General features: G+C 42.0%; 80 protein-coding genes, 2 tRNA genes and 4 pseudogenes (1 of these 86 running past the window's edge). 39 read left to right on the top strand and 47 right to left on the bottom strand.

Features of this window, described 5'->3' with window-relative positions; genetic code table 11:
• Positions 1 to 370: 370 nt before the first annotated feature.
• From J5A56_RS04240 to ileS, 7 genes are all read right to left on the bottom strand, one after another.
• Entirely contained in the window at positions 371 to 2,008 is a 1,638-nt protein-coding gene (locus J5A56_RS04240) for a dipeptidase (RefSeq protein ID WP_021671665.1), read from the bottom strand.
• 17 nt (positions 2,009 to 2,025) lie between these two features.
• Entirely contained in the window at positions 2,026 to 3,663 is a 1,638-nt protein-coding gene (locus J5A56_RS04235) for a M23 family metallopeptidase (protein WP_021671666.1), read from the bottom strand.
• A 63-nt stretch (positions 3,664 to 3,726) separates the two neighbouring features.
• Positions 3,727 to 3,954: a hypothetical protein gene (locus J5A56_RS04230; RefSeq protein WP_021671667.1), complete on the bottom strand. Its 228-nt coding sequence runs from the start codon at positions 3,952 to 3,954 to the stop codon at positions 3,727 to 3,729.
• Positions 3,951 to 4,904: a DUF4296 domain-containing protein gene (locus tag J5A56_RS04225; protein ID WP_036919607.1), complete on the bottom strand. Its 954-nt coding sequence runs from the start codon at positions 4,902 to 4,904 to the stop codon at positions 3,951 to 3,953. The genes J5A56_RS04230 and J5A56_RS04225 overlap by 4 nt, the downstream gene beginning before the upstream one ends.
• Before the next feature lie 7 nt (positions 4,905 to 4,911).
• Positions 4,912 to 5,589 carry a lipoprotein signal peptidase gene (locus J5A56_RS04220; protein ID WP_021671669.1) on the bottom strand — a complete coding sequence of 226 codons (678 nt, stop codon included), beginning with the start codon at positions 5,587 to 5,589 and terminating at the stop codon, positions 4,912 to 4,914.
• Positions 5,589 to 5,972 (bottom strand): TraR/DksA family transcriptional regulator, encoded by a 384-nt coding sequence (locus J5A56_RS04215; RefSeq protein WP_021671670.1) that lies wholly within the window; start codon positions 5,970 to 5,972, stop codon positions 5,589 to 5,591. The genes J5A56_RS04220 and J5A56_RS04215 overlap by 1 nt, the downstream gene beginning before the upstream one ends.
• A gap of 144 nt (positions 5,973 to 6,116) precedes the next feature.
• Positions 6,117 to 9,782 (bottom strand): isoleucine--tRNA ligase, encoded by a 3,666-nt coding sequence (gene ileS / locus J5A56_RS04210; protein ID WP_021671671.1) that lies wholly within the window; start codon positions 9,780 to 9,782, stop codon positions 6,117 to 6,119.
• Positions 9,783 to 10,545: 763 nt separating this feature from the next.
• Here ileS and infC point away from each other — a divergent pair.
• From infC to rplT, 3 genes are all read left to right on the top strand, one after another.
• Positions 10,546 to 11,214, top strand: coding sequence for a translation initiation factor IF-3 (gene infC, locus J5A56_RS04205; protein WP_021671672.1), 669 nt, complete (start codon positions 10,546 to 10,548; stop codon positions 11,212 to 11,214).
• Positions 11,215 to 11,328: 114 nt separating this feature from the next.
• Positions 11,329 to 11,526, top strand: a complete 198-nt coding sequence (rpmI, locus tag J5A56_RS04200; protein ID WP_004360280.1) for a 50S ribosomal protein L35 — start codon at positions 11,329 to 11,331, stop codon at positions 11,524 to 11,526.
• A gap of 36 nt (positions 11,527 to 11,562) precedes the next feature.
• Positions 11,563 to 11,907 carry a 50S ribosomal protein L20 gene (gene rplT, locus J5A56_RS04195; RefSeq protein ID WP_004383393.1) on the top strand — a complete coding sequence of 115 codons (345 nt, stop codon included), beginning with the start codon at positions 11,563 to 11,565 and terminating at the stop codon, positions 11,905 to 11,907.
• A 326-nt stretch (positions 11,908 to 12,233) separates the two neighbouring features.
• Here rplT and J5A56_RS04190 read toward each other — a convergent pair whose 3' ends face one another.
• From J5A56_RS04190 to J5A56_RS04160, 7 genes are all read right to left on the bottom strand, one after another.
• Complete coding sequence (locus J5A56_RS04190; RefSeq protein WP_231370805.1) at positions 12,234 to 12,731, bottom strand: hypothetical protein; 498 nt, start codon at positions 12,729 to 12,731, stop codon at positions 12,234 to 12,236.
• A gap of 138 nt (positions 12,732 to 12,869) precedes the next feature.
• Positions 12,870 to 13,148, bottom strand: coding sequence for a hypothetical protein (locus tag J5A56_RS04185; protein WP_021671674.1), 279 nt, complete (start codon positions 13,146 to 13,148; stop codon positions 12,870 to 12,872).
• A gap of 40 nt (positions 13,149 to 13,188) precedes the next feature.
• Complete coding sequence (locus J5A56_RS04180) at positions 13,189 to 13,692, bottom strand: STM3941 family protein (RefSeq protein ID WP_021671675.1); 504 nt, start codon at positions 13,690 to 13,692, stop codon at positions 13,189 to 13,191.
• A gap of 5 nt (positions 13,693 to 13,697) precedes the next feature.
• Positions 13,698 to 16,340, bottom strand: coding sequence for a Tex family protein (locus J5A56_RS04175; RefSeq protein ID WP_021671676.1), 2,643 nt, complete (start codon positions 16,338 to 16,340; stop codon positions 13,698 to 13,700).
• Between the two features lie 43 nt (positions 16,341 to 16,383).
• On the bottom strand, positions 16,384 to 16,911 hold the full coding sequence (locus tag J5A56_RS04170) for a hypothetical protein (protein WP_021671677.1): 528 nt from the start codon (positions 16,909 to 16,911) through the stop codon (positions 16,384 to 16,386).
• A 19-nt stretch (positions 16,912 to 16,930) separates the two neighbouring features.
• Positions 16,931 to 17,452, bottom strand: a complete 522-nt coding sequence (locus J5A56_RS04165; RefSeq protein WP_231370806.1) for a murein L,D-transpeptidase catalytic domain-containing protein — start codon at positions 17,450 to 17,452, stop codon at positions 16,931 to 16,933.
• 281 nt (positions 17,453 to 17,733) lie between these two features.
• Positions 17,734 to 19,956, bottom strand: a complete 2,223-nt coding sequence (locus J5A56_RS04160) for a M3 family metallopeptidase (RefSeq protein ID WP_021671679.1) — start codon at positions 19,954 to 19,956, stop codon at positions 17,734 to 17,736.
• Positions 19,957 to 20,902: 946 nt separating this feature from the next.
• Here J5A56_RS04160 and J5A56_RS04155 point away from each other — a divergent pair.
• The 6 genes and pseudogenes from J5A56_RS04155 to J5A56_RS04125 all read left to right on the top strand — a co-directional run bounded on the left by J5A56_RS04155 (position 20,903) and on the right by J5A56_RS04125 (position 32,766).
• Positions 20,903 to 22,933, top strand: a complete 2,031-nt coding sequence (locus J5A56_RS04155; protein WP_021671681.1) for an ABC-F family ATP-binding cassette domain-containing protein — start codon at positions 20,903 to 20,905, stop codon at positions 22,931 to 22,933.
• A 362-nt stretch (positions 22,934 to 23,295) separates the two neighbouring features.
• Positions 23,296 to 25,329: a M13 family metallopeptidase gene (locus J5A56_RS04150; protein ID WP_021671683.1), complete on the top strand. Its 2,034-nt coding sequence runs from the start codon at positions 23,296 to 23,298 to the stop codon at positions 25,327 to 25,329.
• 332 nt (positions 25,330 to 25,661) lie between these two features.
• Positions 25,662 to 26,540 carry a homoserine O-succinyltransferase gene (locus J5A56_RS04145; RefSeq protein ID WP_021671685.1) on the top strand — a complete coding sequence of 293 codons (879 nt, stop codon included), beginning with the start codon at positions 25,662 to 25,664 and terminating at the stop codon, positions 26,538 to 26,540.
• Positions 26,541 to 26,639: 99 nt separating this feature from the next.
• Positions 26,640 to 29,084, top strand: a complete 2,445-nt coding sequence (locus J5A56_RS13435) for a peptidase U32 family protein (protein ID WP_249112022.1) — start codon at positions 26,640 to 26,642, stop codon at positions 29,082 to 29,084.
• 107 nt (positions 29,085 to 29,191) lie between these two features.
• Positions 29,192 to 30,280, top strand: a complete 1,089-nt coding sequence (locus tag J5A56_RS04130; protein ID WP_036919634.1) for a zinc ribbon domain-containing protein — start codon at positions 29,192 to 29,194, stop codon at positions 30,278 to 30,280.
• Positions 30,281 to 30,884: 604 nt separating this feature from the next.
• A pseudogene (locus J5A56_RS04125) lies at positions 30,885 to 32,766 on the top strand (IS1634 family transposase).
• 1,184 nt (positions 32,767 to 33,950) lie between these two features.
• On the opposite strand, the gene J5A56_RS04120 reads toward J5A56_RS04125, so the two are convergent.
• Positions 33,951 to 34,025 (bottom strand) — tRNA-Pro (locus J5A56_RS04120).
• 124 nt (positions 34,026 to 34,149) lie between these two features.
• Between J5A56_RS04120 and J5A56_RS04115 the strand changes: the two are divergent.
• The 11 genes and pseudogenes from J5A56_RS04115 to J5A56_RS04065 all read left to right on the top strand — a co-directional run bounded on the left by J5A56_RS04115 (position 34,150) and on the right by J5A56_RS04065 (position 54,780).
• Positions 34,150 to 35,402, top strand: a pseudogene (locus J5A56_RS04115) (3-phosphoshikimate 1-carboxyvinyltransferase).
• 42 nt (positions 35,403 to 35,444) lie between these two features.
• Positions 35,445 to 35,843 carry a hypothetical protein gene (locus tag J5A56_RS04110; RefSeq protein WP_021672282.1) on the top strand — a complete coding sequence of 133 codons (399 nt, stop codon included), beginning with the start codon at positions 35,445 to 35,447 and terminating at the stop codon, positions 35,841 to 35,843.
• 52 nt (positions 35,844 to 35,895) lie between these two features.
• Positions 35,896 to 39,366, top strand: coding sequence for a tetratricopeptide repeat protein (locus tag J5A56_RS04105; RefSeq protein ID WP_021672283.1), 3,471 nt, complete (start codon positions 35,896 to 35,898; stop codon positions 39,364 to 39,366).
• Between the two features lie 18 nt (positions 39,367 to 39,384).
• Positions 39,385 to 41,004 carry a bifunctional response regulator/alkaline phosphatase family protein gene (locus tag J5A56_RS04100; RefSeq protein ID WP_021672284.1) on the top strand — a complete coding sequence of 540 codons (1,620 nt, stop codon included), beginning with the start codon at positions 39,385 to 39,387 and terminating at the stop codon, positions 41,002 to 41,004.
• 231 nt (positions 41,005 to 41,235) lie between these two features.
• The gene (tsaE, locus tag J5A56_RS04095; RefSeq protein ID WP_021672285.1) at positions 41,236 to 41,646 is read left to right on the top strand and encodes a tRNA (adenosine(37)-N6)-threonylcarbamoyltransferase complex ATPase subunit type 1 TsaE; all 411 of its coding nucleotides are present in this window, start codon (positions 41,236 to 41,238) and stop codon (positions 41,644 to 41,646) included.
• Between the two features lie 811 nt (positions 41,647 to 42,457).
• Positions 42,458 to 45,709: a SusC/RagA family TonB-linked outer membrane protein gene (locus J5A56_RS04090; protein WP_021672287.1), complete on the top strand. Its 3,252-nt coding sequence runs from the start codon at positions 42,458 to 42,460 to the stop codon at positions 45,707 to 45,709.
• Positions 45,710 to 45,726: 17 nt separating this feature from the next.
• Positions 45,727 to 47,181 carry a RagB/SusD family nutrient uptake outer membrane protein gene (locus J5A56_RS04085; protein ID WP_021672288.1) on the top strand — a complete coding sequence of 485 codons (1,455 nt, stop codon included), beginning with the start codon at positions 45,727 to 45,729 and terminating at the stop codon, positions 47,179 to 47,181.
• A 325-nt stretch (positions 47,182 to 47,506) separates the two neighbouring features.
• Positions 47,507 to 48,214, top strand: coding sequence for a DUF4843 domain-containing protein (locus tag J5A56_RS04080; RefSeq protein ID WP_036920068.1), 708 nt, complete (start codon positions 47,507 to 47,509; stop codon positions 48,212 to 48,214).
• 41 nt (positions 48,215 to 48,255) lie between these two features.
• Positions 48,256 to 49,683 carry a PKD-like domain-containing protein gene (locus tag J5A56_RS04075; protein ID WP_021672290.1) on the top strand — a complete coding sequence of 476 codons (1,428 nt, stop codon included), beginning with the start codon at positions 48,256 to 48,258 and terminating at the stop codon, positions 49,681 to 49,683.
• A gap of 7 nt (positions 49,684 to 49,690) precedes the next feature.
• Entirely contained in the window at positions 49,691 to 52,240 is a 2,550-nt protein-coding gene (locus J5A56_RS04070; RefSeq protein WP_051305145.1) for a zinc-dependent metalloprotease, read from the top strand.
• A 20-nt stretch (positions 52,241 to 52,260) separates the two neighbouring features.
• Positions 52,261 to 54,780: a zinc-dependent metalloprotease gene (locus J5A56_RS04065; RefSeq protein WP_155945353.1), complete on the top strand. Its 2,520-nt coding sequence runs from the start codon at positions 52,261 to 52,263 to the stop codon at positions 54,778 to 54,780.
• 360 nt (positions 54,781 to 55,140) lie between these two features.
• Here the strand turns inward: J5A56_RS04065 and J5A56_RS04060 are convergent, their stop codons facing one another.
• From J5A56_RS04060 to dnaE, 3 genes are all read right to left on the bottom strand, one after another.
• Positions 55,141 to 57,450: an outer membrane beta-barrel protein gene (locus J5A56_RS04060; RefSeq protein WP_021672293.1), complete on the bottom strand. Its 2,310-nt coding sequence runs from the start codon at positions 57,448 to 57,450 to the stop codon at positions 55,141 to 55,143.
• 310 nt (positions 57,451 to 57,760) lie between these two features.
• Complete coding sequence (gene trxA / locus J5A56_RS04055) at positions 57,761 to 58,075, bottom strand: thioredoxin (protein ID WP_021672294.1); 315 nt, start codon at positions 58,073 to 58,075, stop codon at positions 57,761 to 57,763.
• A 79-nt stretch (positions 58,076 to 58,154) separates the two neighbouring features.
• Positions 58,155 to 61,874 carry a DNA polymerase III subunit alpha gene (gene dnaE / locus J5A56_RS04050; protein WP_036920070.1) on the bottom strand — a complete coding sequence of 1,240 codons (3,720 nt, stop codon included), beginning with the start codon at positions 61,872 to 61,874 and terminating at the stop codon, positions 58,155 to 58,157.
• Between the two features lie 131 nt (positions 61,875 to 62,005).
• On the opposite strand from dnaE, the pseudogene J5A56_RS04045 reads away from it, so the two are divergent.
• The 3 genes and pseudogenes from J5A56_RS04045 to J5A56_RS04035 all read left to right on the top strand — a co-directional run bounded on the left by J5A56_RS04045 (position 62,006) and on the right by J5A56_RS04035 (position 63,705).
• Positions 62,006 to 62,709 (top strand): annotated as a pseudogene (locus J5A56_RS04045) (phosphatidylserine decarboxylase family protein).
• A gap of 2 nt (positions 62,710 to 62,711) precedes the next feature.
• Positions 62,712 to 63,416, top strand: coding sequence for a CDP-diacylglycerol--serine O-phosphatidyltransferase (pssA, locus tag J5A56_RS04040; protein ID WP_021672297.1), 705 nt, complete (start codon positions 62,712 to 62,714; stop codon positions 63,414 to 63,416).
• Between the two features lie 19 nt (positions 63,417 to 63,435).
• On the top strand, positions 63,436 to 63,705 hold the full coding sequence (locus J5A56_RS04035; RefSeq protein ID WP_021672298.1) for a hypothetical protein: 270 nt from the start codon (positions 63,436 to 63,438) through the stop codon (positions 63,703 to 63,705).
• 537 nt (positions 63,706 to 64,242) lie between these two features.
• Here the strand turns inward: J5A56_RS04035 and J5A56_RS04030 are convergent.
• From J5A56_RS04030 to J5A56_RS04015, 4 genes are all read right to left on the bottom strand, one after another.
• Complete coding sequence (locus J5A56_RS04030; protein ID WP_021672299.1) at positions 64,243 to 66,342, bottom strand: protein-disulfide reductase DsbD family protein; 2,100 nt, start codon at positions 66,340 to 66,342, stop codon at positions 64,243 to 64,245.
• A 227-nt stretch (positions 66,343 to 66,569) separates the two neighbouring features.
• A complete protein-coding gene (gene pyrH / locus J5A56_RS04025; RefSeq protein WP_021672300.1) occupies positions 66,570 to 67,280 on the bottom strand; it encodes a UMP kinase in 711 nt (236 codons plus the stop codon).
• Between the two features lie 53 nt (positions 67,281 to 67,333).
• On the bottom strand, positions 67,334 to 68,125 hold the full coding sequence (locus J5A56_RS04020) for a biotin--[acetyl-CoA-carboxylase] ligase (RefSeq protein WP_021672301.1): 792 nt from the start codon (positions 68,123 to 68,125) through the stop codon (positions 67,334 to 67,336).
• A 14-nt stretch (positions 68,126 to 68,139) separates the two neighbouring features.
• Positions 68,140 to 68,505 (bottom strand): YraN family protein, encoded by a 366-nt coding sequence (locus tag J5A56_RS04015; protein ID WP_021672302.1) that lies wholly within the window; start codon positions 68,503 to 68,505, stop codon positions 68,140 to 68,142.
• A 232-nt stretch (positions 68,506 to 68,737) separates the two neighbouring features.
• Between J5A56_RS04015 and J5A56_RS04010 the strand changes: the two genes are divergently transcribed.
• The 4 genes from J5A56_RS04010 (at position 68,738) to J5A56_RS03995 (ending at position 70,957) form a co-directional block, all read left to right on the top strand.
• Entirely contained in the window at positions 68,738 to 69,190 is a 453-nt protein-coding gene (locus tag J5A56_RS04010; RefSeq protein ID WP_021672303.1) for a nucleoside deaminase, read from the top strand.
• Between the two features lie 436 nt (positions 69,191 to 69,626).
• Positions 69,627 to 70,082, top strand: coding sequence for a hypothetical protein (locus J5A56_RS04005; protein WP_021672304.1), 456 nt, complete (start codon positions 69,627 to 69,629; stop codon positions 70,080 to 70,082).
• 6 nt (positions 70,083 to 70,088) lie between these two features.
• The gene (locus J5A56_RS04000) at positions 70,089 to 70,571 is read left to right on the top strand and encodes an RNA polymerase sigma factor (protein WP_021672305.1); all 483 of its coding nucleotides are present in this window, start codon (positions 70,089 to 70,091) and stop codon (positions 70,569 to 70,571) included.
• Positions 70,568 to 70,957: a hypothetical protein gene (locus tag J5A56_RS03995; RefSeq protein WP_021672306.1), complete on the top strand. Its 390-nt coding sequence runs from the start codon at positions 70,568 to 70,570 to the stop codon at positions 70,955 to 70,957. The genes J5A56_RS04000 and J5A56_RS03995 overlap by 4 nt, the downstream gene beginning before the upstream one ends.
• A 144-nt stretch (positions 70,958 to 71,101) precedes the next feature.
• Here the strand turns inward: J5A56_RS03995 and J5A56_RS03990 are convergent, their stop codons facing one another.
• A complete protein-coding gene (locus J5A56_RS03990; RefSeq protein WP_021672307.1) occupies positions 71,102 to 72,016 on the bottom strand; it encodes a hypothetical protein in 915 nt (304 codons plus the stop codon).
• A 3-nt stretch (positions 72,017 to 72,019) separates the two neighbouring features.
• On the bottom strand, positions 72,020 to 72,736 hold the full coding sequence (gene rsmI / locus J5A56_RS03985; RefSeq protein ID WP_021672308.1) for a 16S rRNA (cytidine(1402)-2'-O)-methyltransferase: 717 nt from the start codon (positions 72,734 to 72,736) through the stop codon (positions 72,020 to 72,022).
• Between the two features lie 280 nt (positions 72,737 to 73,016).
• Here rsmI and J5A56_RS03980 point away from each other — a divergent pair, with 280 nt between their 5' ends.
• Both J5A56_RS03980 and J5A56_RS03975 read left to right on the top strand, forming a co-directional pair.
• On the top strand, positions 73,017 to 73,616 hold the full coding sequence (locus J5A56_RS03980; RefSeq protein WP_036920072.1) for a thymidine kinase: 600 nt from the start codon (positions 73,017 to 73,019) through the stop codon (positions 73,614 to 73,616).
• Between the two features lie 7 nt (positions 73,617 to 73,623).
• The gene (locus J5A56_RS03975) at positions 73,624 to 74,748 is read left to right on the top strand and encodes an AI-2E family transporter (RefSeq protein WP_036920096.1); all 1,125 of its coding nucleotides are present in this window, start codon (positions 73,624 to 73,626) and stop codon (positions 74,746 to 74,748) included.
• 358 nt (positions 74,749 to 75,106) lie between these two features.
• Here J5A56_RS03975 and J5A56_RS03970 read toward each other — a convergent pair whose 3' ends face one another.
• Positions 75,107 to 76,069, bottom strand: coding sequence for a type I phosphomannose isomerase catalytic subunit (locus J5A56_RS03970; RefSeq protein ID WP_021672311.1), 963 nt, complete (start codon positions 76,067 to 76,069; stop codon positions 75,107 to 75,109).
• Between the two features lie 357 nt (positions 76,070 to 76,426).
• Complete coding sequence (locus J5A56_RS03965) at positions 76,427 to 77,704, bottom strand: glycoside hydrolase 5 family protein (RefSeq protein WP_036920074.1); 1,278 nt, start codon at positions 77,702 to 77,704, stop codon at positions 76,427 to 76,429.
• 215 nt (positions 77,705 to 77,919) lie between these two features.
• Between J5A56_RS03965 and J5A56_RS03960 the strand changes: the two genes are divergently transcribed.
• The 4 genes from J5A56_RS03960 to J5A56_RS03945 all read left to right on the top strand — a co-directional run bounded on the left by J5A56_RS03960 (position 77,920) and on the right by J5A56_RS03945 (position 82,152).
• On the top strand, positions 77,920 to 78,921 hold the full coding sequence (locus J5A56_RS03960; RefSeq protein WP_021672313.1) for a methylenetetrahydrofolate reductase: 1,002 nt from the start codon (positions 77,920 to 77,922) through the stop codon (positions 78,919 to 78,921).
• Between the two features lie 18 nt (positions 78,922 to 78,939).
• Complete coding sequence (locus tag J5A56_RS03955) at positions 78,940 to 80,079, top strand: ATP-binding protein (protein ID WP_021672314.1); 1,140 nt, start codon at positions 78,940 to 78,942, stop codon at positions 80,077 to 80,079.
• Between the two features lie 229 nt (positions 80,080 to 80,308).
• Positions 80,309 to 81,640 (top strand): regulatory iron-sulfur-containing complex subunit RicT, encoded by a 1,332-nt coding sequence (gene ricT, locus J5A56_RS03950; RefSeq protein ID WP_021672315.1) that lies wholly within the window; start codon positions 80,309 to 80,311, stop codon positions 81,638 to 81,640.
• 17 nt (positions 81,641 to 81,657) lie between these two features.
• Complete coding sequence (locus tag J5A56_RS03945; RefSeq protein ID WP_021672316.1) at positions 81,658 to 82,152, top strand: gliding motility lipoprotein GldH; 495 nt, start codon at positions 81,658 to 81,660, stop codon at positions 82,150 to 82,152.
• A 539-nt stretch (positions 82,153 to 82,691) separates the two neighbouring features.
• Here J5A56_RS03945 and rodA read toward each other — a convergent pair.
• The 7 genes from rodA to J5A56_RS03910 all read right to left on the bottom strand — a co-directional run bounded on the left by rodA (position 82,692) and on the right by J5A56_RS03910 (position 90,280).
• Complete coding sequence (rodA, locus tag J5A56_RS03940; RefSeq protein ID WP_021672317.1) at positions 82,692 to 84,167, bottom strand: rod shape-determining protein RodA; 1,476 nt, start codon at positions 84,165 to 84,167, stop codon at positions 82,692 to 82,694.
• Positions 84,157 to 86,523, bottom strand: coding sequence for a penicillin-binding transpeptidase domain-containing protein (locus J5A56_RS03935; RefSeq protein WP_021672318.1), 2,367 nt, complete (start codon positions 86,521 to 86,523; stop codon positions 84,157 to 84,159). Before J5A56_RS03935 ends, rodA begins: the two co-directional genes overlap by 11 nt.
• Before the next feature lie 3 nt (positions 86,524 to 86,526).
• A complete protein-coding gene (gene mreD / locus J5A56_RS03930) occupies positions 86,527 to 87,027 on the bottom strand; it encodes a rod shape-determining protein MreD (protein WP_021672319.1) in 501 nt (166 codons plus the stop codon).
• Between the two features lie 112 nt (positions 87,028 to 87,139).
• Positions 87,140 to 88,024: a rod shape-determining protein MreC gene (mreC, locus tag J5A56_RS03925; RefSeq protein WP_021672320.1), complete on the bottom strand. Its 885-nt coding sequence runs from the start codon at positions 88,022 to 88,024 to the stop codon at positions 87,140 to 87,142.
• A 12-nt stretch (positions 88,025 to 88,036) separates the two neighbouring features.
• A complete protein-coding gene (locus tag J5A56_RS03920; protein WP_021672321.1) occupies positions 88,037 to 89,059 on the bottom strand; it encodes a rod shape-determining protein in 1,023 nt (340 codons plus the stop codon).
• 46 nt (positions 89,060 to 89,105) lie between these two features.
• On the bottom strand, positions 89,106 to 89,702 hold the full coding sequence (locus J5A56_RS03915) for an MGS-like domain protein (RefSeq protein ID WP_021672322.1): 597 nt from the start codon (positions 89,700 to 89,702) through the stop codon (positions 89,106 to 89,108).
• 206 nt (positions 89,703 to 89,908) lie between these two features.
• A complete protein-coding gene (locus J5A56_RS03910) occupies positions 89,909 to 90,280 on the bottom strand; it encodes a hypothetical protein (RefSeq protein ID WP_021672323.1) in 372 nt (123 codons plus the stop codon).
• Positions 90,281 to 90,478: 198 nt separating this feature from the next.
• On the opposite strand from J5A56_RS03910, the gene mutY reads away from it, so the two are divergent.
• Positions 90,479 to 91,483, top strand: coding sequence for an A/G-specific adenine glycosylase (gene mutY, locus J5A56_RS03905; RefSeq protein WP_021672324.1), 1,005 nt, complete (start codon positions 90,479 to 90,481; stop codon positions 91,481 to 91,483).
• A gap of 87 nt (positions 91,484 to 91,570) precedes the next feature.
• Here mutY and J5A56_RS03900 read toward each other — a convergent pair.
• The 11 genes and pseudogenes from J5A56_RS03900 to J5A56_RS03850 form a co-directional block, all read right to left on the bottom strand.
• A pseudogene (locus tag J5A56_RS03900) lies at positions 91,571 to 92,838 on the bottom strand (MFS transporter).
• 1,210 nt (positions 92,839 to 94,048) lie between these two features.
• Positions 94,049 to 95,464, bottom strand: a complete 1,416-nt coding sequence (locus tag J5A56_RS03895) for a tetratricopeptide repeat protein (protein ID WP_021672326.1) — start codon at positions 95,462 to 95,464, stop codon at positions 94,049 to 94,051.
• A 188-nt stretch (positions 95,465 to 95,652) separates the two neighbouring features.
• Positions 95,653 to 96,618: a PstS family phosphate ABC transporter substrate-binding protein gene (locus J5A56_RS03890; protein WP_036920080.1), complete on the bottom strand. Its 966-nt coding sequence runs from the start codon at positions 96,616 to 96,618 to the stop codon at positions 95,653 to 95,655.
• 13 nt (positions 96,619 to 96,631) lie between these two features.
• Positions 96,632 to 97,513 carry an energy transducer TonB gene (locus J5A56_RS03885; RefSeq protein ID WP_021672328.1) on the bottom strand — a complete coding sequence of 294 codons (882 nt, stop codon included), beginning with the start codon at positions 97,511 to 97,513 and terminating at the stop codon, positions 96,632 to 96,634.
• 34 nt (positions 97,514 to 97,547) lie between these two features.
• Positions 97,548 to 98,234 carry an ExbD/TolR family protein gene (locus J5A56_RS03880; protein ID WP_021672329.1) on the bottom strand — a complete coding sequence of 229 codons (687 nt, stop codon included), beginning with the start codon at positions 98,232 to 98,234 and terminating at the stop codon, positions 97,548 to 97,550.
• Between the two features lie 12 nt (positions 98,235 to 98,246).
• Positions 98,247 to 98,897 carry an ExbD/TolR family protein gene (locus J5A56_RS03875; RefSeq protein ID WP_021672330.1) on the bottom strand — a complete coding sequence of 217 codons (651 nt, stop codon included), beginning with the start codon at positions 98,895 to 98,897 and terminating at the stop codon, positions 98,247 to 98,249.
• A 30-nt stretch (positions 98,898 to 98,927) separates the two neighbouring features.
• Positions 98,928 to 99,767: a MotA/TolQ/ExbB proton channel family protein gene (locus tag J5A56_RS03870; protein WP_021672331.1), complete on the bottom strand. Its 840-nt coding sequence runs from the start codon at positions 99,765 to 99,767 to the stop codon at positions 98,928 to 98,930.
• Between the two features lie 228 nt (positions 99,768 to 99,995).
• Entirely contained in the window at positions 99,996 to 101,189 is a 1,194-nt protein-coding gene (locus tag J5A56_RS03865) for a pyridoxal phosphate-dependent aminotransferase (RefSeq protein ID WP_021672332.1), read from the bottom strand.
• Between the two features lie 833 nt (positions 101,190 to 102,022).
• A complete protein-coding gene (locus J5A56_RS03860) occupies positions 102,023 to 103,228 on the bottom strand; it encodes a bifunctional 3,4-dihydroxy-2-butanone-4-phosphate synthase/GTP cyclohydrolase II (protein ID WP_036920082.1) in 1,206 nt (401 codons plus the stop codon).
• Positions 103,229 to 103,250: 22 nt separating this feature from the next.
• Positions 103,251 to 105,179, bottom strand: coding sequence for an LptF/LptG family permease (locus tag J5A56_RS03855; RefSeq protein ID WP_021672334.1), 1,929 nt, complete (start codon positions 105,177 to 105,179; stop codon positions 103,251 to 103,253).
• Between the two features lie 401 nt (positions 105,180 to 105,580).
• Positions 105,581 to 105,973 carry an START-like domain-containing protein gene (locus J5A56_RS03850; RefSeq protein ID WP_021672335.1) on the bottom strand — a complete coding sequence of 131 codons (393 nt, stop codon included), beginning with the start codon at positions 105,971 to 105,973 and terminating at the stop codon, positions 105,581 to 105,583.
• A gap of 449 nt (positions 105,974 to 106,422) precedes the next feature.
• On the opposite strand from J5A56_RS03850, the gene J5A56_RS03845 reads away from it, so the two are divergent.
• Positions 106,423 to 106,496: transfer RNA gene (locus J5A56_RS03845), tRNA-Met, on the top strand.
• A 717-nt stretch (positions 106,497 to 107,213) separates the two neighbouring features.
• On the opposite strand, the gene J5A56_RS03840 is transcribed toward J5A56_RS03845, so the two are convergent.
• Entirely contained in the window at positions 107,214 to 107,381 is a 168-nt protein-coding gene (locus J5A56_RS03840; RefSeq protein WP_021672336.1) for a 4Fe-4S binding protein, read from the bottom strand.
• A 355-nt stretch (positions 107,382 to 107,736) separates the two neighbouring features.
• Between J5A56_RS03840 and J5A56_RS03835 the strand changes: the two genes are divergently transcribed.
• Complete coding sequence (locus J5A56_RS03835; protein ID WP_021672337.1) at positions 107,737 to 108,483, top strand: porin family protein; 747 nt, start codon at positions 107,737 to 107,739, stop codon at positions 108,481 to 108,483.
• A gap of 200 nt (positions 108,484 to 108,683) precedes the next feature.
• The gene (locus J5A56_RS03830; protein WP_021672338.1) at positions 108,684 to 109,847 is read left to right on the top strand and encodes an ATP-binding protein; all 1,164 of its coding nucleotides are present in this window, start codon (positions 108,684 to 108,686) and stop codon (positions 109,845 to 109,847) included.
• Between the two features lie 465 nt (positions 109,848 to 110,312).
• Here the strand turns inward: J5A56_RS03830 and J5A56_RS03825 are convergent, their stop codons facing one another.
• Together J5A56_RS03825 and J5A56_RS03820 are read right to left on the bottom strand one after the other, a co-directional pair.
• On the bottom strand, positions 110,313 to 111,152 hold the full coding sequence (locus tag J5A56_RS03825; protein ID WP_021672339.1) for a bifunctional metallophosphatase/5'-nucleotidase: 840 nt from the start codon (positions 111,150 to 111,152) through the stop codon (positions 110,313 to 110,315).
• A 19-nt stretch (positions 111,153 to 111,171) separates the two neighbouring features.
• Positions 111,172 to 111,936 carry a 5'-nucleotidase C-terminal domain-containing protein gene (locus J5A56_RS03820; protein ID WP_021672340.1) on the bottom strand — a complete coding sequence of 255 codons (765 nt, stop codon included), beginning with the start codon at positions 111,934 to 111,936 and terminating at the stop codon, positions 111,172 to 111,174.
• 317 nt (positions 111,937 to 112,253) lie between these two features.
• Here J5A56_RS03820 and J5A56_RS03815 point away from each other — a divergent pair, with 317 nt between their 5' ends.
• Together J5A56_RS03815 and J5A56_RS03810 are read left to right on the top strand one after the other, a co-directional pair.
• Positions 112,254 to 114,389, top strand: coding sequence for a TonB-dependent receptor (locus tag J5A56_RS03815; protein ID WP_021672341.1), 2,136 nt, complete (start codon positions 112,254 to 112,256; stop codon positions 114,387 to 114,389).
• A gap of 440 nt (positions 114,390 to 114,829) precedes the next feature.
• Positions 114,830 to 115,343 carry the 5' portion of an acid phosphatase gene (locus tag J5A56_RS03810; protein ID WP_021672342.1) on the top strand. Its footprint extends 221 nt past the window's final position, so the window shows 514 of its 735 coding nt (coding positions 1–514); it begins with the start codon at positions 114,830 to 114,832; the stop codon falls past the right edge of the window.

Below are 115,343 nucleotides of genomic sequence, written 5' to 3'. Positions count from 1 at the left end.
AACAGGTAGATAAAAAGAAAGGGCTACCCTCTAATGAGTTATGATGTACCAATAGACTGGATATCCAAATATGGGGGTCAGTAAGGTCATGCAGACGATGTAGATTAGTTTAACAGGAAAAGCTTCTCCTCTACATAAAAACGGCATGAGGATGAGGGCTATTATAAAAGATATGGTTTGTATTAATTCCATTAAGCTAATGTTTATTTTATTGCGAATATATATGGCAGGAATAATACAAGTTGCTCTTGAAATTTTGCTCTGTTGGCAAACAAAAGAGGCTGTATCCTAACGAATATAGCCTCTTTATTAATATACGAAGTTTAGAGGATTAACGGATTTAACGTCTAAACTTGCTTCTTTAAGTAGTTTACTGCTCTGGCATAAGAAGTTTGTCGCCTGTCTGCTTCACTAACTCACGCTTAAAATAGTCGCTGTAGCCAGGACGCTGCACATGTTCACCAAGCCCTGTTGGTGTACGAAGGAACTTACCATCCTTCTCAGGCTTTACAGCCATATCATTAAACTTCACGATAAGATAGGTTGCCAACTGACGCCAGCGTGCAATCATCTGATTGCTCTTCTCAATAGAATAGTCGTTCAGATACTTCACGGCAGCAGCCTTGTCCGTGGCATAGAGTGCCTGGGCTTTAGCCTCAACTTCTTTCTGTGCAGAAAAATAAGAGTTGTCGAGTGAGTCGCGCACCTCTTTCAAAGCTGGGAAGAGCTGAGAATAACGTGGGTAAACCATATTGCTAACCCAGTTGCATACCCAGTAAGCGTTTTTATCAGAGAAAGTTACAGCATCAGCACCTGGAGTGTTGAAACACTCAGCACGCTTGGTATTACTGCAATAGATTGGCACGTAGGCTACCATATTACCATCATCATTACCGAACCAGAGGATACCACCAATCTCACGTGGCAACCACGAACGAAGCTGTGCGATGTAAGAGAAGCCTGTTTGCTGTGTTGAGATAGGACGCTCATTGAAATACTTCTTACCATCTACTTCAAACTTCAGCGGAGTAGGACGGTAAGGTGAATTCCAAATACCCTGCGCAATATCCTGGTCGAGTGACAATGGAGTTCCCTCATAGTGATCGCGCATACACACTTCCATCTTAGCCAAGTCGACCTTTGTGTCTGGTGCAATCCAAAGTGGCATGTCCTCGGCGTTAGGGTCTTTGCCCAATGCCCATGGCAACCAGCGTGACATATCTTTAAAGTGGTTGAAGTAGCTCCATACACGAGCCTCGCACCAACGGCGACCACCAAAGTCAGGTGCTGCGTAGGTCATCTTCCAGTTGAAGTCCTTGTCCTTACCATTGAACCAACCCTTTGAACGTGCAAAGCTGATGCAGTTCTTAGAAGTGATAACCTCTGTGTTATATGTTGAGAACTGACCGATACGGCTTTGATTGGCGTGAGCAGAAATCATGCCGTCAGGAATGCGAACTGCGACCCAAACAACTTTCTGTTTCTTGTCACCTCCACAGCCTTGCATCTCAAGCAGCCATACCTCATTAGGGTCGGCGATAGTGAAGGTCTCGCCACCAGAGTTATAACCGTATGTCTCAACAAGAGAAGTCATTACCTTGATAGCCTCGCGAGCAGTCTTGCTACGTTGCAAGCCAAGGTACATCAATGAGCCATAGTCGATGATGCCAGACTTATCAACCATTTCTTCACGACCTCCGTAGGTGGTTTCTCCAATACTTACCTGATATTCATTGATGTTTCCAATGACATTGTATGTTACAGGTGCTTCTGGAATAAAGCCGTGACTCTCGCGTGTGTCATAGTCAATAATCTCGCGGCGGTCACCTTTCACATGAGTGCCTGCTGGGTAATGACATAGGTTAGTAAACATGCCGTAATCATCAGCGGTGTAAGTAACAAAGACTGAACCGTCTGTTGTTGCTCCCTTTGTAGCAATGAGGTTTGTACACGCATTAGCATACGTAATCATTGTAAGGAAGAATAGTGTTGCAAATGATTTCTTCATACTCTACAATTTAATTGTTAATACTTTATTTTAGTCAGATATTCTTTCTTATTAAATCGGTTGTCTGTTGCGATAATCCTCAATGTCCGTTCTTTTCCGGTAGGATGTACAGGTGTTTCTGCAAGGTCACAGAAGAATATTTCTTTGTTCTTGCCGAACTGCAGCAGAATAAACTGCCCATCGAGGTAAGCCTTGTAACCTTGTAAGCCGCTACCTGTGTCAGTTATCTTAAAGGAGAGGTTGCGTGGGTTGAGATTCTGCTGTGTAATCGTTGGTGGGGTCTCATCGTAAACAAGGAAGTAAGCATTTGCCAACTCGCGCATTCGTCCTGTAACCCAACCATTCGCATATGTTCCACCGCAATAGGATGCTGGGGCGTCAGCGTTCAAGCTGTTACGCATCGCAACATATAACTTCTTTGGATTATGTATCATGCCAGTTGGCTTAATACTTATCTGTGCATAGTTGAAGAGTGGGTATGCTGCTTTAGAGAAGCTATAAGCCATAGATAGCGCACTGCTTGTATTGCCATGCCGTAATTGTAGCCAACCGTTCTTTGCAAGTAAACCCTTCTGGATGTTCAGTCGTACTCCCTCAGCCTTAAAGTTATTGTCTTTGGCATAATAGAGTGGACTTATGCCGTCTGGAAGATGAATAATTGGTATAGCTTCTGGCTCACCCCTCACTGTGAACTCCTTTATTGTTTGATTGCCAAAGACATCTTTTATGACGTAGCGGAAGTGATAGTCTCGTTGCTGGTTGAAGTTAACGATACCCCTGTTCTGTCCTGCTCGTAAGATAGGGAGTGTGTTGCCAGGTTCGATATAAGACTTCATAAACCATATTTTCGTTGAAAGGAAGTGGTCGTAATCCCCCCACGAATTAACCATCCTATGACAACTTGTTGGGATATTGTTGACATCTGAGGAGAATATAAGCTTGCCATCGCAATACAACTGTGTGTATCTTACACCAAAGTTGTTATACACGGAGTCCATGTGATCACTGGCCCTCACACCAAAGCCCACCTTGCCCCATGCTTGGAAATGCCCCTTGTCAAATGTAAAAATACGAGAGTCAGGGGAATGTTGGAACACGCCTTCTCCAGGTTGGGGATAGGATTTAAAGGAATAAACAGCAGGAGCTGTCTTATCTTTGACAATTCCCTTGAGGAAATTAAGTGGGTCATAAAGGTTACCATTCTTGGTCCCATGCATCTCTAAATGGATGTGTGGACCTTGTGACGAACCAGTGTTACCACTCAAGGCAACGAATTGTCCCTTCTTCACAGGAAACTCTCCGGGTCGGAACTTGATGTCACAAGCAAACTGTTGGTGTTGATATTGCCATTTACGTACAGCAGCTTCAATCTGTGGGGCAAAGCGGTTGAGGTGGACATAACAACTGGTATATCCATTGGGATGCGTTACCAAGATAGCACGTCCGTAGCCATATTTCTCAACAATAGCACTTGAGATATAGCCATCGGCAATGGAATAGACTCCAAGATTTACTTCACGTTCGGTTTTGATGTCGATACCTCCGTGGAAGTGGTTGGGTCTGGGTTCACCAAAGTTGCCCGCCAATTGCACGGGAACGTGGACTGGCGAACCAAAAGGTAATATGGATAATAAAAGATTCAATAACAAATTCATAGGCTATCAGATCCTTTCTTTTATAGGTGTGTCCGTTGTCTGTCTTATAGAAGGACAACAGAATCATGTCAGTAATTGATTGCCTTTGTAGGCTCTGGGGTTCCCATCATTGTCTGGGCGTATAGTGATAGTTCCTATAGTCCATTCCGTCATAGGCTCTTCTTCCGTAAAAGGATAGACTTTGAGGACAATTCCATCCTCAATAATCACTATCCCTTGTTCTATTGTTCCTCCAGAAGTTTCAATGATATTGGCTCCGATTCGTCTTATCGACTTCTTTTTGTCGCTCATAACTTATCAGACCTGTTGGGTATGCCTCGCTCTTTCATTGCGTCTGCTGGCGTTCTTGTTGGCAGTGAGGCTGGTTGATTAGATTCATTTTGAGGATTGACAGGTTCACCACCAATCGTTCTAATCGGGTCAGATTCTTGCAGAGAATCAGCTGGTTGTGTTGTTTCTTGCTTTCGTACATGCATACGAACAAGATGGATATCACTGAGGATAAGTAACTTGAAAGTAGTTGTAGGCTGTTGCCCCTTCAGCATCAGGAAGTAACCTCGGATGTTCTTGATACGCAATGAGTCCCCAGCATCAATCGTCATGGTGTTGCGGGAATCAGACGTGATATGCTGGAATTGTGTTACAATACTGTCATTTGAATAGGTAACAGCCATCATAATAATTGCATCTCGCATACCATCTTGTATGATAAATTGTGAGTTGAAACTCAAAAGGAGTCGATCACCTTTATGGAATGCTGTATCCGCCTTGATTTCAAAGATCTCACGGTCTACTGGAGCGTATGGAGAAAGTATTAATGTACGGTTGCCTCGCCAAATGTCAGTGGTATCTCCCTTTGAAGTGATGTTACCATACTGTGCCAATTCACTTTCTGAAGCACCTTGTGTTCGCGCTTCACTTTCCAATCGTTTGGAAACTTCAACATAGATATCATGTAGCTTCTCTGTATGTCGCATATAGTACTGAAGAGAGTTATCGAACTTCTCTTCTGACACGTCATACTTTCTCATAACAGCCAACTTAAAAGCTTTCTGCCTGACATCTGTATAGCCCTCACGACTTGCCATTGCCATGGAAAGGTGATAATCATAGAGCATATCTTCCATCTCAGAAGGTTGGATATATTCAGAAGGGATAGAAGGTTTACAGCTTACAACAAAGATTGCAAGTAGTAACCCACAAAGCGTGGCAAAGGAACGAACCAAATACTTACTTCTCATTGTCTATCTACTGATTATCAGCAATGCATTTTTTATCAGCGACCTTCTTGCCCATAGTTGGCACCCAACCATTGAAGTCCTTACGGAAGGCAAGGATAATTGTAATGACACCTACGGAGATGCAAGAGTCTGCAAAGTTGAATATTGGTGAGAAGAAGACAAATGACTCACCACCCCAGAATGGGAACCAGTCGGGGAATGTGCCGTGGAAGAGTGGGAAATAGAACATATCTACCACTTTCCCCATCAGTACAGGCGCATAGCCTTCGCCCCATGACACGAGGGTTGCTGGCGTGGCACCTTCTATATAATATGGTGTAGAAGCTGTAAAGATCTGACCATAAAGGAGGGAGTCGAAGATATTACCTGCTGCACCCGCTGTAATCATTGACAATACAATGATATAACCCATCCTTGCTCCCTTTTTAATACGATTAGAAATATACCAAATAAGGAAGCCTATTGCAACGATACGGAATATGCTAAGGAAGAGTTTGCTTCCTAATTCCATACCCCATGCCATACCATTGTTCTCGATGAATTGTATCTGAAACCAATCGAAGATATGGATTGATTCACCTAAATTCATGTTAAGTTTGACAACAACCTTGATAATCTGGTCTATCACAATCAATAGAATAATTAGCAAGGCTGCTATCAAACTTTGTTTTTTCTGTTTACTCATTAGTGATTTTTATTTGCCATCTTGGACGCCACGCTCAGTGTTGCATGTGGTACAATACGTAGACGCTCCTTAGGGATAAGCTCTCCTGTGATACGGTCAATGCCGTATGTCTTATTGTTAATTCTGACAAGTGCCGCCTGAAGAGATTGGATAAACTTCTGCTGACGTTGTGCCATCTGTACGAGTTCTTCCTTAGTCTGATTAGAACTGCCTTCTTCCAACGCCTTGTAAGTTGGTGATGTGTCATTAACGTCATTTGTATTCTTATTCATCAGAATTTTCATCGTTTCATCGTAGTCAGACTTGGCAATAGCCAACTTTTCATTTACTATCGAGCGGAACTCCTCGAGCTCCTCATCGGTATAACGCTTTTTAGTTTCCATAAAGTAAAAATTGAATTAGGTTATGAAAGTAATCTATACTGTTTTGAGGTTGTTGAAAGCCTGAGAATAGGGACGTGTACTTGACACGTCCACTATTGTTCTTAGCTTATAGATGCACGACTCGTACACCCCCAACTATTTCATTTAGTTCTTTTTGATTTCTATATGGAGGTGGAATTCGTCAAACTCAACGTTAGTTCCATTGTTTTCAGCAAGTGTAATATCATTAGCAAGGACCTGTGTTTTAATCAAGTCGCCAAATGATTCAACTGCTGCTACTGCCTCTGCTTGTGGCTCAATAACGACAGAGATACGGTCGGTAATCTCAAGACCAGTCTCCTTACGGAGGTTCTGAATACGATTGATCAACTCACGTGCCATACCCTCACGACGGAGGTCTTCTGTCAGTTCAACCTCAAGAGCAACTGTCAGGTTACCCTCGTTGCTTACCAACCAGCCTGGGATATCTTCTGAGATAATTTCAACATCTGCAGCCTCTATCTTGATTGGCTGACCTTCTAAGTCGAAGTTGAATTCGCCTGCAGCTTCTAAAGCAGCAATCTCTTCCTGTGAGAGGGCATCCATACGAGCTGCCACCTGCTTCATCAGCTTACCGAACTTCTTACCCATAACACGGAAGTTACACTTCACCTTCTTTACAAGGATACCCTGTCCCTCAACGAAAGTAAGCTCCTTAACGTTCACCTCATGTTTGATAAGGTCGGCTACTGCTTCGATATGTTTCTTCTGTGTTGCATCAATAGCAGGAATCATAATCTGTGCTAATGGTTGGCGTACCTTAATATTCACCTTACGACGCAGGGCGAGAACCATAGATGTAATACGTTGTGCCATATCCATACGTGCTTCAAGGTCAGTATCAATAACTGCCTCGTTAGCAACTGGCCAACGGTCCAAGTGGATGCTTTCTAATTCGCCACCTAAGTCTGTATAGAGCTGGTCAGCATAGAACGGAGCAAATGGAGCCAACAGACGTGCAACGGTCATTAAACAGGTGTATAATGTGTCGTATGCACTCTTCTTGTCAGCACTCATCTCCTTACCCCAGAAACGTTTACGATTCAGACGAACGTACCAGTTACTAAGGTCGTTATTCACAAATGCGTCAATAAGTCGACCAGCGCGTGTTGGGTCGAAGCCCTCTAACTCTACTGTCACACCCTTGATGAGTGAGTTAAGCTTAGAGATAATCCAACGGTCGATCTCTGGTGCATCAGCTTTCACCGCCTCACATGTCGTAGCATCGTAGCCATCAACATTTGCATAAAGAGCAAAGAAGCTATACGTATTATATAAGGTACCGAAGAACTTACGGCGACACTCGTCAACACCTTCTGGGTCGAACTTCAAGTTATCCCATGGTTCGCTGTTCGTCATCATATAGAAGCGTACAGGGTCGGCACCATACTTATCCATCATCTCAAATGGGTTGGTAACGTTACCAACGTGCTTACTCATCTTGTTACCCTTTGCATCGAGTACAAGACCTGTTGAAATCACATTCTTGAAGGCAACAGAGTTAAACACCATTGTTGCAATAGCATGGAGTGTGAAGAACCAACCACGCGTCTGGTCAACGCCCTCGTTGATGAAGTCGGCTGGGAAGAATGCTGGCGGAACAGCCGTACCCTCATAGCATGAGTGTACCAATTGGTTGCGATACTCAGCCTCAGTTTTACCCGTAGCCTTCAAGCCTTCAGCATTAATCTCACCCTCAAATGGATAGTGAAGCTGAGCATATGGCATAGAACCACTATCAAACCAAACGTCAATGAGGTCTGACTCGCGACGCATTGGTTTCCCTTCATCATTTACGAGGACGATATCGTCAACGTATGGACGGTGAAGGTCAATCTTATCATAGTTCTCTTGGCTGAAGTCACCTACTACGAAGCCCGCTTCTTTCAGTGGGTTCTTCTCCATGATGCCTGCAGCAACAGACTTCTCTATCTCATTGTAGAGTTCTTCCACAGAACCAATACACTTTTCGCCACGGTTCTCATCACGCCAGATAGGCAATGGAGTGCCCCAGAAACGTGAACGGCTAAGGTTCCAGTCATTCAAGTTCTCAAGCCAGTTACCAAACCGACCCGTACCAGTTGATTCTGGTTGCCAGCGGATAGTCTTATTCAACTCAACCATTCGTTCCTTCTTCGCTGTGTCTTTAATGAACCAGCTGTCCAGAGGGTAATAGAGGATTGGCTTATCAGTACGCCAGCAGTGAGGATAGTTGTGTACGTGCTTCTGAATGTTGAAAGCAGTACCTTCCTGCTTCATCTCCATACAAAGAATGATGTTCAGGTCTTCTTCCTTCTCTGAAGCCTTCTTATCCCACACGCCATTAGGGTTGAAACGTGGGTCATATGAGTTCTTTACATAGTCACCAGCATGATGACCGTATGCCTTTTCGTTTACACAAGCTTTAACGAAGTTCTGATCTAACTCGTCAATCGTATAGTACTTACCCTGAAGGTCAACCATTGGACGAGTCTGTCCCTTCTTTGAAATCAGATATAGTGCAGGGATATTAGCATCCTTTGCCACCTTAGCATCATCAGCACCGAAGGTAGGCGCAATATGTACGATACCCGTACCATCATCTGTTGTCACATAGTCACCAAGGATGATACGGAAAGCCTCGCTCTCCATCTCAACAAACTTGTCACGACCATCTTCGCTCGTAAACACCTTTTCAGGATGAGCTACGGCGTAGTCGTTCACAAACTTTGGTGCAAAGTCGCCTGTCTGTTCAACTGGTTTTACCCAAGGCATAAGCTGCTGATAGTGCAGTCCCTCAAGTTCTGTACCCATTACACGACCGACGATGCGATAAGGAACATACTTATCGCCACGTTCATATTCAGGCAATTCGCCACCATCAGTAATCTCACCCTCTGACTTCAGATAGGCTGCTACACGACTTGCTGCCATCACGAGGGTTAGTTTCTCTGCATCGTATGGGTTGTAAGTCTCAACAACAACATACTCAATCTTTGGACCTACACAAAGCGCAACGTTTGATGGCAATGTCCAAGGTGTGGTTGTCCATGCAACGAAGCAAGGCTTACCCCATATCTCCTTTGGCAGGTTTGCCTTTTCAGACAATGCTTTCCAGTCATCAGCAGGAATAGAAAACTGTGCTGTGACAGTAGTATCCTTTACATCACGATAGCACCCTGGCTGATTCAGCTCATGACTTGACAGACCAGTACCTGCGGCTGGTGAGTAAGGTTGGATGGTGTAACCCTTATAGAGCAACCCCTTGTTATAGAGTTGCTTGAGAAGCCACCATAATGTCTCAATATATTTGTTGTCGTAAGTAATGTAAGGGTGCTCCATATCAACGAAGTAACCCATCTCCTCTGTCAACTGCTGCCACTCAGCAGTAAACTTCATTACATTCTCACGGCATTTGTGGTTGTATTCCTCTGTTGAGATATATTTGTCAGATGCGTGGTTATCAATATCCTTCTTAGTGATACCCAACTCTTTCTCTACACCTAATTCTACTGGCAATCCGTGTGTGTCCCAACCCGCCTTACGATGCACTTGAAAACCCTGCATGGTCTTGTAGCGATTGAAAGTGTCTTTGATTGAACGTGCCAACACGTGGTGAATACCGGGATGACCATTGGCTGATGGAGGTCCCTCGAAGAAGATGAACTGTGGTTCGCCCTCACGTTCATCAATACTTTTGTGGAAGATATTCTTCTTCTCCCACGCTTTTAATATTTCCTGGTTTGTGCTTACAAGGTCAAGTCCCTTGTGCTCGGCGAATTTCTTTGCCATATTATCTATTTGTTTTGCTTATTTTCTAAATACCTGCAAAGATACAAATAACAACTGAAACTACCAAACTTTTTAGTAGTATGAAAGGTGACAGACTTTCTTTTTGCTTATACATCCTGACTTTTTCCTCTTCTTATTGCGTATACATACTGTTTCTCCACAAGCAATCTGTCAACTTATAGCCCTCTGCACACCTTAATTATGTAGGAGACTTACTTTATTACTTACAAGTTCCTTAACAACTCATCAACTCGTTCACTCATCTTCGACAAATACCTTGTCAACTTGTAAACGCATTCGCTTATCTCCTCATAAAATCGTCCATAAAAACAAAGACTTGTAAAATAAATTCACACCCCCTTAAAATCTATACATGGTCATTTAGCTTTGAAAAGATGCCCAATTGGCTTGCAAAAGATGCCCTTTAAGACCCTTACTAACGCCCTTTTGAAGTCCAATTAAGCACCTTTTCAAAAAGCATTTTGTAACTACTTGATTTCATGACTATTACAAAGTCGTTTTTTATATCTATTTTGAACTGTATATACAGAGCCTTTTCTTGAATTTATGTAAAGTTTTTTCAGACTTATGTCAGCAAAATACTTCAAGCATAAGAAAGGAAAGCCATCAACTCTACAATACACAATGAGCTTGCAGGCATTTAATAAGAGAGCAAAAAAAGTAGAAGAAATCTTTGGTTAATCAGTTGGAAAATAGTAACTTTGCACGCGTTTAGCAAATTTAGACACTTTAAAATAGTTGAATGAAGAATGACAAAATGAAAATGAAGTACCGCGTGAACGAGCAGATTCGCGTTCGGGAAGTGCGTGTGGTAAGCGATGATGGAGCTGAGGTAATGCCTACTCGTAAGGCGTTGGAACTGGCTCAAAAAGAAGGAGTTGACCTTGTGGAGATTTCTCCGAATGCACAGCCACCCGTTTGTCGTATCATCGACTATTCTAAGTTCCTCTACCAGCAGAAGAAGCATCAGAAAGAGATGAAGCAGAAGCAGGTGAAGCAAGAGGTGAAAGAGATTCGTTTCGGACCTCAAACGGATGAGCACGACTATAAGTTTAAGCTTAAGCATGCGCAGGAGTTCCTCAATGCAGGAAATAAGGTACGCGCCTACGTATTCTTTCGTGGTCGTTCAATCCTCTTCAAAGAGCAGGGCGAGGTATTGCTGTTGCGTTTTGCGAACGACCTTGAGGAGTTGGCAAAGGTAGAGCAGTTACCAAAGCTCGAGGGTAAGAAGATGTTCCTCTATCTTGCACCTAAGAAAGCTGGTGTCGCTAAGAAGAGTCAGCAGAAGCGCGACCGTGAGGAAGCAGAAGCTGGTGCAAAGGCAGCTATTGAGGAGACGAAGGCCGATGGCGGATTATTCGCTAATGCTAAGAATGGTGCCGATGCACTGAAAAAGTTGAATAATGACTAACGCTCATTGAAGCTCACTCTTATGGAGAGGGCGGATAAGAGCAGCCTGTGCGTAACGTCCTGGTATATACGTTGCCACAGATGAATATAAATAACAATTTTAAATTTTACAAAAATGCCAAAACAGAAGACAAATTCCGGCGCAAAGAAGAGATTCACGTTCACCGGTACTGGTAAGATTAAACGTCATCACGCTTACCACAGTCACATTCTGACTAAGAAGACAAAGAAACAGAAGAGAAACCTTGTTCACCAGACGCTCGTGGATGGTACAAACTTGAAGCAGGTACGCGACTTGCTCAATCTCCGTTAATTAATTAGTCAAACAAATTAAAAGGAAAGAAAAACTATGCCAAGATCAGTCAATCATGTTGCTTCTAAAGCAAAGAGAACAAGAATTCTGAAGCAGACCAAGGGTTACTATGGTGCCCGCAAGAATGTCTGGACGGTAGCAAAGAACACCTATGAGAAGGGTTTGACTTATGCTTATCGTGACCGTCGTAACAAGAAGCGTAACTTCCGCGCATTGTGGATTCAGCGTATCAATGCTGCTGCTCGCCTTTATGACATGAGCTACAGCCAGTTGATGGGTGCATTGCACAAGGCTGGTATCGAGATTAACCGTAAGGTGCTCGCTGACCTTGCTGTTAACAATCAGGAAGCTTTCAAAGCTATTGTTGACAAGGTAAAGTAATACCCACCTCCAGCTCCTCCCGAAGGGAGGAGGGTTAGATACTGAAGAGGGAAGAGTTATTGCTTACTCCTATTTATTTGTCTGGCTTTTTCAAGGAGGGAAAGAATAGAGTCCGCCTCTAAGTCTTTGCTAAGGCAGGGACTGGATAGGGAGGTTGGTGACTTCTAAAGATTATGAGGATTCTTCATGGAGGAATCCTCTTTTTGGATACCCACCTCCAGCTCCTCCCAAAGGAAGGAGGGTTTGATAGATATGTTTTGTGTAGTTTAGATGTATCTTAGGGTATTGGTTGGAATAATGGTAAGTTACATATATGAAATAAAAGATTAGTAAATTAGACCTATTCGCCAAAGAGTTTTTATGGCTAAAATGGTTATAAGAAGGCAAAAGATGCCCGCAATTATATAGGGAACTTTGCGTTGTTCCCAATAGTAGGTATTATTATTAACGAGTGTAATGGATCTTGATTTCATTTTTGTTGCGAAATTTTGATAGCTTAGGTTATCTTCCTTGTCACCATTTTGTAGGTTGAAGATGAAGTAGTTTCCATCAGCCCCTTTTCCTATGACAGAGTCTCCAACCACTTGTATATGTGTAATCCCATCAATAAGGTTTTCTTTCAACGGATCGTTTCTGCTATTGATATTAGCATATTCGGGCGTATCAACTGAGGTAAGTTCATAGCCATTCTTTAGTGGGATAGACCAGCTATCACCGATACCAATGTCAGAACCAAGAATGATAGCAATGATAATCATACACACAAAACTACTTACAGCGTATATCCCAATAAATACTCCTGGTGTGAGGAATGATAGAACCATCTTTCTCTTCCTTTGTCTTTTGCAAAGGAAGTAAGAGAAAGGTAACGTTATCAGTCCTAATATAAGGGATAGAACTACAAAAACGATTGCCCAGAAAATAAGAACAAAAAGCATTCCCATAGATTTCATTGATTTATTTTAAAGGGAGGAGATATATCTTCCCTTGATATACTTAAAAATGAGGTGTATCGCTGTTGAGAGGATGTATATGAGGTTTAGCACAAGAAGATAAAACCACCATGTGAGACCAGCTCCGTATTCTGAACGAAAGAAGATGAGATAATAGAGTGGGAGAGAGTAACCTAATAATACAATAGCTGATAAGACACCTGCTTCTTTCTGGCGATTGAATATCTGATAGATTGTGAGGAGTACGCAGATAATAGAGCTGATGTATAGTAATATATCCTCATCCATATTATTGAGCTTAATACTAAGTGTGAGGAGTTATTTATTGCTATGGCTTTTGATGTTTTACCATGTTCAGTCTGCATAGCGTAAGTGCTTCTTCTGCTCGTCCAGCCATCATATAGGCAGGAAAGGAGTAAAGGGCGTTGATAGTCTTGAGGTTATACTCCATTGTCTTGCGTTTTATCCATGAAGATTCGTTTGCGATAACCTTTTCAGGGTCTTTCATCTGAATGGTTATCAACCTGTTTCCTTTAAAACGTATTAGGGAGAAGTCGGCTATCTCGTTCCATAATATTTCCTCAGCTCCGCAGATAGAGATACCTCTATCGGTAAATTCTATTTCTTTCTTATGGTTTATGAGGAGCTTTATCATTTTATAAGCCATAAACAAGCCGCCACCACCAAAGAAGATGATGGAGAGGATGCCAGCAACTCTTATTGTCCATAGTGGATAAGTTGTGGTGGGGTTTTCTATGGTAAGAAGCCATATGCCCAAGGCGGTAAACGCGATACAACCTAAGTAAACAAGGATTTTCTTTGTCTGATTCATTTGTTTTATTGTTTTATATTCTTCATACTCAACCCGATACGTTTGCGACGCATATCGACTTCGACGACACGAACACGGACGTGCTGATGAAGGCGTACGACTTGTGTGGGGTCGGTGACGAAGCGGTCGGAGAGCTGGGAGATGTGGACAAGGCCGTCTTGATGGACACCGATGTCAACGAAGACACCAAAGTTGGTGATATTCGTCACGATGCCAGAGAGTTCCATTCCTACGATGAGGTCGTTGAGGGTGTGGACATTCTTGTCGAATTCGAAGACTTCCACCTCTCCACGTGGGTCACGGCCAGGCTTCTCAAGTTCGGTGAGGATGTCGTGGAGGGTGGCCTCACCCCCCACCCTCTCCTTCAGAGAGGGAGCTTCATTTTTGCTTTCATAAGATGAAGGCTTGCTATTATTCCCACTTTTCAGCGAACTATATCCAGCACTCCCCCTCTCTGAAGGAGAGGGGGGTAAGGGGGTGAGGCTGGTTGGGGTGAAGTATCTCTTGACATCAATTTCAGCCAAGAGTTTCTTATTGCCAATCAGTTCCTTTATCGTACACCTCAGGTCCTTCGCCATCTGCTCAACGATGTGATAGCTCTCGGGATGAACGGCAGAGTTGTCGAGCGGGTTCTTGGCATTGGGGATGCGGAGGAAGCCTGCGCATTGCTGGAAAGCCGTGTCGCCCAGACGCTTCACCTTCCTGAGCTGGGCACGTGAGGTGAAGGCACCATGCTCACGGCGATAATCAATAATGTTCTGGGCAAGGGCAGGACCGAGTCCGCTGACGTATGTGAGTAGGTGACGGGATGCCGTATTGGGATTGACACCCACCAAATTGACACAACTCATCACCGTTTGATCGAGTGAGTGCTTGAGTTTTGACTGATCAACATCATGCTGATATTGCCCTACACCGATACTCTTCGGATCAATCTTCACAAGCTCAGCGAGCGGGTCCATCAGTCGCCTGCCGATGGATACAGCTCCACGTGTAGTTACATCTTCATCAGGGAACTCTTCACGTGCCACTGGAGAGGCGGAATAGATAGATGCGCCGTCTTCGGAGACAAGGAAGATAAATAAGGAAGAAGCGGACCCAACTGGCCCCTCCCCCGACCCCTCTCCCAAAGGGAGGGGAGTAGTATGTCCTGTTGATTGTGGTTTACTATTCGGATTATGGTAATTATCAGTCTGCTTTGCAAAGTTAGGAGACGTATTATCTGTAAATTGTTGTTTTCCTTTAGGCAAGTGACAGTAATCACTCCCCTCCCTATGGGGGAGGGGTGAGGGGGAGGGGCCAGTTGTAGTTTCGGTCGTTATTCTTTCCACAAACTCCTTACTCTCCCTGCTTGCCGTACCATTACCAATGGCAATGGCCTCAATCTTATATGTGTTTATCATCCTCTGCAGGGCTTCGGTGGCTTGTCTTACCTGATTGCGAGGAGGATGCGGATAGATAATCTCATGATGCAGAAGGTTACCTTGTTCGTCAAGACAAGCTATCTTACATCCATTGGCAAAGCCAGGGTCGAGGGCGAGGACACGCTTCTGACCGAGGGGCGCAGAGAGAAGAAGCTGGCGGAGGTTCTCGGTAAAAACCTTGATGGCTTCTTCGTCAGCACGATCCTTGCTCAGTGCGGCAAATTCGTTTTCAATGCTCGGATTGATAAGACGTTTGAAGGAGTCTTCAACGGCTTGGGTGACGAGGGTCTGACAAACTCCGTGTCCACGCACGAATTGACGGGTGAGACGTGAGATACATTCCTCGCTATCAATCGTGATGCTTACGCGCAAGATACCTTGGTTCTCACCACGACGCATGGCAAGAAGTCGATGGCTATTGCATCGTCGGAGAGGTTCGGAGAAATCGAAGTAATCAGCGAACTTCTGCGCCTCGTCGGTATCCTTCATCTTCTTGATGACCTTCGATGTGATGACGGCTCCACGCTGGTAAGCCGTGCGGACGGTATTGCGTGCTTGCTGGTTCTCGGAAACAATCTCGGCAATGATGTCTAAAGCCCCTAAAGCTCCCTCCGACTCCCCCGAACCAAGGGTCACTGACCGAAGGGAAGTAAAGGAGAGATATAAGCTTGCAAGTTCTTTGCTGATATGTGGGGGGATAGGCGCTCCCCTCCTTTCGGAGGGGTTGGGGGAGGCTTTTCCCATTATTGCCAACGCCAATGGTTCCAATCCCTGTTCACGTGCAATCTGAGCACGTGTGCGGCGTTTGGGTTTATAAGGTAGGTAGATGTCTTCCAACTCTGTGGAATCCATACAGGCGAGAATCTTCGCTTCTAATTCTGGTGTCAGTTTCTCTTGCTCACGGATAGTCTTGAGGATGGTTTCCTTACGCTTGCCGAGTTCTTTCAAACGATCATTGAGTTCGCTGATATTGGTTATCTGCACCTCGTCAAGGTTCCCCGTTCGCTCCTTACGATAACGCGAAATAAAAGGTATCGTACAGCCCTCATCGAGTAAGGTGAGAACTGCAGAAACGCTTTGGAGGGGAAGGGAAAGGGAGTGGGAGATGAAGGAAGCACTAGAAGCCCCCTCCAGCTCCCCCGAAAGGGGGAGAGCCCTATTTGCTGAGTGTTTGCTATTATTCTTATGCTCGTTTTCTTTGCTGTATGGTGGTTGTCTATTCATTTTCAGATATAGGTTTATGTTTTTTAGATAAAAGCCTTACATATTATTTGGTAGTCAGGCTTTTTGTCTTAATCACGATAGTTGGATGTTTTTCTTGTCGCGGATCGTTTATATGAGTAATGATGTTGACAGAGCCTATGTCCGTGGGCTTAATATGCCTTGGCAAAGCCTCCATTATACGTTGGGGTGATAGCTTATAATCAATGATGGTCAGCTTCTTTCGTGGTTTTCTTAGTTTACCGTTTATTATCCATTGTAGTTCTGCAAAGGAGTTGGTTCGCATGATGATGATATCTCTTGGTGTTTTACAGAATGTAATGTTTTTAGCTTGCCTTATCTGTTCATCTGCCAAAAAAGTCTGTATTGATTCGATGGCATAAGGCGGAATAAGTCTCAGTCTATGTGATACAATCTGTTTTGCCGAATCTGACTGCATCTCGTCAATGGTAACGTGCAGGAGGGTGTCGGGTAGGGGTACTCCATCTATGACACATAAACTCTGAGCACGTATGCAGAGGGGTGCAAGTGCTATCAGTATTATGCAGAACAGTTTTCTTTTCAGTTTCTTCATAATCTTTTATTCATCAAGATTATTTATAAGCATAAAGCAGGATGGGGTTCTTGCTCTTGTCACAGATGTCTTCGATTTTCTTGAGCATAGCAGAGCTTGTGGTGAAGCATCCCCACGAAGCATCGGTGAGAGGAAGATAGGAGGTGATGTGGTGCATTATACCCACATATTTGGAACTATGGATAAGAATGTTCCTCCGCCGAGCATTGTCGTTAGTGGGGTCTAAGCCGTCAAGGGCGAAACGCAGTCCGACGGTAGCAGAATAGCTTTTCTCTGCAATCTTGAAATGTCCGAGGCTCGAGCATCTGCTCCCCTTTTTGTTTGAGAAATTTGGTTTCCACGCACTGTTTCCCTTTCCTCTGCCGTGTGCGCAGGGACCAGTGTCAAGCACGGATGACGTGTTCAGGTCGATGATGACCATTCGGTCCTCACCCGATGGGCGTGAGAAGTCTACGAGGATACAATAGTCTTCGCTAAATCCCTTTTTGTGGCAGGTCTCCCTGACCTCTTTGAGCTCGCTACCGAATGAATAGGGCTTCATCTTCCAATAGCCCTTTATGCCGAAGTTAATGAGAAGGAGGAAGATCAAAAGAAACCCCACCCCCAACCCTCCCCTCTCCCGTAGGGAGGGGAGGGAACAGCGAGATACCCCAACAGTTTGAATATCTTTTGATTTATCATTTCTCATCACTTATCTGGTATATTAGGATTTTATTTGACTTATCATTTTCCTATAATGTTGTCTACCATATAAGGGTGTCACGCTATCTACTCCCCCTCTCCACTTGGAGAGGGGCTGGGGGTGAGGCTGGGTTGACTTTCTTACATCCCCCTCGCTTTCAGCAATGCCTTTGTATCAGGAGCTTTGAGACCAGTGAAGTCAGAGAAGATGGTCATAAGGTCACGAGTGTTACCACGTGAGAGAACCTTCTGGCGGAAGTCATCACCCACCTTACGTGTCAGTGCACCATGCGCCTTGAAGTAGTCGGCAATATTCACGGCTAACACCTCACTCCACAGGTAGCTGTAATAACCAGCTGCATATCCCCCACCCCAGATGTGGTTGAAGTAAGAAGTAGAGTAACGTGGAGGGATCTGATGGTTCAGTAAGCCCATATCCGCCAACACTTTTTTCTCAAAGGCTGGTGCTTCTTCAGCAGATGGAATTTCAGAAGGAGAAAGACAGTGCCAAGCCATGTCTAAGCTTGTAGCAGCAAGATTCTCGCCCAATGAGTAAGCTGAAAGGAAGTTGAGCGAACCGAGCATCTTCTCACGTAGGGCATCAGGCATAGGTTCATTGGTCTTATAGTGGCGCGCATAGTGGTTGAACACCTCTGGAATACTTGCAAACGACTCATTAAACTGTGATGGCATCTCCACGAAGTCACGTGATACGGCCGTACCACTCAACGTGTTATACTTACAATTTGAAAGCATCCCATGCAGGGCGTGTCCAAACTCGTGGAACATTGTCTGAGTTTCATCCCAAGTAAGAAGTGTTGGCTGACCCTCTGGAGCCTTAGCATAGTTACAAACGTTGAAAACCAATGGTTTCTGATTGCGATCAGAGCTTTGCTTGAGAAAGGCACTCATCCACGCACCACCACGTTTTGTTGGACGACGGAAGTAATCGCAATAGAAGAGTGCCAACTGTTTACCATCAGCATCAAGCACGTCAAACACTTTCATATCCTTGTGATAAGTTGGGATATCCTTACGCTCACGGAAGTTAAGTCCATAGACACGGTGAGCAGCATAGAAGATACCATTCACGAGCACAGAGTCAAGATTGAAATAAGATTTCACATCATCATCCGAGAAGCTGTACTGATCTTTCTTCATCTTTGCTGAATAATAGAAGCGGTCGTAAGGCTGGAGTGGAGTGAACGAGTTGACAGGTTGACCAGTAGACGAGTTACTTGCGTTAACTTGTTCAGCCGTTAACTTGTCTACTTGTCCACTCGTTAACTTGTTCACTTGTTTATTCATATACTTCTCAATAGCCTTTGTTTGCGCTTCAGACTTTGGCTTATAAGCCTCAATCATCTGATGCAGGAAGGCATATACATTGTCCGTATTCTTCGCCATTGTCTTTGAGAGCGAGTAAGAAGCATAGTTCTTATATCCCATCAGCTGAGCCTTCTCTGCACGCAGACGAGCAATCTTCACGATGATGGGGAAAGTATTATAAGCACCCGTGCCATCCGTACGATGGATTGAAGCATTGTAAACTTTCTCACGCAGGGCACGATTGTCAAGACTTGCAAGGATAGGTTGTTGGGTAGTATTCGTAATCACAATACAATAAGGAGCCTTACCACCACGACTTTCAGCATCCTTCTTACACTGAGCGATGTCCGTCTCGCTGAGTCCTGCTAATTCCTTCACGTCGCTGACCCATACGGTAGCCTCATTGGCAGCCTTAGGAAGCATATCTCCAAACTCCTGCTGAAGTTTTGCCAACTCCTTGTTGATTTCCTGCATGCGTGCCATCTTCTCTTTGGGGAGTAGTGCGCCTGCATGCGTAAAGTCCTTATAAACAACCTCTAAGAGCTTTTTATCTTCACCCTTGAGCGTCTTATATTCATGGTCGTAAACATACTTGATGCGCTGGAAGAACTTCTGGTTGAACTTTATTTCATTCTCAAACTCCGTCATCAGCGGTACGATACTTCCCTGTGCCTTCTCAATCTCAGGCGTTTTGTCAGCCGATACCAAAGCATAGAAGATGTTTGAGATACGTTCCAAGTCCTTTCCACTCCGCTCGTAAGCCAGGATGGTATTGGCGAAGGTAGGTTTCTGCTTATTGTCCGTAATCTTCTTTATCTCAGCTCTCTGCTCAGCGATGCCCGCCTTGATGGCAGGGAGGTAGTCCTCACCTTTGATACGACTAAAGTCAGGAGCATTAAAGGGTAATGTACTCTGTTTCATAAGTGCGTTACTGACCGTTTGCATGGTCTTAGGTCTTGCGTTTTGTGCCTGACCTGTGAGTGCAGTGCAAGCAAGTCCTGCAACAAGCACAACATGTTTTAGGTTCTGTTTCATGTTTATTATATTGTTTGGTGATGGGTAATAGGTGATGGGGGGTGATGATTTCTATAAAGTGATTTAACAGTCAGCACGCTACACTTCATCAACACCCAACACCCATTTTTCCGCAAACTTACATAAAAAAAATGAGATTATGAAATTAATGGGTGATTAATGTTGGTGGGTGGGGGGTGATGGGTGTTGGGGGGTGATGATTTCTATAAAATGTAGTTTAATACTTTGAGAATTTATAGATAAGACTTTGAAAAATCATTACACAAAATTAAGTAAAACATCTAAAATAAAGACGAAAAACACGTGTAAAAAGCGAGTTTATAAACAGCAGTAAATCAATTGGTTATGAAGTCGCAAAAGAAAAGGTGCTTAATTGGACTTCAAAAGGGCGTTAGTTAGCCCTCAAAAGGGCACCTATTGCAAGCCTATCAGGCATCTTTTAGAAGCCAAAAGAGCATGTATTGTCTTTGGAGTGTACGAAAATAGTTTACAAACGTTGAGTGGTATGGGAATAATTTACAGAAGACGGAAAGGCATGTTGATAGATAGACAAAGTATTTATTCTTCTTTTCTGCATTTTATCTTGTCCCCCTCCCCTTGTAAGCCCATCTAAATTTTGATAATCTTGTCATGCAAGTGTGTATAAGTCTTTATTCTATTTCCAGTCTATGTATTTAACGAAAGAGTCATAATTTGGCAAAGATAAATTCCTTGAGAAACAATGTTACTGATTATTCATTAACTTCATTGCTTCTTTGGGTTATTTTTACTACCTTTGTACATTACATATAATACAGATAAGGTTAGGTCTAAATGAGACAATGATAGTCGTTGTGTAAAGTTTTTCAATAGTTCTTGATTCAATGAAGTAAGGCCGTTCGTGAACTTTACTATTCAAAAATAAAATACTATCTTTGCAAAGAATATTTAGGAAAGAGAAATAGAAATGATATCAATAGACGGACTGACGGTGGAATTTGGCGTAAAGCCATTGTTTAAGGATGTTTCATTCGTCATCAATGAACGAGATAGAATAGCACTTGTGGGGAAGAATGGAGCAGGGAAGTCAACGATGCTGAAGATTCTCTGCGGAATGCAGAAGCCTACGAGCGGCGTTGTTTCTGTACCGAATGACACGACAATAGGTTACCTGTCACAGGTGATGAAACTTTCTGACGATACGACCGTGAAGGAGGAGACGCGTAAGGCTTTCGCTGACAAGACGAAGATTGAGGAGAAACTCAAGAAGATGGAACAGGAGATGGCTGAGCGAACTGACTATGAGAGTGAGGGATACGCTGAGTTAGTGGAACGCTTCACCACTGAACACGAACGATATATGATGATGGGAGGCGAGAATTATGAGGCCGAGATTGAGCGTACGCTGACGGGTCTTGGTTTCAGTCGTGATGACTTTGATCGCCCTACACGTGAGTTCTCTGGCGGATGGCGTATGCGTATTGAATTGGCAAAGATTCTTCTTCGGAAGCCCGATGTGCTCTTGCTTGATGAGCCAACGAACCACCTTGATATTGAGTCAATTCAATGGCTTGAGCAATTCCTCTCACAGAGTGCCAAGGCTGTCGTGCTTGTGAGCCACGACCGTGCGTTTGTCAATAACGTGACGAATCGAACGTTGGAGATTACCTGTGGACACGTAGAGGATTATCGTGTGAAGTATGATGAGTATTTGGTTCTTCGGAAAGAACGTCGTGAACAACAGCTCCGTGCGTATGAAAATCAACAGAAAGAGATTGCTGACACAAAGGCTTTCATTGAGCGTTTCCGTTATCAAGCCACCAAAGCCGTACAAGTACAACAACGTATCCGACAATTGGAGAAGATTGTACCGATAGAGGTTGATGAGATTGACAATTCAGCTATGCGTCTGAAGTTCCCTCCCTGTTTGCGAAGTGGAGATTACCCAGTTATTGCAGAGGGATTGGGCAAGACTTATCCAAGCAGATTGCATAGTGATGGACCTGGACAGACGGTGTTTGAGGGTGTCGACTTGATTATCAAACGTGGTGAGAAGGTGGCTTTTGTCGGTAAGAATGGTGAAGGTAAGTCAACCTTCGTGAAGTGTATCATGGGCGAGATTCCCTTTGATGGTACGCTAAAGATAGGTCATAATGTTCAGATAGGTTACTTTGCACAGAACCAAGCACAGCTACTCGATGAGAATCTTACTATCTACGAGACCATCGACAGGGTGGCCACAGGAGATATGCGTTTGAGAATTAATGACCTACTCGGTGCTTTCATGTTCGGTGGAGAGACATCGGAGAAGTATGTTAAGGTGCTTTCAGGTGGGGAGCGTTCACGTTTGGCTATGATTAAACTCTTACTTGAACCTGTCAACCTTCTTATTCTCGATGAGCCAACCAACCATCTTGACATCGCTTCAAAAGAGGTGTTGAAGGAAGCTATCAAAGCCTTTGATGGTACGGCTATCATCGTGAGCCACGACCGAGAGTTCTTAGATGGATTGGTAAGCAAGGTATATGAATTCGGTGGTGGTAAGGTAAAAGAGCATTTGGGTGGTATCTATGACTGGCTTAGAAGCCCCCTCCAGCTCCCCCAAAAGGGGGAGAGTGCAGAGAACCTCTCGCTGACATCATCTAAATCAAGTAATAGCAGAAAAGCAGCTATGGAGTCTTCTGATAGCAGAAATGCTTCTCCCCTCCTTTCGGAGGGGTCGGGGGAGGCTTCTGGGGGGACTTTATCTTACGCTGAACGCAAAGAACAACAAAAGAAGATTCGTAAGGCTCAACGTGCTGTGGACGAATCTGAAGCTAAGATAGCAAAGCTGGAGGCACGTAAGAGCGAACTCGATGAGCTTCTGATGGCTCCCGAGAATGCTTCGAATATGGAACTCGTGACAGAATATACCAACCTCCAGCGTGAACTTGATGAAGAGAACGACAGATGGCTCGTACGCTCGGAAGAGCTTGAAACTTTGAACTTGGAACTTTGAGGTTTGAAGTTTGAAGTTTGAAGTTTGAGCGTTAACGGTTTTACTTTTTTACTTTTAACTTTCATGGCTTATATTCATTTTCTCACAGATATCACAGACGAACAGATGGAACAGATTTCCTTTTTCGCTACTGTAATGCACAGAGACCTGACGGTCTTGGATGACACAGATTTTAGAGACCTGTCAGCATAAAAAATCTGTGATATCAATGACCTTTAGGTCTCTGTGGCTCTGTTAAATCTGTTGATCTGTGCATTCTGTGAGAGTAAGATTTGAACTTTAAACGTTGAGCATTGAGCTTTTCCAACTCGCTAATCATAATTATGAATTTTAAATTCTGAATTATATAAAACATATTTACTATGCGTATCAAAACACTTTTACCAATGATGCTCCTTGCATCTGCTCCCCTTACTGGTATGGCACAGGGGCAGGCAGGTATCAAGGCTGAAAATCTCGACAAGTCGGTGCGTCCAGCTGACGACTTCTTTACGTTTGCTACTGGAGGATGGCAGAAACTGAATCCACTTCCTGGTGCATTCTCTCGCTTTGGTTCATTCGACCAATTGCAGGAGAATAATAACAAACGTATCAATACCATCCTTACCGATTTGCTTAAGAAACCAGGTAAGGAGGGGTCAATAGAGAGAAAGTTGAGCGACTTTTATAAGCTCGCCATGGACTCTGTGCGTCGTAATAAGGAGGGGATTAGCCCTGTTAAACCTCTGCTCAACGAGATGGAGGGGGCAAAAACACTTTCTGCCCTTCGTGCGCTTCAGTTGAAGTATGCAAGCTTTGGCTATGGTGTGCCAATGGATTATTCCTTTGAAGCTGACGAGAAGAATGCAAAGATGAATATTCTTCTTATCTATCAGGGTGGACTAAGTCTTGGACAGAAAGAATACTATCTTGACAATGACAAATCTACGACTAACATTCGTAATGCTTATCGTCAGTTTATTGCTAACATGTTCCGTCTTTATGGTTTCTCTGATGCACAAGCCGAAGCGAAACGTGATGCCGTTATGCGTTACGAAACGATGCTTGCGTTGATTTCAAAGAGTCGCACCGAGATGCGTGATGTAGAGGCTAACTACAATAAGATGACACTTAGCGAGTTTAAGGAAAAGTACCCTAATATTCCTCTTGAACAATTGTTGAATGCTGAAGGCGTTAAGAGCGAGTATATTCAGACAATGGTTGTAGGTCAACCTACTTTCCTTGCAGGTGTTGACAAGTTGGCTTCAACAGAGAGTGCTGACGAACTTCGTGCTCGTATGGAGTGGAGTGCTATTCTTGCTTCAGCCAATTATCTAAGCGATAATGTTCGTGCAGAATACTTCAACTTCTTCAGTAAGACAATGCGTGGTACAAAAGAGGATTATCCTCGTTGGAAGCGTGCCACACAACAGGTTGAGAAGCAGATGGGTGAGGCTTTGGGTCGTATCTATTGTGAACGTTACTTCCCTGCGTCAAGTAAGAAGCGTATGGAAGAATTGATCAAGAACCTTGAAGTGAGTCTTGCCGAACGTATTAAGGCACAGGACTGGATGAGTGAAGCCACAAAGAAAGCAGCACTTGAGAAGCTCTCAACCTTCTATGTTAAGGTGGGTTATCCTAACAAGTGGAAGGACTTGAGCCAGCTCACGATAGATCCGTCAAAGTCATATTATGAGAATGTGCAGTCTTGCCATAAATTCTGGGCTAAGGATGCTATCGAGGAGAAAGCTGGTAAGCCAGTTGATAAAGATAAGTGGTTGATGACTCCTCAGACGGTGAATGCTTATTATAATCCAACGACAAACGAAATCTGCTTCCCAGCAGGTATTCTTCAGTATCCATTCTTCGACCCAAAGGCTGATGATGCCTTTAACTATGGTGCTATTGGTGTGGTTATCGGTCATGAGATGACACACGGATTTGATGATCAAGGTCGTCACTATGACAAAGATGGTAATATGACAGACTGGTGGACAGAAGAAGATGGTAAAAACTTTGAGGCTCGTACCAGTAAGTATGCCGACTTCTTCAGTGCTATTAAAGTGTTACCTGACCTCAATGCAAATGGTAAACTCACCTTGGGAGAGAACCTTGCCGACCATGGTGGTCTTGAGGTTGCTTTCAACGCATTCGAGAAGACACCAGAAGCGAAGAAGGGTAAGACAATCATGGGCTTCACTCCTGAACAGCGCTTCTTCATCGCTTATGCTGGTGTATGGGCAAACAACATCACTGAAGCAGAGATTCGTAGTCGTGTAAAGAGTGACCCTCACTCTCTTGGTGAATGGCGTGTGAATGGTGCTTTGCCACATATCAACGCATGGTATAAGGCGTTCGGTGTGAAGGAAGGCGATAAGCTGTTCATTCCAGAAGCTAAACGTTTGAAGCTTTGGTAAACGTTGGCTGATGGGTGATGAGTGATTGGTGTTGATGGCTTGATAGTTATCTCACGATTATTCCTATCATTTGGTATCACCCACACCGATAAATCTATACATTAAAAGGCTCACGGCTAACCATTTTTATCAGTATATAATGCGAATAGAAATGGTTAGAGTGAGTTTTCTGTGTCTTTTCAGTGAGACGCATATTGTTCTTAGCAATACTTTTATGCAAGTAAGATTTGTAGAATTTGTTATTAATTACTATCTTTGTATCTTATTTATAGTAAAGAGAATAGAAGGCTTGTATGCACTCATACGCCCATAAAAGATAAAGGAAACAGGATATGCCATTAAGATTACCTGACGGACTTCCCGCTATTGATATATTGAAACGTGAGAATATCAACATTGAAGATATGCTTACAAAGGAAGAAGACAAACGAGCGATTCGTATTGTCATACTCAATCTTATGCCATTCAAATCCACGACAGAGACTGACTTCATCCGACTTCTTTCTAATAGTCCATTATTGTTGGATATTAGCTTTCTGAAACTCAAATCCCATACTTCCAAGCATACGCCAGAGGAACACATGAACCGCTTCTATCATACGCTTGAGGAAGTGAGTAAGGAGAAGATTGATGGACTGATTGTCACGGGTGCACCTGTTGAGGATTTACCTTTCGAGGAAGTGGACTACTGGAAAGAACTACAAGAGATATTCAATTGGGCACGTGAGCATGTGCGTTCAACGCTCTACATCTGCTGGGCGGCACAAGCGGGACTTTATCATTTCTATGACATACCGAAATATCCATTACCAAAGAAGATGTTTGGTATCTTCCCGACAATCCCTCTAAAGCCAGAGCTATCTCTCTTCCGTGGTTTTGATGACGTCTTTCGTATGCCACAGAGTCGTCATACGGAGGTTAGGCGTGAGGATATTGAACGAGTTGACGACCTTGATATTATCGCTGAGTCTGAAGAGAGTGGCGTGTCTATTGTCAGGTCGCGTAGTAAACGTGAATTCTTTATCACAGGTCACTTGGAGTATGCCCCCAACACACTTGACACAGAGTATCGTCGTGACCTTGGCAAGCGTGATGACGTTGAACTTCCGAAGTATTATTATCGTGAAGACGACCCAGAGAAAGGTCCGCTGGTCACTTGGCGTGCACATGCCAATTTGCTCTTCACAAACTGGGTGATGGGTGTTAGGTGATGGATGTTAATGAAATGTAAGTTTTGCTTAACATTACCTCCCAACACCTTTCACTCAACAATAGTAACCATCAACACCCAACACCTAACACCCAACAATATGCATTCATCATCACCCAACACCCATCACCCAACACCCATCACAATCGAACTCCTCGCCCCAGCTAAAAACCTCGAATGTGGAATAGCAGCTATTGACCATGGAGCAGATGCCGTTTACATCGGTGCTTCTCGTTTTGGCGCTCGTCAGTCAGCAGGCAATAGTGTGGAGGATATTGGCAAGTTATGCGATTATGCCCATCGGTATGGTGCAACGGTCCACGTGACTATCAACACAATTATTTATAACGATGAGATTGATGACACACTCGCTTTGGTGCGCTCGTTAGTTGACGTTGGCGTTGACGCTTTCCTCTTACAGGATATGGGATTGATGAGTAAGGTGAGAGAGATTGTTCCCGACACCGTAGCCCTTCACGCCAGCACACAATGTGACACACGTACGTGGGAGAAAGCACAATGGTTGAGCCAGCAGGGTTTCGACCGTGTTGTACTTGCTCGCGAACTATCAGCTGAGGAGATTAGCGATATTCATAAAAAGTTACCAGACCTTGAGTTAGAAGCATTCATACACGGAGCATTGTGTGTGAGTTATAGTGGTGTATGCTATGTCTCACAATATAGTTTTGGGCGTTCAGCCAATCGTGGTGCTTGTGCACAGTTCTGTCGATTAGCATTCGACTTGAAGGATTCTGACGGAAAGACTATCGAACATCAACGCCATCTCCTCTCATTGAAGGATATGAGTCAGATTGACAACCTTGAAACGCTGATGCGCTCAGGAGCTTGTGCCTTTAAGATAGAGGGAAGACTGAAGGATATCAACTATGTAAAGAATGTCGTTTCAGCTTATAGTAAACGCATTGATGAGATTATCCGCAAGCATCCTGGCGAGTTCCGTCGAGCCTCGTTGGGGCGTGTTCGCTATTCCTTTACACCCGATTTGAAGAAGACTTTCAATCGTGGTTATACTAATTACTTTCTCAAAGGTAGACAAGCAGACATCTTCTCACCCGACACGCCAAAGGCTTTGGGTGAGTTTGTTGGTCGTGTAAAAGAGATAAGACGAGATAGTTTCAACGTGTCCAGCACAGCAAACTTTGCCAATGGTGACGGACTATGTTTCCTTTCACGTGATGCAGAAAGTCAGGCAACACGCTTGGAGGGATTCCGTGTGAACCGTGCTGTTGGTAATCGCCTCTATCCTTTCAAAATGCCACGAGGCTTAAAGCCTGGTATGGGGTTGTATCGTAATCAGGACCAAGCGTTTGATAAGGAACTGAGTGGAAAAACCGCAGAACGTAAGATTCAGATAAAGATGTGGTTTGGGACCTCCCCTGAGACCTCCCCCAACCCCTCCGAAGGAGGGGAGCACCTAACGGAGAGTCGTGGGGTGATATGGGCAAGAGCTGAGGTGATTGGCTCTAAACCTTCATCTTACGAACAAACACCTGACCAGTATCCTGTTTCAAATCAAACATCTGACCAGTATCCTGTTTCAAATCAAACTTCTGACCAGTATCCTGTTTCAAATCAAACATCTGACCAGTATCCTGTTTCAAATCAAACTTCTGACCAGCATCCTGTTTTAAATCAAATATCTGACCAGCATCCTGTTTTAAATCAAACATCTGACCAGCATCCTGTTTTAAATCAAACACCTGACCAGTATCCTGCTTCAAATCAAACACCTGACCAGTATCCTGTTTCAAATCAAATATCTGACCAGCATCCTATTTTAAATCAAACTTCTGACCTGCATCCTGTTTCAAATCCAACTTCTCACGAAACGATATCCAACGAGCATCCCGTTAGGTTCTCCCCTCCTTTGGAGGGGCTGGGGGAGGTCCCCCTTCCTCTTCCCCTTGCCCAAAAACCTCAACGTGATAACATCATACGCCAGCTTACAAAATTGGGTAATACTGTGTACGAATGTGCAGACGTTGAGATAGTTGACGGAGCTGACAAATACTTCATTCCAAGTAGCATCTTAGCCGACTTGCGTCGCATAGTGATAGAAAATCTCGACAAACAAGTCATGCACATGCAACGTATGACCATCCATAGAAAGTCGAAGGAGAAGCAATCTGATCCAAAGCTGAATTTCTCAATGGTAAACCCAGCACAATATCAGCAATTGCCTTATCTGTATAATATCTCCAATGATGCTGCTCGCAAGTTTTATGAACAGCAAGGACTGACCAAAGTCGATTCTGCCTTTGAGCTTCAATATCCTGCTGGCGTTCCCAATGGCTCTAAACCAACTGATAAGTCATTCTCAATTCAGGGCGATAAAGAAGCCGTTTCTAATTTATTGATGCAGTGCCGTCATTGCATTCGTTATTCACTTGGCTATTGTGTTAAATGGGGTGGACAGAAGCCCACTTGGCGTGAACCTCTCTTCCTCGAACTACCCGACAAACGTCGCTTTCGCTTAGAGTTTGATTGTAAGAACTGTCAGATGAATGTGTGCAACGTTACATAATCAAAAGTCATAATCTATAACTTATCATGATGATTACGAATCAACCAGCCCCCAAAAGACAAGAGTATGCTCAGGCTTCAACAACAAAGAAATTTGATAATTGCTCTATGCAAAGAAATGGTATTATAGGGATGATCCTTCTCTTACTATTTAGCTTCTCGTTTACAGGCTGTTATCATAAGAAGATCCCATCCTCTTTCCGACTTCCCGATAGCATTCAGGAAGCACAAATCTCCCGCCGTTTAGAGGCAGGAGATGATTCTGTATTGAAACAAAATGATAAGGACCAAATAGAGTGGAGCGGTACACGAAGCAAGGTAGACTCGTTGGCTTTCCGTGTAAAACACCATTATTCGCAAGGCTTTAATTTTGTTGTTATACCAGATTCGCTAATGCTTCTCCGTCAACAACCAGAAGAGGCTGTCAACGACATGAAGACCGATTCCTTTGCAGTGAAGAAAGGAAAGGAAGTTGTTGTAGCTGACATACGTATTCTCCCGAATGATAAGCAAGATTCTGTATGGGTACAAATAGCGACAGAGGACTATGCCTTTGGATGGATTCACGAATCTCAACTATTAAAACAAGTTGTTCCTGCCGACCCCATCTCGCAATTTATCTCTACCTTCTCAAACATTCACCTGCTCATTTTCTTGATAGTCATCTCAATTATGGGCGTAGGGTATTTAGCTCGTAAGATATTGAAGAAGAACGCACATATTGTGCATCTCAACGACATCAGCTCTTTCTACCCTACCCTCTTAGCTGTCATCGTGGCACTATCTGCAGCTTTCTATGCTTCCATACAACTCTTTGCACCAGAGACCTGGCGTGAGTTCTACTTCCACCCATCGCTTAATCCCTTCTCACAACCCTTACTACTCAACATCTTCTTGGTGCTTGTGTGGGCAATGCTCATCATCAGCATCGCCACAATTGACGATGTACGAAGACTCCTAAAATCGGGCGAAGCCCTACTCTATCTTAGCGGATTGGGTGCAGTATGTGCTGTAAACTATATCGTCTTCTCAGTGCTTACCTTATATTATATAGGTTATCCACTTCTTATCGTCTATATCTATTATGCCTTCCGAATCTATCTTCGTAAGATCCGTGAGACCTATTATTGCGGAAATTGCGGTGTACGCCTTCACAGAAAGGGAAGATGCCCACAATGTGGAGCTGTTAATGAATAGCAAAAAGTAAATGCGCTTCACTATAGTCTGCCACAGGATTTTGGAAAAGAAATTATAGACTGGAATGCCGCTGGGCACAAAAAGGGCTCTTCCATTAAATACGTAGATGCTTGTCGTGGGTATAAAAGAGTTGAAAACGTTTCCTTCCTGATGCCTAAAAATGCGATAACGATTTGAAAAATCATTACACAACCACAAGGGAAAGTTCTATAAAAACAGCCCAAAACGAGCATAAAAAGCAGATTTATAACTCGCATAATATCAAATGGTTACAAGCCTCTCTTGCAGAAGGTGCTTAATTGGACCTCAAAAGGGCGTTAGTAAGACTTCAAAAGGGCATGTTTTGCAAGCCAATTGGGCGTCTTTTCAAATCCAAATGACCATATATAACTTTAAGATGTGTGAAAATAATTTACATACTCACACAAAGAAACATGTTAACCCAAGTTTAACTGGCAAAATTATTTTTCATAAATATTCGGGATGTTTTGTGTAGTATCAATTTGATAAATGATTGATAATCAAGTATAGGGTATTGTCACGAGGGTTAAAATCCGAATTGTAGGACACCGTCATATCAAAATTATTTTGTTACTTTGCACTCATGCACGCAAATGTACAGACACGATTCAACCCTGCAACAGGCGACATGGCTCCTTATTATCGCATCAAGGAGTCATATCGTGACGTGCAGGGTCATGTACATTCGCTAATTTTGTTGAACATCGGTTTTGAACCTTCACTTACTACCGTACAGGTTCGAAAAATTGCATACGCACTTACCGAACGCTTCAAAACCAGAAGTACACCCTCGCTTTTCAAAGAACGCCTTGAGGGACTTACTCCTATTGAACAGGCAAAGGCTGACGAATGGTGGAGCCGTATGGAGAAAGAAGGTGGAATCGATAGGTTTAACAAGGAAGAGCAGAAGTCGCTGAGAAAATATGAGAACTACGTTGACCTTGAGACGGCAAAATATACTGACGCAAGGAATGTCGGTACTGAGTGGCTCTGTAAGCAGACGATAGACAAACTGCAATTAGAGGGTTTCCTGCGCAGAAACGGCTGGACGGAGAATACGATACACACGGCTTTGTCAGCATTGATTGTTCGCACAGTATATGCAGTTTCTGAACGTTCGTCTTATTATTATTTGCGCGATAACTCTGCTGCTGGTGAACTTTATAGTGGAGTTCCTGGCTGGACACCAGGAATCAATTCTCTGTATAAAGTCACTGACAAATTATATGAACTAAAGGAACAGTTAGAGCGTCATCTGTGCAACGTTACTGACGATCTCTTTAATATAGACAACAAGTTGATGCTCTTCGACTTAACCAACTTCTATTTCGAGGGCAGTAAGCGTAACAGCGACAAGGCTAAGTTCGGTCGATCAAAAGAAAAACGCTCTGACTGTAAGCTACTTGTACTTGCACTATGTATCAATAAAGAAGGTTTTATACGTTATTCTTCTATCTTGGAGGGTAATACAGCAGACCCCAAGTCTCTGCCCGATATGATTGACACGCTGGCAAAGAAGAATCCATCACGGACAAAGGATACGCTTGTTGTCATGGATGCAGGTGTTGCCACGGAAGAGAACTTGGAGCTAATAAAGAAAAAGGGTTACAATTATCTCTGCGTATCCCGTACGCAAATGAAGGACTATATGCTCAGTGATGATAATAAGAGCGTTACAGTAATGGATGCCCGTCGGCAGAAGATAACGCTGAAAGAGGTTAAGACAGAGGATGATAAGGATTATTATCTCGAAATAACATCTCCTTCGAAAGCTATGACAGAGTCGTCCATGAACAGGGTTTGGAGAGAGCGTTTTGAGATGGAACTGCAGAGGATAAACGATGGAATCTCCAAGAAAGGTGGAACAAAGACCTATGAAAAGGTTGTTGAACGTACAGGACGTGCCATATAGAAGTACCCTTCTATAGCGAAGTTCTACCAGATAGCTACATAAAAAATGAGAAGAAACCCAAGGAGATGCTGCGTGTAGACTGGGAGATAAAAGACCTCTCGGCAATGGAATCTGGTCATAGAGTCTATTTCCTCCGCAGCAATGTCAGGACACTTTCTGAACGTGTAACATGGGAATACTACAATCTCATTCGTGAGATAGAATGTACGAACAGACAACTAAAGAATGATCTCAACCTCCGTCCTATCTATCATCAGAAAGATGAGCGAAGTGACGCACACCTTTTCTTCGGTTTATTATCCTATACTGGGTGGTAAACACCATCCGTTGTCAATTAAAACGAGAAGGAGAATCCTGTTACTGGACCGAGATTGTACGACGTATGAGCACCCAGAAGCTCGTCACAACAAAAGGGAAGAATCCATTAGGTGAAACCATCGAGATGCGCCAATGTAGTAGTCCTTCGAAGCAAGCAAAACAGATATACGATAAGCTGAACTTAAAACACTCACCATACAAAAAGAATAAAATTTGTAGGACACAGAGCCCATAAGAAAAACGAGGAAAGTACGGTCACTGCAAGAAATAGGCGAAAGTGGGGGTTAAACTTGGGTTCAGAGCCAGAAGCAACGGTCTCAAGCTCTGGACTTCTGAATAATATTTTTTATCATCTGTATATATTAATGACAGGTGTGTGGTTTGGGGATTTATCCCTGTCCGCACACCTGTTCCCGTATTCTGAGACGTACCCGAGTAGGTTTTGAAAGACTACGAATGAGCCGAATAAATATATTGAAAGCCCACGAATGACACCAATTGTGAGAATAGATATAATGAAAGACTACGAATGGAAATGAAAAGATAAAGGGCTCGGTATGAAATTGATGGGATAATTTCTTTAATTGATATTTTCTTTCACTTGTATCGTGGAAGAATAAAGGGTTTTAAGTATTTGACGTAATGAGTTTTACCCCGTGAGTTTAGTACTTTGAAGAAAGGTACACAGAGGCGGAGCGAACGGAGGATGATTTATCACAAAGCAAAGGTTGACACGGAGACACCACTGGTGCGTGGAGCAAAGAAGGATAATTGCAAATTTTGTTGGAGCGATTGTATGTAAAGTATATATAACGTTTGTCTTCAAAGATATCAGCAACCTGCACACTACGCCCCTGTCTGCTCTTTGTGCTTTCGCACCTCTGTGAGATGGCGTTCACCTCCGCGTTCCCCCTTTCTCTACGTGCTATATTACAAGAGACTTACTTTGTCACTTCATATTTCGGAAGAACCAGCAAAGTATATATATATCAATCAGCTAATTTTGTTTTTACCGAGCGACCCATAAACTAAATCTCCTGTCACTCCTGTCAGTTATAGTAGGCTCTTAAAATGTTATATCACAATAAGATACAGGAAATGTTAAAAGTGACAGCAAACTAAAATAAAACTATCCTTCTATTATCCGTAATAATATCTCTCGTATTTGGGGATATTTATTATTACAAAGTTTAGAAGGACTTTTTATAATTAGCTTTTTATGTACCTTTCCTCCAACTTTTCCCTACTGAGCCGTTTGACTGTTTTTGGGAGATTTTTTAGACATTTCCTAATTTTGCGTGAAATGCCCTATTGAATACTGTTTGTTCTATTAAATTAAAGTTCACCGACTATTCACCGACTACTTTGCCAACGACCAAAAATAATTACTTGAGGTTCAGCATCTTTAATTTATTTCAGTCGGGATGACCAGACTCGAACTGGCGACCACTGGTCCCCCAGACCAGCATTCTAAACCTACTGAACTACATCCCGTTCCGTTTAAAGCATTGCAAAATTAATTACTTTCCATCATATTAGCAAACTTTTGGACTTCTTTTTCTCATATACCAAGTTTATTTTGTAATTTTGTCGTATCATAAATCTGCACTAAATACACATGCAATACATCATAACTTGCCCCAAACATATTGATACATCAATCACGCTTCCAGCATCAAAAGTATCAGTAATCGTGCACTGATTATCCAAGCACTCACAAAGGGAGGGATGATGCCTGATAATCTATCGGATTGTGACGACACAGAGGTCATCATTCGTGGGCTAAGAAAGCTGTCGGATGTGATTGACATCAAAGCTGCGGGTACGGCAATGCGCTTTATGACAGCTTATCTAAGCGCGACTGATGGCGAGTACACAATCACAGGAACGGAACGTATGAAACACCGGCCGATTGGTATTCTCGTCGATGCACTACGTTATTTAGGAGCAGAGATTGAGTATGTTGGCGAAGAAGGCTACCCCCCACTCCACATTCGTGGCAAACAGTTGGAAGGAGGAACACTGGAGATTCCTGGTAATGTCAGTTCGCAGTATATTTCTGCACTATTGATGATTGCGCCTATTCTGACAAAAGGATTAGAACTAAGATTAACGGGCAATATCATTTCCCGACCTTATATAGACCTTACGCTACATCTTATGCACGAGTTCGGTGTATCGGCAGAATGGTCCGACTTTGACACTATCAGTGTGAAGCCACAGGTCTATCAACAGCGAACTTACGTCATAGAAAGCGATTGGAGTGCAGCCAGCTATTGGTATGAGATTCTTGCGCTCACAGATAAACAGACTTCAAAAGTTATTTTGCAAGGATTGAAAGATGGCTCTCGGCAAGGCGACTCTGCGGTAAGATATATCTTCTCACTGTTGGGAGTCAAGACTGGTTTCAACAAAGATGCAACCGACAGATTGTCTGAAGCCATATTGACACGCCATTCACGAATGTTGAACAGGATGGAATATGACTTTACTAATCAGCCCGACTTGTCACAAACGCTCATTGCAGTATGTCCGATATTAGGAATCCCCTTCCACTTCACAGGCTTAGGGAGTTTGAAGATTAAAGAGACTGACCGTATTGAAGCCATGAAGAGAGAGATGGAGAAGTTAGGCTATCTACTCAATGAGGAGGATGGGACTGCGTTATCGTGGAATGGCGAACGTTGTGAGCCAATGGCACAACCAATTATTGACACCTACGAAGACCATCGTATGGCTATGTCGTTTGCCCCATTAGCTATTAAGTTAGGCGAGATACATATCAATAACCCTGAGGTTGTGTCTAAATCTTATCCTCATTACTGGGACGATTTGCGCAAGGCTGGTTTCCAGATAGAACAAGTAGATTAACCAACTCATCGGAGTTGCTCAAATAAGAAAAGAAAGTAAAGAATGAATATATTTTTCATTGGCATAGGTTCTCTCTTAATCTTAGCGATTATTGCAGCTATTGCGACAAAGCTCACCAAGCAGAAAGTTGGTGAGCCTGATGTCATTATGCCTACATCTGGCGACTGTTCCTCCTGTGATGGGACGGACGACAAATGCGAACAGGTGTGTATGATGGAAGCTGCAACAAAAGACATAGAGTATTATGACGATGAAGAACTCGACCGCTTTCGTGGCAGACAGTCAGACCAATACACAGACGAAGAGGTAGAAGAGTTTGCAACTGTTCTCTACACAATGCAACCCAAAGAAGTGAAAGCCTGGAACAGAAGCCTTATCCTTAGAGAAATTAATCTACCTAATCAAATCAAAGATGAGTTGATAGCAATGATAGAAGACTAAGTCTGTTATCTGTATCTACCATTGTTTTTAAGTACAGAACATCAAAGGAAACGTGAAGAAAAGAATAATAAGACATATCATTCCCTCTCTGTTGGCAATCAGTGTACTAACCATTATTAGTTGCTCAACAAAGAATAACACCGCGCAAACGCGTTGGTCGCATGCTTTCAATACACGTTATAATGTCTACTATAACGGTGCACAAGCTTATATTGATGGCTCATTAGAGAAAGAGAAGGGAAATAAAGATAACTTCACTGAATTCATTCCACTCTATACTGTCGGCAACAAGAATAGTCGTGACATAGGGAAAGGAAGCTTTGATAGGGCTATAGAAAAGGCTGAGAAAGCTATTGCAAAGCATAGTATCAAGAAAAGACCAGAGTGGACAAAGAATAGACGAAAGACCGAAAAAGACATTGAATGGCTGTCGCGCCGTGAGTATAATCCCTTCCTTTGGAAAGCGTGGATGCTCATGGGACGTTCTCAATTCCACAAAGGAGCCTTTGAAGAAGCGGCTGCAACATTTGCTTATATGAGTCGCATCTACAAAGGACAACCAGCGATATATGGAAAAGCAAGGGCTTGGTTGGCTAAGTGTTACATAGAACAAGATTGGCTCTATGATGCAGAGGATATCATCCGCAACATGCAACGTGACTCGTTGGATTGGCGAGCTGTGAAAGAATGGGACTATACTTATGCTGATTATTACCTGCATTCAGGTGAGTTAGAAAAGGCTGTTCCTTATCTTCAAAAGGTTATCAAGCATGAAATGCGTAAGAAGCAGAAGGCTCGTGAGCTGTATCTGCTCGGACAAGTATTGGCTTCACTTGGCAGAAATGAGGAAGCCTACAAAGCCTTCCAACGTGTTATTCGTACCAACCCTCCCTATGAATTAGAGTTCAATGCACGTATTGCACAAACTGAAGTTACCGGGCAGACGAAGAAGATGATTAGTAAGCTCAAGCAAATGGCTGCTTCTGACAATAACAAGGAGTATCTTGACCAAGTGTATTATGCCATGGGCAACATACATCTTGCCGCACGAGATACGCTTGCAGCCATTAATGCATACGAGCAAGGCAATAAGAAGGCTACAAGAAGTGGTATTGAGAAGGGCGTATTGCTACTCCACCTTGGCGACCTCTACTGGGCAAAAGAACGCTTTGGAGATGCAAAACGATGCTATGGTGAGGCTATCGGACTGCTTGACAAGGATCGCAAAGACTACGAGCAATTATCTGAACGCTCAAAGATTTTGGACGAATTAGCCCCTTATACGGATGCAGTACAGCTCCAAGACTCGCTTCAATATCTTGCAAAATGTTCTGAACAAGAACGCAATGCAGCTATTGACCGTGTCATCACAGCCCTCAAGAAGAAAGAGAAAGAAGAACGAGACTTGCAAGCAACATTAAACAATGGACAGCAACAAGGTATGAATGGCGACTTTGGAAATAATAACCTTGGAACTCCTAAGCCTAAAAACAACAGACAACAGCAAGGAAGTACATGGTATTTCTATAACCCAACAGCTGTTCAGCAAGGAAAGATAACCTTCCAACAACTCTGGGGTAAACGAGAGAATATTGATAACTGGCAACGCATCAATCAAAGTGTTGTGGGCAGAATAGGCAATACCAACAACCCTTTTGAGCTCACAGAACAGCAAAGAGATTCTATCATGCGTGCTGAAGCACGACAGGATTCTATCAATCAAGCGGCGGATTCTCTCAAAAACAACCCACATAAACGTGAGTATTATCTATCACAAATACCTTTCACTGCTGAACAGTTAGCAGAAAGTAATAAGATACTCGAAGACGGATTGCACCACTCTGGTGTTATCTTTAAGGACAGACTTGACAACCTTCGCTTAGCAGAAAAGGCGTTGCGACGTGTGAGTGACAACTATCCAGACTATGAACAGATGGACGATGTGTACTATCATCTCTATCTACTTTATATGCGTAAGAACGAACCACAGGTGGCTGAGAACTATGTTACACGACTAAGTCAGAAGTTCGCAAAGAGTAAGTGGACTGCTCTCCTTACTGACCCGTACTATAAGCAGAACCTTCGTTTTGGCGTACAGATAGAAGATTCACTCTATGCTGCGACCTATGAAGCTTTCAAACAAGGAAGATATAGTGAGGTAGCTGGTAATATTCATGTATCTAAATCACGCTTCCCTATGGGTGCTAATAGGGATAAGTTCCTCTTCATTGGAGGATTGAGTAAGCTGAACAATGGCGACCCTACGGGTTGTGTTAATGACATGAAGGAGGTTGTTAAGAACTATCCAAGCAGTCGTATCAGTGAAATGGCGGGTATGATTGTCAATGGTGTACAGGCTGGAAAGAAACTACGTGGAGGTAAGTTTGACCTTGACGACATTTGGAGTTATCGTGCAAACGTAATGAATGATAGCGATAGCATACAACAAGCTAAGCTCTCCTCAGAACGTGACATAGACTTTAAGTTCCTGCTTGTCTACCATCCTGACTCATTAAAAGAGAACAAGTTGCTATTCGAATTGGCGCGATTTAACTTCACAAACTTCCTCGTTCGTAACTTTGAAATTGAGATAGAAGATCTCAATGGCTTACATCTAATGCAGGTATCGGGCTTCCGCAGCTTTGATGAGGCTTATCAATATGCACGCCAACTATTTGCATCACAGGCTGTAGCACAGCAAATGGGTAAGACTACTAAGGGTATTATCATCAGCGATAAGAACCTTAAACTGATAGGAACAACCTATAGTTTCAAGGACTATGAGGCATTCTATGCAAAGCATTTTGCCCCATTAGTCGTGACACAAAGATACTTACTTAGTGAGCCAGCAGAGGTTGCTACACCACGTGAACGTGACATACAGCAGGAGATTGAAGAGAAGCATGCAAGTGATCCTGACCTCTATCCTGATACACAAGACGTACCTGTTGACAACACGATGACTATTCCTTTGGAGGAAACGAAGTCAACAAAGACAGAACAGAAGGTGATTGAACAGAACAGCAACACCTTTGAAATTCCTTCAGAGGATAAGAAACCTATTGTTGAAGAGAAGAAACCAGCAACGGACAAGAAACCTATTACAGAGGAGAAGAAACCTGTATTAGATGATAACAGTACATACTTCATACCAGAAGAGGAGCCTGTCAAGCCAGCTGCTCCTGTGACACCGGTTAAGACAAAGGAGACAACCACTACAAACAAAATAATAAAACCTGTTGCACCAGTCAAGACAACAATGCCTGCAACACCTGCAAAGACAACAAAACCAGTGGCTGTGGACAAGTCAAATAAGCCTGCATCAACAAAGCCACAACAACCTTCTACACAGAAACAACAGGCAACACCTGTGCAAAAGAAGAAGGTTTCGGATGATGGTCCGATAATCTATTTCGGTGATGAAGTTCCTCAACAGAAGAAGACAAACAATAAAAATAATAAAAAGAACCAGCCCATCCAGAATAATATCGAAGATGAATACTACGATTTGGAGGGATTCTAAGGAAAGGAGACAACAGCTATGAGCAATGGATTGTTACTTTGGGTAGATGATGAGATTGAGTTGTTAAAGGCTCATATCATCTTCCTTGAGAAGAAAGGATACGAAGTGGTAACGGTAAGCAATGGTACTGATGCCATCGACCAATGCCAATCACAAACATTCGACCTCGTCCTTTTGGACGAGCAGATGCCGGGTTTATCTGGCTTAGAGACCTTACAACGCATTAAGGAGATACAACCTGCTACACCTATCGTTATGGTAACGAAGAGTGAGGAGGAAGACATTATGAATCAGGCTATCGGTGCGAAGATTGCCGATTACCTCATTAAGCCTGTCAATCCGAACCAGATTCTCCTTACACTGAAAAAGAATGTCCACCAAAAAGAGATTGTCACAGAAGTAACCCAAAGTGGTTATCAACAGAACTACCAGCAAATTGCCATGCAGATTGCCGACTGCCGCACCTTCGATGATTGGAAAGAAGTGTATCGCAAGCTTGTACATTGGGAACTTGAACTAAGTAGTGCTGACAGCAATATGACCGAGATGCTGAAGATGCAGAAGGAAGAAGCCAACAATGGTTTTGCTAAATTCATTGCCAAGAACTATCTTGACTGGGTTGCACCACAAGACAACAAAATGAGCAATAGCTTCTCAAAATTAGCTGGACAGAACAAGAAGCAGCAGATAAACAATAACAATAATCGTCCGTTGCTTAGTACTGACATCTTCAAAAACAAGGTATTTCCACTCATTGATAAAGGTGAAAAAGTTTTTCTCATCGTCATTGACAACTTCCGACTCGACCAATGGCGTATTCTCTCAAAAGAGATTGGCGACATGTTTGACATTGAGGAAGACCTCTACATGAGTATTCTCCCGACTGCCACACAGTATGCCCGCAATGCTATCTTCAGTGGTCTTATGCCGAAGCAGATAGCAACGATGTTCCCTGAACTATGGGTTGATGAAGACGAAGAAGAGGGTAAGAACCTCAACGAGGAACCACTCATACAAACGCAGATAGAACGCTATCGCCGTCATGACAAGTTCTCTTATCATAAGATTAACGACTCTGTTGGTGCTGACAAGTTCATGCAGCAATATAATAACCTTGCACAAAACGACCTCAATGTCCTTGTGGTCAACTTTGTCGACATGCTCTCCCATGCACGTACAGAGATGAGAATGATTCGCGAGTTGGCAAGCAACGAGAGTGCATATCGGTCTATCACACTCAGTTGGTTCCAGCATAGTGTATTAGCAGACGTCTTCAAGGAGTTAGCACAGTCTGATTATAAGGTCATCATTACGACTGACCACGGTTCTATCCGTACTACCAACCCTGTGAAGATTATTGGTGATCGCAACACAAACACCAATCTGCGCTATAAGTTAGGAAAGAACCTCAACTACGATGCACGAAAGGTATTTGCTATTAAGAATCCTCATCTGGCACAATTACCAGCCCCCAATCTTAGTACAAGCTACGTCTTTGCTACTGGCGACTCGTTTTTTGCTTATCCCAATAATTATAACTATTACGTCTCTTACTATAAAGATACTTTCCAACACGGAGGTATATCAATGGAGGAGATGATTGTGCCATTGGCAACATTAAGTCCGAGAAAGAGGTAAAAGCCTCCCCCAGCCCCTCCGAAAGGAGGGGAGCCTCACTCAAAGTCTCTTAAAAGATGGGACTGAAAGTTTATTTTATAAAGGAAAGAATATTCAATAAAACAAAGATTAGTTGTGGCAGAAGTGTGCGGACATAGTACTTTATAAAACTTTCGAAGACTTATATGAACCTATGGATGACCGAACGACTCACAACCACCTACACATAAAACAGAATAAAAAGAAAACAATATGGAAATTACAATCAAAAACCTCGACACCATCCACGAGGCAGCAAAGGAATTTGTCAAGGGGATGGGTGATGGAAAGGTATTCGCTTTCTACGGAAAGATGGGTGCAGGAAAGACTACTTTCATTAAGGCTCTTTGCGAAGTTTTGGGTGTAGAAGATGTTATCACCTCCCCTACTTTCGCTATCATCAACGAATATACTGACGGCAATGAGAACCCTATCTATCACTTTGACTTCTATCGTATCAAGAAATTAGAAGAGGTATATGACATGGGTTATGAGGACTATTTCTATAGTGGTAACCTCTGTCTATTAGAATGGCCAGAGCTGATTGAGGATATCCTTCCTGAGAATGTCATCAAGGTTACCATTGAGGAGCAACCTGATGGTACTCGTAAGCTTAGTTGTTAACGACAAAGAAAGACGAAGATATATACTGGTAGAGATTTGAAAAATTATTACATAAATTCAGAAAAAGTCCAATAAAAACAGTCCCAAACAAGCATAAAAGACGAATTTGTAACTATCATGAAATCAAACGGTTACAAAAGGCGTTGCAAAAGATGCTTAATTGAACCTCAAAAGGGCGTTAGTAAGGTCCTTAAAGGGCATCTTTTGCAAGCCAATTGGGCGTCTTTTCAAAGCCAAAAGAGCATATATAGATTTCAAGCGGTGTGAAAATATTTTACATACCATGACAAACAAAGGAGCAAATTGATTTAAGAAGGCAAGAAACGTGGTTATAAATAGATAGGCTACTATCTACCTGTTCTGTTCAGCAGTCTCTTTGTTTATCTTCCTCTATGATTATCTGCAATTACAGAATCATATTATATCAGCTATAAACCTGTATCTCTATCAATACATTTAAGGTAAGATGAATATAAAAGCGAAAATCTATATGATTATGATATTAGGCTTCCTATTTACCATCATTTAGCAAAGAAAATACTACTAAAACGAATAATTGTCTATCAAAAAACACTAATTACGAGCAATATTCTTAAATTTAATAATAAAATCGCTTGGCTTTTTGTTTTTTTTCGTATTTTTGCAGCCTAATATATAAATAGGTATTGGCTACCTGTGAAGGTAAGTATTTTAATAGTATTAATAGTTATAAAGAAGTCTTTTCTTCTCTCTGGGCAATTATTAACATAAGAGTTTTCGAGTTTAAGAGGAATGTATTTTCAAGTAACAAAATTCATTATTTTAGAGAACGATGCAGAAGATTAAATTTCTCCAGCGCATAATTTGTGTTCTTTTTCTGAACCTTTTATGCTTTGGACCATTAAGTCTCTCCATGTCAGCGCAAGAGCTGAACGGTGCAAAAGTAACGCTCTCAATGCGTGATGCCACAGTGGGGGATTTCGCAAATGAGGTTGCTAAGCAGACAGGATTGAATGTGAAGTTTGCAGATGAAGATGTGAAGGCACTTAAAGGTGTAACCCTTGATGTGCGTGATCAGTCAGTATCAAGTTTGTTGTTGAACCTGGCAAACCAGTTTCCACTCTCATATAGTGTTGATGGCAACACCTTAACGCTTGCAAAAAAAGAAACTGCACAGCGCAAAGGTGGCGTTCGTGGTCAGGTTACTGATAATAATGGTGACCCGATTATCGGTGCGGTTATCCGTGTGGATGGCGTTAACGGTGGTTATGTGACCGACATTAATGGTGAATATGAGATTATAACCGATCTGAAAGAAGTACACATGAATGTGTCATATATCGGTTATAAGACTGTAACAAAGACCGTCAAGAATGGCACAATTGCTAATATCACTTTGCATGAAGACACGAAAGAGATGCAGGAAGTGGTTGTGACTGGTTATCAGACCAAGAATAAGAACTCGTTTACGGGTTCTCAGGTGGCTGTAAGTCGTGAACAGTTGATGAACGTAGGTACGAAGAATGTACTGCAGAGTATTGCAAGTTTCGTTCCTGGTATGGTGATTGCAGATGATAACCTCAAAGGTTCTGACCCTAATAAGGTGGCAGAACTCAATATCCGTGGTCGTGCAACCTTCGAAGGTCAAGCAAATACACCAGTCTATGTAGTAGATGGTGCGCAGGTAACAGCTGAGTATGTTGCCGATATGGATATGAATGATATCGAGACCGTTACCGTGTTGAAGGATGCTTCTGCATCTGCGCTCTATGGTGCAAAGGCCTCTGCTGGTGTTATTGTTATTACGACAAAGACGCTGAAAGGTGGTAAGTTGAAATTGAATTATAGTGGAACAGTGCGTCTTTCAACCCCTGACTTGTCTGATTATAACTTGTTGAATGCGCGTCAGAAGTTGGAGTATGAGCGTCTTGCTGGCTTGTTTACAGATACAAGCCCTTCAACTCAATATAAGCTTGATAAGGATTATGCACGTATATATAACGATATTCAAAGAGGTGTTGAGACTGATTGGTTGTCAAAGCCATTGCGTAACGCTATCTCACAGTCACACAGTTTAAGTGTTGATGGTGGTGATGATCGTGCGAAATATAACCTCGGTGTACGCTATGGTAAGGATGCTGGTGTTATGAAGGGTTCTGATCGTACTCGTCTTTCAACCAACTTCCGTTTGTCATACAATATTTCAGGTAAGTTCTTCGTGTCAAATAGTTCGACCATCTCATCTGTAACGAGCAACGTTTCGCCTTATGGTGATTTCTCTGACTGGGTGAAGATGAATCCTTATGAGAACCCATACAATAGCGATGGACAGTTGCGTTCTTCGCTTTATCACGATTTGGCAAACCCACTGTACGATGCATCATTGGGAAGTTATAGCAAGTCAAACAACTTTGACTTCCTAAATACGACCAACATACAGTTGTGGTTTGGTGAGAAAATTCGTTTGGATGGAGACTTTACGATTGACCGTAGCAAGCAGGATAGACGCTCTTTCACCTCTCCTTTTGCTTACAGCGAGATTCGTAATAAGTCGGCTAACCAGCGTGGTTCATTGACTGATAGCTGGGTGAACACAACTACGTTGCAGGGAAAGGCTATGTTGTCATACAACAACTACTTCTTTAAGAAACTCTTCTTAACAGCAATGGGAGGTAGTAGCATTGAGTCTACATCAACAGATGCCGCTTCTTATACTTCAATAGGCTTCTATTCAGATAAGCTCGGACACCCAGCTTTTGCTACTTCATACGCAGCAACACGTCCAAGTGGCTCTGACACACAGACAAGAGGTGTAGGTTTCTTCGTTAATGCCAACACCATTTGGGATAACAAGTACTTCCTCGACCTTATCTATCGTTATGAGGGTTCGTCTCGTTTCGGTAAGAACCAGCGTTTTGCTCCTTTCTGGAGTGTCGGCGGTGGTTGGAATATCCACAACGAGAAGTTCATGAAGGGAACACCTGTTACGCTTTTGAAGCTCCGTGCCAGTGTTGGTTACTTGGGTAATATCAACTTTAACCCCTATCAGGCATTGACAACTTATAGCTATAACAGTTCTTACTTCTATGGTAAGGGTACTGGTGCTACGCCAATTACTATTGGTAATCCTGACTTGAAGTGGGAGCGTACGTTGAGCACCAACATCGGTGTTGACTTCACTGCTTTCCGTGGTCGTGTAGACCTTTCGGCTGATTACTACGTCAAGAACACTGATAACCTGCTCTTGGATATCACCAAGGCACCATCAGTGGGTGTGACAACTTCACGTGAGAACATTGGTGAGGTACAGAACTCAGGTTTTGAACTTCGTCTGCGTACCTTCCCAATTCAGAATAAGGATTGGCAGTGGTCACTTGGTTTGACATATGCTTACAACAAGAATAAGATTAAGAAAATCAGTAATTCTCTGCGTGAACAAAACGAGAAGAACAAGTCCGACAATGGTGTTGCACCACTTCCTATCTATGAAGAGGGGCAGTCTTTGACAGCCTTGAAGGTTGTTCCTTCTGCAGGTATCGACCCTGTAACAGGTCAGGAAATCTTCATCAAGCGTGACGGAAGTTATACCTTTACGTACGATCCAAATGACAAGGTAATCTTCGGTGATACCAATCCTTTCGGTACAGGTTCGGTAAACTCTTACCTTACCTATAAGCGATTTGCATTGAGTTGTACCTTCCAGTACTCTTTCGGAGGCTCACTCTACAATGAGACTTTGGCAACAAAGGTGGAGGGTGCTAACCCTAAGTATAACGCTGATGAGCGTGTATTGAATGACAGATGGAAGGCTCCTGGAACGGTAGCGAAGTACAAGCGTATTGATGATACAGCTACACCTTACCAGACTTCACGTTTCGTACAGAAGAATAACTTCCTGCGTATGAGCAGCCTGTCACTCTCTTATGAGGTTCCAACGACCTTTATTCAGAAGTACGGATTGAAACGTATGTTCTTGGAACTTCTGACTAACGACCTCTTCTACCTGTCAACAGCGAAGAGAGAGCGTGGTTTGAACTATCCATACGACAGAAGCTTTGAATTCTCATTACGTTTCTCACTCTAAAACTAAATAGGATTACAATGAAAAAAATATCGAAATATATAGGAATATTCATGGTTGTTGCGCTGCTTACATCGTGCAACGACTTCTTAGATGTACAACCTAAAGGACAGTTGACAGATGACGAGATGTTTACTGACTTGACTGGTTATGAGGATGCCATGTTTGGTGTTTATGGAAAATTGGCTACATCCAACCTCTATGGTCAGAACCTTTCTTGGGGTATGGTTGATGAACTTGGACAGCAGTTCGGTTATGACAACACACAGGATGTTAGCTATTACCTGAACCGTTACCAGTATACAAACCAGCAGGCACGCAATGTGGTAGATGCTGTTTGGAGCAATATGTATAATAACATTGCTAATGTTAACAACGTATTGAAGCATATTAATGATATCAGTGCAGGTGCACAAGAGCGCAAGATGATTCATGGTGAGGCATTAGGACTCCGTGCTTTTATGCACTTCGACCTCGCTCGCCTCTACTGTACAGACTATACACGCAGTGATGCAAGCACTCTTGGTCTGCCATACGCAACAGAGTTCAATCTGAAGAACCACCCTCGTTACACTTTGCAGGCAACGTTCAACCTTATTCTTAAGGACTTGAATCAGGCTGACTCATTGTTGGCAGACGACAATGATGTTACATACGATAACACCTTCGTACGTGATTATAGCAAGGGACGTGTAATACTTTTCAATAAGTATGCCGTGAAGGCTACCAAAGCTCGTGTGTACTATGCTATGGGTAAGTACACAGAAGCAGCAAAGTATGCACGTGAGGTCATCAACGCAACAAGTAATTTTGCACTGAATACAAGTACCTCGATTGATTCTGTGATGCGTTTCCCAGCCAGCAAGGAGATGATATTTGGTGTCTATGCTGCTGATCGTTCGAATGCTATTCGTGCAGCTTTCCTTCGTTCAAACGCTTTCGGAACTTTCCTCGAGGGGCGTCGTGATACACATAGCATCTATGAGACAGACCTCTTTACGGCACTTAGCTCCGACCTTCGTTTTACTTCTTTCTATAAAGAGAATACGTCAGGAGGCTCCACATCTTTTAGTTTTATCCGTCTAATTCAGAATGACGCTGAGGCTACAAGAGGAGTATTGAAAGGATTTGTACTAATTAGTCTGCCGGAGATGTATTATATCTTGAGCGAAAGTCTTTACGATTCAAACCAGACAGAGGCAATCAGTTTGCTTAATAAGGTAAGAAAGAGTAGAGGATTGGGCGATGTTGATGCGACTAAAGTTTCAACACGTACACTCTTTGAGCAGGAAATGATGCGCGAGCGTATGCGTGAGTTCCCTGGTATGGGACAGACTTTCTATGCGTTGAAGCATTACAATCGTAGTTTTACTGATTTTAGAAATATTGATACTTATCAGCCTTCTGATGCTATCTTCAACCTCCCTTGGCCAGATAGAGAGAATGAGTACGGTGATAAAGTAGTACATCAGTAATAATTCATATCAATGAGTCAGCGAGGTTTAGCATAGCTAAATCACTGACTTGACTGTATAAAAGAAGAGATATAAACATAAAAACAAATATTGTAATCCGATAATACTTAAGTTGTATAAGCTCTTTGATGGGTCAACTAATATGCAGCACCATTGGTGTTAGCCCTCCGCACCATGCGTGCTGAGCCTTCGCACCACATGTGCGGGAACTTAGCACATCAGCAAAACATGGGAAAGCGAAGTCATCACAGTCCTATATAATAAGGAAGAAAAGGCTAAGCTACATGGAATTTGTTTATCGGACAACACTAAAAAACGTATGATTATGTGTAAATCAATCACAAACTTCTTCGCTATCGGTGTCATTGCATTGTCGTTGGCAGCGTGTTCAAATGATGAGTACAAAGGTGAATACTCAAAGGATGGTACTTTCGAAGGAGCTAATCAGGTTTATTTCGACTTGAATAATGCTGCTGATACATTATATAACTTCTCATTCGGTGCACAGCCAACCAGTGTAACAACAGATACTGTAAAGATAAAGGTGAAGATTGCTGGAGTGAGAAAGTCACGGGCACAAACCTTTAAGGTTGTAGTTGATCCAAGTAGTACAGCAAAGGCGGGAGTACACTTTGAAGCAATTAACAGTGAACAAACGGTGCCTGCAGATAGCCTTAGCGCAAGTTTCCCAGTTGTGTTGTTGCGTAAAAATCTTAGTGATACAAAGAATGATAATATCCGTTTGGTTATTCGTCTTGAGGCAACTAACGACCTTGGTGTTCGTTTCCCAAAGAGTATAAAGAGAACCATTACGTTCGATAATGTACTTGAGAAACCGTACTGGTGGGATAACCCTATGCTGCAAGCAATGGGACTTCCTGCTTATACACCAGCAAAGTATCGTTATCTCCTCAGCTTGTACAATTCAAACGTAAGCGAACTTGAGGCAGCAATTCGTGACCGTAGAAAATGGACACAGCTTTATCGAAATATTCAGAAGTTGGTGGCTTATTTTGCTGCCAACCCAGAGTAATTATTTTTATTAGTAAAACCACTATTTAATTGCACAAAAATATGGTAAAGAAATATTTGTATATCTTAGCTGTTGCAGCGTTTGCCTTCACTTCGTGTATCAATGACGAGTCGACAGAAGGTGGTGACGGGGTATCTGTAATTAGTTTGCAGACACCATTAAACAGCACTTACACGCTCAATCAGGGTGACACTTTAAAGATTACCCCCACGGTATTGCAGAGCAATGGTAAGCAGAAACTCACTTACGAATGGGAGATAAATCACAAGTTGGTTTCAAGTGATACAGCACTTGTTTATCCTATTCAGAATTCTGGGACTTATACTGGTCGACTCAGATTGAGCAATGGTCAGAATATTCAGATTTATGAGTTTACCGTCAATGTTGAGTATGCTTATACAAAGGGTATTTATCTCTTGGCTGAAAACAACAGTAAGGCTATTCTTTCATACGTTCCAACAGAGGATGTAAACAAGGAGTTCCATCTTGACGTATTGGCTTCTAACAATCCAAACATCAACTTCGGTAAACCATGTTCTATGGCATGGAGCAAGTCTATCGGTAGTCAGACAAATAACATTCTGGTCATTGCTGCTGGTAATCCTTCTACACTTTATCAGCTTGATAGCTATGAGATGTTATCAGTGTTCCAGACACCTGTCAACGAGAAGGTGATACAGGTTGAGGCTAACTCTGACCCAAGTTCATCAAAGATGATGGCTATTACAAAGAATAACCTGTATTCTTTGGGTCTGAACACAACGACTTTGGTTTCACAGACATCACGCTTCACAAATGCTGTCGGTGGTTCAGTAACATTCGCTTCTTATATGACACCTTGGTGGAGAGACGACCTCTTCTATGCTCATGGTGATGCTTACTTCGACAATGCACATGGCGCACTGTTGGCATCAGCGATTGAGAACACTGCTGTTCCTGCTGAGATTTTGAAGGGAACCTTTACAGGTGACACCTTAGTTGGTATGGGTAGCGTTGACAAACAACGTAAAATGGCACTGATTACCTGTCAGAAGAGCAGTGGTACGTTCTACTTCACATACCTCTTCCCAGGTTACTACTCTTCATCAGCAGATAAGAGAATTGCAGCAAATGTCGTTTATCGTGTTGCAATGCCTTCTACTTCTGGTATAACGAATGGTTCTGTGGTTCGTTCCGCACGCAGTAAGAATATTGTTTACTATACCAACGGGAATGCAGTCTATGCACATAACGTTCTTGCAAACAGTAACTTCCCAACCACAGCATTGTTCACCGTTGGTAACAGTACTGAGAAGATTGTTGATATGGCATTCTCTGATGATGATAACCTCATCTATGTGGCAACAAATGATACTTCTGCTTCAATGCCTGGAAGTCTCTATTGCTACGATACACAGACTAACAGTCTGCGCTGGTCAAAGCAACATATCACAGGACGCATTGTGAAGGCATTATATAGAAATAAATAACATACAAATGATAAGAATGAATTTTTCATTTAAGAATTCTATACTTGGAGGGGCATTGTTGTTCCTCCTTGTATTGCAAAGTACCACAGTAAAAGCTGATGATGACAAGTCTAAGTCTAAACCTAAGAAGGAGACGAAATATGACCGCCTCTTCAAGGATAAGAAGACAGAGACGGCACGTAGTAAGTTTATTACAGTTCATAAGCTTGATAACAAAATCTACTTGGAACTGCCACGTACTTTGCTAAAGAAAGAGATGATGCTCGGTGGAACCATTACCTCTACAACCGATCCAACGGCTGTAACGGTAGGTTCAACAAGTTCTAATCCTGTACTGTTCTACTTTGATATACAGGATAGTTCTGTTGTGATGAAGTTGCCTAACAATGTTCTTTTTAAAGACAATGCAACCTCATCTAATCTTGATGGTGCATTGGCACTGAATTATCGTGATGGGATTTGGCAGGGTTTCAATATCATGGCTTACAACAATGATAGTACAGCTGTTGTCTTTGATGTGACCTCTTTATTGGGTAAACCAACAAACCTCTTGCCCGTTATGCCAACTAAGAATGGTAACTATAGCGTTAAGGCAACTCCAAAGTCAGAGCTTTCATTCATTCGTGGTATAAAGAGTTTTGACAACAATCTCGTTGTCAATAATGACTTCACTTACGGTGTGTCTACTTCGTTGATGTCAATGCCTATCGGTGGTGAACGTCCCACAACAGTTGGGGTTAGCTATAGTTTGGCACTTGTTCCAGAGTCAGCAATGCGTCCACGCATCATGGACTCACGCATAGGTGTTAACTACTCTGTTCGTTTAGGTATTCCACAAGAAGGGGAAAGCACGAAGCGTATCTTCTTCTCTCATCGTTGGAATCTTGTGCCAAAGGATAAGAAGTCGTATGCAAAAGGAAAGCTGACGCAGCCTGTTAATCCAATTCGTTTCTATTTGGATAACACCTTCCCAGAGGCTTGGAAACAACCTATCCGTGAAGGTGTTCTCGAGTGGAACAAAGCCTTTGAGCGAATAGGTTTTAAGAATGCTATTGAGGTTGTTGACTTTCCACAGAAGCAAGGTGATTTCGATCCAGATAATGTTAAGTATTCTTGTATTCGATACATACCAAGCGGTTCGTCATCAGCTCCGAAGAGTGATATCCATGTCAACCCTAACACGGGTGAGATTATGGCTGCTTCAATGTTCGTTTATTCTGATGTTGAGAAACTGCTGCACAAGTGGCGTTTGATACAGACTGGTGCTGTTGACGCATCTGTTCGTGGTAATCGTTTACCAGCTGCTAAATTTGCGGAAGGGCTTAAGATGTTAGTAATGAAGGAGACAGGAAGTATGTTAGGCTTGTTGGATAATCCAGGTGCTTCCGCTACTTATCCTACTGACTCTCTTCGTAATGCACGTTTCACAACGACAATGGGGCTTGCACCTTCGGTAATGGATGATGTTCATTACAATTACGTTGCACAGCCATCTGACAATGGTGTACGCCTTGCTCCAACAGGACTTGGCATGTATGACTACTTTACAATTGATTGGAACTATCGTTATTTTGATACTGATAATGTTTCTATCAATGATGAGAAGAATATACTTGAGGCGTTTGTTGACAAGAAGGTGACAAACCCACGTCTTCGTTATTATGCTGAGCGCAATGCTAAGTGGGACCCACGTCTTGCTGCTGGTGCGCTTGGTAACGATATGATAGCGAGTGCAAACCTTGCAAATAAGAACTATACAATCGTTGAAAACAATCTCTCTAAGTGGATTAAGAACGATGAAGATACTCGTATCAAGGATCAGTTATACCTGCAGATATCACAGAATCGTTATGCTTTGTTCAAGCAGGTGTTGAGTAATGTTGGTGGTATGTACCTCAATAATATGAAGATTTCAGCAGGAGTTCCACAGTATCAGGTTGTTTCTAAGGACCTTCAGCGTCGTTCACTCTTGTGGTGTTTGCAGGAGGCGATGAACTTCAAGAAGTATGCTAACCGTGATTTTGAGCGTAAGGGCTACTTGTCAGTAAGCTATTATGACCAGAGTTTGGAGTTTATGGGTTACGATTTGATGGCAGCACGTATGCGTGTAGCTATCACTTCTTACTTGAATCCAAACAGTTACACACAGAAAGAGTACTTTGATGATATCTATAACACCCTCTTCAAGAGTGTTGCTGAGATGCGCGCACCTTCTCAGGGCGAGCGTGTTTTGCAGCGTGCATTTATGAGTCAGGCACAGAGTGTTGTTTCTAAGGCTACTGGTAATGGTGGCTCAGGTGGTGGCTCAGGTTCAAGCATGGCTTTAAAGGGTGATGATCTTGGTGCTACTCCGGGCTTTGGTGACCCTTCTCAGAACCTTGCTCCAGCTGTTGATATCACCCTCGCAGACAATTCAGAGCTTTACTTCTACAACTGTCTTTTGAAGTTGAGAACTGCTTTGGAGAAGTGTTTGAAGGCTAACTTGCCACTTGAAGCGCGTACACACTACGAGATGATGCTCTTCAAAATCAATAAGACAATGGAGGTGAAGAAATGAGAAAGACTTCATTTTTATCAATGAAATCGGTTCATGCGACCCTATTAGCAGTGGGATTCTTGAGTCTTTCACTGTCAGCACAGGCGTTCCCTTTCTTTAAGAAGAAGAAAAAGAAGGCTACAACCACTACTTCTGTGGTGAAGAAAGATGCCTATGAGCGTATTCTAACCGAAGAGAAGACAGACTCTGCAAAGGGACCATTCGTTTCGTTCTATAGAACAGGTGAGAAACTTCTCATGGAGTTGCCACCTTCGTCTATCGGTCGTGACATGCTGATTGGTGCTACAATTTCATCTGTATCAAGCCCACAGTTTGCTGATGTTGGTACTCGTGCAGGCTCTGTTTCACACGTGCGTTTTGTAGAGAAGGATAGCTCTATCGTAATGCAGGCAATCAACTCTGAATTACTTGATGCCCTACCAGCAGGCAATGCGAAGCAGGCACAGGCTACGAACTATCGTAACCTTGACTTCTATAGCTTCCCAATCAAGGCAAGAAACAAGAAGACTGGAGGTATTCTCTTTGATGTTTCTTCTTTCTTCTTGAGAGAGAGTAAGTATTTCCCAGTGATTGCAAAGATAGCTGGTCCATATCGTGTGGATGCTGACTTGAGACCAGAGTGGATTAAAGTAACTTCTTTGAAGTCGTTTGCAAACAATGCTTGTATCTCGATGGAGCGCAACTACGTTACCAATATGACTGGTAACAGTGGTAATGTTGCTATTAGCAATCATCCAGTTTCTATTGGTGTACAGTTTACTTTGGCACTCTTGCCAGAGGATATGATGACGCCTCGTCTGAGTGATACTCGTCTTGGCTACTTCCTTACACCAAAGTCTATCGTCAATGACAGTCTTATCGACCATGCAAGCTTTATCAATCGTTGGCGTGTAGAACCAAAAGACCCAGCTGCTTACTTTGCAGGTCAGCTCAGTGAGCCAGTTAAACCTATTGTGTTCTATATCGATAATGCGTTCCCTGAAAAGTGGAAGCCAGCAATTCGGAATGCTGTTCTTAGATGGAATAAGGCTTTCGAGCGTATCGGTTTCAAGAATGTGATGCAGGCTGTGGACTTCCCAACCAATGATCCAAACTTCGATCCTGATAACTTCCAGTATTCTTGCATTCGTTATCTGCCTACTGCAACAGAGAATGCAATGGGTCCTTCATGGGTTGATCCTCGTACAGGTGAGATTATCACAGCGACCGTATTGGTGTATAATGATGTTGTGAATGTCATCAATAGTTGGCGTTTTATTCAGACATCACAGCTTGATCCTGCTGCACGAACATTGGATATGCCTGATAGCATTTTGTTGCCAACATTGGAGTATATTGTAACTCACGAGGTAGGACATACACTCGGACTGATGCACAACATGGCTTCATCGGCTGCAATCCCAACTGATTCGCTCCGTTCTGCAAGCTTCACACAGAAGTATGGTACGACAGCATCTATCATGGACTATGCTCGTTTCAACTATGTTGCACAGCCAACAGATAAGGGTGTGTCACTGACTCCTCCTTACCTCGGTGTGTATGACAACTATGCAATAGAGTGGGGCTACCGTGTTTTCCCTAATTCAAAGAGTTTCAGAGATGACGTAAAGCCATTGATGGCACTTGTTGAGTCTCATGCTAACGACCCAATGTATCGTTACGTACTTCAGCAGTCACGCTATCGTTACGACCCAACCGCCATTGAGGAGGATCTCGGTGACGATGCTGTGAAGTCAAGTACATACGGTCTTAAGAACCTTGAGTATATTCTCAGTCATTTCGATGAGTGGATTCCTGATGGTGCTGATGGTGCACGTAAGGCTAAACTCTATCGTCAAATGGTTTCTCAAGCTTACGGTTATGCACGTAATGTCTATGCTGTCATTGGTGGTATCAAGCTGAATCAGACAACAGAGTCTTCTGGTATTCCTCGTTATGAGGTGATGCCTAAGGAGAAACAGCGTGCTGCTGCGATGTGGTTGTTACAGGAAGCACGCAAGTTTGGTAAGCGTGGTGTTGAGAGTATTGAGAATCGTCTACCTCAGATTAACTCTCATCCTTACAAAACATTGGCAGGTGGTATTCAGGAAATGGCTCTTTCAGCAACTGCGCGTTTAGCATTGAGCTATTATGCTGACTCTACTTCTTATTCTCCATTGGAGTATTGCGAAGACACGTATAATAATGTTTGGGCTAAGACAATCGCAGGTGATGAGAATCTCGACGACGATGATATCGCCATGCAGCAACTCTATGTTGAACGTCTGAAGGCTAACATTGTTGAGGTTAAACAGGTTGGTAAGGTGCGCAGCTTGCGTGATGACAAGCAGGATGTGGCTTTCCTTGGCTTTGGTGTTGGTTATGGTGAACCAGAGACGATGTGGACAGAGACCATCGACCGCACAGCCGAATATGTGTTCCACTATGCACAGAAGCTTCAGAAACTTCTTGAGGAACGCATTAAGACAACGAAGGATACAACTATCAAATCTCAATATGAGTTGATGTATGCACGTGTTCAGCGTTATATGAATGATTAATCTTCCGTGTTAACATACATTTCAGAGGGTATATCTTAGACGTTTGTGTCTTGGATATACCCTCTTTCTTTGTATCTGTACTCTTCTCTTCGTTAGCTATTAACGTCTTGCAGTACTCATTATAATACGCATAAAGCCTCGTTCTTCTCACTTTTAGCTGATGTGTTGTTGCTGCGCACATGTTGTGCTAAGGCTTCGCACATATTGTGCTAAGGCTTCGCACCAATGGTGCGGAGTACTAAACAACTTGTGATATACCGCCAAAGCAGAGGCAATTCGGGGTAAGTAGGGAGTTATTCAGGCACAAGTAAACTTAGCCTATTGGGTCAGAGGCTAAGTTTACTTGTGCTTTTTTGTTGTCTATAATCTGTTCTTTTCAGCCTGACCAGCACCTGTACCCTTGTATTTGCTTCGTGAAGTGTTGAACTTATAGGTAACAGTTAGAACAAACTGACGGCTGTCGTATGTACCAATATATTGAGTCTCCATAGACTCTGTGTAGCTAATTCCTCCTTCTTTTTGGGTATGGAACAAGTCTGTTCCACCAATACGAAGTGCGAGTCTGTCTTTTAGGAAAGACTTGGTAAGGTTGATGTCAAGCGAACCTCTATTGCTTGCTAATGAGGCAATTTCGCCATCGCCTTTTGTAACGAGGTAGGACTCCATTGATAGCAACCAACCTTTTCCAAAGTCAAAGGTGTTGTTAAAGCTGAATTGCCAGATTGGTTTGTTCAGCTTATAGGTCTTTGTACTTGTATGTAATGTGAGCCATTGCTTCTTCATTAATGCCGTGAACTCAGGTGTCCAGATACCGATTGTTGGCGAAAAAGCTAACTGAGTAGATATTGTCTTGATGCTTGGAAGATTCGTGTAGGTAAGACGTGAGATAGCTGAGTTATGACTGTCTTGTTCGCTCCAGAAGACAATGGCGTGACGACGGTCATTGTAAGAGATGCCAAACTGGATGAACTTCCACATAGCTCCTAAGCTTATGTCGTGGATATATTCGTGCTGAAGCAGTGGGTTACCCGACTGCATCAAGAAACGATTGCCGTATGTAACGTTATTGCTTAACTGACGGTAAGAAGGACGACATGTCCTCGCTGCATAGCTTAATTGCATCTGTAGGTCTCCTATTTGAGTAGCTGCAGAGATGCTTGGGAATAAGTTGCTGAACGAACGACTCTGATTAGCAATGTGCTGTCCGTTTTCATAATAGTTGAAGTGTACCGCCTCCCAGCGCAGACCAGCTGTCAACTGGCAGATAGATAGCTGGTGTTTGTATTCCATAAAAGGAGCGATATTCGACTCTTTTAGCTGTGCGGATGAGCTTGGGACATAGTTTTCAGGATTGCTATACGTGTCATTGCGGTTCGTATAGGTATATTCTGCACCCACTGACAGATTACCTCCTAAAACAGGATAGCCCAAGGTTAGCTTAGAAGCAAAGAGCCTGTTGCGCTCTTGATTGTCGGAAGTCACGGTGCGACTGGTCTTGTTGCGACTTTCTTCTCGAGAGGTAGTATGGTTATTTTGCTTGTTATAAAGATAATCAGCATTGAAGTCTATGTCCATCTTTCCTATCTTTCCAACATAGTAGAGATTAATGAATTGGGAAGGACGATGGGACTGCTTGCATGTTGCAAAGGTGTTAATATGGTCGTAGAAAGTCCCGTTTGCCGTTACATCACTACTAATAAAAACAGATAGGGGGAAGTCATGAGGGAAGTTAATCATGTATTTGATACCGACAGAATTGCTGTCATTCAACTGATAGTCTGCTCCTATAATATTCTTGAAAATAGAATTCTTATCGGGGACTTTTTGCGTGAAATCCTGCTGCCAGAGGGTGTCAGCGTGAACAATAGTAGTTGTTGTGCTGTGTTCGAGGCTGTTGTCAAGTGAATAGCCATGCCCACCAAAGAGTTCTAAACGCTTATGGCGATACTTCCAGTTGACCCGTTCCGAGAGGTCTACATTCTCCGACTGGTAGTAGGCGGAGCGTACATCGAAGCCAAAGCCGTCGCCTACAGCCTTCTTCGTGCGTATCTTTACGACTGCTCTTACGGCTGCATTATACTTACTTCCGGGGTTGCTTATTACCTCAACGCTTTTGATATCGCTTGATTTCAGGCGTTCAAGCTCTGTTGCATCACGCATCTGACGACCATTGATATAGATGATAGGTGTACCTCTACCAAATACTTCGTAGCCATCTTTCTTCTTTGTCAGTCCTGGGACATGTGCAAGAACATCCTCACAAGTACCGAGTTTGCTCAGTATAGTGTTCTCGATGTTCGTTTGTATACCCTCTGTTGTCATCTTGTGTAGGGGAGCATTGCCTTTGACGACCACCTCTTTCATCATTTTTGCATCTTCTTTCAGTACGATAGTAAGGTTGCCTTGGTTGGAAAGAACCGTAGTGAAAGGTTCATAGCCTACGAAGGAGGCTTTGAGGATATTACCTAATGTAACCTCCTTGAAATTGAAACTACCGTCATCAGCGGTTGTTGTACCAACAATGAAGGTAGAATCCTTAGCTGAAAGGATAATGACATTTGCGTAGGGGATAGGCTTCTTGTTTTCATCAAACACCTTTCCAGATACGGATTGTGCATTAGCTCTAAGTCCGGTGCAGAACAGAAGGAGGATAAGTAATAGTTTTTCCATAACTCATGAGATTGAGTGAGACGAAAGGTTCGAACTCAGTTGTTTTTCCCTTGGCACTATACGTGTCTGCTGCAAATATATAAAAAGATACGGATTCGTACAAAAAAAACAGAAAAACTTTTAGTTTGATACACCCTTTTTTGATAGAAAATAGTTCGTGTATAAGTTTTTATAGTTGAAGTGGATATAGCATTGAAGAGGATAGATTTACCTAACACAAGGGATTCAAAACGTAATAGAATGAAAAAAGCCATATCAGAGTCCTATAAAAGGATTGTCTGATATGGCTTTATAGTTATAAGGGTTTTGCTTAGAGCAGCGCGTCGAACTTCTCTTTGAGAACGTCCTTTGATGCTGCACCAACGAACTTGTCAACCAACTTACCACCCTTGAAGAAGAGGATTGTTGGGATGTTACGTACACCGAAGTCGATAGCTACGTCATCATTCTCTTCTACATCACATTTGCCTACAACGATCTTACCGTCGTACTCTTCAGCAAGTTCAGAGATGATAGGACCAATCATCTTACAAGGTCCACACCATGTTGCCCACAAATCAACTACCAATGGTAATTCACCATTCTTGTAAGTCTCTAAATTCTCGCTTGTAATTACTACTTCCATTTTTATTCTGTTTATAAGTTTATTAATATTGTCTTTTCTATCTATTTACTCTATCATCAAAGATTGTGCCACATTCGATTTAATTAATATGGAACTCCAACTTCTTATTTGATGAGATAAAGTCTATCAGCTTACGGTCGACATTAACGCCACCATTCTTACTTCTTAGCATAAGTACAGTGTTGTCTGGTGTTCGTAACTGTATGTAAAGTTGTGTGTTACCGATATGTTCCTCGATGACTGTTGCTAATTCCGAAACGAACGCATCGTCTAATGCTGTTGCATCCATAGAGATGGTAAAGCGTTCTAAACGATTCTTTTTTACGTCATATAGTTGCTCAATGTTCTGTACTTTAAGTTCTAAGAGATCTGGATTATTGCGATAACGAGGCTGACACTTTGCCGTAATATAGATGGTGTAGTTCATCTTCAGAAGATTATTCCATCGTGCCCAGTCGTCACCAAAGAGTGCTAACTCGCCCGTTCCATGAAAGTCTTCTATCGTGACAAAGCCAAATGGCTTTCCTGTCTTCTGTGAGAAACGCTCATTAACAGATGTGACAATACCGCCGAATGTCAATTCATCGACTTTTGCCAGTTCTTGCATATCTGCATTACGACCGAATTTAGAGCAATGTGTGTTACACATATTATTTAGTACGACACTATACTCATCAAGAGGGTGAGCTGACAGATAGATACCTACCAGTTCACGTTCCTTATTCAATTTCTCAATAGTAGGCCACTTCTCTGCCTTGGGTGCAATAGGATGAACTACATCTACCGCATCCATACCTCCGAAGAGTGAGTTCTGTTGTTGTGCCTTTTCAGCTTGGAAAAGCTGACCATAACGGACGATAGTATCCAAGAACAAATCACCCTTTCCAGTGACAGCAAAGTATTGTTCTCGTTGCAATCCGAAGCTATCGAAACCTCCACTATAAGCCAAACTTTCAAATGCCTTGCGGTTTACATTACTGAGATCAACACGTTCTGCAAAGTCGTATATATCCTTATAAGGACCATTCTCCATACGTTCGCATACAATACTTTCAGCCGCACTTGCACCCATTCCCTTGATAGCTGATAGTCCGAAGCGAATCTCACCATGCTTATTTACGCCAAAGCCTATCTGACTCTCGTTGACATCAGGACCGAGAGTTGCAATCTTCAATGCCTTACATTCCTCCATCAACTTTGTGATTTCGGTAATCTGACTGAAACGACGTGTCATCAATGCAGCCATATATTCGGCTGGATAATGCGCCTTCATGTAAGCCGTCTGGTAAGCTACCCATGAGTAACAGGTGGCATGTGACTTGTTGAAAGCGTAGCTGGCAAACTTCTCCCAGTCGCTCCATATCTTCTCAAGAATCTGTGGGTCGTGCCCATTCTCTTGTCCTTGCTTGATGAACTTAGGCTTCATTTTGTCAACGATGGCTTTCATCTTCTTACCCATCGCCTTACGAAGGGCATCACTCTCACCACGAGTAAAGTTCGCTAACTGGCGACTCAAGAGCATCACTTGCTCCTGATAGACAGTGATTCCATAGGTATCTTTGAGGTACTTCTCCATACAAGGGATGTCATACTTCACCAAAGAGGGGTCATGCTTACGCTTGATAAAGTCTGGAATATAATCCATTGGACCTGGACGATAGAGTGCATTCATGGCGATGAGGTCTTCAAACACTGTTGGATGAAGCTCACGCAGATACTTCTGCATACCAGCAGACTCAAACTGGAATGTACCAATGGTTTGTCCACGCTGATAGAGTTGGTAAGTCAATTCGTCATCAATAGGTATCTTCTCAAGGTCTATCACGTCACCTCTCGTTTGCTTAACAACCTTACAAGCCTCCTTTAACTCGGAGAGTGTCTTCAGTCCGAGGAAGTCCATCTTGATAAGACCTGTTGACTCAATGACGTGACCATCATACTGGGTTACAGGTACTTTCTTCTCTGGGAAATCAGGGTCATCTGCTGTTGAGATTGGCACCCATTCGTCAATAGGATTGCGACAGATGATAAATCCACAGGCATGGATACCCGTTCCACGCACCGTTCCCTCTAACATCTTGGCATATTTAATCGTGTTGCGTTCCCTTATATCTTCGCTTACCTCTGCATCCTGCAACTGTGGTGTGCACTTGATAGCGTTCGTTAAGTTCATCTTCATGCCATCAGGTAAGCGTTCTGGGATAGCCTTGCATAGGGCGTTAGACACATTCAAAGGTAGCTTCTCTACGCGGGCAACATCCTTGATAGAGTTTTTTGTTGCCATTGTTGAGTAGGTGATGATATGTGCACAGTTCTCATGTCCGTACTTATCCATTACCCACTGCAGCACACGTCCACGACCATCATCATCGAAGTCGGTATCAATATCAGGGAGATTGACACGGTCAGGGTTGAGGAAACGCTCAAAAAGTAAGTCATACTTCAAAGGGTCAATCTGTGTAATTCCCAAGCAATAAGCCACAACGGAACCTGCAGCAGAACCACGACCAGGTCCCACCATAACGTCCAACTGCTGTCGTGCTGCATTGATAAAGTCTTGCACAATGAGGAAGTAACCAGGGAAACCCATCGTCTTCATGACATGCAACTCAAAGCGGATGTGATTTTTAACCTCATCAGAGAGCGGATCGCCATAAAGCTTTTTTGCGCCATCGTAGGCTAATTTGGCAAGATAGTCAGCCTCAAACTTAATGCGATACATCTTCTCATAGCCTCCTAAACGGTCGATAACCTTCTGTCCTTCTTCAGGGGAAAGAGGGTTCTCACCGTTCTCATCGGTGGTAAACTCCTTGTATAAATCTTCCTCTGTGAACTTCTTTCTCCACTCTTCTTCTGTTCCGAAGTCTTCTGGAATAGGGAAGAATGGCATGATAGGACCATGGTTAATATCATAAATCTCTACCTTATCAAGGATCTCCAGCGTGTTTGTCATTGCCTCCGGAATGTCCGAGAAGATGTCATTCATCTCTGCACGTGTCTTGAACCACTCTTGTTTAGAGTAGCGCATACGCTTAGGATCATCCAAATCTTCGTTCGTTGAAATACAGAGTAAGTGGTCGTGAGCCTCAGCAGTCTCCTTATCTTCAAAGTGACAGTCGTTCGTACAGATTAGCTTTATGCCATATTCCTTGGCAAACTTCATGAGCACTTTGTTGGCTTTCTGCTGCAAAGGATAAGCCTCACGGTTAGCTACTATGCTTGGGTCTTTTACTTCATGGCGTTGCAACTCAAGATAGAAGTCATCTCCAAAGACACGGTGATACCATTCGCAGGCTTCCCTTGCCCCCTCAATGTCGTCATGGATAATCTTGTTTGGGACCTCACCTGCAATACAAGCTGTACAGACAATCAGTCCCTCATGATACTTCTCAAGCTGCTCACGATCCGTACGAGGGCGATAGTAATAACCATCTACCCATGCGTTAGACACCAGTTTTATGAGGTTCTTGTAACCCGTATAGTTCTTCGCCAATACGATAAGGTGGTAGCCTGAATTGTCATGCATACTCTTTTGCTTGTCATGCATTGTACGACGTGCTACATACATTTCACAACCGAAGATAGGTTTAAAAGGCTCTTCACCCTTTTCTTTCCTACCTTTATTAACCTTAGCACAATAGTCAGCAAACTCTTTTATGCCAAACATTACACCATGGTCAGTAATTGCCATACCCTTCATTCCATCGGCAATCGCTTTATCAACAAGGCGTGTAACCTTTGATTGACCATCAAGAACAGAATAATAGGTGTGGACGTGTAAATGTACGTAATCTTCCATTGAACTTATGCGTTTTTGAGCTGTAAAGTTACTATGAAAAGCCGACATAGCAAAAGATTGAGAGTGAAAATTTGTGGAAATGACAAAAAAGAAGTACCTTTGCAACAAAACAAATACGTCGTTTATCGACCATGGGAAAAATAAAAAAGAAACTCAAAAAGATTAGAATCCATCACGAGGGGACAAATACGTTGTTCTATGGAGCTATAGCTATTATCCTCATCGCCTTGATTCTTTGGTTTGCAGTTCCAACGAAGATACCATTTGGGATTTTTTTAGTCGTGTTCGGTACCATTTATGGTATAGTACTCAATTTCTATCAGTGTCCTATCCGCTATTTTAGTAGTGAAGATACGGAGGGAATTGTCGTGGCTCCTGCTGACGGACATATCGTTGTTATAGAAGAAGTAGATGAGAATGAATATTTCATGAACGTCGATTGATGATTTCAATCTTCATGAGTCTATGGAATGTACATGCCAATTGGTTCCCAGTAGACGGGGTCGTAAAGTCCGTACAACATTTTGATGGTAAGTTCCATAAAGCTTGGCTTCCTAAGGCAAGTGAGGAGAACGAACATGCCGATACAATCATCACAACTCCTGATGGCACAGATGTACTCTGTCGTCAGATTGCTGGTGCTATGGCACGTCGTATCGTGACATACGCTAAGCCTGGTGAGGATTGTTACATTGATGAGCATCTTGGCTTCATCAAGTTAGGTAGTCGTGTTGACATCTTCCTCCCTGTAGGCTCTGAGGTTTGTGTAAAGATGGGACAAACGACAGTGGGTGACCAGACGGTTATTGCAAAGTTGAAGCCAAATAACAAGTAAAGATGAAGAAACATATTCCTAATAGCATTACCTGTTGCAATCTTATCTCTGGTTGCATCGCTATTGGTTTTGCTTTTGCAGGCAATATAGAGATTGCATTGCTATTTATTATCATAGGTGCTGTGTTTGATTTCTTTGATGGAATGGTGGCACGCTTATTGAAAGTAAGTTCACCTATCGGAAAGGAGTTAGACTCTTTGGCAGATGTTATTACTTTCGGTGTAGCACCATCAACTATCATCTTTTCACAGTTACATGTAATGTCTTATCCTGTCTTTCTTGAGCCATTACGTGACTATCTGCCTTATGCAGCCTTTATCATGGCAGCTTTCTCGGCATTGCGTCTTGCAAAATTCAACCTTGATGAACGTCAGGCATTAGGTTTTATAGGATTGCCAACACCTGCTAACGCACTCTTTTGGGGTTCACTTCTTGTAGGTGTAGGCGAGAAGTTAGAAACTTGCCCATCGGCTTTATACTTTATCCTTGCTGGTATTTTGATTAGTTCATGGCTGCTTGTATCAGAAATTCCAATGTTTGCATTAAAATTTAAGCACTGGGGATTCAAGGGAAATGAGGTGAAGTATCTCTTTTTGCTTACTTGTATTCCATTGGTTGTTATCTTCGGAATCTCATCATTTGCTATCATCATTGCATGGTATGTGATACTATCGGCTATCGTAAAACAATCTCCTGCACAAAAGTAAGGAGTTTAAGTTCCAAGCTATGTCAATTATTGCTTTCTTACTGAAGTTTGCTTTCTTCATCTTTTTCACGTTCTTAGTACTTATTTTATGGGTGGCTTACCTATTTTATAAGCAGATAACACGTGCACGTCGTCAGTTTAATCCTAATGACTATCAGCATCAAGAACCCAGCTCCACGGAGAATACTATTATTGATAATCGTCCAATGGAGGAACGTCGTAAACAGGTTATTCCAGACAGCGAGGGCGAGTATGTGGACTTTACGGAGTCTGATGATACGAAATCATAACAAGAGGTTATACAACATAACATACAAAAATAATATAGGATAAATCAATAAGATTTGTCCTATTTTTTTATCCCCACTTTTTCTATTGATGCTCAATTGCATTTGAATTAAGCCTTAATTGGGTTCTAAAAGATGCCCTTTTGAGGTCTAACTAACGCCCTTTTGAGGCTCAATTAAGCACCTTTTGAAACACATTTTATAATCAATTGATTTTTTGTTAGTTACAAACCCGCCTTTTATACTTATTTGGAGCTATTTTTATTGGGTTTTATCTGAGCTTATGTAATAATTTTTCAAACCCTTACCAGCTACTTTTAGACCTTGGAAAGGGAAGGCGTTCTACTCTACTATACACAATAAGCATCTGTACTTTTCAAGGAATAACCTTTAAATTTCTTCTACTCATCAAACGAAAAAAGGGGTGTATCAAACTGAGACTACTGACGTCTTCTTTGATACAACCCCTTTTAAGGTGTACAACTGCAATCCTTATACTATCCTATCGATAGCCAAAAGAAAAGTCATCACCTTATTATATTACTTCTGCTGTGCACGATAATTATCCAATCCCTTATCAAGGAACTCAAGATAAGCTGGTACATCCTCCTTAAAACTGAAGCTACCATTTAATGGCTTGCCTGCATTGTCCAATGGAACATAGAATGGTTGAGCCAGATAACCGAACTTTGTTTGCTCTAAGTAACTCCACTTATCACCGATAGTACGCAACGTACGCGAAGTCCCATCGGGGAGTTTCACCTCAACAGGTTGCTTCAATGGAGTCTTATCGTCTACATAAAGTGAGATGAGGACATAATCTTTCTTCAACTTATCAGCCACCCGTGAGTCTGTCCACACAGATGCTTCCATCTTACGACAGTTAACACAACCGAAGCCAGTAAAGTCGACCAAGACGGGTTTACCAGCTGCTACAGCTGCACGCATACCCTCATCATAATCCGTAAAATCAGCATGTACGGTCTGTGGAGCAAGATTAAAATCCTGCGTATTAATAGGTGGTGCAAAAGCACTTACCGCCTTTGTAGGTGCACCCCATAAGCCAGGGAGCATATAAACAGAAAAAGCCAGAGAGCAAAGACCTAACATAATAGCAGGTACTGGCATTGCCTTCTGTTCTGGGTCATCATGTGGGAACTTAAGTTTACCAATCAGGTAGAGACCCATGAGACCGAAGAGAACAATCCAAATAGAGAGGAATGTCTCACGATCAAGAATGTGCCAGCCGTATGCAAGGTCGGCTACTGACAAGAACTTCAGTGAGAAAGCCAACTCGATGAAGCCCAACACAACCTTAATCATATTCATCCATGAACCTGACTTTGGTGCTTTCTTAAGCAAGGTTGGGAAGAGGGCAAAGAAAGTAAAGGGTAAGGCAAGTGCCAAAGCAAAGCCAAACATACCCACAGCTGGAGCTACCCAATCACCACTTGTCGCTGCCTGAACAAGGAGAAGACCAACAACAGGAGCAGTACAAGAGAAACTTACCAATGACAAGGTGAATGCCATCAGGAAGATTGAAAGCAAACCTGTTGTCGCTGAAGCCTTATTGTCAACCGCATTACCCCATGAAGAAGGTAATCGAAGTTCAAACCAACCAAAGAAGCTGAAGGCAAAGACCACTAACAGAAGGAAGAAGAAGACATTGAACGGTGCATTCGTTGCCAACTCATTCAACTTCTGTGGACCGAAAGCCCAAGTAACAAGCGTTGCCAAACCCATATAAATAACAATGATTGACAAGCCGTATGTCACAGCATCACGTATACCCTTCTTACGGTCATCCTTCGCTCTCTTGAGGAAGAAACTTACCGTCATTGGAATGATAGGCCATACACAAGGGGTGAGCAGAGCAATAAGACCACCAACAATACCCATAAAGAAAATAGCTAAAAGAGAGCTATTAGAGCTATCATTCGTGCTATTAAATGCTGACAATTCCTTAATGACTGGCTGCCACAAATTAGCATCTGCATTTACTTGTGCATTTTCTTGCTTTAATGGTCCTGCTGTATCTAATGGCAATACATCTGCCTTCTTAGCTGTATCTGCAGTCATTGCGGTAAGTGCAGATAAACCATCAGCTGCTACATCAGTAGCAGCTGTCGTTGTTTTTTCCGTTTCTGCATTAGCAGCTGTTGGTGTTGCTGCGGGCGCGGAAGCAGGTCCATTACCTTTGAAATTAAATTCAACCTGTGTTGGTGGCAAACACATCTCATCATTACAAGCACCATATTCCAAGTAACCTTTTATACTATAGGTCTTGGCTGTTATCTTGTAACGCTGAACGAAACCAACGCTATTCTCGAAATAACGTAGTTTCATCTCGAAAGTCTTATCATAGACATTCAACTCTTTACCACGTGTTGTGAGCTTACCAACCGGTGTTACACCCTCTGCTTTGTCTACATGTAAAGATGCAGATGTAGGACCATCAGCAGGAAGATTCGTTGAATATACATGCCATCCCTGGTCAATCTTCGCTGTGAAGATAACCTCTACCTCTGTTGGTGAAACCTGCTTCTGCTGTACAGAAAAGTGAACAGGGTTCTGCTGTGCCATAGCTGTGAGGCTAAACAACAGCGTAAAGAGGATAAATAGTGTATTTCTTCTTTTCATCGTTTTATACTATTAGAATTTGAACTGCAAAGATAAGAAAATTATTTTTATAACATTACATAATGTATATATTTAATATTTATATTCAATAACTTTTTATCAATCTATGTTCAAAAGGTTTTCAGGATTAAGATGAGTTCTCTCGTCGATTTTTATTTTACGTATATTGTTGCAGGCAGGTAGTCACCTACCTGCTGCAACAGCTATTCATTCAAGAATAATCAGCATTAGTTATGCACCAACGTACCTATATCTTCACCGTCCATAACCTTCTTCAGATTACCAACAACATCCATATTAAAGACATAGATAGGGAGGTCATTCTCTTTGCACATAGTCGTTGCAGTGAGGTCCATCACCTTAAGCCCCTTCGTGTAAATCTCATCGTAAGTGATGGAAGAGAACTTTGTTGCCGTTGGGTCTTTCTCTGGGTCAGCAGTGTAGATACCGTCCACACGTGTTCCCTTGAGCATAACGTCAGCCTCAATCTCAATACCACGCAAGCTGGAACCAGTGTCAGTAGTAAAGTAAGGACTACCAGTACCAGCTGAGAAGATACATACATAACCTGCTTCCATTGCCTCGATAGCCTTCCACTTGCTATAGAACTCGCCGATTGGTTCCATACGGATAGCGGTCAAGACCTTAGCTTTCACACCAGCAGCCTCAAGTGCTGAACTGAGCGCAAGCGAGTTGATAACGGTTGCACACATACCCATCTGGTCACCTTTCACACGGTCAAAGCCTTTTTGGCTACCGCTCAAGCCACGGAAGATGTTACCGCCACCGATAACGATACCAATCTCTACGCCCATTTCGTGTACTTCCTTTATCTGCTTTGCATAGTCACTAAGACGCTCAGGGTCGATACCAAAGCCCTGCTTTCCCATCAAACTCTCGCCCGAGAGCTTCAGGAGTATTCTTTTAAATCTTGCCATTATTTTGGAGTTAAAGGTATTGAGGAGGACTTCTTTATCTCCCCAAAACCTAATTATATAACAAATTCTACTTCTTTGAATTGGTATTCACGAATCATACCCTTGCTGTCACGGAGAATAAGATGCCCATCGTCTTCTACTTCTACGATAGCTCCATCAAACTCACCATCAGCATCACGAAACTTATGAAAGCCTCCACGTCGGTACAAGGCTTCGTGATACATGGCACTGATATCATTATATCCGCCCATCTCTAACAACTGATAGAGTTCTGAGAACTTCTTGATAATCTTCTTCAATAGTTCTTCTTTGTCAACCTCATGCCCTAAAATCTGGCAGAGAGAAACGGGATTAGGAGCATCACTATGGAACACGTCTTGGTTTACATTTAGTCCCACACCGAAGACACAATCTTTTATACGCCCCGCAGCGAGCTTTGTCTCAATCAGCGTACCACTTAGTTTCTTATCTTTCCAATAGATGTCATTCGGCCATTTCAGACGGATATCCTCTTTTACATAGTCTGCTAAAGCTTCTTTCAGTGCCAAAGCACCAGCTTCCGAGAGTAGAAACTGACTACGGACTGGCAGCATCGTTGGATGAACAAGCACAGAAAACAGCAGGTTCTTACCCGCTTCACTTTCCCAAGTGTTCGTCCCCTGTCCTTTTCCTGCTGTCTGATAATCGGCAACAACGACTGTCATTGGTTCATCTTCAGCAGGTGTGTAAGTGCGCAGATAGGCGTTTGTACTATCGACAGAATCCAGTCTTACGACTTTCACCTCTCTTTCTTTCTCTACTACTGTTGGCTTGAAAAAACCTAATATGGCATCTATTATCTTCATTTACAATCTATTCTTTATACGAATGGAAGAAAGGCATCCTTCACATGGCGCACTTCATTGGTTCCTGTTGGCTGCCCTACGACAGTAATAATATCAAAGCGAATATCCAAACTGATATTATATCGCTTGACGTATGCATTGGCAGCTATCGAGAGCGAACGCACTTTTTGCACGGTGACAGCCTCGTCGGCATCGGCAAACTGCTCATTCTTTCGTGTCTTTACCTCAACAATGACCAGCTCTCCGTTGTCTATTGCGACAATGTCTAAGTCTCGATGATGATAATCCCAATCACGATGAAGAATGACATAACCCAACTGTTGGAGATAGCTTACCGCCACATCCTCTCCCCATTTTCCTAATTCGTTATGGTATGCCATGCGTCTTTCTTTCCTTAACTTGCAGAAGTTTAAGAAGTTAAGACTATTAGAAAGAGACAAGATTATTCTTTATACGTATCAAATCGATTTTCGGATGAAACAAAGGTATTGCCTACTTCTTCTAAATCCTTAAACTTTATCACTCCCGTCAAGAATTGTGTACATCAATATTCACAGCACAAAGTTAGAATAATCTTTCGTAAAATCAAAATAAAACCCGTATTTTTGCAGTATGAGTACAGAAGAACAAAGCAAGAAAGACCTATACTATATGCAGCGTGCATTGGCTGAAGCCGAAGCTGCATATAAAGAAGGTGAAATCCCTATTGGTGCTGTTGTGGTATGCCGTGACCGCATCATCGCTCGTGCCCATAACCTAACAGAAACGCTGAACGATGTTACGGCACACGCAGAAATGCAGGCAATAACCATGGCTGCCAACGAGTTGGGAGGTAAATACCTGCAGGACTGCACGCTATATGTGACTGTTGAACCTTGCATCATGTGTGCTGGTGCCATCGGTTGGGCACAACTTCAGCGTATTGTCTATGGCTGTCCCGACGAAAAACGGGGCTACCACGAGTATGCACCCAAGGCTTTCCACCCAAAAGCTAACGTTACTTACGGTGTGATGGAAGAGGAATGTCTCGCCTTGATGCAGCGGTTCTTCCAAGAAAGAAGGTAGGTTTTGAGGAGTTAAGGAGTGAAAGAGAGTGAAAGGAGTTAAGACATCACCTCTTTTCCTGATACTAATAAGATATAGAAAGGAAAAAGAAAGGATTTTACTTGTGCTCTCTACGAATATTAGAGGTAAGAGATAAACTACTGATAAATGCCCTTTTAACTTCTTATAGCTACATTCCAACGAATTATTTTCATGAAAAGAAATATTTTCTTTCATGAAGAAAAATAATTATTTACACGACAATAAATATTTATTTTCATGAAAATAATTCGCTCAAAAGCTGTTGTAAGCATAAAAAAGAACCATTATCAAGAATACAATTAACACCATAAAACAAATAAATTTATGCCTTTGATGTCACCTTTTACAAACCAATAACGTTATACAAGTGAATCGGTTCAGAAAGAAAACCAAAATGTATAACATATTAAAATAAATGATTATGAATCCTGTAATTTTTAATTCACTTATTGAAAGTCTCGTTCCAATAGCAATTGTAGTAGTACTTCCAATTGTAGTAGTTTGGCTCTCTTACCGTAACAAACAACACGAAACGGACAAAAGAAGCGAGATTGTTACGGCTATTATTGAAAAGAATCCTGACATTGACGTGCAGGAGTTTCTCGACAAGCTGAACCCTTCAAAGAAATCATACAAAGAGCAACTGATGACAAAAATGCACCAGGAACTACTTTGGGGGACAATCTGTCTTATCGGAGGGGCAGCAACCATATTGGTTATTATAGTTTTGAGCATTTTGCAAAGTTTTGACAAAGGATATATCCCTATAGGCGCTGTATTCGGCATTGCCCCACTGGCTGTAGGATGCGGGTTGTTAATCGCCTACAACAATGCCAAAAAGACTTTGGAAAACTTGAAAGACAATGATTAGGTTATTATGACAATAGAACAATTCGTTGAATTGGTCAATCAGGAGCAGGCGCATCTACGTCGGTTCCTGACGGCTTTATGCTGCGGCAATAGTGCTGAAGCTGACGATATTGCTCAAGAAGCACTCATTAAAGCCTACCTTCGTAGCAGTCAATACGACGAACGGGGACTGTTCTCGGCTTGGCTAATGAAGATTGCCTATCGTGTCTTCATCGACTCCCACCGCAAACAGAAGCATCAACAGGAACTGCCCATTGAGAAGGCTATCACGCTCCAAGGGAACAATAAAAGTGACGATGCCTTCCGCTATCAGGAATTACATAGTGCTTTAGAAACGCTTACGGAAACGATGCGCACAAGTATTCTGCTTTATTATATGCAGGGTTATCAGATAAAAGAAATTGCAGAGATAACCGAAAACAGTGAGGATGCAATTAAGAAACAACTCTCACGTGGACGGCAAGAACTTAAACACTTATTGGAAAGATGAACGAAGATAAATTCTTAAAAGACTTACTGGCGGACTATCATCCACAACTGTCGGATGACAAAACGTTCATGGAAAGACTGCAACGACAGATGGAACTTATCGAAGAAGTCAAGGCATATCAACGTGCGGAAAGCCGAAAGAATAAACTAACGTCGCTTAAACTGCTTGCCGTTGGTATTGTTTTGGGCTGTGTTGTTACGCTTGCAAGTTTCACACTGCCAACCATCTTTGACCGATATATCAACGGAACGCAATCAGAATTCATCCTTACTTTGCTTCACAACGTTCAGTATATTGGATTGGCAATAGGTGCAGCCTTCGTCACCATCAGCTTACTGTTTAGCACAAAATTTGCAGAGTTAAAAGATAAAGTGCCACATTCATAAGGCTTTCTTTGAGTGTTGTAGACGACGATACAATAGAAAAAACTTGCAAAAATGGTTATTACTGCTCTCGTCTGGTTTGAAGACATAAGAAAAGAGGCATCCTTACGATGAGAATGCCTCTTTTCTTATATTGTTATCTTATGCTTATCTAACCTGGATAACCAAGTATTTGCTTGTGCTCCAGAAGGTCTGTGGGTCGGTGATACGGAGAACATACTGTCCGTTTGTATCGGTTGTCAGCATGTAGCTACTACTTGGGTGGGCAGTCAAGAGATGTGCACTCTTGCTGTAAAGTTTGATTTCCTTGTTAACACGGATATCAATCTTTGTGAAGTAACCCTTGTTGAAAGCCCCTTGAAGAACCTTACCACCGTCGAGGATGCGCTGTGCCTTCAACTCGCTCTTAGTACCGAATACATACCAACCAGTATTCAACTGCTTGTCCTGAGTATTGATAGTCTCAGTCTTCTGGTTGCTCTCTGTCTGGAGATTTTCCTTCTCCTTAGTGAGGTTTTCCTTCTCTGCTGTAAGGTTCTCCTTATCAGTCTTGAGATTAGTAACATCAGTATTCAAACCTGTGATAGTCTCATCAAGTTCCTTAATATGAATATTCTTTGACTCCAACTCAGCACGCAACTGCTTCAACTCAGTCTCCTTTGAACTCAACTGATTTGTCAGACGGTTGAGTGTCTCCTTCATTGCGTCACCCTTAAAGCCTGTCTCACGCAGCTGTTGCTGTAACTTCTTGATGAGTTCACGGTTTTCCTGCATACGCTGAGCAATGAACTGGATATTCTCCTTCATCTGTTCTGTCTTGTTAGCAGCCTCACCATTCTTAGCGATAGTAACACGATTCTCTGCCTCGTTGATAGCAGCAAAACCCTGCTGGATATCATTCAACGTTCCCATCATGTCATTAATCTCATGATCACGTGCATCAATAACACTACGCAAAGAATCACTCTGTATTTCGGATGGGTTCAAAGCCGATTTCTTGTCTTTGTTGCAGGATGCCAGTGCAAGAACTCCACATACTGCGAAAACTAATAGTTTATTCATACATTATAAGTTTTTATCCATTTGTTTCTTCCTATCAGAAGACTTTACTTTTTCTTTTCCAGCCACTACGATGACGAACTCACCACGTGGTTCTGTCTCTTTGAAGTGGGCAATTACCTCTGTCAATGCTCCTCGAACACTCTCTTCGTGTATCTTAGAAATCTCACGACAACAGCTTACTTGTCGTTCTGGACCGAACACGTCAACGAATTGTTCTAATGTTTTCACCACTCTATAAGGTGATTCATAGAATATCATTGTGCGTGGTTCTTCGGCTAAACTCTCTAAATGAGTCTTACGTCCTTTCTTCTGAGGGAGAAACCCTTCGAAGCAGAAGCGGTCGCAAGGCAAACCACTTGACACCAATGCAGGCACGAAAGCTGTGGCTCCAGGGAGTGTCTGAACGGTTATTCCATTGGCTGCTGCCTCACGAGCGAGAAAAAATCCAGGATCACTGATACCTGGAGTTCCTGCATCTGAGATAAGTGCAACTGTCTCACCAGCCTTTAATCTATTAACTATACCAGCAGAACTTGCATGTTCATTGAATTTATGATGAGACATAAGACGATTCTTAATCTCAAAATGTTTCAACAAAATACCCGATGTACGAGTATCCTCACACAAAACTAAATCAGCTTCTTTTAAGATTCTGATGGCACGGAGGGTCATATCCTCCATATTTCCAACTGGTGTCGGTACGAGATAAAGTATTCCCATTGTTATTTGCAAATGTAAAGTAAATGAACAGAAGAGCAAAATAAATTAGCTTTTTTACATAACAATTATGTCCGTTTGCAAGGGAAAAGACAAAGTAACAATGATGTTGTAAATTTTAAGAATAAGCACTCTTATCAACGAAAAACATCAACTTTATTCAATAATTTTAGCTTAACTCACTTTTTTCCTTAGTTGAGAAAGCAAAGAACATACCTACTCAATAACTTTTAACGCTTAACGTTTATCTATTCTTTTTTAATTATATATCTTTGCAATGATTATGACAAAGATAGACAATCTTAACGGTGAAAGACGTCGACAAGGACGCATTGAGGTGATTTGTGGAAGTATGTTCTCTGGTAAGACAGAAGAACTCATCCGTCGTATGAAACGTGCCAAGTTTGCAAAACAGAAGGTGGAGATTTTCAAACCTTCGCTTGACACACGTTATTCGGACGAAGATGTTGTCAGTCATGACAAGAACATTATTCATTCCACACCTATTGATTCATCTGGCAACATCCTCCTTCTTGCCTCGGATATTGATGTCGTGGGCATTGACGAAGCACAGTTCTTAGACGAAGGACTCACTGAGGTTTGCAACAAATTAGCAAACAACGGGGTACGTGTCATCATTGCGGGTCTTGATATGGACTTTAAAGGTGTACCCTTCGGTCCGATTCCAGCACTTTGTGCCATTGCTGATGAGGTGACTAAGGTACATGCTATCTGCGTGAAGTGTGGGGCATTGGCATACGTAAGCCACCGCCTCATTGCTGATAATCGTCGTGTTATGCTTGGCGAACAGCAGGAATACGAGCCATTGTGCCGTGAATGCTACAAGAGGGCAACACAGAATGAAGCAAATAATAAAGAATAAAACAACTATGCGACAAACGATTACTTTCGATAAATTCATACGTTGGGCTTTAGTAGCATTAGCAATCCTTACGGTAGGATTTATCATCAAGTCACTCTCTGATGTTCTTCTGCCATTCTTTATAGCATGGTTGATAGCCTATCTCCTCTACCCTATCGTGAAGTTCGTACAGTATAAACTCCACGTACCAGGTAGGGCTTTAAGCATCATCATTACCCTTATATTTGTCACAGCACTCTTTGCAGCCATCTTCATGTTTATCGTCCCACCAATGATAAATCAGGCTGATAAGTTTATGACTATTGTCAATCGCTATTTACATGAGACCACACATACCAATAACATAGCGACAATGGTGCAGAGATGGATTAAGGAAAATCAAGTAGAAATAGAAAGATTCTTAAAGAGTCCAGACTTCACTGAAACGATTAAGAGTGCTATGCCAAAGCTTTTCTCTGTGATAGGACAAACTGCAAGTATCGTAATCTCTATCATTGCGTCATGTATCACCCTCCTCTACACGTTCTTTATCTTACTTGATTATGAGGTATTGTCAAGCAACTGGATTAAGATATTTCCAAAGAGAGCACGCCCTTTCTGGGCTGGGTTAGCACAGGATGTAGAACGAGAACTGAATAATTACATTCGTGGGCAAGGCTTAGTATCACTCTGTATGGCTATACTCTTTTGTATTGGTTTCACCATTATAGACTTCCCTATGGCTATCGGTTTAGCTGTACTCATTGGTATTCTTAACCTCGTTCCTTATCTTCACACCTTCGCCCTCGTTCCAACAGCCTTCTTAGCATTACTCAAAGCTGCTGACACTGGGCAGAATTTCTGGATTATTTTTGGTTCTGCATTAGCAGTCTTTGCCGTTGTACAGTTACTTATGGATATGGTGATAACTCCGAAGATTATGGGTAAAGCTATGGGTCTCAACCCTGCTATCCTACTCCTCTCTCTCTCCGTTTGGGGTGCACTCTTGGGCTTTATCGGACTTATCATTGCCTTACCACTCACGACGCTTATCATTGCTTACTGGCAAAGATATGTCACGAAAGAGGGTAATACAGTAGAAACGGAAAACGTACCTGCTGTTGCGGAGGATAAGAAAGAGGAAAAAGAATAAACAAGGATTCAATCTATAAAACGGAAAGAGGTCTCCTTTTTACACAGGAAAGAGACCTCTTTTTTATGCTATCTACTACTAACACCAATGGTGTTTACCATGAACACCATGTGTGTTAAGCCTTAGCACCATATGTGTGCTACCTTAAAACATCGACTGAAGATAGGGAAAGAGGGACATTAAGGTCACTATCATAAAGATAGGAAGACGTTAATGCAAAACAAAAAACACGTTTATAAAATAAAAATAGCTCTCCTCTTCACACGAAAAGGAAAGCTATTTTTATACAATCTACACCACTATTAGCAGTTTATCAACACCATGAAGACTCGGCTAAAGTGGTCTTTAATGTACTTATTTATACGTAAGACTCTAAGAACTTAATAGTTCCTGAAACCTTAACTGTTGTTGCTGTAGCTGGAAGGAGTACACTCTCACCTGCACGGAACGAAATAGTATTTCCTTCTGCATCGGTAATCTCACCCTCACCCTTGAGTCCAACGAAGATTACGAAAGAATCCAAATCGCTATAATCGAGTGTCATTGGCTCTGTAAGGTCATAAACAGAAGTGGTGAAATAAGGACAGCTAACAAGCTCGACTGGCTCGTTCTTACGTGCTTCATACTGTGTACGATAGTCTGGATAGACCGTATAATCAATACACTCAGCCGCTTCCTTCGTATGCAACTGGCGATAATTACCCTCAGCATCCTGACGCTTGAAATCATAGATACGGTAGGTTACGTCGCTTGTCTCCTGAATCTCTGCTAAGAAACAGCCTGCACCAATAGAGTGGATACGACCAGCTGGCAGGAAGAACACATCACCTTCCTTTACAGGATATTCACACAAAGCCTCAGTGATAGTATCATTTTCAACCATCTCCTTGTATTGCTCTGGCGTAATCTTCTGCTTCAAACCACTACGAAGAGAAGCATCAGCATCACTTTCCATTACATACCACATCTCTGTCTTACCACGACCCAAACCTTTAGCCTGCGCTTGTTCGTCCGTAGGGTGAACCTGAATAGAAAGTTGCTGACGGGCATCAATGAACTTTACGAGTAATGGGAACTCATTGCCGAAACGTGCATAGTTCTCCTTACCCACCAGTTTATCTTTCAAAGTATCAACCAGTTTGTTCAGTGTCCAGCCTTTGTACTCGCCATTAGAGACAACACTCTCGTTGTCCTTAACACCAGATATCTCCCAACTTTCGCCCACCTGCTTCTGATCTGAAGTCAAATGCTTGAAAGGTACTATCTTTTCTCCACCCCAAAGGATAGACTTTAAAAGAGGATTAAACTTAAACATTTCCATTTCTTTATTGCTTTTTTGATGTTTCAAACTTCATAATAACGAAACCAATGTGTGGTATCATTCGTACTGCAAAGTTACACTTTAATCAGTAGATTACCAAGAAAACTGACAGAAAGGCATTGTTTCATTCTCCTCTAAAAGTTAGAGTGAAGATTGTCATATCACATGATTACACAACAAACTTTTACCTTTACTCCTGCTCTATTCCTACTAATAGATAACAGGAAAATATCCCTCAGTTTCTACGTCACGGTTTATATCAACAATAAAGCTGTTGTTTGACTTATGTAGAAGATAGGTTTAGAATTATTAAACCATAACCTTACAAAGTTCAAACAACAGCTTTAACGTATCATCTTACTTAATTTCAGACATTCGCTTTGTATATTTCTGGATTATCTTTTGTGTTGATTTGTCTGATGCAAACACACTGTAGAATCCTTGTGGCTCATGTGCTGGGTCGCAAGTAAAGTCATCTCCTGCCTGCCAACGCTCATGACAAGGTTTTCCGTAACCGCCCCAACCCCAGAAGTCACAACCAACAAGGAGTCCACCATTCGTTGCATTCTCTGCAACAGCATCCATAACGTACTTGTAATAAGCATCGCGCGCCTTCGTTGTACTCTTCAATGAGAATGAAAAACCATCACGAGGATAACCGAACTCTTCAAGTACAAGTGGCTTATTAAGACGCTTACAGATGACAAGATGATTGTCGATATATTCTTGCGTTTGCTTAAAACTTGCCTTGAGGTCCTCTTTTAGATGTGTCTTTCTTGCCCATTGCCAGTTGTATGGCCAAATGTGAATATTGCAATAGTCCACATTCTTATCTGCACAGATACGCTCAAAGCAGCCATAATCACGCTCACAACCAAAAGCACCTTCACTTCCAAGGCTTATCAGATGGTTCTGATCAAGGCTACGAACGAGTGCTGTTGCCTCTGAAAGCCACTTCTCAAACTCTGGCAAAGCCTCTTTCGAGAAAGCCCGTGGCTCATTACAAATCTGCCAAGACATGATTGTTGGGTCATCAACATACTTTAGTCCAGAGTATCTGTTGGTACGACTAAGGATGAAGCGAATATGATCATAAAACATTAAGTGCGCTTTCTGATTAGCAGCGAACTTGCTGGCAAACTTTGTATAAGCACCATAGCCATCTCTACGTGGTATCAAAGCAGGACCCTCATCAGCCCACTCCAAATAAGCACCATAGCCCCCACTCCATTCCCAAGAGTTAGTCAAATAAAGCACAGCAACCATCTTTCGCTTGCTCATCTCAGTTAAAAGATAGTCTAATCCTGCAAGAATAGAATCGTTATATACTCCTGGACGAGGTTGTAAAACAGGCTCTATCTTATCCTCAACACCAGGCAAACCATCTGCACCAACCAAGATGCGGAGATTGTCTATACCTAATCGTTGCATCTCATCAAGTTCACGACGAAGACGCACACGGTCTCCTCCCAATCCCTCAGAACCAAGAACAGCTCCATACCAGAAGTTTGCCCCAACATAATAGTAGGGGTTCCCATTACGCACAAAGCGTCCGTTCTTAACTTTCACAAAGTCGCCAGCCATCATACTCACAGCCATTGTCAAGGCAAGAATTGCCATAAAGAATCTTCTCATATATTAGTAGTAAATCAAAAAATATCATCTCATTTTGCGTCATACCCTCTTCAAAGGACAAGCATCTACTAAATAATACATCTGACAGCAGCTTTTCCCTTACTCACATCGCCACTTTTATAAGAAGATAAGTGCTTTTGCTTTTTTACTCTTTAACCGTTTTACTTTTCTATTCCATCCCTTTTCTCACATTTATTTACTAACTTTGTAGCCAAATGGACAACAACATAACAGATATAAAGCAATTATTGAACGATGAGACGGACGAGAAGCATTTCTCGTTTGAGGTTCTTCCCCCTTTGAAAGGCAATGGAACAGCGTCTCTTTTCCGCAATATTGATCAGCTTAAGGAGTTTAATCCTACCTTCATAAACATAACGACTCACCATAGTGAGTTCGTATATCACGAGCGCGAAGATGGCTTATTGGAACGACAAAGCATTCGTCGTCGCCCTGGAACAATAGCCATTGCGGCTGCCATCCAACAAACGTATGGTATCCCTGTCATCCCTCATGTGATATGCTCTGGTGCAACCAAAGAGGATATTGAGTATGAACTACTCGACTTGCAGTTTCTTGGTATAGAGAATTTGATGCTTCTGCGTGGCGACAAAGCACGTGAAGACCGTATGTTCAAACCTGTAAAGGGCGGACATCGACATACAACAGAACTAATTAAACAGGTGAATCATTTCAATGAAGGTGTATTCACTGACGGGTCTATAATGAAGCATCCTGGTAAGCCTTTCGTATATGGTGTAGCGTGCTATCCTGAGAAACATGAGGAAGCACCTAACCTTGAACAAGATTTACGTTACCTCAAACAGAAGCAGGATCTTGGTGCAACATTTGCCGTTACACAACTTTTCTACGACAATGAGAAGTTCTATAACTTCGTTGACCAAGCGCGTAAAATGGGTATTACTATCCCTATCATACCAGGAATAAAGCCTTTCGCAAAGCTGTCTCAACTGAATGTTATCCCAAAGACATTCCATTGTGACATCCCCAAAAAGCTTGCAGAGCTGGCTTTAATATGTAAATCGGATGAAGAGGCATGCCTCTTAGGTATTGAATGGACTGTCAGACAAGTGAAAGACCTTTATGCACATGGTTTCAACAATGTACATTTCTACACCGTTTCAGCTGTAAGCAGTGTGTGTGAGGTGATGAGACGATTGGCAGAAACTGGTCTTCTGCAAAAGAATAGCAAATAAAAAAGAGAACAAGAGAAGATGAACTTTTCAGAAGTTATAGGACAAGAAGCTGTCAAGGAACGGATTATTCAGATGGTCAAAGAAGATCGTCTGCCCCATGCCTTGCTCTTCTGTGGACCTCAGGGAACGGGTAAGATGGCACTTGCGATGGCTTTTGCCAGCTATTTACTTGCGGGTGACGAAGCAGAAGGCGCGACTTCACTAGCCGTTTCTAACGCTCGTGCCATGCTTCGGAACTGGGAACATCCCGACCTACACTTCTCTTATCCTACCATAAAACTACCCAGCATGAGTAGTGACCACCAACCTGTAAGTACCGACTTTGCAAAGGAATGGCACGGTCTCATCATGCAAGGAACTTACTTCACCATGAACCAATGGATGAAGGAGATGGGGGCAACCACACAGCAAGCTATCATTACGGGTGCTGAAAGTGATGAATTATCACGTGTTTTAGCATTGAAATCAAGTCAAGGAGGCTATAAGGTCTCTATCATCTGGCTGCCGGAACGAATGAATCTCACCTCTGCTAACAAGTTATTGAAGTTATTGGAGGAGCCACCACAGGGCACCATCTTCCTCATGGTATGCGAAGAACCGGAGAAACTTCTCGAAACCATCATCAGCCGTACACAGCGAATTGATGTAAAACGAATCAAAGATGAAGCCATCGAACAGGCACTCATCAATAAAAGGGGTATTGATGCTGATGCCGCACACCGCATTGCTCGAATCGCACATGGTAGTTGGTTGAAAGCATTGGAGTCGCTGGACGCTGGCAATGAAAACCGTGAGTTCCACAACATGTTTCAGATGCTTATGCGCCTATGCTACCTTCGTAACGTAAAAGACCTTAAGCGTTGGTGTGAGGTTGTGGCGGGCTATGGACGTGAGAAAGAACGTCGTATGCTCACTTACTTCCAACAGCAGGTGCGCGAAAATTTTATGTTCAACTTCCGAAACCCTGAACTCAACTACATGACTTTGGAGGAAGAGAACTTTGCAAAGAACTTCGCACGATTCATCAACGAAGCAAACGTCATCGAAGTTAACGAACTCTTCCAGCGTGCTAATCGTGACATCGGGCAGAATGCAAATGCCAAGATTGTGTTCTACGACATGGCATTGAAGCTCATTGTGCTACTTTTGAAGAAGTAGACAGGTGGACAAGTTGACGAGTTAACTGTGGAAAGAGTTGACTGGTTGACAGGTTGACGAGTTGACAAGTTAATTGTGAAAAGAGTTTATGGGTTAACGGGTTGACAGATTATCTGGTTGAGACCCATAAAATATAATTTATCATTGCTTATCACAGCCTGCCACCCCCTCTCCTAAGAGAGGCTTATGGAGGCTTCCAATATATATAAAAACAAATAGAAAATAATCAATGGATTACAAAGATATGAAATTCAAGGTCTGGCATGGTTGCGACCGAGGCTTATGCCACAAAGGTTGTGGCAGACAGGAGCACCAGTTGAACACCTTCGACTGGTTAGCTGACGTGCCCGGAAACAACCAGACAACCGACCTTGTTGAGGTTCAATTCAAGAATACACGAAAGGGATATTATCACAATGTCAACAACCTTGACTTAAAGAAGGGCGACATCGTGGCTGTAGAAGCTAATCCTGGACACGACATCGGAGTGGTTACGCTGACTGGTCGTCTCGTTAAGTTGCAGATAAAGAAGTCATCATGTGTGAAGTCACCTGACGACATTAAGCGTGTCTATCGCCTTGCAAAGGAAGTTGACATGCAGAAATATCACGAGGCAAAAGCTCGTGAACATGCCACGATGATTGAGAGCCGACAGATTGCAAAGGGTTTAGGACTTAAGATGAAGATTGGTGACGTAGAGTATCAGGGCGATGGAAACAAAGCTATCTTCTACTACATTGCTGACGAACGTGTCGACTTCCGCCAGCTCATTAAGGACCTCGCAGCAGCCTTCCACGTACGAATTGAGATGAAACAGATTGGTGCACGACAGGAAGCAGGACGTATTGGTGGTACTGGTCCATGTGGTCGTGAACTTTGTTGTGCTACATGGATGAAGAATTTCTCCAGTGTTTCGACCACAGCTGCCCGTATTCAGGACATCTCACTCAACCCAACAAAACTGGCAGGTATGTGTGCTAAACTGAAATGTTGTCTGAACTATGAGGTTGACGACTACATGGAGGCAAGTAGGAGATTACCAAGTAAGGAGGTGGTGCTGGAGACTATGGATGGCGAATACCATCTCTTCAAGACTGATATTCTCAATGGTCAATGCACCTACTCTACCGATAAGAATCTCGCCGCAAACCTCGAAACAATCAGTGCTGAGCGTGCAAAGGAGATTATCGAAATGAACCGACGTGGAGAAAAACCACTTTCGTTGCTCAATGATGGTAAAGCTAAACCAGCTAAGAAGCCTGTTGACCTGCTTGCTGGTGCTGACCTCAGCCGATTTGATAAGGCAAAAAAGCGTAGAAAGAATAACCAACCTCACAATAACAACGGACAACAAGATAGCAGACCACAACGCGATAATCGCCGTAATCAGCGTGATGGACAGGACAACCATCATCAGCAAAACAACAATAGACGTTCACAGAACGACAACCGCCGCCCACAGAATGGTAATCGCCGTCCTTACAATGGTCCGCGTCCTGCACAACAACAGAACGAAGCTGCCCCACAATATAATAGACATGAAGGCAGACAGCCTCAGTAAACTGAAAGAATGCAAGAATGAAACATAAGGTTTCCACCTTATTATATATTATAGCACTCATGGTAATCGCTATGGGTGCTACCTCATGCAGTGACCCCCGCACTTACGATCACTATAAAAGTGTGTCGTTACAGGGTTGGTCACGCAAAGACACACTTACTTTTGATATTCCTCGTCAATGGGAGGGCAACTATCAGTTAGACCTCTGCTTACGTGCCGCACAGACTTATCCTTACCGCAATATAAGTATGATTATTGAGCGGAAAGTTATCTATTACAGACAACGTAAGAAGCGTGAAAAGACTTACAATGATACCGTTAATTGTGAGATTATTAACGATAAAGGAATATTGGTGGGGCATAAAGGTATTACAAGCACTGAGATACGTCAGGCAATTACCTCCTTCCGTCTCAACCGAAATGACTCCATGCACGTCACGATACATCATATCATGAACCGTGAGTCGCTCCCTGGCATCAGCGATGTTGGTGTTAGACTTATCAAAGAATAAAAATTAGAAACAAGCAATAAAGGCTGCTTCAACCTCCATACATTGGAGTTTTGAAGCAGCCTTTATACATATTGTAATGAACAATTAAGTGGATAAAAGGAGGAAGAACGACAAATCAACATAAATAAGCAGTGCTAACCGAGTATACGATATCAGACGTAACCAAACCACAATTATCAGTTCTCTATAAAACCTTTCTCATATAAATTAAGCATCAGTGTCTTACTACATCTTATTTAATGATTATGGTACTCCTTACTCCCCACTATCAACAATAGTGATAATGCCGAACACAAGTGGTGTGGAGGCTTAGCACATGTGGTGTGGAGGCTTAACACCAATGGTGCTGACCACAAAAAACTTACAAAATGTTATGGAAAACAGTTCTAACTTATTATTAGCAGAAATCTATACTACCTCCTGCAAACAAAGATTATGTAATATATAGGATTACTCTTCTAAAACAAATGCGGTATTATATGCCCAAAGAGAATTCACATTAAGTGCGTATTAGAACTATACAAGCGCAATCCTATCCCCTACTGACGGATAAGATTACGCCCTGCATCGATACGAAGAAAAATAAACAAAAGCAAAGTAAAACCCCATAAGGAGGAACCTCCGTAACTAAAGAAAGGTAACGGAATACCAATAACCGGCGTTAGTCCCAATACCATTCCGACGTTAATAAAGACATGGAATAGGAAGATTCCCGCGACACAATACCCATAGACTCGCCCGAACTTAAAGGGTTGTCGGTCGGCAAGGTACATCAATCGAAGTATCAGGAAAAGAAATAGCACAAGTACCGAGGCTGAACCGAGGAAACCCTCCTCCTCACCTACCGTACAGAAGATAAAGTCGGTATCCTGTTCAGGTACAAACTTCAACTTTGTCTGCGTACCATTCAAGAAGCCCTTACCCTGTAATCCTCCAGAACCAATGGCAATCTCACTCTGATGCACATTATAGCCAGCTCCTGCGAGGTCCTCATCTAACCCTAAAAGAACATTGATACGCACACGCTGGTGGGGTTGCATGACATCATTTAGCACATAGTCTGCCGAATAGAAAAAGGCGATTGAACCTAAAGCAAACAACGCTATATAGAAGTAGTTTGCAAAGCGAGTGTTCATCGCATTATAAACTAAATAGCCTATCAAACATGCTGATAGAACCAGCTGCACCCAAACAATATCAAATGGAATGACAAACTCCGAGAAAAGTAAGGCAAGTCCTGTAATTCCAAAGACATAAGTCAGCAGCAGACGCATGCGCCCATTATCTCCCACATAGACCCATACCATCACCGAGGAGAATATCTGTACGAGTAAGAGGACGACAAACTTTCCTAAAGACGTGGGCGTATCCCATAGCAATATCTCCTCATACTTGATTCCAACAACAAAGTAAACAACCATTGCCAGTCCTGTGAAGAGGAATGCGCCAGACATTCCTTCACGATAAAGCATGAGGAAGAAAGAGAGATAAACCAAGGCTGAACCTGTCTCACGCTGCCCGACAATACAGAGTATAGGCAGGAAGATGATACCACAAGCACCTGCAAAATGCTTCCAGTTCTTCATCGTAAAGCCGTAAGCCGACATAAATTTAGCTATTGCCAATGCCGTTGCAAACTTGGCAAACTCCGCAGGTTGCAGTCGTAATGGTCCCAAAACAAGCCATGATCGAGAACCTTTAATACTATGAGGATTAAAGATTGTGGCAAAGAGAAGGAGTACTAACAGACCATAGATGACGTAAGCGAAGGTGTCATAGAAACGGTCGTCCATCATCAGCAGTACAAAACCTAAACAGATGGAAGTAGCAATCCACACAATCTGCATACCCGAACGGGTTGAAAGCGAGAAGATTTCAGTATCGCCATAAGTATAGCTCGCACCGCAGACGCTTACCCACCCAAAGGTGAGTAACGCTATATAGATACCAATCGTCCACCAATCTAATGAACGAAGTACTCCTGGTTGTCTATCTGCTGTATAATTACTTGGCACGCTTTACGTTCTCCTTGCTTTTTTGTTTATCCTTGGATTGAACCTTTGATTTCTCTTTGGGTTGTTCCTTTGGTTTATCTTTTACTTGCGCCTTAGGTTTCACCTTTGGCTGCTCCTTGTTTTTTTCTTTTACTTGCTCTTTAGGCTTCGCCTTCGGTTGCTCCTTCGGTTTATCTTTATGCGGTTCCTTAGGCTTTTCTTTCACCTTAGGTTTATCCTTGTTTTCCTTATGACTTTCCTTATTTTTCTCCTTATCTTTCCCTTTCTTATCTCCTTCCTTATCCTTGTCTTTTTTCTCTGTCTTTACTTTTGTTTCTGTTTCAACACGGATAGCAGGCTCATTCTGAGGTTGCTTTTTCTTATCCTTATCCTCAGCATCTTTCTTTGCTTTAGCTTCTTTTAATCTCTCTGCATCAGCCAAATCCTGTTTCTCTTTGACTTTCTTCAGTGAGTCTCTGATGATATTCACACGTTTGATAGAATCAAGACGAATAGAATCAGCGTGAGACAAAGGACGCTTAAACGAGTAAGAGATATGACGATTTTGCAACGCAGTAGCACGAGCTTCATCGCCAGGAGTAAGTTTTCCGTTGATGTACTGCTCAATCATCAATGAACCGATAGGGACACCAAAGTCAGCACCAAATCCACCATTCTCAACATAAACAGCAATGGCAATCTTTGGAGTATCAACAGGTGCAAAGCCCATAAACACAGAGTGGTCCTTACCACGGTTCTGAGCTGTACCTGTCTTACCTGCCAAAGAGTAACCAGGATGAACCGCATGCGCACAAGTTCCACCACGTACTGATGAAATCATACCTGCTATTACTTCTTGATAAGCTCTTAGACTACCCTTTGTGCGATGCTTTTCTACATACTTCTTATCAAGCTTCTTTCCTTGAATACTTCGTACAACGTGTGGTGTTAAGTAATAACCACGGTTGGCAATCGTAGCTCCAAGGTTGGCAATTTGCAATGGAGTAAGGTTGACCTCACCCTGTCCAATAGAAATAGAAATAACTGAAAGGGGGTTCCATCTCTTAAAAGCATTATCGTAGAACTTCGCATTTGGAATCATACCTCGCTTCTCACCGGGGAGGTCAATACCCAACTTATAACCGAAGCCCATGGATACCATATAGTCGCGCCATACGTTCATCGCATCCTCCAAGGTTTTATATTTCCTACGATTGGAAAGCATGTGATATAGTCCCCAACAGAAATAACTATTACAAGAGGTACTTATAGCTGGCACCAATGAGATGGGAGCAGCATGTGGGTGACAACCTACATGAAGTCCCTTAAAATAGAATCCACGATGACATGGGTAACGTGTTGAATCCGATACAACACCTTCTGTATAATAGGTAACAGCCTGTCCCGTCTTAAAAGTTGAACCAGGAGGATATTGTCCCATTATAGCACGATTGAGCAAGGGCTTTGCTGGGTCAAGCGTCATCTCACGTTGGTACTTTCCTCGTAGCTTACCAATCATCATACGAGGGTCAAAAGTCGGTGCAGAAACCATTGCCAAAATTTGTCCTGTCTTAGGTTCAATAGCCACAATAGCCCCTAACTTTCCTTCCATCAATCGCTCACCAAGTGCTTGTAGTTCAGCATCAAGACCAAGTTGTATGTCCCGTCCAGGGTGTGGGCGCTGGTCGTACTTTCCATTCTGATAACGTCCTTGTATCTGTCCGTGCGCATCGCGCAAAAGTATTTGTACGCCTTTAACTCCACGCAAGTCTTTCTCATACTCACGTTCAACACCCATCTTACCAATATAATCTCCTGGTTGATAGTACTCATCATCCTCAATATCGCCCTGACTTACTTCGGCTACATCACCAAGAATATGTGCAGCGATAGCTCGTTGATACTGACGAACACTACGTTTCTGTACATAAAAGCCTGGGAAACGATAGAGCTTCTCCTGAAAAGCACTAAACTCTTTATCGCTCAACTGACTCAAGAATAGTTGTTGTGTGAATCGAGAATAACCTGGATTCTTATTTCTATCCTTGAGATTAATCATTCTATTAATGAAATCAGCCTTAGTTATGTTCAATGCCTTGCAGAACTCAAGCGTATCAAGATGCCCTTTCATCTCGTTGGTAACGACCATAATGTCATAAGCTGGCTGATTAAAGACCAACAGCTTACCATTCCTATCAGTGATTGAACCACGTGATGGGAACTCTATCTTCTTTAAAAAAGCATTAGAGTCAGCGCTCTTCCGATAGTCGTCACTGGCAATCTGAAGAGCAAAAAGACGTATAGTATATATCACCACAATACCTATTGCAACCGCACTAAGCACGAGGCGACGTTTCTCTAAATCATAATTCTTCATTTCTTATCGCCTCCTTACGTTCTCAACAACAAGAATAAGAATAAGCGTGAGTAATGAACTACCACCAATACACAATAGCCATTCAATCACATTAAAAAAACTAAACATCTCTAAAGTGAAGAAAACGACGCTATATATTAAGGTAAAAATTGACACATACCACGTGTACTGCGGCATGCTAAGCGTATCCATACCTGCCTGGAAGTTTTCACTACTATCACGAGGGATAAATAGTTGCAATACATAAGGTTGTAAGGCAGCTATTAATGTCAGTGACCCTGCTGCGACACCGGGTGTATTTGAAAAGGTATCAATCGTAAGACCCATTAAAAACGCCCATAACAGCATAGCCCACTGAGGATAATTACGAGGGAAAAGAAGGATGAAATAGATATAAAGCAATGGCGTGGCAACAGCAAACAGATGGATGTGATTAAGGACAAACACCTGTGCTACTGTCAATACAGCAAACCAAAGCAAACGTTTTAGGAAATCTATATTCATTCTTTCTTTCGTAAATCAATGGAGGGAAATGGCTCACACCCAAGTAAAAAATAGTCTACAAGGTGCAATTATCCAACCTCCTATAAAGCCAAGTTATATTGGTCATCAATTATTACTGTGCCCCATTTCCTATCTGGTCCTCAAGCGGTTTGATAGAATCTTGTGCCGCCTTAATAATCTGGCGTTGGTCTCTAATAGAAGCATCATCTATCACACAGACATCACGTAGATTACCAAAGTCTGTTGAGAGCTGAATCTGTAAGCGATAAGAGAGTCCATCTTCCGAATTGTAGACATGCTTTATTTTACCTACCAATACACCAGCTGGGAATACAGAAGAATATCCACTCGTTACAACACGGTCGCCCAACTTAAACTTTGCATGACGAGGGACATCATCCAGATAAGCAACATCAGATGCGCCTCCATTCCAATGGAGATAACCAAAATAGTCACGTCCCTGAATAGAACAGCTGATGTTTGACTTTGAGTTCAGCACAGGAATTACAACAGCATAATGAATACCTGCCATATAGACAATACCCACAACACCATTTCCACAGGCTACACCCATATCCTTATGTACTCCATCCCATGTTCCCTTGTTGATAGTGATAAAGTTATTAGGTTTATCCAACGAATTGGCTACAACCTTTGCTTGTACCAATCGGAACTTTGAAAGGAAACGATATTGCCCCTTATGAAGGAAAGTAGAGTCCTTCGTCTTGTCATATAGCTGTTCTGACAACTCTCTCACCTGACGTTCCAGTTCAAGATTACGCTTGGTCAAAGCCTCATTCACCTCACCCATCGTCAAGTAAGATGTGATCTTTGAACTTTCCTCATAAGCCAAACCTGCTACGTAGTTCGCTGACGTGAACCACACACTGCCCTGATAGTCGTTGAATCGGAACAGAAGAACCATACTCAAGACTTCCAGGGCAACGAACAAGAACCAATGCTTGTACTTAGCAAGGAACTCTGTCAGATTGTGCATGAACGTTAGTTGTTATCTCATCAAGAACGAGAAACGGTCTACGTTCTTCAATGCTATGCCTGCACCCTTAGCCACACTGTGCAATGGGTCTTCAGCAATATGGAATGGAATGTTAATCTTATCAGTCAGTCGCTTGTCGATACCACGAAGCAATGCACCACCACCACTGAGGTAAATACCATTCTTTACGATATCAGCATAAAGCTCAGGCGGTGTATTCTCCAATGCTGAAAGAACGGCATTTTCAATCTTTGCAACGGTCTTATCAAGACAATGAGCAATCTCTTGATAGCATACAGGCACCTCCATAGGAAGTGCTGTGATACGGTTAGGGCCATGTACAATGTAATCCTCTGGTGCTTCTTCGCCAAGGTCTGTCAGTGCCGAACCGACATGGAGCTTAATACGCTCTGCCATACGCTCACTGACTTTCACATTATGCTGACGGCTCATATATTCCTGAATATCCGCAGTGAGGTCATCACCTGCTACACGGATAGAGTTATTACATACGATACCACCCAAAGAAATGACTGCAATCTCAGTGCTACCACCACCGATATCAACAATCATGTTACCCTCTGGAGCTTCTACATCAAGACCCATACCGAGGGCAGCTGCCATTGGCTCAAAGATAAGGTAGACATCACGACCATCAGCGTGTTCTGCTGAATCACGAACGGCACGAAGTTCAACCTCAGTAGAACCTGATGGAACACCGATTACCATACGCAATGAAGGTGAGAAGAAACGATTGCCACTGTGAACCATCTTAATAAGTCCACGCATCATCTGCTCACAAGCTGTAAAGTCAGCGATAACTCCGTCGCGCAAAGGGCGGATTGTACGAATATTGGGATGTTCCTTCTCGTACATCATCTTTGCATCACCACCCACAGCAATCATCTTATCTGTGCGACGGTCCAGTGCTACTACTGACGGCTCATCAACAACAATCTTATCATCACTGATAATAATTGTGTTTGCCGTTCCCAGGTCCATAGCAATTTCCTGGATAAATGAAAATAATCCCATTAATATATGTCTTTTTTATAAATGTATATTCCTATCTAATGTGTACTTATTCTGTTGCAAACCAACGATGAATAGCTGTATCGTAATGACTGGTAATGCCGAAAGCACGTTCAGCGAACATCTTACGATCTTCAATATCAGTACGAGCCCCATTTGTGTTGAGAATCTGAAGCAACACAGGATACTCCGCCTTACTTGGCACAATAACAACATCCTTGAAGTTCTTTGCTCCTGCACGTATCAGCGAGATACCACCTATATCAATCTTCTCAATGATTTCCTCTGCACTGGCACCACTGGCTACCGTCTGCTCAAAAGGATAAAGGTCTACGATAACGAGGTCGATGTATGGAATATCATATTCCTGCATCTGTGCCTGATCACTTTCGTTATCACGACGAGAAAGAATACCACCAAAAATCTTTGGGTGAAGTGTCTTCACACGACCACCAAGAATAGAAGGGTAAGATGTGACGTCTTCAACCTTCTGACATTCGTATCCTAATGACACGATGAATTCCTGTGTACCACCGGTACTGAGGAATTTCACGCCTTCTTCATCTAACTTCTTGAGCAAATCCTCAAGTCCATCTTTATGAAAGACCGAAATAAGAGCAGTCTTAATTTGTTTTTTACCAGCCATTGTAAAACATTTTATGGATTTGATGTGCAAAGTTACTAATTATAAGCGACTAAACAATATTTTAAATCAAAAAAAAACAAAAGGTTGGCAACTATTTGATTTAAGTCTAATAAGCTGCCTTCTTTTGTTTTATTCTATCTGCTTCAAGTTCTGCTTATTGAAAACTGTACAGCATTTCTTAATATCTATCAATTACTTTCTTAAGTCTAATCCTTGCGCTTGACACCGAATGCATCTAAGACACCTTGGATTTCACTTCCAAGACCAAAGACACTATTCACCACGCCATCCTTGGCTCCTCGTACCATATAACGAGCGCAATCGCCTTCGAGTCTACCAATACGCTGGCGTTCTGCAACTGTATAATCATGGCGTGAAATCTCACGACGGATACGACCGAACTTATCAATAGCCCTACGCCACTTCTTAGCAGTATAATACTGGCTATTATCACGCAATTCGTATGAAAAATTCTCTAAGTCGTTAATAGCTGACTCTCGTGTTGCACATGAGATTACCGACAGCATTGCCACTATGAGGGCAAGCCCCAATACCATTTTCTTCACCTTGTTTCTCATCTTTTATAACTCCTACTTTTTTAATTATTCTCCCTATCTTTGGCTTGTCCTTATAATACCTTTCTATATCGAAAGTAACATCAAATACCGCCCTTTAAGGGTAATAGTCGTGGCAAAAATAGGAAATAATAATGATTTTACCAACAAAACCCAACGTTACTTTTCATTCTTTTTCTACTTTTTAACTACCTTTGTTCCATGAATTTCGCAGCAACACTTCTTCAATGGTTCAAAAATAACGGACGTTCTCTGCCTTGGCGAGAAACAAATGACCCATACGCTATTTGGCTTAGTGAAGTCATTCTACAACAAACTCGCATCGCACAGGGCATGAGTTATTGGGAACGTTTTATAGCGCAATGGCCTACTGTCAACAATCTTGCAGCCGCCACAGAGGACGAGGTGCTAAAAGCTTGGCAGGGCTTGGGCTACTACTCTCGTGCGAGAAACCTCCACAAAGCTGCACAGCAGGTAGTTGAATTAGGTGGGTTCCCACAGACTTTCAAGGAATTAAAGACACTAAAAGGTGTAGGGGACTATACGGCTGCTGCCATTGCTTCTATTGCCTTTGGTCAACCTGTAGCCGTAGTGGATGGCAATGTCTATCGTGTACTTTCTCGTTATTATGGAATTACCACAGCTATTGACAGCACCGAAGGAAAAAAAGAGTTTCAAACACTTGCTCAATCTCTTTTGCCAACAAGCGAACCAGCTGATTACAACGAAGCTATAATGGACTTTGGTGCCATTCAGTGTACACCATCTTCTCCATCTTGCACAACTTGTCCACTATGCGAAACCTGCATTGCTTTCCGTGAACAACGTATGAATGAACTACCCGTAAAGAGCAAGAAGGTGAAACAACGAGAACGTCATTTCACCTATCTGTATATTGAATATGAAGGAGAATTAGCTATCCACCAACGTGGTGCAGGTGATATTTGGCAGGGATTATGGGAACTTCCACAAGCAGAACAGCTTACATCTGCTACTAACAATGTGTGGGAAACAGAAGCGCAACTATTACAAAAAGGGATAAAACACATTCTTACTCATCAAATTCTCCTTGCTGACATCTATCTTTGGCAACCAAAGTCGCGCCCACAACTACCCTCAGACTTCATCTGGATTAAAAGGCAAAGCCTTGATAACTACGCCTTGCCTCGCCTTATTGAGATTCTGCTAAAAGAAATCCCCACCTAAGGTTCTCCCTTCCCTCTCTCATGATTCATCAAATCCTCACCCATGGTCCGCTACTACGAGGCACAGCCTCGTAGCCCAGCCCAGCTGTTATTTCTTTCCGAAGTCCTTATTAATTCGCAGCTGATGAGCCACCAAGAAGGGAAGAACACAAACAATCATCACAATAACAAAGAACCATTTATACCCTACTGCCTGTGCCAAGGCACCCGCGAACAAGCCTGGAATCATCATTGACAACGCCATAAAACCCGTACAGAGAGCATAATGACTGGTCTTGTGTTCGCCTTGACTGAAATAAATCATAAAGAGCATATAGGCACTAAAGCCAAAACCATAACCGAAATTCTCAATAAAAACCGCTATACTGATTGCGATTACATTATCAGGAAGCATATAAGCCAAATAGACGTAGGCTAAGTTGGGCAATGTGATAGCTGCTGTCATTGGCCATATCCAGCGTTTCAAGCCATCACGACTAATCATCATTCCACCAATTATACCACCAATCAAGAGTCCAGCCACACCAACAACGCCATTCACCGTACCATATTCTATCTCTGAAAGTGCCAATCCGCCTTTAGCTTTTGATGCCTGCAAGAAGAGTTGAGAAATTGGAATAATCAATGCTTCTGGCAAGCGGAAAAGCAATAGAAAACAGATAGTTGTCAATGCTTGTTCTTTTTCGAAGAAAGAGACAAAAGTCTGCCCAAAGCTATGAAATAGTTGAGCGGCAGATACCTGTTCCTTATCAGTATCTTCAGATGGGCGTGGAAGAATAAAACGATGATAGAGCGCAAGCCCCATAAAGAGTGCCATCAACCCATAGAAAACAAGTGACCACGTCCACTGAACATCAAACTGCTTATGCAAAAAGCCTGCAAACGCAATTAATCCGCCCTTGCCTACAACCATTGAAATACGATAAAAAGTGGAACGAATACCTACAAAAAAGCCTGCTCGTGCTGGTTAAGTCCCATCATATAGAACCCGTCGGCAACAACATCATGTGTAGCACTACTGAATGCCAATAACCAGAAGAAACAGATTGTTCCCTGAAGCCACAACGAAGTGTTAACGGTAAAAGCAACACCAGCAAAAGCTGCCCCGACAAGCATCTGCATAATGATAATCCACCACCGCTTCGTCTTAATCAAATCAAGAAAAGGGCTCCACAATGGCTTTATAACCCAAGGAAGATAAAGCCATGAAGTGTAAAAGGTCACTTCGGCATCTGACAGCCCCATCTGCATATAGACTTGAAGGGACAATACGGTTACTGCAATATAAGGCAAACCCTCTGCAAAATAAAGCGAAGGTATCCATGCCCATGGACTAATCTTTCGTTCAGTGTTCACTGCTTTTGGCGTTTTCATTCTGTTATTATCATTATTGCTTGCAAGGTGTCCGTTTTCCACAGCTAACTTTCAGCAGACCTTTAAGAGGAAACATCAAACCTGTAACCAAAAGGAATAGGTAGGGTAAAGTAGGCAAGTCGAACATCACTACATACGTAGTTTTGTAGCCTTTCAAACGATGACAAAGATACACAAAATTAACGAGATAAAGATGGGTTAAACCTCACGAAAAAGAATAAAAAGATAATTTATACATTATAAACCAATGATTTTCGCTTTTCTTGAAAGCACCATTGAGATTTTTATCTTATCTTTGTAAACAAGAGGATTTGATTGATTAGTTTATTACTTACGCCTTTCATTTCCTTTCAACTCAGACATTATACGTAAACATGAAACGACTCTAATACACTCGACCCTCTCTATTGGACATAGAGAAACTTAGAGTAACACGATAAGGAAGCATAATGCTAACGATGGTTTATATTAGAAATCAAGGTGATATGCTTCCTTCCTAATAGTAAGTAATACCCTCAAGCACAATACTGACAAAAAACTCATATGACACGCAGCTTCTTCATAGAGCCATCAAACTCATAGACATAAACAAACTTCGACATCTACTTCAACTTTACTTATAACAGATTTGTCAAGCACAAACAACACTTTACAATGGTGTTAAGCACCCGCACCATTGGTGTATACCATCAGCACATCATGTGCTAAGCACCTGCACAATGAAAGAAAACGACAAGACCAACTCTTTAAAGAATAGGATAAGACACTAAAAACGCAAATGTAAATAGGAAAATTATATATCAAAATTATAATTCCAGCTGACCCCAAATCAGTCTACATCGGTATTACCCTTCAAACCACAAAATAAATTTGCTGTCATTCCTGTCACAGGAAGTGACATCTTAACCTGCTATATACCAAAGAGATACATGAAATGTTAAAAATGACAGCAAACTAAAACAAAAACTACTCTTGTATTATTTGTAAAAAACTCTTATTTGGGTATCATTATCATTTCAACGTTTGGAAGAATCCTATTTCCTTACCATTTCCCTACTGAGTCACAAAGAGTCGAAAACATCCAAAAGCTGTTGATTAAAAATACAGTATAACTTTAAACACATCATATTACCAAAAAAAGCGATAGTCATTATGACCATCGCTCTCTTATTCTTATGATTGTTTCAGATAATTACATACCCAAAGCCTTCTTAGCACCTTCATTGTTAGGATTAACCTTCAGTACCTTGTTGAAGTACTCGTCAGCAAGCTGCTTATTACCCTTCTTTGAGTGATAGTAGCCGAGACCATAGTACACGTTCTCCAAATAACTCTTGCTATCCTCATCGAGAGTTGGCTTAGCCTCCTCATAATCAGCCACCTTCTGATAGATTTCAGCTACCTTATCTGGGTCGTTCATCAACTGAGCAACGTTAGCTTGGTTCAACCAAACCCAGTCAGAAATAGTTGGGAACTTTGAAACCATCTGCTCATAAACATCAAGTGCTTTTGCCAAAACCTCGTTCTTTGCAGCACGATCTGTTATGCCCTCTGCCTTAGCAACGTAAGTGTTAGCAAGTGTTGCCCAGTCATTGTTAGTAGCTTTCTTACTCTTTGAAAGATACTCCTGCTGAACCTCAAGTGCCTTATCATCATTACCCTGTGCAGCATAGATAGACGCTAATGTCTTCAAAGGCTCAACGTTATTCTTATCAACCTCAAGTGCCTTATTGATAGTGCTGATTGCCTCGTCATACTGCTGCGCACCACAGAGTGCCTTTGCATAGACATCGTAGTCGTTAGCAACTTTCTTACCAGAACCAGCAAATACGACCTTACCATAGTTGACAGCTGAAGCATAATCCTTCAACTCAACAGATGCCATCATAGCAATACGACTCAGATACTCACTGCTTGGAAATTTCTGCAAACCCTGCTTCGCAACATCCAAAGACTTCTGATAATCCTTAGTGATGTAAGCAGCAAAGCCATAGTTATAGAAGTTATCCTCTGTCATATTAGCTGGGTTAGCCTTAGCATACCACTCTAATGCATCCTTGTACTTTCCATCGCTAAGCATAATCTCAGCTGCTGTTGCCTCAACAGGATAGTCTGGCTTAACCTTACGAAGTTCTTCGAGCTTCTGAACAGCAACCTTTGAGTTTACATGGCGGAAAACCTTTGCATAACGCTCGTAAGCTACTACATTCTGTGGGTCTACAGTAATCGCATTCTGATACTGTGTTGCAGCTGCACCAGCATTACCGATTGAATCCTTTAGAGCAGCAATATCGCCCAAAAGAACATAACCTAAACTACCTTTGAATTTCTTGTTATTGATAACATTATTTGCTATCTCTGTTGCTGCATCATAATTACGCTGCAAAAGATATACATTACCCAAGGCAACAATAGCCTCTTCACTCTTCTTAAAGGTCTTCTGATACTCTTTAATGAGATCCTTAGCAGCCTTTGGATCGTTTGGTGCAGCCTCAATAGCAGCCACGATAGGCTTAAGTGCTACTGCATAATCTACTTCCTGTGCCATTGCTGGAGTTGACATTGCCAACATCAAGGCTCCAGCTATCAAATATTTCTTTGTTTTCATAATTCTTACCCTTTAATTTGTAATTCAGTAAACAGTATTATTAATTAAGACGCCTATCATGGCATATAGTTTAATTTTATAAGCACAAATACACTGCAAGTGGCAAGAAAACGTCTTAGAAACTTATAAATTCCTTTATATTACGCTTCTATTGCTATAATTTACAAGTAATGCTATCAATAACTTAACTATTCAGTCTTCACCTCAACCTCACGAATATTGATTTCTCCGCGATAAGGTAAGAGACCAGCCTTAAAGATAATCTTCTGACCAATTGGATTGGTTACAAAGTTTGCGAATGCCCAAGGCAAAGCTTTATGTGGGTCTGCCACAATAGCATAAATAGTTCTTACGAAAGGATATCTTCCATCCAACAGGTAAGCCTGATAAGGCTGCCAACTATTAGCAGGCTGAGCAACTGTAGTCTTTGAAAGACCAACTACTCTAATATCTTTCTTAAAAGTTGTGTTTGTTGAGTCACGATGGTCGTTCAACCAATTTGACCCAATAACACCTATGGCGTTAGGAGTTTTATGAACATAGTCAACAACCGACTTACTGTTATTTGCGGCAACGATGTTCGCACTCTTGATGTTCTTTCCACCTAAAATTGAGTCAACGACATAATGCAATGTTGCTGAAGCCTTGTTATCAAAGACAACTTCAATATTCCCTTTATCATTCTTAGGGTTCAACTGATTCCATTTTGTAATCTGACCACTGAGAATCTTCTTAACATCGGTAACCGTAATACATGAGTCTGCATTAGCATTGTTAACGATGAAAGCAATTCCATCATATCCTATCGGGAAAACCGCTGGGATAGGACCTTTCCCTCGTAACATAGCATCTTCTCCTTTCTTCAACACATGAGAAGTAAAGAAAAGATTAACTTTCTGGTCGAGGAGCAGTTGCATACCTTTGTTGTCATCTGTGTAGATTGGCAACAAGTGAGTTTCTGGGTAGCGGAACTGATAATTCTGTAACAATTCCTCTATAATAGGACTAAAACTTTCGTCAGAGGCGAACTTAATCGTCCCTGACGTCGGTGTATCTGTTCTGCCGTCCTTGCGTTTCCCCTGTCCGCAAGCAGACAGAAGAAACACAAAGGATAACATCAATCCTACTGTTATGTAGAATCTGGATCTTTTCATATAAAATTTGCTTTTACTGCAGTTTGAAAGTAATAGGGAGAGTGAACCAAACGTTTGCTGGCTGACCATTGTTCATACCTGGAGACCACTTTGGCATGCTGTTAACAACACGAAGTGCCTCACGGTCGAGTGCCTGGTCAACACCACGAACAATCTGTGCCTGACTAACGCTACCATCACGTCCTACAACGAACTTAACGATAACACGTCCCTGCACACCATTCTCTGCTGCAACTGCTGGGTATTGGATATGTGAAGCCAACCAAGCATTTACATTAGGGAATGAAGGCATAACCTCTGCCACTGTGAAGACCTTTTTCTCAACGTCCTCTTTTGGCTCTGGCTTTGGTGCTTCTACAACAGGCTTCTCAATCTTTGGTACAATCTGTTCTGGAGTAGCTACGGTGCTACGAGCTGCAGTTTCAGTACGGTCTTCCGTACCCTCCTTGTTCTCAACACCGACAGCCTTGGTCTCCTTGTTCATCTTGACCATTGGAGGCATCTCTTCCTTTACGTCCTTATCATCCTTGATGACAGGGGCAGTAAATTTAACAGTTGCACGAGTTTCGGGAACAACCTTCTCTGGTTCAATCTTCTTAGGCTCTTCCTTCTTCTGCTGCTTCTTACGTTCAGCCTGATCTTTCTTAGCCTGTTCAAGAGCTGCCAATTCCATCTTAGCTGCATAAGCCGCTTGGGCAGCTAATTCATCGTTGTGCTTCTTAATCTGATATGCTAAGTAACCACCACCGAGGAATGCAGCACAAAGCAGAATAGCTAACGCCTTGATGTTACGCTGAGAAACAGTTTTACGAAGCTTGTATGCACCGTACTCCTTGTTCTTGTCGGCGAACACCATGTCGACCCATTTAGGATCGCATAAATCTATTTTTGCCATTGTTTTCTTTCTTTAATTGTTTACGAATCAGTGATTAAGCCTTGATACCTTTCTTGGCTAAGAGTGCCTTGTCTTGGTCTGTCAGCTTGTCAATGACGTAAGTTCCAATATATGAAATCTGCATTTCATCGAGGATATCTACCAAATGACGATAAGATGCTTGATCAGTTGGTTTAATAATGACAGTCATGGTTGAAACCTTTTTGCCATTGATTGTACCAGTTTTGATCGCAGTCAACTCAGACTGATAAATACTATCTGGATAAGCCTTTGGATTTTCCTGTTTCTTACGATTCAGTTCCTTCACAGCGATGTCCATATCCTGATAAGGGATAGTGATAGCCTCGCCTGTAGAAGGGTCACCTACTTGCTTATGCTGAAGAACGTAGCGAATACCACTCTGGGTGTTACTCCAGTCGGCAGGCTTCAGCCAATTAGCGTTATCATACTCTGGCTTACCATTACCATAGAAGATTTTATCTCCATCAGCAATGTAAATCGTTATAGAGTGTGACTCTTTGGCTTCATTCTTCTGGTTTTCTTTCTGAGTTTTATCATTACTTGGCATCGTCAACTCCATAGTTGAAGGCTTGCTAAGTGAAGTACAAAGCATGAAGAAAGTAATCAGCAACATAAGCATATCTACCATCGGCGTAAAGTCTACGCGGACGGTCATCTTCTTCTGCTTGCCGCCTCCTTTTCCTGTATCCATCATTTCCATACTTTGATCTCCTTACTTATTAGCTGCTTGTGCAGCCTTTTTAGCGTCCAACTGTGTGATCATATAGTAATGGCTCTCATCCATATCTTGGAGTTCGCTCATTACCTTCTTAACGGTACCATAAGGAGAATCTGCGTCTGACTTGATAGCAAGTCTAACCTTAGGGTTCACTTGGCGGGCTGCGTTAACCCACTGCTGGAACTCAGTCATCTCCTGTCCTTGGATACTATCGAGAGGAATACCCATCTTAGGGAGTTCTTTGCCACGCTCTGCTGCTGGCTTAGATAAATAAGCAGCCAGCTTATCGAGTGGAGCACCAAATGTAGACTCAGCAACAAAAGTTTTCTTCTGTGCAGGAGTCAATGTTACGCCCATATTGTCTACGATTTGCCCCAACTCATTGGTATTATCGTAGCTCAAGAAAACCTGGCCTTCGCCAGTAGGCGTTCCATTAGGTCCTTTTTGAGGACTAACGAGAATTGTCAGGACACCATTCTCAGGCACCTTTGTTTCAGACACAGAACCTGGAGTATTTACCTTCACTGGCTCGTTCTTAACGAACGTAGATGTCAGCATGAAGAAGGTAAGCAGCAGGGTCATAACGTCTGACATAGGCGTCATGTCGATAAAGGTGTCACTCTTCTTAACTTTTACTTTACCCATAGCGATAAATTATTAAAGGGTTAGCAAAAATTAAGCCTCGTCTGTGTGGTTTACTTCGTATGTCTGAGCGATAGAATAACCAACCTCATCGAGGGCGAAAGTCAACTTGTCAACCTTGTTTGAGTAGTAACCATAAGAAACTACCGCACACCAAGATGTTGCGATACCGAATGCGGTGTTGATCAACGCCTCAGAAATACCAGCAGAAAGTGCAGCTGAGTCAGCGCCACCACCTGCAGCAAGAGCAGAGAACGACTTGATCATACCAGTTACAGTACCGAGAAGACCAGTAAGAGTACCAAGTGTTACGAGAGTAGCAATGATAGGGAGGTTCATTGTCAGAGTTGGCATCTCAAGCTGAGTAGCCTCCTCATGAGCCTGCTGAATCTTAGCTACCTTCTGAGCCTTCTTCAAGTTTGCATTAGCACCAGTCTCCATATCCTTGTAAGCATTCAAAGAAGCCTTAACAACATTTGCTACAGAACCTTTCTGCTGATCGCAGAGCTGGTTAGCCTTAGCAAGGTCATTAGCGTTAAGAGCACTCTTGATGTTTGCAACGAACTTTGGAAGGGCACCCTTACCGAAAGCAGTCTTTAGAGCCATCCAACGCTCAATAGACATAGCGAGCACTGTTAACAAGAGCGTGTGGATAACTGGAACGACTACGCCACCCTTAAAGATAGTACCCCAAACGTCAGCAGGGTTCTCACGTGCTGCTCCATCCTGGAAGTGCATTGGGTTACCGAACCATGTGTAGAACAATGTGAACGCAACGATAGCGCAAACGACAATAATCCAGAATGCACCTCTAACTCCTGTGAAACCCTCAGACTTCTTCTGTGGGGCTGCTTTTTGTTGTGTAGTTGCCATAATTTGATAAAAATTTAATTTTTAGGTTATTAATGAATTAATTTGTTAATATCTTTCTGATTTATAAGCCTTTGTGTGTGATTTCCATTGTAAATCAATGCTCGCTGGGGCTTCTTATCTCCGCAAAGATAGTAATTAAAAGAAAATTAAAGACACGATTAATAACATTTAACAGTTAAAAGTACACTGCTTTTATCTCATTTTAATTACTATTTGCTCTTTCGGATGCTATTTTAGTTTTGAAAGTACTTCTTTAATGCGGCGTAATGCTTCCTTTATGTTATCATCACTTGTTGCATAACTCATTCTAAAACACTCTGGAGATCCGAAAGCATCACCTCCCACTGTTGCCACTCCTCCCTCTTCAAGAATATACATAGCAAGGTCTGACGAGCTGTTGATTATATGCTTGCCATCCGTCTTTCCAAAGAAACTGGAACATTTAGGGAATAGATAGAACGCCCCTTGTGGCACATTAACCTCAAGTCCAGGAATTTCCTTTGCTAAACTTACGATTAAGTCACGACGACGACGGAAAGCCTCACGATACTCTGCAACACAGGTCTGATCATCCACGTATGCTGCAACAGCTGCCATCTGACTAACACTACACGTACCTGACGTATATTGTCCCTGCAGTTTATTGAGTCCCTTAACAATCCATTCTGGAGCTGCGACCCATCCAATACGCCAACCCGTCATAGCATAAGCCTTACTTACTCCATTACAGAGGATCGTACGTTCTTTCATGCCTGGGCAAGATGCAATACTGCAATGACCACCTATATAATTAATGTGTTCGTAAATCTCATCTGAAAGAACAAACAAGTCGTCATGTGCTAAAATAACCTTTGCCAAAGCATCTAACTCTTCTGCGGAATAGACACTACCCGTAGGATTACTTGGAGAACAAAGAATAATCATCTTTGTCTTTGGGGTAATAGCTTTCTCCAACTGTTCAGCTGTAATCTTGAAATCCTGCTCAATACCTGCAGACACAATAACAGGAACACCACCAGCGAGCTTTACCATCTGTGGATAGCTTACCCAATAAGGTGCTGGAATAATCACCTCATCACCTGGATTTACCAAAGCCAAAATAGTATTGCAAACTCCCTGCTTACCACCTGTCCCAACAATAATCTCCGAAGCAGTATAATCAAGATTATTCTCCTTCTTTAATTTATTTGAAATGGCTTCTCTCAGAACGGAATAGCCTGGCACAGGGGAATATTTTGAGTAGTTATCATCAATAGCTTTCTTACCCGCCTCCTTAATATGATCAGGAGTCATGAAGTCTGGTTCGCCCACACTCATATTGATAACATCAATTCCCTGCGCTTTCATTTCACTACTCTTCTGCGACATTGCTAATGTCTCAGAAGGTGCCAATCGGTTTAAACGCTCTGATAGCTGTGCCATATTGAACTTTATTTGTCTTTATAAATAATATTAGCTACAAAAGTACGTAATTTCAGTTTGATAACGCAACTTTTCTTTCTTTATTTTATCAATATAAGAATTTTAGTGCCGATTTGTCAGTTGATGATAAGGAAATAATATAATAAATGAGAAATTCCATAGCTCAAACTATACAAAATGAATTTGTACATTCTTTAATTAATATACTCATAAACTGCAATCAGCAATATAAGTCAAAGCCATCATGATAATTATATTAAGGACAACATCCACCTCTATCGTATTAGAAATATATTTACAAAACACCTATGATAAATTGAGGGAGATCAACGCTTATAAGTTTATAAAAGCCTACTTATAACTATCAAGCTATCAAGCCATTACAGAACCAGACATTAAAAGATGCTTAATTGGCTTTCAAAAGGGCATCTATTGAAGCCTTAAAGAGCACCTTTTGAACCTCAATTGGGCATCTTTTAGAAGCCAATTTAGCGTCAATAGAAAACGAGGTGATGAAAAAATTAGGACAAATCGTCTCACAAAAGCAGTATCTCTCTTTTGTTCTTTCCCATTAGAAGGGGTAAGCTCTATCACATCCCTAACCTTTTTGAAGGAATAGTCATTCTTCTTGATGATAAACCTCGTTCAAAGTATATCGTAGTTTTATATTTATAAGGTGGAGTTTATTAATTAGCTTTGTCATCTTCCGAAAGTATCTTCGAGGGCAAATTGATAGTGAACGAAGAAGTTATGCGAGCATAATGACTACGTAAACTGACAATTTCAGCCGAAGAGAGTCCGATATATGACAAAGCTAATTAATAGAACCCATCTTAAAGATGCAGGTCGTGTCCCATACGATCACGCTTAGTCTTCAAATAACGGTAGTCAAACTTGTTTGGAGTAACCTCAATAGGAACATTCTCCTCTATCTCCAAACCATAAGCCTCCAGACCAACTCGCTTCGTTGGGTTATTTGTTATCAGGCGCATCTTATGAATACCAAGATGGCGCAACATCTGTGCCCCACAACCATAATCACGTTCATCAGGGCGGAAACCAAGATGAAGGTTAGCCTCAACCGTATCAAGACCTTGGTCTTGCAACTTATAGGCTGCAATCTTATTCATCAAACCAATGCCACGACCTTCCTGCTGCATATAGATGATAACCCCCTTGCCTTCTTTCTCAATCATCTCCATCGCCTTATGAAGTTGTTCGCCACAATCACAACGCTGACTACCAAGGATGTCACCCGTTGCACATGATGAGTGTACACGCACAAGTACTGGCTCATCCTCTTTCCATGTACCCTTGATAAGAGCCATGTTTTCCAAACCATTTGCTTGACGGAAAGGAATCAAGTGAAACATACCATATTCAGTAGGGAGTTTTACCTTTTCACCAACAACAATACTTGATTCTTTCTTCAGGCGATAGGCGATAATATCCTTGATACTGATAATCTTCATATCCCACTCCTTTGCACGCTTCTGCAAGTCGGGCATACGAGCCATCGTACCATCTTCATTCATAATCTCCATCAGCACACCAGCTGGGAAACAGCCTGATAGCTTACAGAGGTCAACAGCCGCTTCAGTATGCCCTGAACGACGCAGAACGCCATTATCTTGAGCATAAAGCGGATTGATATGCCCAGGACGACCAAAGGTCTGAGGAGTAGACTTTGGATCGGCCAATGCCTTGATGGTCTCGGCACGGTCATGAGCTGACACACCTGTTGTACAACCTTCCAACTTATCAACCGTGACAGTGAATGGAGTACCAAGTACTGAAGTGTTATCAGAAACTTGGTGAGGCAGGTCCAATTCTTCAGCACGTGAGAGCGTAATAGGCACACAGAGCACACCTCGTGCATTCTTCAACATAAAGTTAACCTTCTCTGGCGTAATCATTTCAGCAGCCATGATAAGGTCACCCTCATTCTCTCGGTCTTCGTCATCTACTACGATAACGAACTTTCCTTCCCGAAAGTCTTTCAGTGCATCTTCGATGCTATCAAGTTTAAATTCTTCCATATAGTTACTGATTTTTATTATTTCAAATACCAATACCCATTGATTCTTCCATTGTTTTTATACGTTGTATCTCTGCAATAATCATATCATTACAACTAATAATGGTACGAAGGTCGCGGTAAAGACGTAAGCGGAAACGCCACATACGGAAATAGAAGAAGATACCAGCAGGTACTATAATAGCTGCAAGAATATTTAACCACTTATGGTCAAATGGTCTTGTATGTGCCTTTACTGCTAATATTGGGTATTTGTTAAGTTCTGTCATAATGACTTTGTTACGTGTATTGCTCAAGTCATCAATGACATTTTCAAGCTCATCATTAATCTTTTCAATCACATGATCCGTATGATAACGGAAGAACACCTTTATTATATTAGGTGCAGACTTGAGTCTACGTGTCTTAGCATACGCTGCAATTCTTACGTTCAAATCGCTAAGTTGTTCTGCCGCCTTGCGATAATCAGGGTCGTGCAAGATGACTTCCTTGCTGGAAATGCTACGTTTAACACGTATTCCGAACATCTTCATCAACAGAAGCCTGTACATATCAGCATTAAATACGGCAGAATCGTTGTTTGCCTTGTAAGTGAAGAACACCGCCATCGGAATGAGAACAGCCATAGAAAGTCCTTTACCAAACCATATTGCCCAATCCCCCTGACGTGCCATTCGATAACCCGTATTATCAAGAATATAAAAGATAATGAACACGATAACACTGATAATGATAGGTATTCCCAATCCTCCCTTACGGATAATTGCACCGAGTGGTGCACCAATAAAGAAGAAGATGATACATATCAACGACAAAGTGAACTTATTAATCGTCTCAATATCATGCAATCGAATGACCTTATCACCATCACTGGTTATCATACTCTTGAAATCAAGGTCGCTAACTTCTTGCTGAACGGTTGACAAAGCTTGGTCGACAACATAACGACGCTGATCTGGTGGTAGCTTATTAAATGCAGAATCTACATTAAAAGCCTTTTCTCTTGATAGTTTAACAGCCTCCTTCTTTTCGGAAACTTTAAGCTTAGGTTCTCGATAATAAATCGTCTGTGCGTCCTTATAGAAAGCTTTACCCACACTATCATAAACATGTACTAAGGAATCCTTATCATGCTGTATCTTCTGAATACTTTTCGTTCGGGCATCATTTGAGATACCAGCCATATCCGTAAGGTTGAAGTCACCATCGAAGTCAAGAACGATATGCTTATGTGCAAAGGTCTCACGACGATAAGGGACACTGGCACTATTACCCATTTCTTGCGAGCGCATATTCTCAAACCACTCTCCGCTCCATAGGTTCAGAACAAGATGTTTCTTGTCCGCTGTCGACTGCAACATACCTGAATCGGCAAGGATAATAGCTTGATCTTCGTAGCTATCCGTCATTCGGTACACCATAATATTATATAGGTGTCCGGTCTTTAAATCCTTCTTCTCTACATAAAGATTGGTTTGTGGAATACCATCATAGAAGATTCCCTCAGGGATTTCCAGTTCAGGACTCTTCTGTTTCATAGAGATAAGCAGCTGTGCAATATGTTTATGTGCGATTGGTCCCACATTATTTTGGAAATAAAACGACCCAAAAGCAATAAATATACTTATAACTATCAACCCTCTAAACGACTGAATCAAAGAGATTCCTGCGGCTTTAATGGCTGTCAACTCTGAACTCTCACCAAGGTTACCATAGGAGATAAGCGACGAAAGAAGTATTGCTAACGGAAGAGCCTGTGGTACCATCATCAAGCTCATGTACCAAAAAAATTGCCCAAGAACATCCATGGACAATCCTTTTCCTATCAAGTCATCGACATATCGCCATAAGAACTGCATCATCAACACAAACAAGCTGATGAAGAATGTTCCCATGAAAAGCATGCCAAACTGCTTGGCAATAAAGACATCTAACTTCTTGATTTGAAACATGATATAATAATGAGGGCCTTATTCTCCCTTATTTTATGTGCAAAGCTATAACAAGCAAAAACAAAGAGAACTTGTTTTCAATCTGTAAACTCCGACTTACCTTTTGCAAAATTACATAAAAATATCAGAGTAATGGTCTTTTTTAGTATTTTTATTCTTTAACCTGTGTCTTTCCTATAACAGCACTCACAATCTTCGTTTATTATATTTCCCTTTCATCCTCATATCTTACAAAGAAGCATGACTTCACAGAAAGAAAACCGAAGAAACTCTTTGTCTGTTCTTATGTGATAAAACAAAATAAGTTTCAAGCCATCAAAACAAAAAAAATAGAGCATGTGAGCGATTAAACTAACATCGCATCATAGACCCTATTCTCACCATAATTTATTCACATCTGCCTACATTCCTGTTATACGATGCAGGCGATCAATATTTTGATTCCATAGTTGTTCCAACCCTTCTACATCATCATCATCTGCGAAATCAGTAACCAAGAGATGATAGTTACCAGCAATCTCACTATGGTACATCTTTATCTCCCAATAAGAGTCGCTCTCTGAAGAGTCCCAATGAAAACGTATATAATCATTTTTCATCATATCAACAACAGTTGCCGTATGCGTATCGTGTTCGCGAAGTGGGTCACCCCAGACGAAAGTTGTCACATCCTCATCCATCATCACATCATCTGCCAACCACTTCTTCAAACCAATTGGCGTACTAATCAGTGCCCACACAGCATTCCCCGACCGAGTTTTCAATTCGTATTCCAGTTCGATCTTCTTACTCATTTCCAAATATTATGGTTAATATTATTCAAATTACAACTCTCTCTTCTCTGCCGTCAAACTCAATCTGACATCCTTATTAAAAATCGTTCGTCATATATGGCTTGATTAAGCAGAAGCATAAGTAGCCGTTAAAATGTATTGTCTACCTCATGTCAGAACTGCAACTCGCTTATCTTGTATCAAACAGAGAGACACTCTCTCAACGAGTAAACTCCCTATTTTATTGCCTTAAAGCGTAACAATTAGATAAATCTATAGATATTATCATTATCTAAGAAACGCAGATAATACATAAAGCAACAACATGTTATATTGCCGTTCTCACCTCTTATCAAATGCAAATATAAAACTTTTTCTTGAGTATTCGTTAAAAAAACAACGTAATATTTGCGAGTATGACATTTTCTTCATACCTTTGCACCCGCTTTCAAGAACGAAAGTTAATGGACGGCGGGATAGCTCAGTTGGTTAGAGCGTCGGATTCATAATCCGGAGGTCCGGGGATCGTAGCCCCGTCCCGCTACAAGAGAAGAGGGTGTGTCAAAATAGACATATCCCCTTTTTTTTGCACCAGTTGGGTAAAAAACGTTGTCGCTCTGTTCCTCTCTGTGTGTCATTTCTTCAAGGAACTGAATGCCTCGTAAACTTCTGCGGAATTATGTGCATATCAAAGTGAAATTAACCCTCCACACATATGGTGTTAAGCCTCCGCACCATTTGTGCTAAGCCTCCGCACCACGCATGAAATATATTAGCACAACAGACTGTGATGGTAAACATGCACTAACATAGTGAAAATTAAAACCTTAAACCAGCCTATAGCGTTAATGAGCTTATACTTACACAATTCTACTTAATCGCAAATCGTAATATTTAGAGCAAAATAAGAAAGTAATTCTTCTTTTATTCTCTTACTCCCAAAGCATAAATTCGGAAATCTAAACCATCTCGGATGGAGAATAGGTTATTGTTTTGTTTGTAGAACAATGCTTCTAAAGCACTAAGGGAAGGAGGAACAAATAACTTCTGTCTATGAATGCAGACAATATTTCTGGATTCAAACAATCCACACAATTCGTTATAGAAGCCAATGAAAATAAAGACACACGATTAGACTAAGAACCTATCTAAGGTAATGTACCGTCTCTTATGAACAACTGCCTATCATTAACGCTATAACAAAAAAAGGCGAGCCTTTCGACTCGCCTTGTGATTTTAATCAGTAACAGGTTATAAAACCTTATGGGAGGCTGATAGCCTCACTTGGACAAACTGATGCACAAGTACCACACTCAGTACATGCGTCTGCATCAATCTTATAGATCTCACCCTCAGAGATTGCCCCTACTGGACATTCGTCGATACATGTACCACAAGCGATACAATCATTACCAATTACGTAAGCCATAATATAAAAATTTATAATGTTAATAATGTTCTTGTATTACAAATAGGCTTCAATACCTAAATTTGATGATGCAAAGGTAGAAATAAATTCTTAAATACCTAAACATAATAGTAAATATTACAAATATTTAGACGCCATAAAAATAAAAAATAGAAGTTGAAAATAAATATAAAACACTGATAATTTGACGATTAAGGAAACAAGACTTTTAATAACAGAAAGGCATACAAGCTCTTCTTAAATAAAAACATTCTAATTAACGACTACCTAAAAAGGATGATTAAGCCCAAGAGACAGACGACAACGTCAATCATATAGACAATAAAAGCAGAAGAAATACGTTTGAAGATTAATTATGAAAAAAATATTAGTAGCCCTCACCCTATTGGCTTCCGCACTTACAAGCCACGCACAGGAACGAAGAGTGCAGAACCGCCCCTATACGGATTTGCGTGATTTTCATTTCGGTGTACTCGTTGGCACACATCTGCAAGACCTTGAACTCAACAATGTTGGTCCACAGATGGTCGACCTTGGCGATGGCAACGGAATGGTTCAGAAGATTGTCTCAGCCGACCAAGACCGCTGGGATGCAGGATTTACGGTGGGCGTATTGGGTGAGTTACGAATCAATTCTACTTTTCAGCTGCGTATGGCTCCTGCCATGTACTTTGGTACACGACATCTGACTTTCCGCAATATCACAGACCTTAATGCGCAAGGCGAACCTACGGAGCAAGTGCAAGACCTCAAAACAGCATACGTTTCTTGTGCTTTCGACCTCATTGCAGCTGCTCCACGCTTTAATAACCATCGTCCTTACGTGATGTTGGGACTGAATCCTATGCTCAATCTCTCAGGTAAAGACAATGATTACATCAAGCTCAAACGTAGCGATGTCTTCGTAGAAGTAGGACTCGGATGCGATTTCTATCTCCCCTACTTCAAGTTACGTCCAGAATTAAAGTTCATGTACAGTCTTATAAATAGTCTTGACAAGAATCATTCTAAGAATCTTCAAGACAAAAATATGCTCATGTATACCAACTCTGTCAACGAAACACAAGCAAAGATGATAGCCCTTACTTTCTACTTCGAGTAAATCCTTTATTTATCAAGCAAATAGATATAGCATAAAAGATTTATAACAAGAAAAGATTTATCGAAAGCAAACAGAATCTATGCAATATTGAAGTTCAACTCCAAAATTGCATAGATTATTATTAAAAACCCTATTTTTCACTTGTTTAATTGTTCTTTTTTATGTAATTTTGGAGTTGAACTCCAAAATTACATAAACTCATGAACGAATATATACACCGAAACATTGAGAAAACAATACTCGAAGCATCTAAATACTTCTCAGTAATTGCTGTATCTGGACCAAGACAATCGGGCAAGAGCACCTTATTAAGTCAGCTGTTCCCACTCTACGAAAAATACAGTTTAAAAGATCTAAACATTCTTGACTATGCGCAGAATGACCCTATCTCCTTCCTTAATCAAACGGACGAAGGGATGTTCATTGACGAAATACAGAAGTATCCTCAACTACTTGATTACATACAAGGAATTGTAGATAATAACCCGAGAAGACGTTTCATCTTGTCTGGGAGTTCGAATTTTGAAGTCATGAAGAAATTATCAGAATCTCTTGCAGGTCGTGCAGGTGTATTCGAACTATTGCCCATGACGATAGAGGAAGTTACGGGAAAAATTGATTTAAACAATTTGAATCAAGTACTTTATAATGGATTCTACCCCGCCATTTGCGCAGGAAAAAATATTGCTAAATACTTTTACCCATCATACGTCAGAACATATTTGGAAAAAGATGTAAGAGATTTCTTACAAATTAAGGATCAAATGCTCTTCACAAAGTTCTTAAAATTATGCGCTGCACGAATTGGCTCTCTTTTCAATGCATCAGAATTAGGTGCTGAAGTGGGTGTAAGTTCTAAAACTATCAGCCATTGGATTTCTATCTTACAGGCTTCCTATCTCATAACACTCCTTCCACCTTATTATGAGAACATATCCAAGCGATTAGTAAAAAGTCCAAAACTCTACTTCAATGACCCCGGACTTGCCTGTTATCTACTCGACATTGAGACGCCACAACAGTTAGACAGGGATAAGATGCGTGGTGCTATCTTTGAGAACTTTATTGTCATGGAGGCAATCAAACATCGTTATAATATGGGCTTAGAAGGTGGCGTATTCTTCTATCGTGACTCCAATCAGAATGAAGTTGACATCCTAATCAAACAAGAAGGGGAACTGACTGCCATTGAAGTGAAATCTTCTATGACATATAATTCTTCCTTTGAAAAGACACTCACTCTGATTGAAAGCTGGATAAAGACTCCTGTCAGAAAGAAAGCCGTTGTTTATTCTGGGGATTTTGAGAACACAACAGGGAACATCAATCTTATCAATTACCGACACATTGCATCCATTCTATGATGGGTGATGAATGGTAGGTGTTGGGTGATAAATGTTGGGTGATGTATCTCGCCATCTACTCCCCTCCCTACGAGGGAGGGGTTGGGGGGATTGGAACCAGCAATTTATTTTCCTGTCACTCTTGTCATTCAAAGCATGGCATTAACTTGCTATGATACAGATAGATACATGAAATGTTAAAAATGACAGCAACTTTAAACAAAACTATCCTTGTATTTTCTGTAATAGTGTCTTACTTTGGAGGAATAATAAACATCAAAAAATGGAAAGACGCTTTTTATTAATTCTTAGTGAACTTATCTCACCCACCTCTTCTACTCAGTCGTACAAAGCATAGATTACCTTGCTAAAAGCTCCCCCGGCACAGAGTATAAAAGACTGTAGGCTGTATCAATAAGATTGCCAATGACAACTTTATTGATACAGCCCACATTATTTATATATAGGTCTTATCGTTTAAAAGACTTACTTTTTCTTCTTCATATCAAGCACCAACTTACCTACGTAAATAGCATGCTTACCATTCTGATCGACGCCAACCATCTTGCCGTCAAGGTCTTTCACGTACTCTAACTTTGTAAGATAGGTATGTGAGTGACCACCTAATACAAGGTCAAGACCACGAGTCCCAGCGATAACCTCCTCATCACTGACCCCTTCTATATTCCAACCAAGGTGAGAAATACAGATAATAAGGTCGCACTTCTTAGCCTTCAATTCGTTAATAACCTTCTGTGCGCAAGCGACAGGGTCGTTATAAACGATTGGACCATAGTTAGCTTTCACTACCAAACCATCCAATTTTGGAGCAAGTCCGAAGACACCAATCTTCAGTCCGTTGCGTTTCAAGATGATATAGGGCTTAACCAACTTCTCTAACTCTGTACCCTTGAAATCATAGTTTGCACAAACGATTGGGAAGTTTGCCTTCTTAAAGAGACGTACCATATTATCCAAACCAAAGTCGAACTCATGGTTACCAATCGTAGCTGCGTCATAGTGCATCTGATTCATCAGACCCACTTCAACATCACCTTTGAACATTGTGTAATAAGGTGAGCCTTGCGAGAAGTCACCACTATCGAAAAGCAGTAAGTCAGGGTGCTTTGCACGTTCTGCTTTAAGCATTGCAATACGACGCACAAAACCACCACGATCAGCCTTCATCGTATCAGCAAGATTAGGATTGAGCGGATAAATCTGACTATGTGTATCGTTGGTGTGAAGGATTATCAGTTGTTTATTCTGTCCAAAAGCAACAACAGCTAAAAGGCAGAAAGTAATCAGTAATATATTTCTTTTCATTTCCTAACTCATTAAATAATTATTCGACACGGATACGTCCTTCTATGTGAGCATTCACTACCTTACCTTGAGCCGTCTGCTCCTTAAAATAGTTCATAATGATAAAACGTGTATTATTGCTGCTCTCTTGAGGTGAGACAACACTTGTTGCCGACTTAAAAGCCTCCATCTTGTCATTACCTTGTGCCAGATAATCAAGCGTAGCAATACGATAGCTTGCCTTAGGGTCAATCTCCTTACCATTTAGACGAGCAGACTTCAACTTATGATCACGTGTAAAAACAAGTTCAACACCATGGCTAACAGCCTCGCCACCAGTATGTGCCATCTGTGAGAACAACTCTAAGACTTTCTCACCAGAAAGTGTCACAAAGCAGATTTTATTCTCAAAAGGTGCAATATCCAACACGTCACCAAAGGTAATCTTACCTTTAGAGAGTGCCGCACGAATGCCACCCATATTATAAACACCAAAGTCTACCTTCTCATTATAATCACGAGCTGCCCACACCATGATGTCAGCCAGCAGGTCAGAGAGGTCGCTCTCTGGGCGATGTGCCACCATGTCGTGGTCAACCTCGCCTACAAGAGGTCCCATAACCGAGTCAACCTTGTGCTTATAAGGTTCCATAAACTTTACTGCCCCTGCATCAGGAGTAGCGTCATATCGATTATCAACCAGCACACGTGTGCGCTGAATGCCTGCCAACTCGTAATGAGAAGCACATCCCGTCAACGCTAATAATGCTGTTAATCCAGACAGATAAATCGTTTTTTTATACATATATAATGACTTTTATAGTTCTCATAAATATTTATCAGAGTAGAAAATAACCCTACTTTGATTAACTTCCAACATCGCCCATCCTGTCATCTATAGATAACATCACAAGCCGATAATATTCAAAAAGATGATGCAAAAGTAAGAAAAAAAAACGAATCAAATGCTTGTCGCAAGACTAAAGATATATTGCCACATAGAAAACACGTTCAAAAATAAGGCACATAGAACTATAATATACCTCATTTTAGGTATTGCACGCTATATAGAATATTAATACTTTTGCAAAAGTTAATTAACATTCATAGGATTGTATTTATATGAAGAAAGAAACAATTTATCTATCTCTCGCAATGCTTGCAATGGCAACAACACCTTGTAAAGCACAATCAGAAGAGATTAAAGACTCCACACAACATCTCGAAGAAGTAACTATCAGTACCACACGTATGCCTGAAATAAAGCAGAATGCGGCTGCTACAGTTACGATTATTGACCAAAAGCAAATAGCAGAAATGAGCAAATCGGCTCCCGATATCACCCATCTCTTGGGCATGCTCACACCTGGTATGGCTCTATCAAGTAATACTACAAGCTCGCGCGCACAATCACTTCGTGGAAGAAGCGCACTTATCTTGATTGATGGTATACCTCAATCAACTCCTTTACGTTCAACAGACCGTGATATCCGAACCATCGATATCGCTGCTATCGACCATATAGAAGTGGTAAAAGGTTCTACCGCTCTCTATGGTAATGGTGCTATCGGAGGATTGATAAACATCATAACTAAGAAGAATACCACCAACAAGACTGTAGCTGGAGAGACGACTCTCTCAGGTTCAACTTATAACTTCTTCCGTCACGGGAAAGGGCAAGGTTATCGCATCAACCAGCAAGTTTATGGTCGTGTGGGGCAGTTTGATTATCTCGTAAATGGGACTTTCGGACGTACAGGTAGTGCTATTGATGGTGATGGAAAGTTCATCTCTCCACGCTACGGACTCGGTGATACTTATACAACAAACGTACTTGTTAATCTTGGTTATTCCCTATCTCCAAAGAACAGAATCGAATTGATGTATAATTTCTATCGTAGTTTGCAAGATACGAAATTGATTCCTTTCGGTGGGAAATACCTCCAAAGTCCTTCTATTGGTATAATTGGTAATAAGGACCCACAGGCTGTTGACGAGGGAACAAGATACAATCACAATGCTTACCTCAAGTTTACATCAAAGGATATATTCAAACATACCGACTTAGAAGCATCTGTTTATGGTTCAGGAATATATACTATCTTCGACTTCCGTAAGGCTAACCCAACGCAACCAAGATGGGAAGAAACAAGCGGACAGTCGGCTGTTAAGGATCGTAAGTTTGGTTTCCGCACCCAGTTTAATACTCGACTTATCTTCTCAGAGAATGCTTTTGCACATTTAGCTTATGGTTATGACTACCTTTATAATAAGACTTCACAACCATTGGTAGATGGTAGATATTGGATGCCATGGCTGACAAGTAACAACCATGCGCCCTTTGTTCAAATAAAGACGACGCTCTGGCAGCACCTTAACATCAAACTTGGAGGACGTTACGACTTCATTAATGTGAACGTACCAGACTATGATGTATTGCGCAATAAGCTTTCTGATCCACAGGTTCAAGTCAAGGGTGGAAAGCTAAAGTATAATAATATGTCTTTTAATGTGGGTATTTCTTATAACAAATATCCCGCTTTTCAACCCTTCGTAGCCTACTCTCAAGGTTTCTCTATCTTTGATTTAGGTCGTACATTACGTGCTGCTAAGGCTGATGTACTCTCTAAGATATCAACAGAACCTGTAAAGACAAACAACTACGAGATGGGTGTTTACTCTGATATTAACCACTGGTTGCAGTTGAATGGATCTGTTTTCTACACCTATTCTAAGCTTGGAAGTGACCTCAAGATAGAGAATGGTTTTTGGGTAGTAAACCGTACTCCACAGAAGGTATATGGCGTTGAATTGAGTGCAGATGCACAAATCCTCAGTAACTTAAAGGCTGGTGCTAACCTCTCATGGTTCGAAGGTAAGCTCAAATCAGCATCTGGAGATTGGGACACATACATGTCGAATATCTCCATTCCAGCCGCTAAGTTGGCAATGTATGTCAACTATGCCCCTGTCAAGAACACCTATCTCCAGTTACAATACATGCACACTGGTAAGCGTGACAGATTTACACCTAACGCATCAGGAGTATATAACGAGGGTGAAGGTATCGTAAATCGCATCAACTTACTAAACCTTACCGCAGGCGTAAAGATGAAGGTTTGCGACTTAAGTTTGGCTGTATCGAACTTATTGAACTACACTTATTACACACCAGCATCTATGATGATGGCACGTAATGCAGAGTATGCTCACGCTGATGGACGCAAGATAACACTCACCGCAGTGTTCAAGTATTAATGCTCAAACACTCGATATACTTATTCTCAGGTGCTAAAAGGACATATATAATAAGGTAAAGTTAGGTAAAGTTCACCTTCTATGCTTATTTAAGATACTCTTCTAAATACAGAAGCAGCCTATAGTATATCATAAACTATAAGCAGGGAAGACGGAATACAACAAGTATTGTATCGTTTCCCTGCTTTTCTTTTACTCTTCTCAAAAGCCCTAATTATATCTTTACACCTCATATAATACCAACATATAGACTGTCCATTGTTACTATATAAGGAACATGCTGCCAGCCTTTTATACGTCAGATGCCAATAGTTGCAACTCTTCTAAAAGACCACTTACGCAGAAAGCAACTATTAAAAAACGATTAAACTTTTGATAGATACATATAATTACTTACTTTTGCAATACGTATCAATTAATTCAACAAAACATTTATTATTATGAAAAAGAGTTTGTTCGTTAGCATCGTTATGCTGTTCGTTGGCATGACTATCAATGCTCAGGACTACAAGAAGCAGTCATTCATTCCAGAGGCTGATATGCCTGATGCAGGTATTTACCTCCCTGCCCCACCTGACACAGCATCCTTCCAATTCGATTATGACTTCCGTCAGTATTGGTGGGGTCGAAAGATGAGAGAGAACAAAGAACGTGCTGCACAAGCAAAGTTTGACGCCAACTTCGACGTTGATTCTGTTCTCGTAGGCTTTGCTCCTTCTTTTGGTTTGCTTATCACACCAGAGAAGACACCAGAGACCTACAAACTCATGTGCATGATAGGTATTGATGGAAACCATGCTGTTGACCGTGCTAAAGCAAAATATATGCGTAAACGTCCGTTTGCACAGTTCCACGAGCATACACTTCAACCTCAATTTGAGGCAGAGTTGATTAACAACGGCTCTTATCCTTCAGGTCATACCTGTCGCGGTTGGATCTTCGGATTGACTTTGA

The sequence above is a fragment of the Prevotella melaninogenica genome (assembly GCF_018128065.1).
In the GTDB taxonomy this organism is placed as follows: Bacteria; Bacteroidota; Bacteroidia; order Bacteroidales; family Bacteroidaceae; genus Prevotella.
This window is presented reverse-complemented; position numbering and strand designations above follow the sequence as displayed.

Bases quoted from the DNA above. Each gene is read 5' to 3' on its own strand.
- J5A56_RS04075 (WP_021672290.1), top strand. From the start codon at position 48,256: ATGGTAAAGAAATATTTGTATATCTTAGCTGTTGCAGCGTTTGCCTTC.
- J5A56_RS03980 (WP_036920072.1), top strand. From the start codon at position 73,017: ATGACAAAGATAGACAATCTTAACGGTGAAAGACGTCGACAAGGACGC.
- tsaE (WP_021672285.1), top strand. From the start codon at position 41,236: ATGGAAATTACAATCAAAAACCTCGACACCATCCACGAGGCAGCAAAG.
- J5A56_RS04080 (WP_036920068.1), top strand. From the start codon at position 47,507: ATGTGTAAATCAATCACAAACTTCTTCGCTATCGGTGTCATTGCATTG.
- infC (WP_021671672.1), top strand. From the start codon at position 10,546: ATGAAGAATGACAAAATGAAAATGAAGTACCGCGTGAACGAGCAGATT.
- J5A56_RS03910 (WP_021672323.1), bottom strand. From the start codon at position 90,280: ATGAGAAACAAGGTGAAGAAAATGGTATTGGGGCTTGCCCTCATAGTG.
- J5A56_RS04005 (WP_021672304.1), top strand. From the start codon at position 69,627: ATGATTATGAATCCTGTAATTTTTAATTCACTTATTGAAAGTCTCGTT.
- ileS (WP_021671671.1), bottom strand. From the start codon at position 9,782: ATGGCAAAGAAATTCGCCGAGCACAAGGGACTTGACCTTGTAAGCACA.
- J5A56_RS03890 (WP_036920080.1), bottom strand. From the start codon at position 96,618: ATGAAAAGATCCAGATTCTACATAACAGTAGGATTGATGTTATCCTTT.
- J5A56_RS03880 (WP_021672329.1), bottom strand. From the start codon at position 98,234: ATGGAAATGATGGATACAGGAAAAGGAGGCGGCAAGCAGAAGAAGATG.
- J5A56_RS04220 (WP_021671669.1), bottom strand. From the start codon at position 5,589: ATGAGTAAACAGAAAAAACAAAGTTTGATAGCAGCCTTGCTAATTATT.
- J5A56_RS03920 (WP_021672321.1), bottom strand. From the start codon at position 89,059: ATGGGATTATTTTCATTTATCCAGGAAATTGCTATGGACCTGGGAACG.
- J5A56_RS04000 (WP_021672305.1), top strand. From the start codon at position 70,089: ATGACAATAGAACAATTCGTTGAATTGGTCAATCAGGAGCAGGCGCAT.
- J5A56_RS03935 (WP_021672318.1), bottom strand. From the start codon at position 86,523: ATGAAGAATTATGATTTAGAGAAACGTCGCCTCGTGCTTAGTGCGGTT.
- J5A56_RS04100 (WP_021672284.1), top strand. From the start codon at position 39,385: ATGAGCAATGGATTGTTACTTTGGGTAGATGATGAGATTGAGTTGTTA.
- J5A56_RS04225 (WP_036919607.1), bottom strand. From the start codon at position 4,904: ATGAGAAGTAAGTATTTGGTTCGTTCCTTTGCCACGCTTTGTGGGTTA.
- J5A56_RS04185 (WP_021671674.1), bottom strand. From the start codon at position 13,148: ATGGATGAGGATATATTACTATACATCAGCTCTATTATCTGCGTACTC.
- J5A56_RS04170 (WP_021671677.1), bottom strand. From the start codon at position 16,911: ATGAAGAAACTGAAAAGAAAACTGTTCTGCATAATACTGATAGCACTT.
- J5A56_RS04145 (WP_021671685.1), top strand. From the start codon at position 25,662: ATGCCATTAAGATTACCTGACGGACTTCCCGCTATTGATATATTGAAA.
- ricT (WP_021672315.1), top strand. From the start codon at position 80,309: ATGGATTACAAAGATATGAAATTCAAGGTCTGGCATGGTTGCGACCGA.
- J5A56_RS04240 (WP_021671665.1), bottom strand. From the start codon at position 2,008: ATGAAGAAATCATTTGCAACACTATTCTTCCTTACAATGATTACGTAT.
- J5A56_RS03960 (WP_021672313.1), top strand. From the start codon at position 77,920: ATGGACAACAACATAACAGATATAAAGCAATTATTGAACGATGAGACG.
- J5A56_RS04180 (WP_021671675.1), bottom strand. From the start codon at position 13,692: ATGAATCAGACAAAGAAAATCCTTGTTTACTTAGGTTGTATCGCGTTT.
- J5A56_RS04190 (WP_231370805.1), bottom strand. From the start codon at position 12,731: ATGGTTCTATCATTCCTCACACCAGGAGTATTTATTGGGATATACGCT.
- J5A56_RS04085 (WP_021672288.1), top strand. From the start codon at position 45,727: ATGAAAAAAATATCGAAATATATAGGAATATTCATGGTTGTTGCGCTG.
- rpmI (WP_004360280.1), top strand. From the start codon at position 11,329: ATGCCAAAACAGAAGACAAATTCCGGCGCAAAGAAGAGATTCACGTTC.
- J5A56_RS03885 (WP_021672328.1), bottom strand. From the start codon at position 97,513: ATGGCAAAAATAGATTTATGCGATCCTAAATGGGTCGACATGGTGTTC.
- J5A56_RS04230 (WP_021671667.1), bottom strand. From the start codon at position 3,954: ATGAGCGACAAAAAGAAGTCGATAAGACGAATCGGAGCCAATATCATT.
- J5A56_RS03820 (WP_021672340.1), bottom strand. From the start codon at position 111,936: ATGTATAAAAAAACGATTTATCTGTCTGGATTAACAGCATTATTAGCG.
- J5A56_RS03975 (WP_036920096.1), top strand. From the start codon at position 73,624: ATGCGACAAACGATTACTTTCGATAAATTCATACGTTGGGCTTTAGTA.
- J5A56_RS03825 (WP_021672339.1), bottom strand. From the start codon at position 111,152: ATGAAAAGAAATATATTACTGATTACTTTCTGCCTTTTAGCTGTTGTT.
- J5A56_RS04020 (WP_021672301.1), bottom strand. From the start codon at position 68,125: ATGAAGATAATAGATGCCATATTAGGTTTTTTCAAGCCAACAGTAGTA.
- J5A56_RS03915 (WP_021672322.1), bottom strand. From the start codon at position 89,702: ATGGCTGGTAAAAAACAAATTAAGACTGCTCTTATTTCGGTCTTTCAT.
- J5A56_RS04065 (WP_155945353.1), top strand. From the start codon at position 52,261: ATGAAATCGGTTCATGCGACCCTATTAGCAGTGGGATTCTTGAGTCTT.
- J5A56_RS03995 (WP_021672306.1), top strand. From the start codon at position 70,568: ATGAACGAAGATAAATTCTTAAAAGACTTACTGGCGGACTATCATCCA.
- J5A56_RS04165 (WP_231370806.1), bottom strand. From the start codon at position 17,452: ATGAAGCCCTATTCATTCGGTAGCGAGCTCAAAGAGGTCAGGGAGACC.
- J5A56_RS03850 (WP_021672335.1), bottom strand. From the start codon at position 105,973: ATGAGTAAGAAGATCGAACTGGAATACGAATTGAAAACTCGGTCGGGG.
- J5A56_RS03970 (WP_021672311.1), bottom strand. From the start codon at position 76,069: ATGGAAATGTTTAAGTTTAATCCTCTTTTAAAGTCTATCCTTTGGGGT.
- J5A56_RS04110 (WP_021672282.1), top strand. From the start codon at position 35,445: ATGAATATATTTTTCATTGGCATAGGTTCTCTCTTAATCTTAGCGATT.
- J5A56_RS04130 (WP_036919634.1), top strand. From the start codon at position 29,192: ATGCAAAGAAATGGTATTATAGGGATGATCCTTCTCTTACTATTTAGC.
- mutY (WP_021672324.1), top strand. From the start codon at position 90,479: ATGAATTTCGCAGCAACACTTCTTCAATGGTTCAAAAATAACGGACGT.
- J5A56_RS04235 (WP_021671666.1), bottom strand. From the start codon at position 3,663: ATGAATTTGTTATTGAATCTTTTATTATCCATATTACCTTTTGGTTCG.
- J5A56_RS03870 (WP_021672331.1), bottom strand. From the start codon at position 99,767: ATGGCAACTACACAACAAAAAGCAGCCCCACAGAAGAAGTCTGAGGGT.
- J5A56_RS03875 (WP_021672330.1), bottom strand. From the start codon at position 98,897: ATGGGTAAAGTAAAAGTTAAGAAGAGTGACACCTTTATCGACATGACG.
- J5A56_RS04035 (WP_021672298.1), top strand. From the start codon at position 63,436: ATGTCAATTATTGCTTTCTTACTGAAGTTTGCTTTCTTCATCTTTTTC.
- mreC (WP_021672320.1), bottom strand. From the start codon at position 88,024: ATGCACAATCTGACAGAGTTCCTTGCTAAGTACAAGCATTGGTTCTTG.
- J5A56_RS03815 (WP_021672341.1), top strand. From the start codon at position 112,254: ATGAAGAAAGAAACAATTTATCTATCTCTCGCAATGCTTGCAATGGCA.
- J5A56_RS03830 (WP_021672338.1), top strand. From the start codon at position 108,684: ATGAACGAATATATACACCGAAACATTGAGAAAACAATACTCGAAGCA.
- J5A56_RS04060 (WP_021672293.1), bottom strand. From the start codon at position 57,450: ATGGAAAAACTATTACTTATCCTCCTTCTGTTCTGCACCGGACTTAGA.
- J5A56_RS04030 (WP_021672299.1), bottom strand. From the start codon at position 66,342: ATGAAAAGAAGAAATACACTATTTATCCTCTTTACGCTGTTGTTTAGC.
- J5A56_RS03895 (WP_021672326.1), bottom strand. From the start codon at position 95,464: ATGAAAACAAAGAAATATTTGATAGCTGGAGCCTTGATGTTGGCAATG.
- J5A56_RS03955 (WP_021672314.1), top strand. From the start codon at position 78,940: ATGAACTTTTCAGAAGTTATAGGACAAGAAGCTGTCAAGGAACGGATT.
- J5A56_RS03865 (WP_021672332.1), bottom strand. From the start codon at position 101,189: ATGGCACAGCTATCAGAGCGTTTAAACCGATTGGCACCTTCTGAGACA.
- J5A56_RS03965 (WP_036920074.1), bottom strand. From the start codon at position 77,704: ATGAGAAGATTCTTTATGGCAATTCTTGCCTTGACAATGGCTGTGAGT.
- J5A56_RS04090 (WP_021672287.1), top strand. From the start codon at position 42,458: ATGCAGAAGATTAAATTTCTCCAGCGCATAATTTGTGTTCTTTTTCTG.
- J5A56_RS03860 (WP_036920082.1), bottom strand. From the start codon at position 103,228: ATGGAAGAATTTAAACTTGATAGCATCGAAGATGCACTGAAAGACTTT.
- J5A56_RS04150 (WP_021671683.1), top strand. From the start codon at position 23,296: ATGCGTATCAAAACACTTTTACCAATGATGCTCCTTGCATCTGCTCCC.
- pssA (WP_021672297.1), top strand. From the start codon at position 62,712: ATGAAGAAACATATTCCTAATAGCATTACCTGTTGCAATCTTATCTCT.
- pyrH (WP_021672300.1), bottom strand. From the start codon at position 67,280: ATGGCAAGATTTAAAAGAATACTCCTGAAGCTCTCGGGCGAGAGTTTG.
- J5A56_RS03835 (WP_021672337.1), top strand. From the start codon at position 107,737: ATGAAAAAAATATTAGTAGCCCTCACCCTATTGGCTTCCGCACTTACA.
- J5A56_RS03945 (WP_021672316.1), top strand. From the start codon at position 81,658: ATGAAACATAAGGTTTCCACCTTATTATATATTATAGCACTCATGGTA.
- J5A56_RS04015 (WP_021672302.1), bottom strand. From the start codon at position 68,505: ATGGCATACCATAACGAATTAGGAAAATGGGGAGAGGATGTGGCGGTA.
- rplT (WP_004383393.1), top strand. From the start codon at position 11,563: ATGCCAAGATCAGTCAATCATGTTGCTTCTAAAGCAAAGAGAACAAGA.
- J5A56_RS03840 (WP_021672336.1), bottom strand. From the start codon at position 107,381: ATGGCTTACGTAATTGGTAATGATTGTATCGCTTGTGGTACATGTATC.
- J5A56_RS04175 (WP_021671676.1), bottom strand. From the start codon at position 16,340: ATGAATAGACAACCACCATACAGCAAAGAAAACGAGCATAAGAATAAT.
- J5A56_RS03990 (WP_021672307.1), bottom strand. From the start codon at position 72,016: ATGAATAAACTATTAGTTTTCGCAGTATGTGGAGTTCTTGCACTGGCA.
- J5A56_RS04215 (WP_021671670.1), bottom strand. From the start codon at position 5,972: ATGGAAACTAAAAAGCGTTATACCGATGAGGAGCTCGAGGAGTTCCGC.
- mreD (WP_021672319.1), bottom strand. From the start codon at position 87,027: ATGAATATAGATTTCCTAAAACGTTTGCTTTGGTTTGCTGTATTGACA.
- trxA (WP_021672294.1), bottom strand. From the start codon at position 58,075: ATGGAAGTAGTAATTACAAGCGAGAATTTAGAGACTTACAAGAATGGT.
- rsmI (WP_021672308.1), bottom strand. From the start codon at position 72,736: ATGGGAATACTTTATCTCGTACCGACACCAGTTGGAAATATGGAGGAT.
- J5A56_RS03855 (WP_021672334.1), bottom strand. From the start codon at position 105,179: ATGTTTCAAATCAAGAAGTTAGATGTCTTTATTGCCAAGCAGTTTGGC.
- J5A56_RS13435 (WP_249112022.1), top strand. From the start codon at position 26,640: ATGCATTCATCATCACCCAACACCCATCACCCAACACCCATCACAATC.
- J5A56_RS04010 (WP_021672303.1), top strand. From the start codon at position 68,738: ATGAGTACAGAAGAACAAAGCAAGAAAGACCTATACTATATGCAGCGT.
- J5A56_RS04160 (WP_021671679.1), bottom strand. From the start codon at position 19,956: ATGAAACAGAACCTAAAACATGTTGTGCTTGTTGCAGGACTTGCTTGC.
- J5A56_RS04070 (WP_051305145.1), top strand. From the start codon at position 49,691: ATGATAAGAATGAATTTTTCATTTAAGAATTCTATACTTGGAGGGGCA.
- J5A56_RS04155 (WP_021671681.1), top strand. From the start codon at position 20,903: ATGATATCAATAGACGGACTGACGGTGGAATTTGGCGTAAAGCCATTG.
- dnaE (WP_036920070.1), bottom strand. From the start codon at position 61,874: ATGGAAGATTACGTACATTTACACGTCCACACCTATTATTCTGTTCTT.